Source organism: Arthrobacter sp. DMZ02-1R (assembly GCF_057747935.1).
Map to the genome: position 1 here is coordinate 2,833,778 of NZ_CM173230.1, position 115,343 is coordinate 2,949,120.

Below are 115,343 nucleotides of genomic sequence, written 5' to 3' on the forward strand. Positions count from 1 at the left end.
CAGCTCGGCCGTCTGCGGATCGAGCACGCCTTCCCGGATCTTCCGCCGGACGAACTCGGCGGCGTACTCGTTGGCTTCAGCGGATGTGTCTATGTCGTCGAAGGTCGAGCAGGAAAAGCACGAAGCGGGAGCTTCAGTGCACTTGCGTGCTCTGTGGTGCGGCCAGTCTCGTTGCCTTTGGGGCGATGGGTGTCGGCACGGTGCGAGCGGTGATGACCAAGGTGAAGGCCGTTGCAAGGCCGAGAATCGCCCAGGCGCATATTTGCCGGCCGGGGAGGTCGGTTGTTGCAAGCCAGCGGATGGCATAGTTCGTGGTCGCACCCACGGGAAAGGTGAATACCCAAAACATTTGCGTGAAGGGAAGTTTGCGGTACTCGGGGAGGAGCATGACCTGCATCAGCACCATGATCAACAGTACGCCTGTCAGTCCGAGCTGAATCGCTCCCAAGGGTCCTGGATGTGACACCATCCACGCGATATTGGCCGTTGCCGGCGCAGCCAGATAGGCGGACAGTCCGACCTTGGCGGCTGGTAGCACCTCGCCGCCGGTCATCAGGCGGACGGTGACGACAGTTCCTATCACCAGCCAGAAGAACACGCCAACGCCAAACGCGGCCATGGCCGCACCATGGGCGTGGATGCTTGAGAACCCGATGCTGGCAACGAAGGATCCGGCTGCGACGGGTAGCAGGTAGCCGGGATGGATAGATTGCATGGATACCCCGCCGGTGACCCAGTGGGCGAGGAGCTGGGCAGCGACGACGGCAAGGCCGGCAATGAAAGCCACACACAGCCAGGCGCCCCATGGCGGCAGATACTGGCTGTAGTGCGACGAAAGCAGGATCCCTACTAAGGGGATGAAGGACGCAAAGGGCCCTGCCACTTCGTGTCTCAGGTCGGCCCGGAATGCTCCTTTTCGGCGAAGGCCCCGGAACACGTAGACGGCGGTCAGGATCAACCACAGGGAGCTTGCTGCCCCGTAAAAGATTTCCTCCGGCCACATAGGCGATCCGAGAGAGCTCCTCGCGGCGGACCAGCCGCCGCCAAGACCGGCAAGCCCCAAGGGAATGCCGAAGCGGCTCAACGCCGGTATTCCCGACAGGGCGGCCGGGGGCAAGGCGCGATCCGTAGGGGCCGGCGTCAGGGCGTCAGAGGTGCAGGTATCAGTCATGTTGTCAGAGCGCCTGGTTGGTGGGTGAAGATGAGCAGCGTGCTCGTCGCGGTGGCGAGGAGTTCTCCCCCAGCGGTGCTGAGGCGGCCTTCGGTGAAGATCACCCGCGAGCCGGTTTTCACGACTGACCCCTCTGCGCGAAGAGCACCCTTCTGGAGCGTGATGGGTCGCAGATACTTGACCGCCAGGTCAATGGAGGTGTAACCGATCCCTGCTTCCAAGGTACTGTGTGCTGCGCAGCCGAGCACCGTGTCAAGGAGCGTGCAGGCCAGGCCACCGTGCACCATTCCGAGGGGGTTGTAGTGCGCTTCTCCCGGCCAGCACTGGAACTCGACGTGACCGTATTTCGCATCGACGAGATCGAAATTCATCAGGGAAGCGATCGGCGGCGGCGCGATGCTGCCGTCGCGGAGGCCGGAAAAGTAGTCCAGACCCGACAGCAGTGGCAGCTGTTCGAGCGCGATTGCCGGATCCATCCAGGTGAAGGTTTCCGAGCGTTGCGCTGGGGCGTTCGTTGACACCAGGGTTTCCTCCTTAGGTTCTCTGCAGGTCTTCAGGCTTTGCCGCGGTCATGCCGGGGAATTGGATGCCAGGACCGGGTACAGACCCAAGATCGGACCCGACAGGCCGAGCTTCACCCCGGCGCTGATGTCGTCCACGATGACCTCGTAGTCACCTTGCTCGAGCCCATCGAAGGACTTCCGCGCGACTTCCTCGGGGGAGGTCTTCGGGGCATTCACGCCCTTGGCCATGGCTGTGTCCATGTAGCCGACGTGAACACCCGTGACTTGCGTGCCTTGGGGGGCCAGTTCCACGCGGAAGGAGTTGGTCGCTGACCACAACGCGGCCTTTGATGCGCTGTAGGCGCCGGTGAGTGCGATCCAGCTGAGCACCGAGTGGATGTTGAGGACCGCTGATGTATCGCTGGCGGCAAGCACCGGTGCGAATGCCCTGGTCATGGCGACGGGTCCGAAGAAGTTGGTCTCCATGACTTCGCGGATCTCCTCGTCGGAGAGTGCCAACAGAGTGTCCGATTCGACGCTCGTACCGGCGTTGTTGATCAGGACTGTGACGTCCTGGGCCTGGGCGACGGCGGCCCGGACCGAGTCAGCGTCGGTGACATCGAGAGTGAGAGGGACGACCCGGGGATCGTTCCACTCTTGCGGGCGGCGGGCTGTCGCGTACACCTTTGCAGCACCCCGGGCGAGGGCCTGTTCCACGAGCTCGCGGCCCAGTCCTCCGTTCGCGCCGGTGACAAGGACGACGGCGCCAGATAGCTGTGGCATGGATTCTCCTACTGTCGGATAGGGCGGCGACGCGGTTGTCGCGGTCTCAGAACATCAGATTAGCTGAGTCGGTTGGATTTTCCAACTGACCTGTATACTTGAGGAGAGTACTGAAAGCAGGTGAACGATGAATCGGCCGACCGAGAAGGCAGTAAATGCGCCGAGGGCGTGTTTCATCGCGGCAGGCCTCGACGTTTTAGGGGAACGGTGGGCGCTGCTCGCCCTTCGCGAGATGTCGCTGGGCGTTCACCGGTTCGATCAGATTGCGCGCAATACAGGCGCGTCCCGCGACATCCTGACGGACCGGCTGCGCACACTCGAAAACCGTGGCGTGATTGAGCGTGTCCAGTACTCCGAGCGCCCCGCGCGCTACGAGTACCACCTCACAACCTCCGGAGCGGAAGTCGCGCCCATTCTCATTTCGCTCGCGGCGTGGAGCAGTACATGGATGCGCGACGAGACGCCCCGCGCTTCTTATCGGCACAGTTGCGGGGCGGACCTGAAACCGGTGGTGTTGTGTGCGGAATGCGGTGAGGAGTTCACGTCAGGAAGTCTGTTACTGGGACCGCTTGTGTCAAGCGCGGGTACGGACCCGGCGTCCGGCCAGTAACCACAAAAACCGAACGGAGGACGAAGGCGGTACGTCCCGCCTTCGTTCTCTTGCCACCGTTTGCGTCCGGCTTTTGTCGGCTGATTCCGGGGACTCAGCCGGCAAGTTCCTTTTCGAAGCAGACTGACGCCGGTATCGCGGTGTCGTAGGGCGGATAGGCCGGTATTTGTCGGTAGCCGATCTTCCGGTACAGGGCTTCTGCTTCCGGTTGTTTGCCGCCGGTTTGAAGAATGACCCGTCTGGCGCCGGCCGCAGCTGCGATCTGCTCCAGCCCGGCCATCAGTCGAGTCGCCGCCCCGAGGCCACGCGCTGCGGGGTCAACGATGACACGCTTGACTTCCCACTCCCCGTTCAGCAGGCGAAGTGCCCCATGCGCTATCGCATGCCCGGAGGCGGTGACGACGAGGACGTTCGCGACGAAGTCTTCAGCGGGGACGTCTAAGGCCGACCTGGCGGCAGCCGGAAGGGCGGGTTCGTCCTCCGTGGCGTACCGGTCGAGGAGTTCCTTGTTCAGCAGATCCCGTAACCGAGCAGCACGCGGATCCTCAAAAGTAACTTCTTCGAGATTCAGAGCCAACTTCTCACCCGACACCAGACCTTCCTTCAGATTAGCGTGGAATCATGCTGCCGACCCCTGGAAGAAGGAGTCGACGGCGGCCGAAACGACAGCCCTACTGGAGTCCCCGGTCTGGGGACTCCAGTATGACGTCATGGTACTGCTCGGACCCTGCCGATCCGACCTCTGGATGACGCCCCGGATCTGAGGCAGAATGAACCAAGCGGGTGGAACGACCCCATTGTCGCACCTGAAAGTGCTGACCAGAACACGCCTCTTGACGGCCCTTGGTGGCGTTCCGCCCGCCCCACTACCGCGCTGTTCAGCAGCCTCCTAGGCACCCAGCTCCAAGTTCACGGACAGCGGCAGCTCGTTGACTGAGGTGCCGATGCGCAGGCGGTAGTCCCCTGGTTCGTAGCTCCAGCCGTTGTCCCAGTAGGCCAGCAGGCGGGTGGGCACGTTGAGTGTGGCGGTGGCTGTTTCCCCGGGCCCGGCCCACACGGGCGCGGAGGCGACGAGCCAGCGCACGGGACGGTCCACCGCGGATCCGGGCTTTTCGGCGTAGACCTGCACGACCTGCTTGCCAGGCCGGGCGCCGGTATTGGACAGGGTCACCGTCAGCGGAACGACGGTGCCGGGCACCGCGGTGGCGAGGGCCTCAGCAGAGTCGAGGGTCCAGTGGGTGTAGCCGAGTCCGTGCCCGAATTCGTAGGCCGGTTCCGTCCCTGCTTTCAGCCAGGCCCGGTAGCCGATGTGGATGCCTTCCTCGTATTCCAGCTTTCCGTCGACGTCAGGGGTGGTGTTGATGACCGGCACGTCCTCCTGGGTCGCGGGCCAGGTGGTCGGGAGCCGGCCGCCGGGTTCGGCGGCGCCAACCAGGATCTCGGCGAGGGCGGTGCCGAATTCCTGCCCGCCGAAGTACCCGATCAGGGTCGCCGCCACCTCGTCCCGCCAGGGCAGCAGCACCGGGGACCCGGAGTTCACCACCACCACGGTGCGCGGGTTGGCCGCGGCGACGGCGTGGACCAGGCGGTCCTGCAGGCCCGGCAGCTCCAGGGTGGTGCGGTCGTAGCCTTCGGATTCGACGCGGGAGTTCGTGCCGACCACGACGACGGCGACCTCCGCCACCCGGGCCGCTTCCACCGCTTCCGCGATGAGGGCCTCGGGGTCGGTGTCGTCCGCTTCGAGCCCGATGGTCACGGCCAGGGCATTGCCCAGGGCCCCGGCGCGCCCGGCGAGGTCCAGTTCCACCGTCACTTCCAGCGGAACACCTGCGGTGACCCGGACCGGGACGGAAGCGGAGGGCGGGGCCAGGAACGCAGCGCCCAGGTCCGTGCCCGTGGCCTCGATGGACGCCTCATGCGCCAGGACCCCGTCCACGAAGATCCGCCCGTGCCCCACGGTGGAGAAGCCCAGGCGAATGGTGCCGGTCTCCTCCGGGGTGTAGATCGTGTGGAACTGGACCATCGAGGACCCCGCGATCGGGGCGGCCCCGCCGAACCAGACCAGCGCGGTGGAGCGGCGGTCCTCCGCGAACAGTTCCTTGCCGGTGGAGGCAAAGAACCGCACCCGCAGCCCCGGCCCGCCCGTGACCGGGTTCCTCAGCTGTTCCAGGGGCAGTTCGGCGATGCCTTCCTGCACCACCGCGCCCACGTTGTAGGAGACGTTCTCCGGGCCGAACGCGGCACGGATCCCCTCCAGCGGGGTGACGATCTTTTCCGGGACCACGGTCGCGGACCCGCCGCCCTGGGTCCTGGCATGGCGGGCGTTGTGCCCGATCACCGCAACGCTGGTGACAGAAGCGGGAGCCAGCGGCAGCACGCCGTCGTTCTTCACCATCACCGTGCCCGCCACGGACGCCTCCCGGGCGAACGCGACCGGATCCTCCCGCTCCGCCGGCATTCCGTCAACCTGTTCAGCGGCCACGGGCTCGAAGCCCTCCAGGGCGCCCACCCGGGCGGCCAGCTGCAGGATCCGCAGCACCTTCCGGTCGATCGCGGCCTCCGGAACCGTCCCGCATTTGACCGCCAGCACGAGCGCCGGACCCCAGGGGCCGTCCGGGCCCGGCATCACCAGGTCCTGGGAATGCTTCGCGCTCTCCACGCTGCGCACCGCGGTCCAGTCGCTGATGACCACGCCGTCGAAACCCCACTCAGTGTTCAACGGGGATTCCAGCAGCTCGTTCTGGGTGGCCGTGACCCCGTTGACCGAGTTGTACGCGCTCATCACCAGCCACGCCTTCGATTCGACGATGGCCTTCTCGAACGCCAGCAGGTACAGCTCCCGCAAGGCCCGGTCCCCCACCTTCACATCCACCGTGAACCGGTCCGTCTCCGAATCATTGGCCACGTAATGCTTCGGGGTGGCCCCCACGCCGTTGCGCTGGGCCCCGGCCACATACGCGGCCGCGAGCTCAGCGGTCAGGACCGGGTCCTCGCTGAACGCCTCGAAATGCCGGCCACCCAGCGGGGAACGGTGCAGGTTGATCGTCGGGCCCAGCACGACGTCGACTCCCTTGCGGCGGGCTTCGACGGCGGAAGCCGCGCCGAGCCGGTCCGCGATCGCGGGGTCCCAGCTGGAGCTGATGGCAGCGGCCGAAGGGAAGTTCATCGACGGCTCCCGCTCATCCCACACCTCACCCCGCACCCCCGTGGGCCCGTCCGAGAACAACATCCGCCGCAGCCCGATCCGCTCCACCGGCCACGTCGTCCAGAAATCCCGGCCCGTCAACAACCGCACCTTCTCCTCCAGGCTTAGTTCAGCAAGGAGCGACTTCAGTCGCTGGTCAATAGCAATCTGATCTGCAGAGCGGCGGTCCGGGGTAAGCGTTTCCATATCGGGTTCCTATCGTGAGAGTCTTCTTGTTGTTTGCCACGTGGGCCTGATTTTGAACGTCGTTCGGGTTACGTGGCGTGTTCGGCCCGGGCGGGCACCGGCGCAAGAGTCTCCAGACTGGGCTGGAAGCCGATCCGCCACGCACGGAACCACAGTTGTTCGGCGTCTTCCGTCATGACTGGTCCTGAGTACAGATGCCAGCGCCGTCCGTCGTGTTCGGGGCTTCCTGCGGTTCTTTCCATGCGGGTACGCCCATTGATGGGGCCAGGAGGATCCGTGGTCCACGCGATGGACGCCCCATCGGTGAGGCATTCAGCTTCCAGCCCGTGTGGCGTCTGGACGATGATCGGCTCCGCCGTGGTGCGTGGCAGGCCTGCGGGCCGCCAGCGCTCGATGAGTTCTGCTTCGTCGACCAGCCCGAGGTCGCCGAAGCGGCCCTGCCAGCGCGCCAGCGCGTCCCGGAACCGGTCAAGATCGGCGCCATAGGCTGGATCGGCGACGAGGTTTTGGGTTTCGTGGGGATCCTCGAGGAGGTCGTAGAGCTCCTCGGCGGGCTTGGAAGCGGCCACCAGCGTGCGTTGAAGGTCGGTGAACAGGCTGCGGGGCTCACCGCAAGCGAGCTGCCTGGCCTCCGCTGCTGCGATGCGGCGAAACTCGGCCAACGTCGGCAACCGGTCCGGGTAGTCGGTATGGAGCATGGGCGGGCGGTCGGGGTGGAAGTTTCGAATGTATCGGAATCGCTGGTCCCGGACGGTGCGGGAGGTGTCTTCGGCTTCATCCATCCGGTCCCGTCCGCCATAAACGTACTCGTTCGGATCCTCTACGAAGGACCCGTCCGGCCCGAACAAGGGAACGCCGTGCATGTGTTCGGGGACAGGCAGTCCGCAGGCCTGCAGCATCGTCGGGGCCAGATCCATCGTGTGGACCAGGTCTCCCCTGACTGTCCCGCCCGGGATCGCATCCGGCCAGCGTATGATCAATGGCTCCCGGAGACCGGCTTCCGTGGCCCAGCGTTTGGCTCGCGGCATACCTTTGCCGTGATCGGACCAGAACACCACGATGGTGTTCTGGGCCAGGCCGTCTTCTTCCAGCTGGTCCAGGATGGTTCCCACCCAATGGTCCATTTCGGTAATGAGGTCCGCGTATCGTGCCCACGCCCGCCGGAACACGGCCGTGTCCGGGTAGTACGGCGGCAAGGGCGCCAACGCCGGATCATGCCTGTCAGCGGCCCCAACGTTCGCCGTACTCGCCTCGAATGCTTCGTCGTCCACATCGATTCGGGATTCGTGGGTGGCCATGCCGTGGAATGCCGCAAAGAATGGGGTGCCGGGGTTTGGGCGGTTCCGCCAATGGGCAACTGGTGAGCAATCATCAAAGACGGTGGGTGGAATGTCGACTTGGAAGTCCGTGAACCAGTTGTTCGTGCAGTAGTAACCGGCCTGCCGGAAATATTCCGGCAGGAGTCTCACCTCTGGCGGGGGCACGGCCTTGGTGCGCATGTGCATTGTCCCGATCACCGTGGGGAAGCATCCGGTCATGATCGCGGACCGTGCAGGCGCGCACACCGGAGCGGAAGCGAACGCGTGGTCAAACCTCGCCCCTTCGGCGGCGAGCCGGTCAAGAAGGGGCGTCACCGCGTACTCTGCCCCGGGCCAGACGCCCGTGTAACACCCCAGGTCGGGGTTGATGTCGTGAGTGGAGATCCACAGGATGTTCGGCTGGTTCATTTGTCCGAGCTGCCCAATAGTTCGCCGGGTACCTCGGCATCGAACGCTGCGACCAGGGGGTCGCCCGTCTCAGCCATCCATCTCGCCAGTGCGTCGCGTTTTGCGGCAAGCACGGTGGCGTCGGAAGGCTCGGCTGCGAGGTTGTGCAGGCAGTCGGGGTCGGATGCGAGATCATAAAGTTCCTCGCGCGCCCGGGAGACGTAGAAGTCTGCGTGCTGCCCGGTATCGGCGTCGTCTTCGGCTGCGGCGAGCATTGCCTTCCAGGACAGGCCGAACATGTTTTCAGCCCGGTACTGTGTGTGGCCGTCCACCCAGGCGTTCCAGATGTAGCCATGACTGGCGTCCTGCACGCAACGCATTTCGTAGCGCTGCTTCGCCGCGGTTTCGTGGAAAACCGTGAATACTTTTTCGCGTTGGCTGTCCTGCCGCTTTCGGAGCAGCGGGAGGAGTGAACTGCCGTCGAGCCCGGCGGGGGTCGCGACGCCGGCCGCGTCGCAGAACGTGGGGAACAGGTCGAGCATGTTTACGAAGTCGTCCGCATTGCTGGTGCCGGGGGTGGTCACCCCGGGCCAGCGCATGATGAGAGGGGTCAAGGTGCTGCGCAAATAGCAGTTGGCCTTGGCGAAAGGGAATGCCATGCCGTTGTCGGAGAGGAACACCACCAGAGTTTCTCCCGCAGCGCCGGAACGTTCCAGGGCTTCCAGGACTTCCCCGACGACGTCATCACAGCGACGGGCGGAGCTGAGGTATTGGGCGTACTCGGTACGGACGCCGGGCACGCCTGGAAGGAACCCGGGGAGCTGGGCCTCGTCCGCTTCGAATACCTTGGAAGGCTCCGGGTAGAGCTCGCGTTCTTCCGAAGTCCACTTGTCCCGCTCATTCTCGCTGCCATGGAAAGGCCTGTGTGGATCGTGCGCGTTGGCCATGAGGAACCATGGCCGTCCTTCCCGTGTTGCCTCCGCGATGAACTCTTCGGTCCGGCTTCCGTAGGCCGCAGGGTCGCGGCCCAGGCCAAGCTCGCGCATGTTCACAGCGGTGTCCCAGGCAAAGCGTTCCACCGGTTGGAGGTGGTCTACTTTGCCGAGGATGCCCACGCGATAGCCCGCCTGTTTGAGGAGGTCGTTGATGACCCCGATCCGATCGTTGATCGGCTCGAAGCCCTCGGCCCCGTTGCGGTGCGGCCATAGTCCGGTCATCAGGGCGGATCGGCTGGGCTGGCAAACCGCCGCGGGGACGTGCCCCCGGCGGAAAACCATCCCTTCCGCCGCGAGTCGGTCGAGGTTCGGAGTCGCTTCGGCCGGGCCTCCGAATGACCCGGGGGTGTTGCCGTCCATGTCGTCGGCAGTGATCAGGAGGATGTTGGTCACGGGTGCTCCTTAGGCATTCTGCTCGGCCAGAAGTCGGTGTCGTTCTTCGCGGCGTTGGGCCTGGGCTTCGGGGTCGGCAACCGGTGCGGCGAAGAAGAGCCGCTGGGTGTAGGGGTGCCGGGGTGCGCTGGTGACCTGGTCGCCATCGCCGAATTCGACGATGTCGCCCCGGTACATGACGGCCACCCGGTGGCTGATGTGCCGGACGACTTCGAGGTCGTGTGAAACGAACAGGTACGCGACATGTGTCTGTTCCTGGATGTCCTTGAAGAGTTCCAGGACGCGTGCCTGGGTGGACAGGTCCAGGGCGGAGACGGGTTCGTCGCAGACGATCAGTTGTGGTTTCAGGGCAAGGGCGCGGGCGATCGCGATGCGCTGCCTTTGGCCTCCGGAGAATTCTCGCGGCAGCCGGTTCCCGGAGTCCGCCGGGAGCCTGACCATCTCGAACAGCGCTTGGATGCGTTTGGAGGCTTCAGCACGCGGGACTTTTCGGACGGTCAGCGGTTCGGCAAGGATCTGCTCGACGGTCCGGGACGGGTTCAGTGAGGTGTAGGGGTCCTGGAAGACCACCTGGATGTCGCTGGCCAGTTCCCGGCGTTCGGCGCGTCCGGCGTGGGCGATGTCCTGTCCACGGAAGAGCACCTTGCCTTCGGTCACGGGTGCCAGGCCCAGGACCGCGCGGCCCAGGGTGGTCTTGCCCGAGCCGGACTCCCCTACCAAGCCGACGCATTCTCCGGCGCGCAAGTCGAGTGAGACGTTGTTGAGGGCCCTGAAGGGCTTGGCCCGGAAGCTCTTTGAGGGGTATTCGACCGTGACGTTCTTGATGTCCAACAATGGCTGGTTCACCGCAAGGCTCCCTTCCGGGACGGGCTGGCACTTGGTCCAGCGTCAAGTGTGGCGAGTGGTCCGCGGGGCCGGGTCTCGCCGAGGATGGCTCCGAGGAGTTCGCGCGTGTAGGAATGGCGCGGGTCGGCGAAAATGGACCGCGTAGGGCCGGTCTCCACGATCCTCCCCAGCCGCATCACCGAGACGCGGTCGCAAAGGTCCGCAACGACGCCGAAGTTGTGGGTGACCAGGATGACGGCCATCCGGAATTCCGATTGCAGGTCGCGCAGCAGGTCCAGCACCTCGGCCTGGACAGTGACGTCGAGCGCCGTGGTGGGCTCGTCCGCGATGAGCAGATCAGGATTGCAGGAGATCGCCCCCGCGATGAGGACGCGTTGGGCCATTCCACCGGAGACCTGGTGCGGGTACGCGGCAAATGTCCGCTCGGGATTGGGGATTCCCACCCGGGCCAAGAGCCCCAGTGCGCGTGCTGTTGCTTCCTTCTTGGAAATCCGAAGGCAGATCCGCATCGGCTCGACCAATTGGCTGCCGATAGTGAAGGAAGGGTCCAGGTTGGACATTGGTTCCTGGGGAATGTAGGCGATACGGGATCCCCGGATCTTTTCCATGTCCTTCTCGCTTAGGGCGGCCAGGTCTTCCCCTTGGAAGAAGATCGAGCCTCCCGTGATCCTCCCGCCTTCGGGCAGCAGCCGCAGGGCTGACCATGCTGTCTGGGTCTTGCCTGAACCGGATTCTCCCACGAGTCCGTGGACTTCGCCGCGGGCAACGGTGAGGGAGACGTCGTGGACGACGCGCTTCGTTCCGCCGTCTCCCGTCTCATACCCGACCGAGAGGTTCTGGATGCGGAGGACCGCTTCGCCGGCCGGGCCGCCGTCGTCGTGCCGCATGACTTCGTCGCTCACGACGGCGGGTGGTTCCGCGAACTGCTTGCGACGGCGCCGGCGCGGCGCGTTGGAGCGTTCGAGCTCGTCGCGCAGGCTGTTGGCCAGCAGGGTCAGCGAAATCAGGGTGAGGCCGATCGCGAGGGCCGGCCAAACGATCAGCGGCGGTGCCGTGTAAAGGTTGGTGAACCCGTCGCTGAGCATGGCGCCCCAGGTGGGGACGTTGATGTCGCCCAGGCCAAGGAACTCAAGTCCGGACTGAACAGCCAGTGCCACGCCCCCGACGATCGCGGATTGGACCACGATGGGTGCGCGGACCACAGCCAGGATGTGGATGCCGATGATCCGCGGATCGCTGAGGCCGGAGACCCGGGCGGCATCGACGTACGGCTCGTTCCGGACCGCCGAGACCGAAGCGTAGACGAGCCGGAAGAAGGCCGGGGACAGCATCACGCCGAAGATCAGCATTGAGGCCCATAGGGAGGGGCCGACGACGGCGCGCGCGGCCAGGAGGACGATGATCGCCGGGAGTGCCATCAGCAGGGAGATGACCCAAGTCGAGACTGTATCGATCCACTTGCCGTAGTATCCGGCCAACAGGCCGCCGGTCACACCGATCACCATGGAGGTGACCAGGGCGAGAAGCGCGCCGGCGAGGCTGAACTGCGCCCCGAAGAGGAGCCTTGAGAGCACGTCGCGGCCTGCACCGTCCGTCCCGAGAAGGTGGACCCCATCCGGGGAAGACAGGACCGCGGAGATGTCGGCGGTGTTGGGGTTGTGTGGCGCCAAGAGCGGGGCCGCAATAGCGCTGACGATGGCCACGGCAAGGAAGAATATTGAACTCAGCGCCAGCGGGTTGCGCAGAACGCGACGCAAGAGAGAGGCCTGGGCCGCGGCCTCCGGCGAAGCGATGGCGAGCTGGGGATCTGGGGCGTGGACGGGTGTACTCATGACAGACGCACTTTCGGGTTGAGCCAGCCCTGGGCCAGGTCTACAAGGAGGTTGAAAATGATGACGAGGATGCCGGTAGCGACGAGCAGCCCCATGACGAGGGGAATGTCCCCCTGCGTCGTGGCCTGTACGGCCACCTGGCCGAGGCCGGGGATGGCAAAGACCTGCTCGACGATCACCGCGCCGCCGAGAAGCCCCACAAAGTAGACCGCGAGGACAGCGAGGGCAGGCCCGGCGGCGTTGCGAAGGACGTGCTTGAGGACAACGCGGCGGGCGGGGATTCCGCGGCTGCGCAGGGTCCGTACGTAGTCGTTGCGCAGGGCATCGATCACGGAGCCGCGAACCTGCTGGGTGACGCTGGCGATGCCGCCAAGGGCGAGGGCGATCACCGGAAGTGTGACGGTCTTCGCCCACCCCGTGGGGTCGGTCAGGAACGGCACGTAGCCGGTGGGGTCGAACCAGCCCAGGGTGAGGGCGAAGACGAGCACGAGTCCCACCGCGAAGAGGAAGCCGGGGATCGCGTGGCCCACGATGGCCAGGAGCTGCGCGAAGCGGTCCACCCATCCGCGTTTGGTGGCGGCGAGCACGCCCAAGACCACCGAGATGACGGCGATGAGGATGATGGCGCCTGTTACCAGCGACAGCGTCACAGACAGGCGCGAGCTGATGGCGTCAAGGACTGGCTGACCGCTGAACCAGGAAGTGCCCAGATCACCCCGGACGGCGTGGGAGATCCAGTCGCCGTACTGGACCAGGACGGGACGGTCCAGCCCCAGTTGCTGGGCCTTGAAGGTGACGGTTTGCTGGTCGGCGTTCTCGCCGAGGATCTTCCTGGCGATGTCGCCGCCGCCAAGGTAGAGGAGTGTGAATCCAAACGTTGTGATGGCGGCCAGCAGCGCGACGCCCGTCAGCAGCCTTCGCCCGATAAAGGTAAGCATTTTCGTGATCTCTCGATTCGTGGTGACGGCTGGGCGGGGACCCGCGTCGACGGGTCCCCGCCCGTGCCTCAGGCCTTGGGCGTGATGTTCCAAAGGTTGGGCCAGACATTGCCCTGGTTGAGTTCGACCCTCGTGCCCGCGTTAGTGACGAAATAGTTTGCCGGCGAATACCACGGAGCGAACCATGCCTGGTCAACGACGTATTCGTTCAGCTTCTTCAGGGCCGCGGCATTGTCGGCGTCGCTCCCCGTGCGGATGGTTGCAAGGAGTGCGTCGACGTTGGGGTCCTGGTACTTGAAGGTGTTCCAGGTGGCGTTGGGCGCGATCATGGTGCTGATCAGCTGCCAGTCGTTCACGTCCCGTTGCAGGGTGAAATAGGAGAGGCCGTACTTCTGCGCCTGGAGGTCCGCGATGGTGTTGGTGCCCGTGTCGATGAACTTGACCTTGATGCCGACGTCGCCCAGTTGCTGCTGCAGCAGGGGCCAGAGGGACTTCGGGAAGCCCGGAGATGTCGGCAGCGTCACCTCAAGGCCGCTGGCGTAGCCGGCGTCGGCCAGGAGTTTGCGGGCCTTGTCCGGGTCAAACTTGTACGTCGAGTTCAGCGTGGCCTCATAGGCTGGAGATTCGGGGCGGAAGACCTGGCCTGTGGCCTCGCCGCGTCCGAGGCCGACAACCTTCAGCATGGCGGCCGCATCAACTGCATAGTTGATGGCCTGCCTGACCTTGACATTGGCCAGCGCCGGGTTGGACTTGCCTGCACGGTCGAAGAGGATGAGTCCGGCGAAGTTCAGGTTCTGCTCGTTGGATTTGAAGCCGGCTGCTTCAACCTGCGGGAGGATGCTGTTGTCCGCGACCGCGGCGGCGTCCAGTTGCTTGCCCCGCAGGGCATTGAGCTCGGACGTGGCGTCGGTGTAGACGTTGATGGTGAGGGTGTCGTACTTTACCGAGTTCGCGTCCCAGTACTTGGGGTTCTTCTCAAACTTGTAGGACGTGCCGACCACCGTCTGGCTGGTGTTCAGGGTGTAGGGGCCGGAGCCGACCGGATTTGTCTGCGCATCCGCCTTTCCGAAGGCGGCCGGGCTTTCCTGCAGGCCTGCCGCCTGGGCGAGATTGATGAGGAACGCCGGGTTCGCCCGCTTGAGCGTGATCTCCAGGGTGGTCTTGTCTTTGGCCCTGGCATCAGCCAGGTCTGCGACCTTTGACTTCTGCGGGGAGGTGCCGTCGCGGAAACGCAGGAGGTTCTGCGCGGCGACTTCTGCGGTGAATGGCGTCCCGTCCGAGAAGACGACGCCGTCCCGGAGAGTCATGGTCAACACCGTCTTGTCCGTGTTGTATTCCCACTTGGTGGCCAGGGACGCTTGGACATCCTTGCCGTTGGGCGCCGGCTTCAGCAGCCCGTCATAGACCGCTTGGGCGTACACGGACTGGTTACCCCAGTTCATGTTCCTGGCCTCAAACGTGGCCGGGGCAAGGACGTTGCCCAGGGTAATGCTCTTGGAAGCCTGGGAAGCGCTGCTGCCGCTCCCGCTGGCACAGCCGGTTAGCGCGAGGCCGGCAGTAAGTGTCACTACCAAACCTGCCTTGGTGAAACGCATCTTTACGTCCTTTCAGCTGGGGAGGCACCCGGAGCTTCGACGCTCGGTGCCTTCTGCTCCGCGATGAACAGTTAGCTACAGAATGGCAGATTGTGATCCAACACACAAGGCCTTTCTATAAAACTATGCACATAGCTTTCTTTTGATTTTTAGCTGTTGTCACTGTTGCCAGCTGTTCCATTAGTGCTATAACGGTTATGGAACCAACCGAGCATGGGCCCAGGCTGCCGGAGTTGACCCGCCAGATCCGGACCACGGCACAAGACCGCCAGCACAAGACAGGACTAGATCGATGAAGATCATTTACGTGGACGTAGACTCCCTCCGTCCCGACCACACCGGGCCTTACGGCTACGACCGCAAGATCACGCCGAACCTTGATGAAATGGCCCGGAACAGCGTCATGTTCGACCGGTATTACTGCTCCGATTCACCGTGCCTGCCCTCCCGCACAGCACTGACGAGCGGGCAGCACGGCATCTCAAACGGTGTGATCGGCCACTTCGGGGACGATTCCCGGTTCCGCCTGGACGCGGGGCATGCTCCCCACCCGGGCCGCCCTTTGCTGGGGCAGGCACTCAATGCAGCCGGATACACGTGCGCGGCAGTCTCATCGTTTGCCGAACGCCACCGGGCCTACTACTTCATGGGGAACTTCCGTGAAAACGTGCAGGTCACTCCGGACATGGGCGATGAACCGGCGGACATGATCACCGACGCCGCCGTCGATTGGATCCAGCGGCACCGCGACGTCGAGAACTGGTACCTGCACGTGACGTACTGGGACCCGCACACGGACTACCTGCAGGATGAATCCTGGACCGTGAAGGCGGCCGCTTCCGGTCCTGCCCCTGCGTGGCCGGACCAGGAGACCATTGATGCCCACGCCGAAGTGTACGGTGCGCGTAGCGCCCTTGATCTTCATTACTCAGGCGCTCCGCGGAAGTCCCGGGTCCCGCACAACATGCCGGATGCCATCCGCACACGGGCCGACTTCGAGCACCTCATCAACGGCTACGACGGAGCCATCCACTTTTGGGATTCCGAATTCGGTCGCCTGCGCCGCCAGATCGAGGCGATGGGCCTGGCCGATGACGTGGCCATCATCGTCTCCTCCGACCACGGCGAATCCTTTGGGGAACTCGGGCTGTATGCCGAACACGGCCTCGCCTCCGAGCCGGTCCACCGACTCCCCATGATCATTCACTGGCCGGGCATCACCGACCAGCCCGGAGTGGCCGCAAGCCGGAACGACGCGCTCCTCTACAACATCGACTACGCCCCGACCATCCTCGATCTGCTGGGTTTGGATCAGCCCGAAAAGTGGCAAGGCCACTCCTACGCCGCGGCCGTCCGGGGCGAAACACTCGAATCCCGCCCCTACCTTGTGTGGGGCCACGGAGCCCATACCTACCAGCGGGCCGTGCGCACCCGCGACCACTTGTACATCCGCACCTACCACCCCGGCTGCTTCCGTGCCGAGTGGGAATCGCTGTTCAATGTCACCGAGGACCCCTACCTGACCCGCAACCTCATCGACATCGAACCGGACCTCGCCATGCAAATGCGGTCCCACCTGTTCGAGTGGCTGGGTTTCTATGCAGGAACTCCGGGGGCCCTCCCGGACCCCATGCAAGGCGCACTTCAGGCAGGGCCCACCCTGTACAACCAGCCGGACGACTACATGGAGCACCTGAGGAACACCGGGCGCGCCCACCTCGCCGAGGACCTCATGGAACGGCTGCACCCCAAGAATGGCGCCACCCACGTGTCCTGGCACGCGCAAGTTCCCGTATCGGCCGGCGACCGGGCCGCCATGCGCAAGCGGTACGAAGCCTTGATGAGCACGGAATGACCGCCATACCGGATATCCTCCTCAAAGGCGCTTCTACCCAGCGCCCTGAGGAGGCGAAAGTGTCGTTGGGTCGGTTGGAAGTCATTCTGCTGGGCTTGCTCTCCACCGGGGACCGCACGGGCTACGACGCATGGAAGTGGCTTGAGGGCCACGGTCCTTTCGTGGGATACACCGCCAAGACCTCGCAGATCTACCGGCAGCTGGGCAAGCTCGTGGAATGGGGGTGGGCCACGCAGTTCCTGGATCCGCGCAGCTCCGGTCCCGATGCAAAGCTTTACAGGATCACCGATGCCGGACGCTCCACGCTGCAGGAATGGATCGACTCCCCCTACATACCGTCACCCCGGCCGCTTGACCCGGACTTCCAAGTGCGGCTCCGCTTCGCCGGGAGCTCCGGCCCCGAAAAGGCGCTCGAATTGGTGCGGATCGAACTGGCCTACCGCAGGGAACGCGAGGCCGGCATTGACAGGACCTTCGACGAAGTACTCGTCAGCTCCGATGCCACCGCAGAGGAGCGACAATGGTCCAAGGAGTGGTTCCTGATGCAGAACGAACGCGGACACTACATGGTGTCCAACCTCATCGCCTGGCTCGAGGCAACGGAACGCCGGCTCCAGACACTCATCGGAGAGCCGTCCGAAGGACAAACATGATCGAGGACAACGGAACATATGGCGCCACGGCCGGGAGCTGTTGTGCCGCGCCGCGGCAGGACAACGCAACGGGACGGGCCAATCGAACAGAACGGGCCGACGTCGGACGCTTCCTTCCGGTCGCCGCCGTCAACGGCGGCGCCTCCGCGGGAGCTTCGCCGGCCCTGCACGAGGACGTGCTGATTCCCGGTGGCGTGTTCGCAATGGGCGATGCTTTCGGCGAGGGATACCCGGCCGACGGCGAGACGCCGGTGCACGACGTGCGCCTGGAGGCGTTCCGGATCGACGCGGCGGCCGTCACCAACCGCATGTTCGCCGCGTTTGTCGAGGACAGCGGCTACCGCACCGAGGCCGAGCAGTACGGAACCTCGGCTGTGTTCCACCTGCTTGTGCAGGCACCCAAGAACGAGATCCTCGGGGCCGCGGCCGGGGCACCGTGGTGGTTGAACGTCCGCGGCGCCGACTGGGCCCACCCGGCCGGACCGGATTCACACTGGAGCACGACGCCGGAGCACCCTGTGGTGCACATCTCCCACCATGACGCCCTGGCCTACTGTGCCTGGGCGGGGCGCCGCCTGCCCACCGAAGCCGAATGGGAGTACGCCGCCCGCGGCGGACTCGCCGCCAAACGCTACGCCTGGGGCGATGAACTCACCCCCGAGGGCGAACACCGCTGCAATATCTGGCAGGGCACGTTTCCGAAAACGAACACGATTGAGGATGGCTATTTAGGGACGGCGTCGGTCAAGTCATTTCCGCCCAACGGCTACGGTCTGTACGAGGTGGCCGGAAACGTTTGGGAATGGTGCTCCGATTGGTTCCTGCCCAAGTACTACCGCACTTCAGCCACCGATAACCCCACGGGCCCAACGATCGGCGCTGGGCGGGTCATGCGTGGCGGGTCCTACCTTTGTCACGATTCGTACTGCAACAGGTATCGGGTAGCAGCCCGCACTTCTAATACCCCCGAATCCTCCAGTGGTAACTGCGGATTCCGCACGGTGGCGCTGTAGATGAAGCAAACACAGCCGACAACAAGAGAACCCCACATGGCAAATGCTGACCTCCGGAGCGGTGACGGACGAAGCAGTTTCTCCACCCGGATCCTTGGCGGCGGAACCGAGCCGGACCCGCGGTTCACCCTCGCCAACGAGCGCACTTTCCTGGCCTGGATCCGCACCTCGCTGGCTCTGCTCGCCGGCGGCGTCGCCGTCGAGGCCTTCATGGCCGATCTCTTCGGCCCGGAACTGCGCAGAACCGTCGCGGTGCTCCTGCTCGTGCTCGCCCTCGTCATCGGCGGCGGATCGTTCTTCCGCTGGCTAAAGGTCGAACGTGCCATGCGGCACAAGACCCCGCTGCCGCTGCCCTGGATCGCACCCATCCTCGCCGCCGGTGGCGCCCTCGTCGCGGCCGTCATGATCGTCTTCGTCCTCGTCCGAAACACCTGACCCGTGCCGGCACAGAACAATCCCCCGGCGCACGACGATGCCGGCCTCCAGCCAGAACGCACGGACCTCTCCTGGGGCCGCACCACGTTGTCCATGGTTGTCGCCGCCGCCATCTTCCTCCGCTGGCTGCCCCACCACGGCTGGTTCGTCGGCATTCTGGTAGCCGCCGCTGTCGTCGCCGCCCTGGCCATCAGCCTCACCCGCAAGCGCCGCTTCCGCCGCGCCATCCACGGCATCCAGCAGGAAAGAATGGCCCCGGACATCGCATCGACAGCAGCAGTAGCCACCAGCGTCGTCATCCTCGCAGCACTGGGGATATACACCGTCCTCTTCCTACCCCTCACATAACTGGCAGTGGTTGCTAAGCTAGCGCGGAGCCATTCTGCTACTCGTCGGCATAGGCGCAGTCTCCCACCCGTCCCACTCCTTGGATACCGGGACAGTCCCTATAGAACACTGCAGCGCATGTGGATGTTAAGCGACGATGGCGGTAAATCTCAGGATACGCGGGCGGCTAGGGTTGCCAAGATACGCCTCACTTTGAGATTTTTCCTTCCAACTCCGGCAACAGCTCGCTTGGTGGCGTTCTGTCGGGGCTTTCGTGAGGCCTCGTCGCGCCCGTCGAAGGATCGGCCAACGGTCACCGCGGGTGAACCGTTAGTGATTCACAGACTATGTGCGGGAGTCGCGGAGCATACTCCTGTCCCGCGAAGGTGTGCCGCACCCGGCGGGCCGCAAACCGACCTCCCGGGATCAACTGGGGTGTGAAACGCCACGTCGTACTTCGCCGAAGGAACGAAGCTACTTTGGCCCAGCCTCCTGGATCCTCCAGCCTTCGCCCGGCGTGTACGCCGCGAGGACAGAGCCCTCGCCAAAGGCGGGACTTGATCCGTGGGCATACCGCAAGACAGCTGAGGTGCACTGCAAACCCCGCAGAACATCCTTCGCCCTGGTTAGAGCGTCGCCAAAACTGGCGCACTGGATAAGGGAACGACCAGCAGCCTGGTCGGTCATGTATTCGACGAAGTACGCCATGGGCGGGAGTATGACACGCCCGTCAGAGCCCGGAACAGGGCCCTAAGTCACAGCCTGGTTAGCGGCGGACGTCGCTGATGCAGCCTCTGGAGATCACATGCAGCAAGGACGGCTCCGGACTCATTCCCTCACGCCCGCGACGGCGCGAAAAGAGGGCACCAACGTTACTAATGAGATGGGTCTTTGCTGCCACAAAGATGTCCACTGATAGGCCGGAACCCGCGTCATTCCGGGGATTTTGGTACCCACCTCCTATAACAACTTTGGTGCCACGGAGTTCTCGTGGCGCTCCTGACATTGTTTAGTTAGGAGGTGGGTACTTCGTGGGCAGAATATCCCTTGTTTGCCGGGCCCCAGACGTACGTGGCCCAAGGTATAAGCCCTGGCGATTTGGGGTGACCATTCGGTTGCAGTCACGCTGACGGGTTCGGTGAAGAGATCTTCGGAGAGAGCCAGTGGTCCATCAGCTACAAGCCGCTCGATCAGGTGCAGGGCTTCTACCGTGGCCAGCATCTCGCTGCAGACTGTCTTTGTTGCATTCAGCAGCATCTCTTCGGCGCTGATGCCAGCACCGTAGGAACGGCGCAGCTCATCCTCGTGCAACAGCTGACCGTAAAGCCAGGCACCGGCGACTTCCTTGTTGGTCATGCTCGGTCCGCTTCGCGGCTCGGTCGGGCCCGGGTGCCGTGGCCGGCGGCTCCGGAGGGCAATACTTCGTCGGCGACTTCGACGGGGTGCAGTTCACCGCCGACCCTGATTCACTCGTTCCAGCGGATGCCGACAGGAACGTAGATCTCAGACACTGTCTGTGGCTCGACTGGGGACGTGACTACTACGCCGCCGTCTCCTTCAGCAACGCCCCGGAGAGCCGCCGCATCATGATCGGCTGGATGAACAACTGGGACTACGCCAACTCCTTGCCCACGTCTCCGTGGCGCTCCAGTATGTCGATTGCCCGCGAGGTCGAACTCGCGACAGTGGACGGTTTGCCGCGCCTGGTGCAGCGCCCCATGCTGACATTGGACTCCGGGGAGCCGGCCCGCACCATCCAGGACATGGAACTTCACGACTCCCTGCTGCAACTGCCCGACGCGGCGCCCGGATCAGCCCAGCTGATCGAGGCCGAGATCCTGCCCGGCACGGCACGGACCGTTGCTTTCAGGCTTCTCGGCGCACCGGACGGGAACGCAGCAACGGTCCTCAGCTTCGATGCCGTGACGAGCCGGCTCACCCTGGACCGCCGCAACTCCGGAAACACCGCCTTCCACGACAAGTTCGCGTCGGCCGAGTCAGCACCCGTGAAGCTCGACGACGGCGCGCTAAGGCTCCGCATTATCGTCGACCAGTGCTCGGTGGAGGTCTTCGCCCAAGACGGCAGGGTCGTTCTGACCGATCTGGTGTTCCCCCCATCCGGGAACCTCGGCACCGACGTGTGCGTCGAAGACGGCACGGCCATGGTGCGGAAACTAGCCGTCACGGCCTTGTCCTAACGACCGAACCGCACTGCAGTGCCAGGTCCCCTTGACAGATTTTTGCACGACGGCCCGTTTTTCTCTAAGAAATTGGAGGGTGAGATCAATGCCTTCGAGCTCGCCTAACCAGACCGCGGCAGAGGTGTCGATTGACAGGCAAATTGATCCACGGGACCAATTTGCGAACGGCGTGATTCCGCAGGTTCTGCCTCCCCGAATCTGGCTCGTTCTGCCATCGAAGATGGTCCTTTTCCACGCCCTCCAGAGCCGCAGACACCGCTCGCTAAGGGCATAGCGGCTCTGGGGAGTCAGATCTCGGCGATATGGATTCCTACGCCAAGGTCCTGGATCGCGTGCCGCGTCGGCTCGGCGAGGTCGGAGTCTGTGACTACAGCGTGAAGCTTTGCCAGAGGCACGATGTTGAAGCGCTCAAGGGAACCGAAGTTCGCGCTGTCGGCGAGCAGGACGCCCGAGGACGCCGCGTCCAGCGCCGCCCGCTCGAGGAGAACCGTCTCTGCCGACATCGTGGTGATCCCGTGCTCGACGTCCCAAGCTTGAGTGCTGAGGAAGCACAGGTCGAGGTTCACCGAGGCAAGGGTCGCGGCAGCGAAGGGGCCGCTGCTCGAGCGGCTATCAACGTCGATCGTGCCGCCCGTGTGGATCGTCTCGATCTGTGGGTAGTCGAAGAGAGCAGCCGCGACGTAGTAGGAGTTCGTCACGACGGTGATGCCTTTGCTGGCGGCTAGGAACGGGACGAGCAATTCGCACATGATTCCCGCTTCGAGGAAGACGACCATGCCGTCTTCGACGAGGGCCGCTGCGAGTCCGCCCACGGCCCGCTTGCGCGGCAGGCTGAGCTGAGAGCGTGACGAGCGCCCGGCCGGCGGCTGGGTGCCAGAATCCTTCGCCAGGCGGACTCCACCTTGGACCGCTACGACGTGGCCGCTCGCCTCGAGGTTGGAGATGTCGCGGCGCACGGTCATATGCGAGACCCTCAGGAGTTCCGTGATGTCGCGGATGCTCAGGACCCCAGCCGTCCGGAGGAGGCGGAGCAGCTCCTTCTGCCGCTGCTCCGGAATCATTGGACTGCCCACGGTCCCTCCCCTCGTGCCCGCGCTTTTGCCTGAAATCACGGTTGCCGGCTCGGACCCTCCACCGACCTCACGCTCAGGTCCCCATACCGAGGTGCGCACCTCCCGCCACGTCGAGTGTCACGCCGGTGATGTAGCGGTTGTCCGGGTCGGCAAGGAAAAGGATGGCGCGGGCGACTTCGTCGGGCTCGGCGAACCTGCGCATTGGCAGTTGCGCGGCCCGCTTGGCCCGGTTGGCGGCTGCGTCAGGACCGGAATCCTTGGCAAATTGCGCCCACATGGGAGTGTTCACAGGGCCTGGTGCGATGGCGTTGACGGAGATGCCGTTGGGCCCGAGCAACTCAGCGAATGACCACATGATGTGAAGCACCGCAAGTTTGCTTGCGTTGTAGGGCAGGTAGTTGCGGCGTGCTTCTTTGGCTGCCACGGAGGACAGGATCACGATGGCGCCTGCGGTGCCGGACCCAAGCATCGACTGCGCCGTCTCCCGTACCATCGAGAACGTCCCGGTGGAGTTGATCCGCATGATGGATTCGAACTCTTCCGTAGTTGTCTCCATTATGTCGGGGGTGGTGCCTAGCACTCCCGCTGCATGGATGAGGACATCGATGCGGCCGTACTTCGCTGTGACGTCGTGGACGACGCCTGAGCATTGCTGTTCGGAGGTGACATCGAGCGGGAAGAAGTCCGCCAGTTCCTGGCCCTCCTTGGGGGCGCGGTCGGCGCCTATGATGAGGGCGCCACCGGCTGTGAGTGCGTCGATAACTGCGTCACCGATGCCGCCGCTCGATCCGGTCACCAGTACCACGTGGTCTTTGAGACTCATTTGATCCTGCCGTTCATGGCGTGGCTGACCCGCTGCTCCCCCGCGGTCAGTGTGTAGTCTGCTCGCTCCATCTTCATTGATCCTTACTTGAGGTGTGTTTTCTGACGTTTCCCATGGGTTCGGTCCTGACTGCTTTCCACGTCTGGCTTTTGCTGCTCAGCTGCCTTGGCCGCTCGTGGCGTGGCTTGCCCATTCCCGGCCATCTTGTTCTTCTGTGGGCAGCCCGGAGGCTGCGAGAATCCGGTCGAGCAGCCGCTGGGTGTGGACAGCTTCGCGACCGGAGGTAAGCGGCTGTGCCCTGTCGGCCACCCGGTCAAGGAAGTGGTGGACGGCCGCCGAGAACCCAAGTGTGTCGGTCGCTGTCGCCCAACCGTACGCCTCGGCGCTGAGCTCGCGTGATGTGGTGACTCCCCTGACTGTGGTCGACACTGTTTCGGGGGCGCGCACCTCCACGGTGTTACCGTCGCCATAGGCGTCCAGTTTTTCGTTCCAGGCACCAGCTGTTCTGGCAGCCATGAGCACTCCGGTGTTGCCGGTACTGAAGCGGATGATGGCTGCGACGCCGTCTTCTTCCCAGGGATCATCGCCGGCTGCGTGCGCGGCCACGTCCACGGGTTCGCCGCCGCAGTACCAGCGGAGGAGATCGACCATGTGGATGGCGTTCTCGAACGTTGCGCGGTATTCCGATCCCGGGCGGTTCTTTTGCGCGACGCAGAAGGTAGCGCCTTTCGCGCCGAACAACTCACGGCCGGCGGTGTAGACGGGGGCGTAGCGGCGGTTGAAGTCGACCATCAGGATGCGGCCGCGCTCGTCGGCGAGGTCCGCCAAACGTTCTGCCTCCTCGGTGGCCGGGGCCAAGGGTTTTTCGCAGAACACGTCGACGTCATTGTCCAGGCACAGCTGGACCGCGTGGGCGTGCTCGGACCGGGGCGTCAGGACGAAGACTGCGTCCAGATCCCGAGCATCCAGCATCTCCTCCACTGACCGGTAGGCGGCGCCGAAACCCCAGCGCCGAACCAGGTTGCCCGGGTCCTCGCGGCGGGACACCAGGGCTGCCAACTCGACATCATCGCGCTGGACGAGTGTGGGCAACTGGGCGATAGTGGCGATATTCCCTGCGCCGATGACGCCGACGCGGAGGCGCTGCCCGCTCATCGGGCGTTCTCCATTTCAGCGAGATCAGTGAGCATTCCGCGCAGTGCGGCCGCTGATTCCCGGAATCCGTCCTCGGGGGTGGGGAGGTCTTGCGGGTGCCAGCGATACTCGTACTCGATGCTCAGCAGATCGTCGTAGCCGTGGCGCAGCAGCGCCGCGAGGATCTGGGGCCAGGGAAGGACGCCGGTGCCGACGACCCGTGATCGGACGGCGCGCTCGGACGCGTCTACGCGGGCCGTTTCCGTGGCGCGGAAGGCCGCGGTCGGGTCGGTGAACACGAGGTCCTTCACGTGCACGTGACCGATCAGCTTGCCTTGAACGGCAAAGGCCTCCTCGAACGTCTCGTCGTGGGTGAAGGTCAGGTTGGCCTGGTCGTAGAGAACACGAACGGCTGGGTGCGCAACCTCGCGGACGAGCGCCGCGGTTTCGGCCGCAGTCTGCGTCATGGTTCCGAAGTGGTTCTCCACGCACAGCCGCACGCCCGCCTGTTCAGCCTCAGGTGCCAGGGTCTGCAGGGCCTCCCGCAGTCTCGCCCATCGCCCGGCATGATCGGCGTCCCCCGGGTGCCAGGATCCCGCGTATACACGCACCCGGTCGGCCCCGAGCAGATGCGCGGTCTCAATCGCGCCACGGAAGTCGTCTACTCCGCCGCGCCATTCACTCTCTTCCAGAGCGTTAATGGCCGTGGTGTAGGGCGTAAGGCCAATGATGGGCAGGCCCTCATCTTCCGCCGCCCTCAATGCCTCCATGGCGGCGCGCCGGTCCCCCTGAGGGAGACCCGAAGTGTAGCCATCCTGGTAGATGACTTCTGCAGCATCGAGCCCTGCGGCTCGAAAAAGCCTGATTGCCTGGGGGACCGTATGGTTCGGAGTGCCTAGTGTGTGGCCTGCCAGTCGCATTTTAAACGTCCTTCCTGAAAGTGTCTTGAGTTGCTGCCCAGTCCGCGGGACCGACCAGTCGTGGTGGGTCTGCGACGCGGGACCGGTCGACGATTTCCATCAGCAGCCCCCAAGGGGTAATGAAGTAAGTCCAGCGGTTTCCCGCCACGCGCGGACTGTCGCCGGCGACTTCCTTGCGCTCACCGAACACGCGCACTCCCGGGGTTTCCTGCAGCACGGCGACCGCTTCGTCGACGTCGTCCACAACGAAGCACAGGTGGTGCCCGCCCGCGTCGCAATGCCGCGGCGGGGTTTCCCGCCGCTCAGCGCTGCTCCATTCGAACAACTCGATGTTAAGGTTCGGAGGCAGTCGCAGCATGGCGAGGGTGAGCCGGGCATCAGCAGGGACATCGAAGTTCGTGGGCATAAACTCGGGGTCGGGTCCGCGGTCGGAGCGGTACAACTCCTCGGCGCCGAGCACCTCGACGAAGAACCTGATGGCGTCCTCGAGGTTCGGAACTGTCAGACCGACGTGGTCGGTGTGCCGCAGCCCGGGCAGCCGGCGCAGCGTCCTTGCGCTGACCCCGGTCATTCGCGCGGCCCTGACGTGGAGGCGCGCACCAGAAGTTCAGGTTCCAGAACGACGTGGTCTACCGATCCGTTCAGGTTCTGCTTTTCTGCCAGCTCGATCGCGATGTTTCCCATGTCAGCAATCGGCTGCCGCACTGTGGTCAGAGGCGGGTTGAACCGGGCGCCCAATGCCAAGCCGTCAAAGCCCATGACCGATACGTCCTCCGGCACGCGGATACCGCTTTGGCCAAGGGCCGAGATCACCGCGAAGGCGACCATGTCGTTGGCGGCGATAATCGCCGTCGGGGGATTTTCCATCTCAAGAAAGTGCTTTGCCGCGCGCGCACCTGCGTCCGGATCAGACCCGCTGTCGAGTACAAGGGGCGTGCTGCTGCCTTCCACTGACAGCTCCAGATACGCGTCCATCCGGTCCTGCGCAGTGTGGGTCCCGGAGATACCGGAAACGTAACCGATCGAGGTGTGACCCAGGGAACGCAGGTGCTCCAGGGCGAGGACTATTCCGCGGCGGCTGTCGACGGTGACCGTTGGAACCGAGGAGTCGCCTTCCACCCGGTCGATCACCACAACCTTGTGGCCAAAATCGAAGCGTTTCAGCGCGTCGGTATCGACTTTCGTGGAGGGCGCGACGATACCGAAGGGTGCGTACATGGCCTGCATGGCGGTGAAGTATCCCTCCGTCTTGGCAGGGTCTCCGTTCGTGACGCAGAGCAACAGCTGGTAGCCGCGCTCATCAGCGGCCTGCGTCATGGTCTTGGCAAGTTCGGCAAAGAACGGGTTGGTGATGTCAGGCACGATCAGGGGGACGAAGGTGCTGGTCTTTCGACGCAACGCCTGGGCGAGCGGGCTCATCGTGTAGCCGAGCCCCTCGGCAACCCGGAGGATGTGTTCACGTGTTTCGCTTTTCACCGCTTCCGGACGGGAGAATGCCCGGGAGACCGTAGAGCGGTGGACACCGGCCGCCTTCGCGACAACGTCAATACTAAGGTCTGCCATCTTCTCTTCCTCCGTGGTCGTCATATGCCTGCCAAATCGGGCGCATCGTATCTTCAAGCTGGGCCAGCGTCGGCAGCCCCCGGAATCCATCTTCCAGCGTTTTCGCGACGCGGCGCACGAACGCATCATAGAGAGGGTCACTGTCAACGCCGATCACGGCGGACTCTGTTGCCCCGTCCAGCGTGGTGAACGTGGCAGAACCGTCTGAGTCCACTGAGGCGAATCCGGCCTCGCCTGCCGACGTGTAGCTGCAGTAGCGCTTCAACGGCGAACCCGGGAACGCGTACCCCACCTCGATGATGGCTTCACGCCCGCTCGGGGTGGTTATGATGAGGCTGGCATGGTCCTCAACACCCGCACCGTGCAGAACGGAAGAGAGCCGGGAATCTACGCTCTCCGCTGACTCGTTACTGCTCTGCAGGAACAGATCGACAAAATGCGGTGCCAGATTCGCCAAGCAACCACCACCTGCAGCAGCAGGGTCCAGCATCCAAGGATTGCCGTTATCCAGGTAGCGCGAGGGCGGCCCGGCGATAAAGGAGATTCTCTGGTACGTCGGACGACCGGCCTTTGCCAGCCAACGGTCAATGGGGCCGCCCCGCTGAACGAACGGGACTGTCGCGGGCACACCGGCCGCTTCCGCGGCCTTCCGCACCTGGACAAGTTCCGCAAGGGAGGTGCCCAGAGGCTTCTCTACAACAAACGGAATGCCGCGCTCGATCAGCGCAAAACACTTCTCCGCCATCCCGATGTGCGGGCCGAAGACATAGGCAAGCCCGAGATCCGGCAGATCCACCAGGCTCCGCCAGTCAGCCTCCACGGGAGCGCTCCACGCTTCCGCAAGTCCCCGGACGAGCGATACGTTCTCGTCACTGATGCCGACGACCTGGTGCTCTTCGCCGATCGCCCGCGTACAGAGCGGGACGTGCCAGTGCGAAGCACCAAGGATGATCGTGCGTGGTCCACTCATCTGCCAGCCCCTTTTGCTTAGTATGAGATCGATTGCTGAGATCGGTTGCATTCAGCGTATGGATAGTGGGAAAGTTTGTCAACGACACTTCAACAAAGGCCCGGGGCGCTCCAGAACATGGAGACCGCCTGGGCCGCGAGAAAGGCCAGCAATGTACAAAAAACTTCACACCCTTCAGACGATCGACCGGTCCGGCGCCGTGCTCATCGTGCGCCTTGGAAATGAAGATCTGGCAGAACGCGTGGCGGAGGCCGCGATTGCCGGAGGTTTTCAGGCCCTTGAAATCACGCTCTCGATCCCGGGCGCAGTGGACGTGATCCGACGGCTCTCTGCCAAGCATCGGCCCAATGGAGTAGCAGTCGGAGCCGGAACAGTTCTGGACGAGCACTCAGCCTACGAGTGCATCCGCGCCGGCGCCGACTTCCTGGTCAGTCCCCAGCTGAACCCGGCAATGATCCGGATGGCCAACCGGTACCAGGTGCCGACAATCAGCGGCGCATACACGCCCACGGAGCTTGTTGAGACTGCCGAAGCCGGCGCTGACATCCTCAAGCTCTTCCCCACCGAAGCCGGCGGCATCCCCTACGCAAAATCGATCCTCGCCCCCCTGGCGCACCTGCCGGTCATGCCGGCAGGCGGCGTCACCCCCGGGAATGTCGCCGAATGGTTCGCCGCCGGCGTCGCGTGCGTTGGCGTCGGCAGTGCCGTGACAAAAGCATGGCAACCGGACGGCGACTTCTCCCGTGTCACCGAGGCCGCCAGGGAGTTCCTCTCAGCGGTGGCAGAGGCCCGCCAATGACGGCCCCCAAAGTCTTCATTGTCATCGGCCCTGCCGGATCCGGAAAGACGACCATTGCCCAGCAAACAGCAAAAGAGCATGGAGCCGCATACCTGGACAAGGACCTGATCTGTGGCCGCCTTGTCGAGTTTGCTTTGAAGGCAGCCGGACACCACCCCGGCGATCGGGAATCCAACGGGTTTTACCGGGAGAATGTTCTGCCCCTGGAGTACGAGACGCTCATGGATATAGCCGGAGCGAATCTGCGACTGGGACGATCGGTCGTACTCGATGCACCCTTCGGTGCGTACTTCGCCGTACCGGACTACCTGACGCGCGCCGCGGAAGAATTCCACTGGCCTGCCTCGGAGACCACGGTGGTGCGGGTGCAGGTCCCCCAGGATATTCTCCGGGGGCGACTCATTCAGCGGGGCCTGGAGAGGGACCGGTGGAAACTCGCGCATTGGGACGAGTACTGGTCATCGTACGGCAGCTTGGACTGCACCTGGTCCGGAGTCCGTTTCCTTGATCTCAACAATGAGAAGTCCCTGCCAATTCAGGGATGACTCTTTAGGTCCGGCTCGTGCGGATCGGTCCTCGTTTGTCCTCTCGTTACGTGCCGGCGAAAGGATTGGACCTCCGTTCCCTGAATCGAAAATAGCCGTTGACAGAGCCGACAAGCCTACGTATCGTTGCTTGCAACCGATCTCAGCAACCGATCTCATTCATGAAATGGTTGCAATCGATCTCACGGGGAAGAGGCTGGATCAGCTTCTTCCCACAGCAAGTCAGGGCAGCGCCTAGGCGTTGCGCCGACACTTGGCCTTGGCCTTCGATTGTCCCGTCGAGCCGGGTTACAGCCGGGCCAGACCCGCACACCGTTTCAGGTGTCCGGGAATATTCCAATACCCCTCCGCAGCAAACGTGAAAATATGGAGAGTTCAATGAAGACCTCAAAAGAAGCCGTCGGCAGTCCAGACCCTTCGGAGCTAGCCGACGTGTCTGAGCACCCTCGCCGCACCGTCAATATGGTGGCGGGCACGATCGGCCACTTCGTGGAGTGGTACGACTGGTACGTCTACGGGCTGCTGGCTGCGGTGTTCGCGGGACAGATATTCCCAAGCGAGTCCCCGTTCGCCTCCCTTATCGCAGCACTGCTCACCTACGCGCTCGGGTTTGTTGTACGCCCGCTTAGCGGAATCATCATCTCTCCACTGGCCGACCGTTTCGGCCGACGGCTCATCCTGACGCTGTCCATCTCCGGGATGGCGCTCGGCTCTCTGATCATCGGTCTCACCCCTTCATTTGCGACCATCGGCTATGCAGCGCCCGTTCTCTTTCTGGTTGCACGCATCCTCCAGGGCATCTCGGCCGGTAGTGAGGGACAGAGCGCCATCGCCTTCATGGTGGAACACGCTCCCGCGAACCGGAGAGGCCTGTTCGGTTCGTTCACCAACATGGCGAGCGGCCTCGCAACCCTCGTCGCGACCGGCGCCGCGGCAATGGTGACATCATCCTTTGCTCCAGCGGACCTCGCCGCCTGGGGTTGGCGCATCCCGTTCGTCGTGGGGGGCATCCTCGGCGTCGTCGGTCTCGTCATACGAGCCCGCTCAGATGAGACCCCTGAGTTTGAGGCAACTGCTCTCGTCGATCAAAAGTCCGCCGCGGCCCGCCTGATGGACCTGCTTCGCGAACACCCGAAGGCGCTGCTGCAGGCAGCAGCGCTCTCTGCCCCGGCCGTGGCCTACTACACCTGGGCCACCTTCCTTCCCACCTACGCCAAGCTGACCACCGGCCGGGACCTGGCCTCCACCCTGGCCGGAAACGTTATCGGGCTCGCCTTGCTCGTCATCATCGTGCCGATCTGTGGCGCGCTCTCTGATCGACTCGGCCGACGCAAAATCTTCCCAATCATCGGTGCCATCGGCATGATCGTCCTCTTCTACCCCATGCTGCTGCTGCTGAACCAGCCGGGCTTCTGGGTATACGTTCTGGTATCGGCGTCCGGGTGGGTGGTTCTCGGTATCTGGCAGGCCGTCTACCCGACCATCCAGGCAGAACTGTTCCCAGCTGCGGTACGGGTATCCGGCATCGGCTTCGCACACCAAATCGTCATCGCCGTCTTCGGTGGTACCGCGCCGCTGATCGCCGCAGCCTTCGTCGGCGCCGGACATCCCATGTACGTCGCGGTCTACATGATCGCCATTGTCGCCCTCTGCCTCATCGCCTACTTCACCCTCCCCGAGACCGGCAGCCGGGCCGGCCGTGCCACCGTAGCTCCCGCCGACCCCGAGGTACTCGAAGGCGAGCACCTGCTCTTGAGCACTTCGTCGGCCGCCGGCGAGGCGAAGCGTTCCCAGTAGGCACACCTGCCCCTAGGAAGCCGTGGCAGCTCGACTGGGCAAGAAGGGGCGTGTCTGCCCCGGGGTCTCTTCGAGCCGCCCGGCTCACCAAGGATGCGATCCCTTACGCAGGATCTAAATCCACATTGCGTTATGGATAAAACAAGTTTTCTCCATAGGTGCAGAACTGAGAGGATAATCTATATGATTATTAGTACATTTTCCTATCTATGGTCAGCTACGGCAATTGATGCGATTGCGGAACTGGTCGACAATGGGTATGAGACCTTTGAAGTTCCGATTAGCTCTCCACATTGTTGGCCGGACGAAATATCCAGCTCGGAACGCTCAGCAATTTATGCAAGACTCAATGAATACGGCGCCAAAATCAGGTCGCTCAATGCCGGCGGATATGACATCAATCTGGCTAGCCCTGGCGCTAATATGCGCCGCAAAAGCATCGAGCATATTAAGTCGGTGATTGACTTGGCTGCAGCTTGGAATGTCCCCGAGCTTGTGATATCCCCCGGCACAAGACGTCCCATGATTTCACCGTCACTCGAAAAAGCCTATGGGTGGATGTACGAGAGTCTGGAGAATCTCATTCCGTTGGCCAAACAGGCTGGCACACGACTACTTTTAGAAAACACTCCGTATTGCTTCACTCCTACCATCCAGGACCTGGCACGTATCGTAAGCACGGTCAACGACGATTCACTCAAGATCGTGTATGACGTCGCGAATGCTGCTTACATAGGAGAGGACCCCGTAGATAGTTTGCTCTCCAACCACGAATCAATTGGACTTGTGCATATTTCCGATACGAGCACCGAAACCTGGGGTCATGATCCAATCGGCACTGGAGTGATCGACTGGGATGGATTAGGCAAGGCCGTCAAAACAACCTGCGGGGTCGATAACGTTGTTCTTGAGATCATTCGCGAAGAGAACCCTGTACGCGAATTCAAGAATGCGATGCGGGATTTCAAGAATCAGGGCTGGGAACTAGGAAATTAACTCCCGCTGGATCTCGAGGCCCATCATCCGATGGTTGTCAAAAAATTGAATCGGCTTACTTTGCGGATTGAACTGTCCATGAATTTCTATCATATTTTGGTAATCTAAGAATGATTCCCAAGTGAATCCATGTCAAAAGGAGTGTATGCAATGAGAGCTTTGGTCACCGGCGGAAGTAGCGGCATAGGCGCGGCTACATGCCTGAGACTCGCAGAGGCGGCTCTTGCTCGGGGGGTGCACCCGATGATTGCGGTGTGTGGACACGAATCGAACAGTATCCAAGAGCAAGTTGTTCGTTCCATCCAGTCAATGGGAGGTACCGCCATCGCATTGGCAGGCGACCTTGGAGATCCCGAGGTGCCAAGTCAACTCGTGGGAGCTGCGGTAGCCGAATTCGGTGGCCTGGACGCGTTGGTAGCGAATGCCGGAATCGCTAGCCCTGGTGCCATCTGTGACTTGTCCATTGAGGACTGGGACAGCATGTTCTCCGTCAACCTCCGCGGCCCGTGGCTTCTTGCCAAAGCAAGCTACCCTCACTTGAGGCAGAGCCGCGGTTCCGCCTGTTTTACCTCTTCAATGTCTGGCCAGCTACCACATGCCGGATCAGGCGCTTACAGCCCCAGCAAGGCTGCGTTGACGATGCTGGCTCAGACACTCGCATTGGAATGGGCACCTGACGGAATTCGTGTAAATGTGGTCTCCCCGGGCATGACTCACACACGGATGACCGAAAGAATGTACGCCGATCCCCAAATCAAAAAGGCAAGGGAAGATATTATCCCGCTGGCAAGAATTGGCGATCCCATGGACATCGCCAACGTGATCGAATTTCTTGTGAGTCCGCTATCGGGTTATGTCACCGGCCAAGACATCTGCGTCGACGGTGGCTTCTCTAAATCTATTCTTAGCCATATTCCTGGACGACCCAGCTCCAAATCCTGAACCCTGAGCTGTAGCAATGCCTGGGTAAGTGACGGAGACGTCGCCCCGGAGTAACGGCAGTTGCCGGTCCTGGAATCCCTCGTCGTGGTAGCAAGTTCGCAATTGTAGCGTTGGCTCCGCCCATCGTGTCGGTGACGGACGCAGTGCTTGGCCTCGGGGACAACCCGCCGAAGTGTGGACGTAATAGAACCAGCGTCAGCGGTCATACATCATCCGTCTGTGCGCCGGAGGAGTTATGGGAGGGCGGTTCCTCTTGAGGCCGCACTCCCCTATCAGCGCATACGGGCTGAACGGCCTGTCGGTCTCCAGAAGCTGCCACGGACTAGTTGGAGCAATCCGCCCGTTATGGGCATGGGGACGCGTGGCCGCGGTCGGGGTCGGTCTAAGAGTTGTTCGGATGATGCGGTGCTGGAGCTTTCCGCTTCGGCCAGCGATGTTCATCGGCACGCCGGTCGCTTTCGACCGAGGACGGCGTTCATCCTCGGCCTGGAGACGGTGCTGTTGATGCGCCCCGGCAGGGCTGACGACGCTCAGCAACTGCCCACACAACGTTTCAAGCACTTGATGCGACGAGATCCCGGCAAGGACGAGCAAGCTGCCATCGCCAACCTCGAACCGGTGCTCGCCGCAGTGCTCATCGCCGTGCAAGAAACCCAGGAAAAGAGCTTGCGATGATGCCCGGCGAGTTGTTCGCCCCCAGTGCGATCAACGTCGACTGTGCAGCCAAAACGCAGAAAAAACTCCTTCGCAGCAGGGGTTGCCGGCTTCCTTGCGGTCGTATTCGTCCAGCAAATCCCTTTCGCTTTTCCACTCCCCCGCTTCGCATTCCCACACATCTGCCAATGCGGAAAATCGAGCCACCAACGTTACTAATGAGATGGGTCATTGGTGTGCCACAAAGATATCCACAAATTGGACTTAACCCGCGTAATTCCGGGGATTTTCGTACCCACCTCCTATAACAACTTTGGTGCCACGGAGTTCTCGTGGTCACGCCGCTCATTGTTAAGTTAGGAGGTGGGTGCGGGTGCGGTGTTCCCTAGGCAGAATCTTCCCTGCGTGGTGAACCGGGAAAACACATGCCTGAGGTGGGACTCGAACCGGATTTCTCGACTTGAAAACGCTGGGGACCCGCCAAAACATGCGGAGTACGGGCCCATACGAGGGCAGTACGAGCTAGTCCAAGGCCAGGAGCGTGGACATTGGTGCACACGCCCTTCAAGTTCTGAAGACTGCGGTCGGCCGCGAGGATGGGACGGGTCGAACCATCGACGATCGCCGGGCCCTTAAGCCGAGGCCTCCATGGCACGGGGATGGAGATCCCAGACGACATCAGCGTGGCCGGTTTGGACGCCCACTCGATGGCCCCAATGTTCATCCCTTCCCTTGCCACCGCACGCAAGGACTTCGCCGCGCTCTGCCGCCATGGCACAGCCCAACTCCTCGCCGCCCCTCAAAAGCGGATCCGCACTCGCGCTTGAAATCGTGGAACCGCTTCAGCCTCAGACACGTGTTGGTAGCCGGGGAGAGTGCGATTTTGCCCGGAATCTAGGGGTTCCTGCGCTCGGCACCTCGCGCTAGCGTTCAACTGCACGTCGAAGAATCGCGGGGCTTCAGGACTGACCGGGAGGCGCCTATGATGGACGCCACGTTGCTCGTCGCGAGAGCCCCTCTCATGCCTCACCTGATCGCTTCCGCGATCGTGTGTATGCATCGAGTGATACCGCACCAAGCACGATCACGCCGAGGGCAACCTCTTGCATCGCCTGTGGAAATGCAAGGATGTCGAAGACGTTGTTGATGGTTCCAAAGATCAGGATGCCTACGAGTGTCCGCCACATGGCGCCTTCTCCGCCGAGTAAGGAAGTCCCCCCGATGATGACGATCGCGATCGAGTTGAGCGTGACTCCGACGGCCACACCTGGCTGTCCGACGCCAATGACCGAGGCCAGGACGATTCCTGCGAGCACGGCGAGCATCGCAGTCAGCATGTAGGTACTTGCCCGGAGTGCGATCACGGGCAGTCCCGCCAGCCGGGCGGCTTCGTTATTGCCGCCGATTGCGTAGATTCCTCGGCCGTAGACGGTCTTGGAAAGCACGAACCATCCTCCCGCGACGAGGATCGCGAGCAGCCAGACGGAGAGGGGCGCTCCGAGGAAGTCTTGGTCCGAGAGGAAATCATAGCCGCCTGCGGCCATGGAAACCGGTTTGGAGTTCGTGAACAGCAAGGTCAGGCCGCTGAACAATGATGAGGTGGCGAGGGTGGCAATGAACGCGTTCACTTTGGCCTTCGTGATGAGGAAGGCATTGATCAGACCGAGAAGGCATCCGATTACCAAGGTGATGAGTATCGCGGGACCCGCAGGCATCATTTGGGAAAGGGTTGCGTAAGACACTCCGCCGATAGCCAGCACGGAGGCCACCGAAAGGTCGAAACCTCCGGCGATGATAATGAACGTCATCCCTACGGCGATGATGCCGACAGGGGCATTCTGGCTGAGTATGTTGACCAGGTTTCCTGGGTTAAGGAAGCGGGGGTTGAGGAGGATCGCCGTAATGACGAGGAGGATGAGGACCCATACCATCCCGAGGCTCGTGGCTCTCTCCCTCAGATTGAGTCTCCTAGTTGGCGCCGCTCTAGGAGTAGCGGTGTTTTCGGGGGTGTATCTGTCTGTGGTGGCGCTCATGCGTTTTCCTTCAATCCGAATGCGGCTTTCAGTACGTCTTCCATTGCGATCTGCTGATCGCCGTTTCGCTCTATCAGTCCCATGCTTTGGCCCTTAGCGACGACGAGTACCCGGTCGGATACAGCCAGCACTTCCTCGAGCTCGGATGAGACCATGATGACGCCGATGCCATCGGCGGCCATTGCCCGTAAGGTCTCAAGGAGCTCCCCCTTTGCGCCTATGTCTATGCCGCGTGTGGGCTCGTCGGCGAGGAGCACTCGCGGACGGTCGTACAACCACCGCGCCATCAGCAGCTTCTGCTGGTTGCCGCCGGAAAATCTGTCGCTGCGTTCACCGAGTCGAGCTACTGGAAAATTCAGCTTTGAGGCCGCCTCGGTGACCATGGCACGGAGTTTCCTTCGTCTAATCACGCCGCCGGATGAGGCGGAGCCAAGGTTGGACAGCGCGATGTTGTCCGCGGCGCTGCGGGGCATGACCAGCCCTTGTCCTTTCCGGTCCTCCGGGATTAGCCCGATTCCCAGCTTGCGCGCGGCGCGCACAGTTCGCGGCCAGGCGGAGTCGGTTCCGGACAGGCGGATGGTTCCTCGTGCCGTCGGTTCCGCGCCGGCAAGCGCCCTTAGCAGAGTGGATCGACCCGAACCTACAAGACCGGCGATGCCAAGTATCTCCCCTGGCTTCACTTCCAGGTCGATGTTCTCGATGACTCCCGGCACAGTAAGTCCCGCCACTTCAAGGACCGGCGCGAGGCTCGGCTCAACGGATCGCGCGAGCGTATCGACTGGCTGGTCCATGAGCACACGGCCAAGGGTCTGGTCACCTCGCTGCTCACCAAGCATGGCGCGCACGAGTTCGGCTCGGGATTTCTCTCCCCGACTACTCGTGGTGATGGCTCGGCCATTTCGGAAAACCGTTACGCGATCGGCGAGTCGTTCGATTTCGTCGAAGTTGTGGCTCACGATCACGACGGTGACGCCGCGCTTGCGTAGCCCCTCAATCGCCTTATAGAGCGCTTCCCGTTCCTCGACAGCAAGCGACGCGCTAGGTTCATCGAAGAGGATGACGCGAGGTTCGATCACGAGAGACCGCATGATCTCGAGCAACTGCTGCTCTGCCACCGAGAGGGTGCCCGCGGGCACCCCAGCAGGAACGACATGAACATCCAGCACGGCGCACAGCTGGACGTATCTCCGACGCATCTCGCGGCTGGAGAGAACTCCGAACCGGGAAAGCGCGGATCCAAGAAAAACATTCGCCGCTGCATCCAGATGAGGGACGATCGTGAGTTCCTGATAGATGGCCGAGACGCCGCTCCGGCGTGCCGCGCGAAGGTTTCCGGGTTCAAGCGGCTCACCGAAGACTTCGACCGCTCCCGCGTCGAAATCGACGCGGCCGGCGATTGCGCCCAAAGCCGTGGACTTGCCCGCCCCGTTCTCGCCGATCAGCGCGTGCACTGTTCCTTGATGGATCTCGACGTCCACATCGATCAAAGCGCGGGTGGCACCGTAGGTCTTCGACACCGCTTTAAGCGCGACGGCGACAGCCGGTTCCGATTGCGAAGGCTGCATTGCCTGGACTTCTTTCTTTACTGGGCTGGGGCGGCGTTCGCGTGACCGTCGCCCCAGCCCTGAGTGGGGTGAACTGCGGCGTTAGCGTAGCTCGGCGGGCAGTTGGGAGATGGTTTCCTTCGTGATTGCGAAGGGACTCTTCGCAGTGCCGACGACCGAGTCATCCACAAAGCGGGTGCCGGCGTCGCCGCGTTGCGCGGCGGCGATGGACTCGAGGTTTACCTTCATCTGGTTGTAAGGGAAGAGCAGCGTCGAGAGCTGGACGTTCCCTGCCTGAATCTGTTCGATCTGGAACTTGCCGAAGCCCTGGTCCACAATGTGAACCTTCCCGGCCAGGCCGGCCTTGTCCACGGCCTGGAGGACGCCCTGTGTCAGGTCTGGCGAGGACGCAGACATGATGAGGGTGGTGTCAGGGTGGCCCTGCAGGTAGGTCTGGGTCTTGTTATACGCGTCAGTCGTCGTCCAGTCGGTGTAGATCGAATCAAAGGTGTAGTCGGGGTGGTCCGCCGCGAACTGTTTCATTGCGGCTCCTGCGACTCGCGTCTGCGTATTGGTCGCCGGGCCACTAACAACAAGGACCTTCTGCTTACCAGGGTTTGCCTTTGCTGCGGCGGCGAACCAGCCGTCGGCGTAATCGCGGGTGTTGTTGCTGCCCACGAAGTTCAACGTCCCCGGCGCCCAGACCTCGTCAACCGACTTACCGGCCAGATTCGTGCCGTCATCGCACAGTGGCGTGCCTGAAATCGACGTTAGGATGTTGGCCTTGGGGAAATCATGGGTGAGAAGCTTGCAGTCCATCGCGCCGTCGAGGGCCATTACGACCGCGGCGCCGAAGCCCCCGGATGTCATTGCCGTCTGCATTTGGTTGAGCTGCTTGTTCGGGTCATAGCCTGCGTCGAACAGGGTCATGTCCATGCCGAGCTTCGAGGCAGTCTCTTTCGCCGCGCGCTCCTGCTCCAACCCAAATGCATTGGCCACCCCCGGGATAAAGACGGCGACCTTGAGGCCAGGGCTGGTCTTCAGGTTGACCGTCATGTTATTGCCGACATCGATCGCGACGGTGCCAGCGGGGGCTTGACTGCCCGGGTTACCGCTGGCACTTCCCGCGCAACCGGCCAAGGCCAACAGCACCGCCGTCGATCCAGCAGCCAACATGACCCGTGACTTCGTTGTACGCATAATTCTCCTGATTGCCTTTTGCCGGCGCCGTAGGCGGCCGGGTTGCATGTTTGCGTCGCGAAGCTTCTTTGCTTCGCGATCGTGGTGGGTGATTGGGCAACGCTATTTCCGTGCGTGGTTGCCCGTCAGTAGAAGAGCTGCATCTTGTGAATGCTTTAGATTGTGGTGACTCTTTCGGGATAACCAAAGGAGGCCGGGCAAGCTCGGAAGGGGGACGGTCGAGGTGTCGATATCCCCGCGTATAGCGTGGGTGAACTGCCGAGCTAGCGTAGATCGGCGGGCAGTTCGGAGATGGTTTCCTTCGTGATCGCAAAGGGGCTCTTCGCAGTGCCGATGACCGAATCATCGACAAAGCGAGTCCCGGCGTCGCCGCGTTGCGCGGCGGCGATGGACTCGAGATTTACCTTCATCTGGTTGTAAGGGAAGAACATCGTCGAGATCTGGACGGTCCCTGCCTGAATCTGTTCGATCTGGAACTTGCCGAAGCCCTGGTCCACAATGTGAACCTTCCCGGCCAGGCCGGCCTTGTCCACGGCCTGGATGACACCCTGCGAGATGTCGGGCGTGTATACAGTCAGGACGAGGGTGGTGTCCGGATGGCCCTGCAGGTAGGTCTGGGCCTTGTTATACGCGTCAGTCGTTGTGTAATCGGTATAGATCTTGTCCACCGTATAGTCGGGGTTGTCCTTGGCAAACTTCGCCATTGCAGCTTCCGCGACGCGCGTCTGGGAGGCTGTTGCCAGTCCAAAAACTGCAACGACCTTTTGCTTACCCGGGTTTGCCTTTGCTGCCGCGGCGAACCAACCGTCGATGTAAGCGCGGGTGTTGTTGCTGCCCACGAAGTTCAACGTCCCCGGCGCCCAGACCTCGTCAACCGACTTACCGGTCTGGTTTGTGCCGTACTCACACAGCGACGTGCCTGAAGCCGAGACAAGGATGTTTGCCTTGGGGAAGTCTTCCGTGAGGACCTTGCAGACCACCGTACCGTCGAGCGCCTGCACGACCGCGGCATCGTAGTTTCCCGACTTCAGTGCTGTCTGCATTTGGTTGAGCTGCTTGTTCGGGTCATAACCTCCGTCGAACAGGGTCATGTCCATGCCGAGCTTCGAGGCAGTCTCTTTCGCCGCGCGCTCCTGCTCCAGCCCGTATGCATTAGCCACCCCCGGGATAAAAACGGCGACCTTAAGACCCGGGCTGGTCTTCAGGTGGACCGTCATGTTATTGCCGACATCGATCGCGACGGTGCCAGCGGGGCCTTGACTGCCCGGGCTGCCACTGGCGTTTCCAGCGCAACCAGCCAGAGCCAACAGCACCACTGCTGATCCAGCAGCCAACATGACCCGTGACCTCGTTGTACGCATAATTCTCCTGATTGCCTTTTGCCGGCGCCGTAGGCGGCCGGGTTGCATGTTTGCGTCGCGAAGCTTCTTTGCTTCGCGATCGTGGTGGGTGGTACGCCGACGCTACTTCCATACGAGACTGTTCGTCAAGAGAAAAGTTGCACATTTTGGATGTTGCTATCGTAATGTGCATATTATTGCTCATTGTGAGGCAATTTCGAAGATGCATAAGCGCACTTCGACATGAGTGTCCGTGGCCTTCTTTCTTGCGTGAATGAGCTGCCGCAAACGGGGAGAGCTTGAATCTTTAGGATCGCCAGCGCGGCCCGACACAGTTTGCCGGACAGCCCAGGTTCATCATTCGTCAACCCGAGGGAGCATCATGACCGAGACCTTCACCACCTATCACGACAGTGGCGGCTTCCGCTTTGCCGTCCTCACGCTAGAGAATCCAGACCACCGCCCGGCGATCATGGGTCCGGCATCCTTGGCCAATTTCACGGCCGCGGTGCGCGCCCTGGACTTGTCCAGGGTGGATGCTGTGGCCGTGACCGGCGCGGGTTCTGTGTTCTGTGCCGGCGCGGACCTGAAAAAAATGACGGAGGCCGCCACGCCCGAACAGGCCGAGGAAGTGGCCCGCCAGGGGCTTGACGCCTTTGGCCTGCTGGAGGCGCTTCCAGTGCCCACTTTTGCCTTCGTCAACGGTGTTGCGCTCGGCGGCGGACTGGAGCTGGCCCTGCACGCGGGCTATCGGACGGCCGCGGCTTCGGTCCGGGCCCTGGGCTTTCCCGAGGTGCGACTGGGCCTGATCCCGGGCTGGGGCGGCATCCCGCGCACGCTGGCTCTAACTGGCCCGGAACTGACGGCCCGCCTGGTGGTCACGGATTCGCTCGCTGGCAGGAACCTCTCGGCGCAGGCTGCCGCCGACCTTGGCATGGTCGATGCCGTGCTCCCCGAGGATGGCTTCTTAGCCGCCTCGCTTGATTTTGCCGCTGGCATCCTCTCCGGCACGGCCCAGGCCCGAAACGCCGTTCGGCCCAGCGTCGGCGGCCCAGAATCCGGCGTCCCCTCCGCCGCGGAGCCCGCGCTTGAGGACATCCGAACCCAGCTCGATACACGTCTGAAAGGTGCCGCGCCTGCACCCTACCGCGCACTGGAGCTCATCGCCGCGGCTGCCGCCGACCCCATCGGACCGGCCGGCCCGGCCGCGGAGATCCGGGCTTTCGGTGAGCTGCTGCTCTCCGACGAGGCCCGCGCCAGTATTTATGCTTTCCACGTGACACAGTCTCTGGCGACGAACCCCGCCGGACGTCCCGCCGTCGAACCTTTGCCTGTGCGCGCCGTCGGCGTCGTCGGTGCCGGGCTGATGGCGAGCCAGCTCGCATTCGTTTTCGCGCAGCAGTTGCGCGTACCGGTGCGGATCACGGACCTGTCGCAGGAGCGCGTAGATACAGCCTTGAGCTGGGTTGCCGGTCAGCTTGATAAGCTCGTGGGCCGCGGCCGCTTGGATGCTGCCGGCGCAGCCGCCGTCAGGACCTTGGTGACGGGCGGCACGGACAAGACAGCCTTCGCCGACTGCGACGTGGTGATCGAAGCGGTCTTCGAGGAATTGGACGTTAAGCGGGCCGTGTTCGCCGAACTGGAACCGCTGCTCCGGCAGGATGCACTGCTGCTGACCAATACGTCCTCGCTGTCCATCGAGTCCATGGGTGATGCCCTCGTGAATCCCGGCCGGCTGATCGGTTTCCATTTCTTCAACCCGGTGGGCGTGCTGCCGTTGGTGGAAATCATCACCACCCCGCAGACGGACCAGGTCACGCTCGCGACGGCGTTCGAGCTGGCCAGACGGTTGCGCAAGACGGCCGTGCTGGTCACGGACACGGCAGGTTTCGTGGTCAACCGCGTCCTGACCCGGCTCTTCAACGAGGTCCTCGCCCTGCTGGATGACGGCGCCGACCCGCACACTGTGGACCATGCCCTGGACCCGTTGGGCTTGCCCATGACGCCGCTGCAGTTGCTGCAGTTCATCGGCCCGGCGGTCCAACTGCACATCTGCGAGAAGATGCACCAGACCTATCCGCAACGGTTTTCCGTCAGCACCAGCCTCAAGAGCCTTGTGGCCGAGGGACTGCCCGGGTATCTCGACGGCGGCGGCCGCATCTCACCTGACGCCGCCGGTCTGCTCCCGGCGCCCGCGGCAGCAGATGCGGCCGCCGTCCGCGGCCGGATCCTGGCCGCGCTGGCCGAGGAAGTCAGGGCGATGCTGGCTGAGGGCGTGGTAGCCGGGCCGGAGCAGATCGACCTGTGCATGGTCCTCGGCGCCAACTACCCCTTCCACGCCGGGGGTCTGACCCCGCTGCTGGACCGGGAAGCAGGCACCGCGTTCCACCCGCGGCTGCGGGTGCCCGCTCCCGCATCCACTTAGCCCGCAGAACGCGGGCCTTGACGCGCCACAGCAACAAAGACCAAGACTTTTAGCCAGTCCACGTCCAAGGAGAAAAATGAATCGAAGTACTGATGTCGTCGTCGTCGGCGCCGCCCGCACGCCGCAGGGCAGGCTGATGGGCCAGCTAGCCCCGCTGACCGCTGTTGAGCTCGGCGGCGCGGCGATCGCCGGAGCGCTGGATAAGGCGGGGGTCCGCCCCGACACGGTCGACGCGGTCATCATGGGCCATGTGCTCCAGGCGGGCGCCGGCCAGAATCCGGCCCGGCAGTCCGCCGCCGCCGGAGGCATCCCGCTCAACGCCCACGCGGCCACCGTCAACAAGGTATGCCTGTCAGGGCTCAGCGCCATCATCGAGGCAAGCCGGCTGCTGCGGCTGGGAGAGGCCACGGTGGTGGTTGCCGGTGGACAGGAATCCATGAGCAACGCCCCTCACCTGCTGGCAGGTTCCCGGGCAGGGCACCTTTACGGCGACGCAGCGCTGATTGACTCCGCCGCCCACGACGGCCTGACCGACGCCTTCGATCACGCGGCCATGGGACTCGCGACCGACCGCGCCAATGAGGCGCTGGGCATCCTCCGCGCCGACCAGGACAGGGCCGCCGCCGAGTCCCACCGGCGCGCAGCCGCGGCCCAGGCTGCCGGGCTTTTCAACGCCGAGATCGTCCCGGTCAAGGTGCCGCGGGGCCGCGGGGAAGCCGAGCTCACCGCAGCCGACGAGGGCGTCCGCGCCAGCAGCAGCGCGGGCTCTCTCAGCAAACTCAGGTCAGTTTTCTCCCCAACCGGCACTGTTACCGCCGGCAACGCCTCCCCGCTGAGCGACGGTGCTGCCGCAGTCGTGCTGACCACCCGCGGCTACGCGGAGAACCACAGCCTCAGAATCCTCGCCACCGTAGGGTGCCCGGGTCAGATCGCCGGCCCAGACACCTCGCTGCCGGACAAGCCCGCCCGGGCCATCATCAAAGCACTCAACACAGCCGGCTGGGCCGTAGAGGACCTGGACTTCGTCGAGATCAACGAAGCCTTCGCCTCCGTAGCCCTGTATTCGGCGGAACTGCTTGGTCTCAGCCTTGATAAAGTCAACGTCAACGGCGGAGCGATCGCCCTCGGCCATCCCATCGGTGCATCCGGCGCCCGGGTCGTCGTCTCAGCCGTGCACGAACTCACGCGCCGCGGCACAGGCAAAGCAGCCGTGGCCCTGTGCGGTGGCGGAGGTCAGGGAGAAGCACTGCTCCTGTCCCGCTGACTTTGCCTAGTACGCGTCAGTAACCTAGACCGGAACCCACTAAAAGTTCGATTTCTGCGGCGCGTTCGATCCAACCGACCATCCCTTTTGCGGGTCACCCATCGCGAAAAGGCGTCAGAACAAAAGACGGGCCTACGGCTAGCCTCCATGGGCCCGTCCCGGGCATTCGCCGATCCCTGATTCGGTCACTTCAATGACGGACCGCGTGGCACAAGTCGGCGGCCACGTTAGACACATTGCGTGCCACCCTATGACGGTGAAACATCCAGGCCCTTGCGCAATTACGGCCGGACCCTGGGACTACTTCAAAGAGGTGAGCGCGCCGCCGGACCGGTACTCACTGTTGACCCTGTTCCCCACATCAACTTCTTTCCCCTGCATCGAGAACCGGTATCCGAACGGCTTCTCCTTCGGGCAACTTCGTGCCCACAACCGCGTGTCATCGTGCCCCTCCGAGAAAGCCCAACGGGATCGGCGCGCCGCTGGGCCCGCCGATCCCGTCAGGGGCTCCGAAGTTCAACGAGCTTGGGCATGTCCGCTAGGATGTTCGTTCGCCCAGTCCATGGGTCTTCGGCCATTTGTCGCGGAAGTGGTCAAGTCCTCCTAGTTCAGCTGTCCATCCATCTGGCGCCAGGCATGCTGGTACGGTTCTCTACAGTTGGGCGGGAGGAAAGGCCGGCTCCGAGTTCCGGAACGTCGTGTATCCGCAGTACGGCCAGCTGACTTCGAGCCATTGACGGACCGGGCTTCCTACGCGGCTAACAGCACAGATCCATGCATCGGCTCGATGCCTGCGCTAGTGGCACCGTCGCTGCAGGATTCAGTCGAGACGGGCTTGCTGTCATCTCGTTCTTGGGTAAGCCCGCAGGGCACGTCGGTGCTCAGTTCCACCGTGTACCGGCCCGGAGCAAGCCTGGTAACGAGGATACCCCTGACCGGATTGTCCATGGCGAGGTCCTGGAGTTTTAACTCTGCGGCGTTCAGCTTCTCGTCAACTTCAGATTGGGTGACGGCGGTTATCATGATTCGCGGAGCGGTCATGAGCATGATCTAGGACCTTTCTAATTAGGTTCTTTTGCGGGGAGCCCCGAGGGGCAGGCTCGGTTACCTCCGCAGGCTGTGGTTTGAAGTATGTACGTGTTTGTCATTCGGGACGGTCACCTATGGGCGCCTGTGGACTCCCATTTGTAGGTCATCCAGACCTCATTCCCGTCCCCTTTGGTGATCAACTGACGCTGGTGTACCCCTTCGGCCGCGAGCCAAAGAATCGAGCCATCGTTCGTCACAGCGTCAACCACCCCAGTCCGGACAATCCGTCCGTTGTTTCTTATTTGCACAGTTTCCCCGACGACGGGAATCCAGTCATTTTGCATGTGGTATTTCATCCCCCCGGGGTCCCTTCATAGATCTGTGTTCTGCATACCTGGCGCCTCAAGTCCGCTTACAGCCACGGGCTAATTGCAGGTGAGTTGGATCGCTACCTGCGCCAAGTCAGGACAAGCAAGCTTGGGTCTCTTAGTCCATTCCTGGACTCAAGGCTGTGATCAGTGACTTGTGAATCCGCCGTCTATGACGAGCTCCTCACCGGTGACGAACTTCGCTTCGTCGGAAGCGAGGTAGAGCATTCCGTAGGCGATGTCCGAGGGGTCTCCTACGTAGGGCGGGAGAGGGACGTTGCCTTGGTTCATTTGCTCCCTGGTGTATCCCGCCGCCCGGGCCATGCCAGTGTAAATGGGGCCGGGGTGTACGGAATTGACTCGGATATTGTCCTTCGCGTACCACTGTGCGGCATGCTTCGACAGCGATCGGACGGCGCCCTTCGAAGCTGAGTAGGCTGCCCCGCCGGCATCTGCCGCGCCGCCGACGATCCCGCCGATCGACGATACGTTCACGATGGATCCGTGGCCAGCGGATTGCATGACAGGGATGACGTGTTTCATGCCCAGCCAAGCGGAATTTTTCAAGCTGAGCGGTACCAAAGGGAGTTAGGCGGCTGATGGTTCTGTGATTTCCTGGGGCTGGTTGATCCACGCGGGTCCTGGGAGCGCGAGGATTTTGGGGTCGGTGGTTGTGGTGAAGCGTTCGGGGTGTTTCGCTCGGGCTGCAGCGAGCGTTGCTGAGCGCTCTGCGGCCACGCTCGCGGCGTGACCGTAGTGGACGTTCGCGGGGGTGTGGAACCCGATTCCGGAGTGCTGGTGGTGATGGTTGTACCAGTCCACGAAGCCGCTGATAAACGCCCCGGCGTCGTGGACTGAGGCGAAGCGTTCGGGGAATTCCGGACCGTATTTCAGGGTCTTGAACAGCGCCTCGCTGTAGGGATTGTCATTGGACACCCGGGGCCTGGAGTGGGACCTGGTGACCTCCAGGTCCGAGAGCAGCGCGGCCACCGTTTTGGACGTCATGGACGTTCCCCGGTCCGCGTGCACAACCTGGGGGATGCCATGGATCCCAAAGATTCCCTTCATCATTTCCACCGCCAGGACTCCGGATTCGGTGGCGTGGACGTGCGCGCCGACGATGAACCTGGAATGGATATCGACCATCATGTAGCAGTCGAAATACTTGCCCTTGACCGGGCCGGCAAGTTTGGTGATATCCCAAGTGAACACCTGGCCCGGGGCCGCGGCGACCAGTTCAGGAACCGCCCGGGGCGGATGCTTGGCCAGCCGGCGGCGTTCCTTGACCTGCTTGTTCTCCTCCAGCACCCGGTAAAAAGTCGACAGCGACCCCAGATAGATCCCGTCATCCAACAGCTTCGTATAGACCTGCATGGGCGCCAGATCCACGAACTCCGGCGAGTTCAGCGCCGCGAGGATCCCGGCCCTTTCGGCGGTGCTGAGTTTGTTCTGCGGCACGACCGGCAGCTGGTCCCGCGGCGGGGCCGGTTTCCGGTTCGCGGTCGTCCTGGAAACGCCGGTCAATGATGCTGCACGGCGCGTGGGGATCTTCAGTTCAAGCATCGACCGGTACGTGGCCATCAGCGTTTCTTGGACCGGGGCCCGTCCGGCATATCCCCTGAGGCGCTCTCTAAGAACGCCTGTAGTTTTCCCATCAGTTCCAGGGCTGCCTCGGTCTTCTGCAACCGGCTCTCACTCACCTCTAGCTGGCGGCGCAAACGCGCGTTCTCGGCCTGGTCCGCCGAGAGTTTCCCGATCGTTTCCCCGGCCTTCTTCCCGGCCAGGACCCCGGCGTCACGCAGCCGGCGCCACTCGGTCATCTGCGAGGAATACAGACCCTCCCGTCGCAGGAAAGCACCGCCCTCACTGTTCTCACACGCCTTCTCGTACGCGGTCAAAAACTCGAGCTTCTGGACGGGGGTGAACGACCGACGAGGCCGTGGTCCACCAGCCCGCGGCCCGGAACTACCACTGCTACTACTCACAGCACTATCTTGGCGTACTGCACTCAAAGCTGGACTGGACATGATTACTAGATTCCTGGTTCTCGCCCCACGCGATCAAACGGACTTGCTACGAGCCCCTGGTACCGTTCCAGCCTGACAGGTAGGGAAGTCCCCGTAGCGTTCACTGCAATCACTCTGTTCCAGTCATCGAGCTCAGCGGCAAGTATGCCTTTGTCAGCGTGGATGCCGGCATTGTTGATGAGGATGTCAACCGTGCCCCATTCAGCAACCGTTTCGTTCACCACTCGCTTCCAGGATTCGGAAGCTGTGACATCCAGGACGCGTGCAACCGCGTCGCCTCCCTCAACCGTGACAGCCTCGACAGCGTGTTCCAGCGCCTCTTCGGAAACGTCCGCTGCGACGACTCGGGCACCTTCAGTCGTGAAAAGCTGAAGGGCCGCGAGACCCATCCCGCTAGCGGCTCCAGTTATGATTGCTACCTTGCCAGCCAAACGTGACATTTTATAATTCCGTTTCTTGTTCGAAGAGTTTCGGGCGGTGAGTCGGTTGCCAGGGAGGCCGTCGCCATGCTGCTGGCAAGGAGTGGCCCGCCGCCAGAGACCTGATCCGTGGAGTTCCAGCTCGAAGCACCCCACTGTTATGCGGGCTCATCAAGTCATCAGGTAGTGATCTTCATTGCATGCCAAATTTGGCAATCGTGCCGTACCGCCGACGTAGCGGCTCGACCAGGAATCCGCGATCAGGACATGTACCTGTCAGGATCATGGGTGGAGCACGTCAAGCGGAACCGCTCCGCCGGCCGGCACTGCGAAAAATCAGTTCTGGGGCTCTCTAGTGGGCCATAACGTCCACCAGTTTGGGGTCCGTCTCCGTGTCAATGGCATGCCTATCGGTGACTCGCTTCGGTGCAAGCGCCGCCCACACGATCACGAACACGGCGATGACGAGCGCGGATACGACGTAGATGCCAACAAACGTGGACTTTGGGATAAATCCGTCCGCACCGGGTACTAGTACGTTCAATACAACCGCAACAGGTACCGTCGACGACACATATTGAACTATGTTTTGCATGCCAATGGTCGTCGCCATGTTGTCCTGACGCCCGGCCGACGCAACGAGTGTGTATCCAACCGTCAGGCAGCTCAGAACCGTAAGGGCGTAGCCGAACACCCACACAGTGACCATCCAAGCCGTGTCGTTCAGAAACGCGAATCCGAGGAAGACCACAACCGCAGCAACTCCCGAAACGATCAGAACGATCCTCGGACCGAACTGGGCCAGTCCCCAGCGTGTCCAGATGTATCCCAGGCCGGCGCCCGGAATCATCGCGAGCAGTGGGAGTGAAGACTCAAGGGCAGACAGTCCGTGGCCGAACCCGGAGGAAGTCGGCGTTTGCAGCAGCGCCGGCAGTGCAATAAATATGCCTTGGCCCACGATACTTATCAAAAGGATCGCCGAAAATCCGATGAGCGTCTGCCGGAGGTCCATGTCGCGGAAGGTTACCAGAGGCTCCTGAGCGCGTCGCTGCTGCAAGATCCACACAATTAGTGTCACTGCGCTCAGTAAGAAGGCGCCAAGCACGATGGGTGATGTCCAGCCCCGGCCGGGCCCTTCGCTGATACCGACAAGCAGTGCTGTGACCCAAATGCCGAGCCCCAATGCACCGGACCAATCCAGGCGAACGACTGCACGGGCGGCTGCTGGCGTCTCAGGCGAGACGAAGGCGAGGACCAGCATCACTGCATACAGAAGGAAACTCACCCAGAAGACGGTCTGCCACGGCAATCCCAACTGAACAATAAAGCCACCGACAACGAGTGCAACGGGTGTAAAGATGGCCATCAAGAGCGATAGCCCTAGCGCGATAAGCCGAATCTGGCGTGCAGTAGCCCGCGGACGCAGCAGTCCCCAACTCAGAGGGATGGCAATAGCCACGCCCAGGAGGAATCGGCCCGCCACCAGAGGCCAGAAACCACTGGCGGTTGCAGCCAGGACAGAACCTGCGATCCCCATGCCCAGGAGTACGATAAGGACCTTGCGATGCCCGTAGATGTCACCCATCCTCGCGGTGAGGCTGACGGAGATGGCGCTTCCAACCATCATCGCGTTAAAAACCCATCCAACCTCCGATCCCGAAAGCCCTGATTCTTTTGCGATCACTCCGATTAGGGGAGACAACACACCCCACTGGATGTCGAGGGTTATGCCGCTCAGCAGAAGTAGCGAAACTATGGATGTGATTCGGCCAGTGCGAGCCTGGACCGGTAAAGATTGTGTCACCTTTGACCACCTTAATTTTTTTTGGACCAGCAGCCGCTGGGGTTGTGCTTGATCGCGAGTGGTGCTGGTCGACCGGGATCCCCGCCCAGACAATGCCATACGCCACTGCGCAGTTGTTGTTATTGATTGGCTCGCGTCTTAGTGAGGATCACCGACGCTTGCTACGCAATGTCCTCGTCCGTAATTACCTGTTGGGTCGACCGACGGCCATTGCGTTGTTCCGCGGCTATTTCACCGAGTGCACCCGCGGCGTGTTTCGGTGACGAAGCCTTGGACACTGGGGAAGTTCACGAGAGCTCCTTCCATGCGTCGGCTTCTCTGCCGACGCCGTCCTGCCTTAAAGCTACGAGCATCCAGACCGGGGCCGATATAGATATAGACGTCATGCCCATAAGAAAGCGCGCCAGCCGTGCCTTGACAGGGTCGTGGTCCGCTAGGAGTGTTTACCGATCCCGTTTAAAAAGCTTCCTGTGGCTGGACCTTGGGAAATCCGTCTGTTACATCCGCGGCGAAAAAGGTGGGCGTTTGAGCGCGCGCGGATCTGGGTGCTGCTGCCGAACATTCAGCGTCCAATCCAGCGGATGGTTGAAGGACATGGATCGGCATTGGCTGCCTGCGGCCGTCAGGCGGAGCATGATGCAAGATCCAACGCACTGCACTGCACCTGGATGTGTCCCCTCGTCCTTTGATCCAGGGCTACGCGTCTTGCTTGAGACAGACGACGGGCAAGGCAATCACAAGCGAAACAAACGCTGAGACTGGGCCGACAGCTGCTGTCCCTCCGCGCGGCCGGAGGCGAGGTGACCGGATCTAAGCCCCGGACCTGGCTTTGCTTTTGTACTGGGAAGCTTCCCTGTAAGCCGTTGGCGGTACGCCCTTCCACCGTTTAAAGGCGATGGTGAAGCTAGCCGGCTCTGCGTAGCCCAGCTTGCGTGATATCCGAGCTACAGAAAGATCTGTATTCGACAGCAGATCGCCGGCCAGGTCGCTCAATGCCCTGTCGCGTAGCTGAGCAAAGTCGTTACCCGTAAGTTCGAGTTTGCGTTGCAGCGTGCGTGGGGACACTCTGAGGGTTGCGGCCACATTTGCCAGCTTGCGGTTAAGTTCTGGTGCGGCCCTTATTGCCTTTGCAACAGTCTCAGGCCAGTCGCCAGTCGCCCTGAGGCTGTCGACAATTTGGCTATCTTCTTTGGTCCATGCCGCGTGCTGAAAAGCATTCCCGAAGGGCAGTTCCTGGACCGATACCGCGGGATCCCACCATAGCCGCAATGCGTCCGAGCCGCAGTCGATGTCGCAGATGACGTATGAGGATGCTTCGGCACTTACTTCTGGTAATGGAAATTCGACCCGGGTGAAGGGAAACGGAGCGCCGTACAGCCACGTGAAGGTCCGGGCCATAAAACAAAGCTCGCGGTAGACACTAAACGGGACCAACTCTTCCGGGGCATCGGGATACGTGAATTCCATACCCGTCAATGAGCCATCGGATGTCCGGAGCGGCGCAACCTCGAAAAGAGCAGGGCCATAGTCGGTTGTGTTGGCAACTTCTACCCACGCCTCAATCGTCGGCGCGGACGCGAGGGCCAAGCCGCGAACGCCGAACGCGCCCAGCGTGTAGGACCGCGTGGCCAGCACCCAAAGATCAACTCGATCTTTGGTGAGAGCCACGAACTGTCGCTGAAACGCCAGCTCCTTTCTGGCAGGAATTGTGCCTCCCGGACGGTCCACGGCGTCGGGATCAATTTCCGCGTTCTCCAGTGCAGTTTGCCAATCCAGATCCGCGTCCTTGAGCGTATCGCGCAGGATGTGAACACTGAAGTTCGGCACCCGCAGGGTCTGGTATGTCCCTAATTTCATGGTCACCCCTTATCGCCGTCCCAACGGTGCGGTCAAAGTATCATCCAGAGCCCGCCGAGGGAGCCGCATCCATCTGCTTCACCTGGGAAGCAGGCTGGCCAAGCGGGTCCAGGTTCGGGCGGGCTCCTTTACGTTCCTCGGCAAAATGCCTAAGCCTTCCAAAGGAAGCGCCGAAAGCGTCCTGTTCCTCTTCATTGAGGAGTTAGTCGCTACGAAACGCCGAGGACGGGGAGCACTAGCACCACGTGAAGTATGTCACAGGCTTTGCATCTTGCGCCAACGTCCTTGAGGTCCATCTACACTGGCGTCGTTTCGTAGTCAGATGACGTTGTTTTCCATGCCAGCCCGGCTTTGCCCGCTCGTACCGTTGAACCATGAACCACACCGGCAGAGAAGCCGACAACGCTGAAATCCAAGGAGATACAGTGAGCATTCCCAACGTCCAAACCCTAAATCCGACGATCACAGCTGATGAATTCAAGTCTGTCTTCCGCAACCATCCCGGTGGTGTAGCTGTCATCACGGCGGACGCAGGTGACGGCCCCGTCGGCCTGACTGCAACCTCGGTCATTTCGGCCAGCGCTGCGCCCCCGATTCTCGCATTCTCAGTATCCGAGTTCTCGTCCAGCACTCCAACCATTCGCACTGCAGATACCGTCGTTGTGCACCTACTTGGCGCCGAACAGGTCGGCATTGCCAAACTTTGTGCAACCAGCGGGATAGACAGGTTTGCAGACACCACCCTGTGGTCACGTCTTGAAACTGGAGAGCCTTATTTCCCGTCAGCTCAGGCTTGGATTCGGGGAAGGATTGTGAACTCGATGGATGCTGGCGGTTCCGCAATCATTGCCGTTGAGGCCCTGCAAGCGTCACCACCGTCCGAGGACACGGCGCCCGGAAAGCCTCTGGTTTACCACAACCGAACTTGGCACGCCCTCGGAGATGCATCGCAGATCTGAACTGTGCCGGTAAAAGGTAAGCATCAACCGCACACAGAACATCCTGCCTCTTTGCGCAACCGAGCGGACGCCGGTGCTCTTCGGAGGATGCACGAAGATCCGAAGAAATCACGGACTCCCCTAGGCTACGTCACAAAGCCAATCTACAACTCCTAGAAAAGGACAATCATGACCCTCACATCGCACGGATCCGTCGTTACCCCTACCGTTGAGCGTGACTTCGTGGCCGACCACACCGTCCAGCGCGACCAGTCGCCGATGATCGGCGGAGACAACGCGTTCAAGGTCGCAGTCTTCGGCGCGAACGTGACGACGGGCCAGGGCGGCCTGAACTTCGCCGAGAACACCATAAAGATGGGCAACTGGAGCGAGATCGAGCAACTTGCGCAGAAGGCCGATCGTTATGGCGTCGACGGATTCATCCCCATCGCACGGTGGATGGGCCTTGCCGGTCCCGACCGGCCTTGGGGTCGCCAGTTCGAAACCTTCACCTGGGCGGCTGGCCTGGCAGCGGCAACGAAGAACATCCAGATTTTCGCCACCTGTCTCATCCCGTTCATCCACCCGATCATGGCAGCGAAGATGATGGCCACGGTCGACCACATCAGTGGTGGCCGTATGGGCCTGAATGCAACCGCCGGCTACTTCAAGCCCGAGTATGCCATGTTCGGCGTGCCTGTGCCCGAGCACGACGTGCGCTACGAGCTCGCCGCCGAGTGGATGACAATCGTTGAGCGTCTCTGGTCGAACGACGAGATCGAGTTCGACTTCGACGGAGATTTCTTCAAGCTCCAGGGCGCGCAGTCGTTTCCGAAGCCGGTTCAAACGCCCGGCCCGATGGTGATGAGTGCAGGTTCCAGCCCCGCTGGCCAGCAATTTGCGTTCAAGCACGCCAATATCCTGTTCGCCGCGATCGGCAGTGTCGATCACAGCTTCCAGGTGACGCCGAAGCTCCGCGAGAACGCGAACGCAGCAGGCCGCGAGGACCTAGGCCTGTGGTCCGGCGTGCACATCATCTGCAAGGACACCGAGAAGGAGGCGCGCCAGTACCTCGAGTACGTGGAGGAAAAGGGCGACTACGAGAGCGCGCTCAAGTACAAGCACATCATCCAGAACGGCGACTCCCGCGGCTGGAGCTGGGATCACTACAAGAAGTCCGAAGACCCGAAGCAGGACGAGACCATCAAGACGTTCTTCCGCGCCGGCCTGGTTCCGCTCGTGGGCACACCCGAAATGATCGTCGACGGCCTGCAGAAGTTGCAGGAATCAGGCATCACAGGGGCCTGTGCCGGACTTGTCGACTACGAGGAGGGTCTTGACCGAATGAACGAGCAGATCTTCCCGCTGATGCGGGAGGCGGGCCTGCGCGCCTGACCGCGACCTGTCACGGATATCAATATCTTCACGAAGGAGTGAACACGGATGAGTTTTCCTGATCCCAAGAAATTTCGGCTCGTCGTCGCCGGGCCGACCGAATCCGGCGATGCCGACTTCCTCGAAGTAGGCCCCGCCGCTGAGTTTGACTTCCCTGGCGTGTCCGCGGGTGCGTTCTACTGGGCTGTAGAAGGCGGCCACAGCAAGACGAACTTCGGAACCCCGCCGAGCCGCGTCGCCCTGGCAGGACCCGACGGATCCACCTTCGGCGTGAGCAGCTTCCCCGCGCATTCGTCAGGCGAGGTAGACGCGGCGACCCTTGACGAGAGCATGACCGCCACCGAGGACGACGGCGACGCCGGAATGCACGCTAGTAACACCATCGACTACGAGGTGGTGATCTCGGGCAAGGTTGACCTCGTGCTCCCCGGTGGCAAGAAACGTACTCTCGAGCCTGGTGATTTGCTCGTCATGGCGGGCGTCCCGCACGCCTGGAAGAACCCTTACGACGAGGACTGCATCTACATCGTCGTAACGGTCGGATTCAATACGCCTGAGGTCGCATCATGAGTCTGACCTCACCTGGCAAGGCACTGCGCGCAGTTTTCGAGAGTCCCCAGACGGCGCTGGTGCCGTTCGGAGCATTGCCGATCCACGCACAGATGGCGCAGCACGCCGGCTTCGACGCATTCCAACTCTCCGGTGGCATGTCTGCCTGGTGGCAGGGCGTCTCCGACACCGGGTGGCTAACTCTGACCGAGGTTGTCGAACACGCAAAGCGCACTGCCCGCGCCGCCGACATTCCCATCTACTGCGACGCCGACACTGGCTTCGGTGCGCCGATCAACGTGCAGCGCACCGTGTCCGAGTTCATCGACGCAGGCGTCGCCGGAATCCACATTGAGGATCAGCGGGAGCCCAAGAAGTCGGGCGGTGTTGCCGGCATCGAATTAGTTTCGGACTCTGAAGCGATCGGACGACTGAACGCCGCCGTCGATGCTCGCGACAAGTTGGACGAAGATTTCGTTATCGTCGCCCGTACCGACGGCTACGGTGCCGCCGGTGGAGGCGTCGAGGAGGCAATCCGCCGCGCCCAGCTCTACAAAGCCGAGACCGGCGCTGACGTCATCTTCTACGAGGGATTCCATACCTGGGAGCAGGCCGAGCTCGCGCTGAAGGAGACACCCGGGCCGGCCTACGCCGTCGGGGTTCCGCTGATCGGGCGCAAGACTGTCGCCGAGATGACCGCGATCGGTCAGGCGATTCAGCCCGTGGCCTTCGTGCTTCCGGGCGTCAAAGAGGTTTGGCGCCTGCTCATGCAGGTAAAGGAATCGGGCGAGGCCACAGCCATCGGCGAGTACATCGACCAGTTGAATGAGGGCCCCGACAGCATCGGTTGGGGCGCGATGTTCGGCCGTCCCCTAACCGACTACGTGCGCGAGACCGAGGACAGGTTCCTCCCCCAGGATTCACGCCGTAACTATGACAATAACGTCCACGTCGGAGAGAGCTACTGATGAACAATCTTGATTTCAAGGGCCGCGTGGCGATCGTCACGGGTGCGGGGCAGGGAATGGGCCGCGAGCACGCGAAGATGCTCGCTTCCCGCGGCGCTCGTGTTGTCGTCAACGACGTCAATGTGGGAAACGCGGAAGAGGCCGTAGCCGAGATCACCGATGCCGGCGGAACCGCAGTGGTTGACAGCAATAACGTCGTCACCGGCGCGTCTGACATCGTCCAGACCGCGCTGGACTCCTTTGGGCAGCTCGACATCGTGGTGAACAACGCCGGAATCAACGCCTTCGGTCGTTTCTGGGAGATGGAGCCTGACACGTGGTGGCGCATTTTCGATGTGGCCGTCAAGGGCGTCGTCGGGGTCTCCCGTGCAGCGATGCCGCACCTCATCGCCTCGGGGAGCGGCCGCCTCATCAACATCTCGTCAAACGGGGTCATGGGGGTACAGACCGACTCAGCCTACAACGCTGCGAAGGCCGCGATCTGGGGACTCGGGATCACCCTCGCGGCCGAGGCGCGAGAGGTCGGGGTACAGGTCACCACGCTAATGCCGGTGGCTTGGACACCGATGACGGAGAATGCGTTCCCGAACCCCGTCATCCAGGACGCCATGCGCAAGACGGTCCCGTCCAGCGCCGTGTCGGCCTTCGTGACGTGGCTGGCTCACCAGGACACGACGGTGCACGGTGACACATTTGAGATTGCCGGAGTTGCGGCAGGTCGCGTGGCCATCGCCGGTATGCCGCGAATGAGGGTCGATGTGCCCACACCCGAGGCCTGGGCCAAGGGCGCGGATGAACTCACGAAGGACGGCGAACTACGACCGTTCCGCAACGCGAGTGAGTCGTTCCGCGACCAGATGGTTTATCTGGCGCCCGAGCTCGACTCGGTGCTCCCAGCCGACGCAGCAGACGTCTCCAGGTGATCCCGATGTCTGTCGAAGAGAAGGAAGGACGTTGCGTCGTCCAGGACACCTTCCGCGTTTGACGATTGCCTGCGCGCCAAGACCACGCAGCCCGGTTCGAGCAGGTTGGAATCGGGTCAGCGACAACGGCACATCCCTTTTCGAGGAATTTCACCGACACTCACCGGCAATCAAGCGAAGTCGAAGAACCAAAACCAATAATCCCGCGCCGCATCGCTGGCGCAACAAATGAAGGAGATCGCCATGGGGCGTCTGGACAACAAGGTATCAATCATCACAGGGGCAGCAGTCGGCATGGGCGCCGAGCACGCACGCCTGTTCGTCGAGGAAGGCGCGAAGGTCGTCATCACCGACCTTAACGAGAAGGACGGAAAGGCACTCGCCGACGAGCTCGGCGAGAACGCGTTCTTTGTGACCCACAACGTGTCGGACGCCGACTCGTGGGCAGCTGTCGTGGCTGCAACTGTCGACAAGTTCGGCCCGGTCACGGTGCTGGTTAACAATGCGGGGCTCTCGGGTCCCAATGCGTTCACTGCTGATCTCGACCCAGCGACGTTCAGCAAGGTTGTGGAAGTTGATCAGACCGGTGTGTTCCTGGGCATGCGCGCCGTGCTGCCTGGCATGATCGAGGCGGGTGGCGGCTCCATCGTCAACATCTCATCGGCAGCAGCCATGGCTCACCTGTCGGGGACGCCCAACGTGGCGTACACGGGCGCCAAGGCCGCCGTTCGAGGCATGACCAAGGCCACCGCGATTGAGTACGGTCCGCAAAATGTCCGCGTGAACTCAGTACATCCAGGGGCGATTCTCACCCCGATGGCGAAGAACCTGAACGATGCCGAGACGCTCGACGCGATCGCTCAGACGCTACCGATCCGCCGGTTCGCCGATCCGCGGGAGGTTTCGTACGCGGTGCTGTTCCTCGCATCCGATGAGGCTTCCTACATGACCGGCAGCGAGCTAGTTGTCGACGGCGGACGCCTGGCCGAGTAGACGCCTGGCCGAGTAAGTAGGGTCCCTCCGCCGCGTTCGCGAGTACGCCCCGCCGTTCTCACCTATGAAAGTGCGGGGCGCACTCGCGAAAGTGGTACCGCCCTGACCGCTCATTCATCGGTCGGGACCCACCTCTCCGAAGGGCCAGCCTTGCGCCCTCGACCGGCTGGACGCCCCCTCTCGTCTCTCGAAAGGCGGCGTTTCACCAGAAAGGAAAGTGCCCAGCCTTGAGAGTGCGTCGTAAGGACAACAAAACGAGCACGACCCATGCAGCCCCTGCTACAAGGTTTCCCTCCGACGTTGCAGGTAACATCCCTCCGGACCACGTCGTCATCGCTGCGGTCGTCCAATGGCGGGGAAGGATAGCCCTGTTTAGAAGGAGCCGTCGCATTGGCCACGACAGCGGCCTTTGGCACTGCATCACCGGATTTGTGGAAGCCGGGGCTACGCCCGAACAGCAGACTCTTGAAGAGTTATTTGAGGAAACCGGGCTGCAGGCCAAAGATCTCTTGGACCTTCGGCAAGGACCGGACCTGGTGGTCGCCGACGGCTCGGGAACCCCGTGGCTTGTTCACACGTTCACCGCGCTAGTATCCCGGCGGCGACTGAAAATCAACTGGGAACACGACTCCTACCGGTGGACCGTTCCGCATAAGGCGAAGCGCTTTACCAATCGGGTCACCTGGCTGGACAACGTGCTCGACGCAACCGGTCACTACCCCGCCAACGTCCCGGTGCCAGAACCATGGCCAGCTCGTGATGGCGCGGCTTGAAGGAAAAGTTGAACCGTTTCTCGGAGAGAACAAATTCTCCCCCCCATGAAGGATCGACGAAAGGGACTGACATGAAGATCGGCATTCTCGGAGCAGGATCAATCGGCGCGACACTGGCCCGCAAGGTAAGCGGAGCCGGCCATGACGTGCAGGTCGCGAATTCCCGAGGCCCCAAAACCATCGGTTCCGACATTCTGGCCGCAGGTGCCCGGGCAGTGAAGGCACCCGACGTCGTAACCGATGTCGATGTCCTCATCACCTCCATACCGCTCAGCCGGATGCCCGAGATCGGACGTCTCCTGGCCAATCTCCCAGCCAATGCAGTAATCGTTGATACGTCGAACTACTACCCCCTGCGTGATGGACGGATCCACGCGCTCGATGACGGGCAGGTCGAAAGCGTCTGGATCACCGAGCAGCTCGGGCGCCCGGTTGCCAAAGCCTGGAACGCCATTACTGCCGGATCCTTCGGGGCCAACGGCAAAGAAGCACGCGATCCCGATCGCATCGCAATCCCCGTGGCCGCGGACCGCGATCACGACAAGCAGGTAGCCATGGCCCTCGTCGAGGAGACCGGGTTTGACGCGGTTGACGCCGGATCCCTCGCGGACTCCTGGCGCCAGCAACCCGGAGCGCCCAGCTATTGCACCGACCTCACCCGCCATGAAATCCCCAACGCCCTTGCTGCCGCCGATAAGGGCCGGCTCCCGCAGCGCCGGGACATCGCGATTGCCGCCGTAACAGAACGCTTCGCCAACTACGCAACTGTCACCACCGATTACCTCGTCAGGTTGAACCGTGCCATCTACAGCTAATGCGAAGTAAGGGGTATTGGAGCCATGACCGAAGCTGAAACAATAGTTCTGACGCCACCTACCGGTGACCCCACGTCTACCTTTGTCCAACTCCTTGACCTGGCTGAGTTAGACGGCGCCCCGGCCGGTGAGGATACTTTCCTCGGACGGTCACAGCATCGACCCCGTCGGCGGGTGTTCGGTGGCCAGGTAGTGGCCCAGTCACTTGTCGCGGCCATGAGGACGGTGGGTGCTGAACGCCTTGTGCATTCAATGCATGGATATTTCCTGCGGCCTGGGGATGCCCTCAAGCCCGTCACGTTCGGCGTCCAGCGGCTGCGGGACGGCCGTTCCTTTTCGGCTCGGCGGGTCCACGCTTACCAGGAGGGCGTGCCCATCCTCTCGATGATCGCCTCGTTCCAGGTCCTGGACGAAGGGTCTCGACCACGAGTCCACGATGCCCGATGATATCCCTGATCCCGAGTCCCTACCCAGCACGGCCGAACTGCTCGGCAAGTTCGAGGACCCCCTTGCACGCCATTGGACAGACCGGCCTTTCGACATCCGTCATGTGGACCCGCCCCTGTACTTTTCTGCCACAGGGGAAAAGGAGGCGAGGAACGCCGTCTGGATGAGAACCTTCGGGCCCATGCCGGACGATTCGAACCTCCACCGGGCTGCCTTGGCCTATGCCAGCGACTACGCTGCTCGAATCCGTCCTGCGCCGCCACCGGCTCAGTTGGATCACGCCGGGAATGAGCGTGGCCAGCCTGGACCACGCGATGTGGTGGCACCGCCCGGCCCGGGTCGACGAGTGGCTGCTTTACGTCCAGGAATCCCCTAGCGCCCAGGGAGCCCGCGGCCTAGCCACCGGCAACATCTTCGACCAAGCCGGTCAGCATATAGCTTCTGTGGCACAGGAAGGAATGGTCCGTGTTCCCACTGAGCGCCATTACTTGCCCCTTTGATAGCGCCGGGCCTTGAACCACGTCCCGGTCTGGTCGCAGTACTTGCGAGCCGGCAAATGATTTCGAACATGGCACCGTTGCTCCTGCGGGACGCCTCTTCGTCTGCTGAGTCACGGCGAGCGCTGCGTTCTACGCCTTCACGACCGGTCGCCCTAGCTGCTCCGCGCTCGCGAGGCTCTCGACCTGACCGTTATCGATTGCCCTTACAGGGCCGCTAATGCCGCGGTAGTAGTTCGAGGTGTGGAAACAACCGAAGTCGGCGACCTTGGCCAGGAGGTCAGCAAGTTCGGGCTGGTTCGAGTACGGGATCGATAAATCACTTGCCTGTCATGTACTGCGGCTTTCAGGTCCACTGCGCGGGCACCTGCAGCGAGTACTTCAGTGGCGATGACTTCGGGGGCCGCGGGCGTCTGCGACGAGGGCATCATGTCCGGCCTCAACAACTTCACGTTCAAAGCTCGGCCGGACGGCCCGCGTCATCGGCTGTGGTGCCCGCGCGCACGCCTTGATCGATCTCCACGGTGCGGACCCAGCCACTGACAGTATCTGCCGGGATGTCCAGCTGAACACCGATCCGGGTGCAGGCGCCCCGGCGATCCTTGGGATTCCTCTGCACGTCCATAACGAAACGGACGGCCCGTCTGGCCAAGCTCATCCGGCTACTTCTTTGGTGCTGGCATGTTGCTCATCCCTTCAAGGAATCAACACCCTCCACTACACCCGGGGCCGTTCATGGATTCCTCGATAACGAGCATCCCGTTGGCACGCTCGCACCGACACCTATCCTCACAAGGCGAAACATTGAACGTCTTCCGGGTCACTTGTGAGGTGGTTTGGCCCCTACCTATCCAAAGAGACCCCGACCTACTTCATGCAAACGTACACCCGCACCCGCCATCTGACACGCGGAGGGTGAACAGTCCAAAACGCTCGTCTGCGAAAGGCCCGACCAAGACTACCTGCGGTATTCGGTGGGCAGACTCTCAATCCAGTCCTGATAGATGGGGTCTTCCGTACGCCAAGCTCCCCAGTGGGAGACACGGGGGACGTTGACGATATCCCAGTCCGAGTTGATCGGTCTGACGTCGATCCAGTCCCAGACGCAGGTACGGTGAAGGATCTTCCACACTCCGTCCCGCTTCTCACACAGGTCGCGGTAGCGACCGGCCTGGAACATGGTGACTTCGGGCTCTTTGAACGGGACAACGCAAATGAACATACTCTCGCGCTTGGCCCGGTGACCGTCAATCTCGGACAGGACGTTGGAGACGTGGTGGTTACAGCTGTAGATCTGATCTTCCCAGGCCATAGCAGCATCAGCCCAGCCTGGGCCGTCACCTACGTAGGCGCCGTGGTCATCGAAAGAATCCGGCCAGTAGGTCGACCGCATGAGTTCGCGGTCGTGCCGGTCAGCCCCCCTGACATACAACATCAGGTTGTCGTGGAGGGCTTGCTTGTCGTACAACTCAGTCAATTGTGCATCTGTAAGTGACATTTGCTTATGCTTTCTGCATTGGGTGGGAAAGGACGTAGATATGAGCGGACATTGTCCTGGCACTTTTGTGTCACCGCCTGGGCCGGATCTCGCCCCGAATGAGGCGGGAATGTTAGTGGACGCGACGGCTCATGCCAGCGCCGAACGTGACTCCGTTGTCAGGCGTGAAGTCCGGTCCGTAGCGTCGGCCGGAAGATGTGGTTCGGGAGCCATGCCTTTGGTGAAGACAAAGCCGCGGTAGTCGTCGGAAACAATTTCACTAACTTGTTTGACGTACCTGTCAAAACCACCGGCATAAGGAATGAAATAGCGTGAACCGTCGTATCTGTTTACGTGGACCATGTAGTTGTCGACGGCCCGGCGCAGGAGCGGCTCCGCGACCGCATTGCAGTGGTCGCCCCACTCCTTCTCTCCTTCGATGCTGGGCTCGATGCGGTCCGCACCTTTGCTTTCAGCGTGGGCGATGATGTCCGCGACGAAGTCGACGTGGTAGTTATTCAGGGTGAAGAAGTTCGCGAGCACGCTCGGGCTCTGAACACTGGTCAGCAGGAACAGGTTCGGGAACCCGTTCGTCATAATGCCCAGGTGGGTTTGCGGCTTGTATTTCCAGCGGTCGCTCGGCTGCTGGCCATGCTCGTTCAGGACGTTGGCCTGGTCGATCGCCCCCGTGAACGCCTCGAAACCGAGCGCAAACACGATAAGATCCACCTCATACTCATGATCGCGGGTCTTGATGCCGGTCTTTGTGATGCGTTCAATCGGATCACTCCTGAGATCGACGAGCGTCACATTGCTTTGATTGAAGATCGGGTAGTACCCGGTGTCGATGCACAGGCGGCGGACTCCGATGGGGTACGCCGTCGGCATCAGCTTTTCCGCGGTCCCGGGATCGTCGATCATGGTGCGGATCTTGCCCCGGACGAAGTCGGCGACTACGTTGTTGACCTCAATATTGGTCCCCTGGTCGGTAAAGGTGCTGAGGAGGCACTGTCCACCGAACGCCCATCGAGTCTCGAGGATCTGCCGCTGCTCTTCGGGCGAGAAGTCCGTTCCCTTGCCGGCAGGGGGTGGCAATACGTGGCCGCCTGCCGTGGAATACGCCTCGCCACGGAACTGCAGCACCTTTTGGGAGAGCCGGACCTTCTTGGCCTGATCGGCAGGACCATTGTGCGCGGGAATGGAGTAGTTCGGTGTGCGCTGCATGACAAAAAGGTGCCCGGCCGTCTTCGCGATCTCCGTCGCGGCCTGCACACCCGATGATCCCGTTCCGATGACGGCGACGCGCTTGCCGGCCATCTCGACCGGGGCCTGCGGCCAGTGCCCGGTCTGGTGCCACTCGCCCTGGAAGTCATCCAGGCCCGCGAAGTCCGGCTTCCGGGGCTTGGAGAGATTACCCGTTGCCATGACAAGGTGCCGGGCCCAAATCGTCCGGCCGGTGCTGGTCGTGATGAGGTACCTGTTCTCCTGCGGGTGCCACTCCGCGGACGTCACCCACGTGCTGAGAGAGAGGTTCCGGCGCACATCGAGGCGGTCAGCGACATAGTTGAGGTAACGCAGGATCTCCGGCTGTGCCGCGTAACGCTCGCTCCAGTCCCAACCGGCATACAGATCCTGGTCGAACAAGAACGAGTAGCTGTCGCTCTCGACGTCAACACGAGCGCCCGGATAGCCGTTGTGATACCAAACGCCACCGACGCCGGCGGCGCCCTCGAAGCCATGAACATCGTGCCCTAGGTCTGCGAAGCGGTGAAGGGCATAAATACCGCCCATTCCTGCGCCGATAACGACGATGGAGTATTCCTCCATCTGGTCAATGGGGGTGTCAGCTGGGTTTTGTTGCACGATCTTGCTCCTTGACCTAAGTCTCATTGATTACTACGGACACCGTTTGCCGACAAGAGCACGCACCTTTGCGCAGCCCGTCCTTGAAGAAACGGTGCACCCTAGAAACTTTCACTAATAGAATACGATACTCATAATGCGCGAATAGCAGTAATGCCGTTCGAATGAAATCCCGGTTCATCCCGGTCTCGTTGACCACTGAGGCGCTGTAGTGTCCGCGACGAACCCAGCGCCAGCAGCCGTACCCGCAGCATCCAGTCAGCGAAGGCTAACGACAAGCTCAGCTTCCGCGCACTGCGTGACAACAGTGCAAACCTGCCGCAAGCCAATCACCCTTGCAAAAGCCTCCGAAACCAGTCCGCCTGTGCCGCACGTGCTGATTTTGACACAGCGGCGTCGGGAGCCAACTGATCGAAACCGTGGAAGCCACCCGGCCACACATGGAGTTCCGCGATCCCACCCGCTCGCCAAATCGCGTTCGCGTAGGCCACGTCTTCGTCGCGAAAAGTCTCCGCAGAGCCCACGTCGATGAAGGTCGGCGGAAGACCGGAAAAATCAGCCGCGCGGGCTGGCGCGGCGTAGGGTGACACGTCGTCAGCGCCGCGTGCTTCCCCAAGCAGAGCTGTCCAGCCGGTTTCGTTGGAACTCCGGTCCCAGACCCCCACCCCGGCCATCTGGCGAGCAGACGGACTGTCGTTCCGATCATCAAGCATGGGACACCTCAGGAACTGCCCGAACAGCTTTGGTCCACCACGATCACGTGACATGAGCGCAGCACCGGCAGCCAGCCCTCCCCCCGCGCTGCCGCCAGCGATGATTATCCGCCCAGGGTCGACGTTAAGCTCCTCCGCGTGCTCCGAGGTCCACACCAGTCCGGCATAGCAATCTTCTACAGGGCCCGGGTGCGGTGTCTCGGGCGCTAGCCGGTACCCGACCGAAACAACTGCGAGCTGTAACTCTTGGGCATAGTCAAGCATCGCAAGGATACCCGTCCGGTTGTCGCCCAGCATCATGCCGCCGCCGTGCACCCAGTAAATCGCCCCAGTTGGAGCGACCACTCCAGACGGCCGGCATATCAGCAGTGGGATGTTAGGGGTGCCTTCCGGCGTCGGAACGTTTCGCCCCTCAACATGGAAGGCACCGCCACGGGAGAGAGCCTCATCAGTGAGTTGCTCCGCACCCGGCACCTCGCGCGCCCGGACTTCGGCAATGATCTCCGCTCGGTAGGCATCCGGGGGGAAAGCTTGGTTGATAACCGTGAGCGCGGCGGCCAGTTCGGGATCGAACGGCGGGGGTGAGCCCACTTCCACCGCGGATGGATGATAATCCTGAGACGTCATTGTTAGCTCCTTCAGATACGGATATCTGTTTGGTCCCTATGTTTGGTGATTCCCAGGAGTAGTCACGAGGACCGGGGAATCCGATCACGCTGCCGCGGCAGCATGATCTGCTCGCGTGCCTTGACGGCTAAGGCCTACGCATGCTCTTCGCCCCAGGACAACTCGCACACAGCACCGAATTGGATGCCGACACAGCTGGAAACGCCTACAATCAGCGAGGGCGTCGGCGCTTCCAGCTTGCGTGTCATCGGTCAGCTAACCCGGGTCTCCACAAGCGAAACGATCGCCACAGCACTCGTGGTCTCCACACCCAACTGATTAACGGCTTTTACCGTGACCTCAGCGCATGCTCCGTGCGTGTCATCGCGGAACACCCGAGTGACTTCTCCTCCGATCCACTGGACGTCGCCGAAGACACCTGGCTGCTTAATACGAACGGACAGCGAGACGAGGTCAGCATCGTCCCCCATCCAGTTGGTTACGCAGTGCGCCATCCACGACACTCGCTGGTTCCCGTTGTCATAAGCACCCGGCATGCCGATTGCGTGGGCCATTGCAGCGTCCTGGTGCCCCAGGCTTGGAAATGGCTCGGAGAGGAAGTGCTCGGCACCCAAGTTGCTCGGCGCGCTCGGGTCACCGTTGCGCACGCGCTCCTGCTGACGCACACGGGTCTCGACGCCGCGGTAGCCGGCAGTACCGATCGCTCCCGCGTAATACGCAGTCATGGTGATGAGGTCCAGCGGTCCCTTCACGACCTGCGGGAGGATGTCACCGACGGACACTGTCTCCGCAAAGCGCGTACGCTGGCCGCGGATCTCTTCCGCGAGGATCGCGGCACGGATCTGCTCCTTCTCCTCGTCCGTGTAAACGTGAGGCTCGCGCGGTTCGTGCATCCGCTGCCCCTCGGAGCTTCGAGCGACACAGACGATCGTGTTGCGTACAGTCCCCACAAGCTCTTCGCCGACGAAGTAATCGGTGCGGCCGACCTGCTCCACCAAACGCCCTGACCGGCGACCCTCGCGCTCACGGACGTCTTCGACGAAGGCACGGGCACGGACCCTCTCACCGAGCCGGATCGGGCGGTAGAACTCGAGGTCGGCACCGAGGTGCAGAGCTTGGATGCCCTCGGACATCCCCATCGCAATTTCGGCGTCGCACACGGAGTACAGGAATGTGGGGGGCGCAATCCTGCCACCGAAACGCGTCGTCTGCGCGTATGAATCGGATAGCCACAGCGGGTTCTCGTCGCCGATCCCCCACGCGTAGTGTCTAATCGTATCGGTGCTTGCTTCCTCGTTCCATTGCACGACAACGGCCGAGGCACCAACGAATCCCTTCATGTAGGCGACATCTTCGTCGGTGATCTGCTTCGACGGTACCGCGGTGGTGATGCTCATTTTGTTACTCCTTCTGGTTTGGCGTAGATCGATACGACAGCGTCGACAACGGTAACTGTGGCTGTTGCCGGATCCGCAAGGATCGGATTGAACTCAAATTCGTGGATGTCCCCGCGCTGCTCTGCCCAGGCGAGAATCCTCATCACCGCGTCAGTAATCGCGTCCAATACCTTCGGGCTGGTTTCCTTTCGAAGGCCTGCAAGAATGACACGCACTGCGGAGATGGCATCGCAGACTTCCTGACGGGACACCGGGAGCGGAAGGATACGGATGTCATCAATCGCTTCGGTCATCCCGCCCCCGGCACCGACGACGAGGACCGGGCCAAATTCAGGATCACGCCGGAGCCCCACGAGGACCTCGGTCTTCCCGGACGCCATCGCTTGGACGGAGATCGTCGCCGTCGCCTCTTGGATGGATATGAGCTGGGTTGCGGCGTCGCGTGCGGTTTCGGCGCTTTCGACACCTATGAAGACTCCACCGGCGTCTGCTTTGTGGAGGATCTCGGCGTCATCAATTTTGATCGCGACCGGAAAGCCAATTTCCTCGGCGGCGCAGACCACCGCGTCGATATCGCGAACTGCGCGGCTCACAGGCACCGGGACGCCAGCCTCTGCCAGCGACTCGGAAGCCTCGCGCCAACTTAGGTGGCGGGTGTTCCCCGCGCCCGCCGACTTCAATGCCGTCCCCACGAGGACGCCACGGGCTGCGCGAACGTGTTGGACTCTCGCCCACGAAGAGGTGGCCGCGATCGCATCCAGGGCTCGACCTGCAGTGGGCAGCGACAGTACTCCGGCCTCGCGCAGGATCCCGGCCTGGCGCGCAGTAACACGGTCGTCCTCAGAGAGCGGGACGACGATGACGCGGACTCCTTCCGGGATGGCGATTGCAGCGATGCCGGAGGCCAGTTCGTCGAAGTCGTGCGCGAGCCGGGTCGCCGTCACGATGACCCACCCGTCCGACGTCGTACGAATGACTCGGTCAACTATGCGAAGGTAGTCGGCGGTCGTTGACTGGACTCCGACGTCGATGGGGTTGCCGAGGTGGTCGCTGCCGACCGCGTCGCCGATTGAGCGGAGCGCTTCCGGTTCGAGCTCGCGGAAGCTCAGGCCGCGGTCATCAGCCAGGTCGTTCCAAAGTCCGACCTGAGCGCCGGAGGTGGTCACGACGGTCAGCTCCTGGTCAGGGCGGGAAAATCGTCCATGGAAGACATCGAAGGTTTCGGTGAGATCGAGGAGTTGCTCGGGCGAGGTGCATACCGTTCCAAATCGGTGACGGAGGACGCTCAGCGCCACTCTTCCGCTGCCTGCCAATTTGCCTGTATGAGACTGGGCGCTCATTGCCCCGCGAGCGGACCGTCCCAGTTTCAGGACGAGCACTGGGACGCCGCGTTTCCCGGCGGCGGCCGCTGCTGCCTCGAGGTCATCGTTCGGGCCGAAGCTCTCGACGATGCAGGTGAGGACGCGAGTGTCCGGATCAGCCCCCAGCCACCTGGCCCAGTCGGTAAAGCCCGTCGATATTTCGTTCCCGGAGCTGGCCCAAGCACTCAGCCCGCTCGTGCCGCGCTCCGCGAGGGACTGCATGAGCGCATTTCCAAGGCCACCGCTCTGACTGAACATCGCTACGTGGCCGGCAGGGATCAGGCTACGTTGCAGAACCGAGGAGAAAGTCGCGGTCAGCGACCGACCCACATGCATGAAGCCGATGCAGTTGGGGCCGATAAGTCGAGTGGCACCATTCGCCAATACTGCGCGGATCATCTCGTCACGGTCATGACGCCCGGTTTCACCGAACCCACTGGCAAACGCGACCGCGAAAGGGACCCCGAGCGCCACGCACTCGCGAAGGTCTTCGATGACCCTGTCCGCGGGCCCGACGAGGACGGCGATGTCGGGCACCTCGGGGAGGTCGGAGAGCGATGGAACCGTCGGGACACCAACCACCTCCTCATGCACGCCGCTGACCGCGTAATAGCGCCCGCCGAAGCCGAGGCGCGCGAGGTAATCAAGTGTCCGGCCCGAGGTCTTCCACGGATCCCGGGAGGGGCCGACCACGACCACGCTCTCTGCCTTCAGTGGGTTATCGATGCGCACTTGGCTACGATCGACCTTACTGTCCAACATCACATTCCTCTCGTCCGTCGGACGGTCCCGGGCCGGCGGGTGGCAGGAATCTCGATCGCCTCGATCACCACGCCCAGATCGCTGTCAGTGTCGAAGTAGGCGAAGCCGCCGTCGCCGCCCAAACCATAGCCCCGTGCCGTCTGCGTGACCTGGTACCCGGCCCCTGTCATCAGGGAGATCGCGGCATCCAGGTTGTCGACAAACACGCCGAGATGGTGGAGGCCCATGCGGCCCTGCGCGGTGAAGTCATGGTAAATACTCGGGCCGGCCAGCGGTTGGATGAGCTCGATCTGGGGGTTGGATCCACCCATGGCGATATCCATTTGGAAAGAACCTGCTTCCTGCCCAAAGCGAGACCAGGGCATGAACTCCTGGTCGTAGGAGTAGCACTGCCACTCCTCGATCCGGAGCAAGCGGCCATAAAGGTCGATCGCCTTTTCGAGGTCGGGCACAAGAATGCCAACCTGCCCCGCACTCCCTAAGGGCGTCGACCCCCCGGAAAGACCGGCCAGCAGCGATACCGAGGCATCGTTGCCAGGATCCCCCTTGGAGTCGGAACGGTCTCCATAAAACTCTCTTGATGAGATAGTAACATTCATAATGTAATAATTACGGCAGATACTGCCCCTGTCAACCAATGGCGGAAAATTCGCAATGCGACAGAAGATCACTGAAGCGATGGACGGAGAAGTATCAGTAGGCAGGCTTGGCGTCACCGTGACCAATTAGGCGTGAGTGTTGCGGTTCACGCATCGGCGGCCGAGCAGAGGGTCCACCGTCGCCGAGGACGCGCCCTGCGTTCGGGCAAGCAACCATTCCGGCCCGGAAACGGGGAATTTACGCTAGGTGGCTACTCGTGGACCGCGATTCTCGCCGCAGGTGGCAAAATGTTTCACGATGTGCGTATGATTTGCGCATGGCAAGTATAGACGAGAAAGTGGAAGCACCCCCAGACGAGGACGAAGCTCCCAAGGATTTAGTTCAATCGGTTGTTCGTGCACTTGCTATCGTCGACGTGGTCGCGTCCTCCAGGGAGCCGATGCGTGCACAATCTATAGCGCGACAAGTCAATCTGCACCTCGCAACGGCCTCACACCTGCTCAGCACACTGGTGCACCTCGGTTACCTGGAACGGGATGAGCGCACATACAAACTCGGGTCGGGAAAAATACTCGATCTAAGTTCGCGAGTGGAAGAAGACTGGCGCCCGTCACCACTAGCGTTGCGTCTTCTAAGAATGGCCGTCGAGGTCACCGGCGAGAGCGCCTACTTATCCACCTGGCAAAACGACCGCGTGACAGTCGTAGCCGTAGAGGAAGGTAGCCACGCTGTAAGAGTGGCCGACCTTCGAGTCGGCGTGTCCGGCGACACCCATGCGCGTTCCTCAGGGAAAGCCCTCCTCGCATTCGGTCCAGAATCGAGACTCCAGCAGGTCCGATCCATTAAGGGCAAACTCGCGCGACGAACCGAACACACAATCGCCGCACTACCTGAACTTGTAGAGGATCTCGAGTTGACGAGATCGCGCGGCTACGCCCTGGATCGCCAGGAGTACGCCTTGGGTGTTTGCGGTATAGCCGTTCCGCTCTTCGAAGGATCGAAGTGGCCTCGTACAGCACTCTCGATCACTGCCCCCCTTCATCGCTTCGAGAACCCCGAACACTTCCAGCAGTGCCTCGATGTTCTAATGGAAGCCCGCCGCGTGGACGCCGAAGGAGACCACTGAGCTGGGTCCCTTCTTCCATGGCGTCAACCATCGCGCCTCTGAGTGCCCGTCAAGCGAACGGTTCATTAGTCCAGGTGCTTCAGGCCGGCCGTGCTGGTAGAGGAAGTAGCCTGCCTGTAATTCCCGCACGTAGCGGCAGGCAAGCTCTCGATCACTTTCGTCTCCGGTCCAGCGCCGTCTCCTCGCACGGTGAAACCGGCCGGAACAGCGGTGATAAGGAAATCGACGTGGCAGGCCGTTCCGTCTCATGGGTTATAAGCCTGTAGCAGTAGATGGCCACTTACGCAATCTCTCTGGCTGCGCTGCGGCGCGAATTCGGAAGCGTCTGGCAGGGGAATCGCATCAGGGTCAGCTGCGCCGGCAGGCATTCGACCACCGACCGATTCCCCGCCCGCACAGACCATTCGGAACCGACAGCACACTCGTGGGCCAGACCCGCAGCGCCCGTCGATGGCTCGCCACGCCCGCCCAGGGTCTTCGCCAGCTGACGCCCAATGCTGAGTACTTCGCGCAATTTCCGTCGATATGAGGTCGTGCCAGAGGGGGTAGATCTTCATCCAGCGGTCTGGACCATCTCATCGCGCGGGTAATGATCGAGCAGTTCTGCGCCGTCTGCGGTGATGACGACGAGGTTCTCAAGGCGGACACCTCCGACGCGGTGTTCCCCTTCGATACCCTCAATGGCAATCACCATGCCCTCCCGAATCTCCTCAGGATGCTGAAGCGACCACGAGCGGGTGATAACGGGTGGATTGTAGTGGATGGCTCGCGAACCTGCGTTCACCAAGCCAATCCCGTGCCCCAGTTCGATGCTGAAACATTCAAGCTCAGACCCAACGCCCAGGTCTTCCGCGGGTGCAAGTACTGCAGCCACGTCAGCAGTGCTGGCACCCGGTTTCATCAGAGACATCGCTAGATCTAGGCGGTCCACCAGTTTCGCGTATGACGATCGCTCAGTTGCAGTCGGAGCGCGGCCGACGACATACTGACGGTAAAGGCAGGCCGTGTACCCCATGTAGGAAGTACCACAGGTGAGCAGGTAGGCGAGGTCACCGTGCTCAACGATACGATCTCCCCCGCTGATCCCCCGCGGGAACGACAGGGGCCCGGAGAGCAGCCGCGAAGATCCGACCTCGGCGCCGGCATCCTCGATGGCGCGACGAGCCATAGTTGCAATCTGGGCCTGCTTGACCCCTGGCCGCAATGCCGCACGGGTGGCCTCGAATCCCACGGTGCTTAAGCTCGCCGCCATCGAGATGCACGCTATTTCATCAGCCGTCTTGATCGTTGAACATTCGAGTAACAATGGGAGCCCGGGAATTGTTTCGATTCCCGCCTCCGCCAGCGCAGTCAGGCCGGGCTGGTCGATCTCGCTGACGGCCAATGGCTCGCCGGTGAGCGAATGCGCCGCGAGTTCATCGCGAATCTGGGCCGCGAACGCGGCCGAAAGTTCGGCGATAGCCGAACTGGGCGCCACGCCGCCAAGCCAGGAGATGGCTGGGCGCCACTGCGAGATCCATGGAGCCTGGTCTGGCATCTGCTGGAGGGACCCTGCTGGGGAGAATACGACAGGTTCGTCCTCTGCGAAGAACAATGCGTAGCCGACCTGGATCGAGAACTCACCCCACCAAAATCCCGTCAGATAGCGGACGTTGTCCGCCCCGGTGAGCAGGAGCGCCGGGATACCTTTCGCACGCATGAGTGCACGCATTCGGTCGGCACGCTCACGCCGCATTCGGTCGACGTCGATGCCGACGTGGAGTTCTGAACGCGCAGGTCCAAAGTGCAATTTCTGGTGATGTGGGGGATGCATCGTTTGCCTTTCACTTTATCTGTGTGCAGATGGGGGTCGTCGTCCGCTGCGATGCGTTCGAGCCTGCCGAGTGCTACCGCCATGAGTCGGACACTGGGGAGAGCTCACCCCGATGTCCTTGTTATGTCGTTGCTACGGCGTCTTTGCCGACCTTTGTTCACGAACAACGTTAAGAGGGGATGGCACCGGACGGAGATGGCAATGGGCGCCAATTGGCCAAGAAAGCGCGTCAACAAAGTAGGAGTGGCCAGGCTTCGCAAGCCAAACATTGCTGCGCCTGGTTCCCCGACTTCAAGAACCGCGCGTTGTCGGCCAGGACCTCTCAGCAGGCTCTAAGATTTGTCTTGCCTGACTTCTCTATTTCAGCTGTCCAGCCTCAACCGCTGTGTTGCCTGCAGCAGCCGCCCAGGCGGGGTCGCGCCGCTCCACGAAGGAGAGGGCACCCTCACGCGCTTCCGGCCCGCTCCGCAACGGGGCGACGATCTTCTCCTGTTCAGCAAAGCGAGATTCTGTTGCTGCATACCGAGATTCGGAGATGATGCGTTTAGCGGTCCGCGTTGCGACTGGTCCACTTAGCTGAATTTTTCGCGCGAGTTCGAGCGCGACCTCGAGGGCATCGCCCGGGTCCGTCAGCCTATTGACTAGACCCAAATCAGCAAGCCGTGCCGCCGTGATTGGTTCCCCAAGCAACGCCAATTCCATTGCGATGTGATAGGGAATGCGGTCCGGCAAGCGGAGCAACCCCCCGCCCGCGGCGACGAGTCCCCGCCTTGCCTCGGGCAATGCGAACGATGCAGTCGCGCTTGCCACGATCAAGTCGCAGGCGAGGGCAAGTTCGAACCCGCCCGCATAGGCATAACCTTCGACGGCGGCGATAACCGGTTTCGCCGGGGCTTGGCGGGTGATGCCGGCAAAGCCGCGTCCTTCCAGTACGGGGATATCTCCCCTGGCGACCGATACGAGATCGGCTCCTGCCGAGAAGTACCCACCAGCCCCGGTGAGTACCGCAACATTCGAAGACTCATCCGCATCGAACGCATCAAAGGCGGCCGCCAGCGCGAGGGCGGTTGGTCGGTCGATAGCATTGCGTTTTTGTGGACGTGCAATCGTGATGACACGAACACCTCTGGAACTAGTTACCTGAACGCGTGGCTCGTCCCCGTTGCTGCTTGCTTCCATTCCGGATCCGGGTTGTTGCATAGGTTCATCCTTCTTGCATCGTTCTAATGAGGAAGCGAGCGATTGGGCTAGTGTCCCGGCGCCAGCCAAAATTTTCATATTAGGAGTGTAGCTACCATGATACGATACTCATTATGGCTGCGCGTCTTTACCCGGTCAACCCCGGTCGTAGCCGTACCTCCCATGCAATTGAAGGGAAACGCCCATGAGACCCGCGCAACGACTTCGAAAACTGCTTGCAGAGCCCGGCATGATCATCGCTCCGGGAGCATATGACGCACTCTCGGCGAAGTTGGTTGAGCAGGCCGGTTTCGACGTCGTCCTGATAGCCGGCGGAACATACTCGAACTTCCACTATGGCGTTCCGGATAACGGCTTCATCTCCCAAGGAGAGCTGATCGAGGCCGGTCGACGGATCACCGCGGCGACGGATCTTCCGCTCATCCTCGACTTCGACGATGCCGGAGGATCACCGCTCCAGGCGTACCGGGGTGTCCAACTGGCCGAGCAGGCCGGTGTCGCCTCCCTTCTCGTCGAGGACATGGTGCCGGCGACGAAGCACTTCTGGACTCGGAAAGATGATGCGGAACGCTGGAAGCCGCAATTGAAGCTCCGCAGCCTCGAGGAGATGTGCGACATCATCCGGGCCTGCACGGAAGCTAAAACATCCCCGGACACCGTGATCGTCGCTCGTTCGGAAGCCGCTCGCTTTGGCTTCGAAGAACTCGCCGAACGCATGGCTGCGTACTCCGAGGCCGGCGCAGACATGCTCTATCCGTGCGGCTACCCGCTTCTCGACCTACCCAGGCTCGCGGCTAGCGTCCCGGGCCAGTATGTGATGGTGACAGTGAAGAATCCGACCCTCGATGAGCGTCAGGAACTCGAAGCTGCCGGGGTAAAAATGCTGCTGGTCATCAACACCGTGAACGGTGCGGTTGCAGGTTTTCGCGATAATCTATCCCGTCTTGAGCGCGGAGAACTGCTGGAGGGCGAATCAACCGGGGGCGCTTACAGTCCGATCATGGAGGCGGTTGATGCGCCAGAGTGGGCCCGGCGCGCTCGGCGCTTCGGCTATTCCTGAACGGCCTTCACACGTACCGTCTTCGGCACAGCCACGGGCTGGTCCCTCCATCGGCTTCGGCGGAGGGACCAGATCGGGACGTCGGCGAGGTTTCAGCGGGAGGGACTGTCGACGCCTCTCACGCCGCCTGGAGCGGGATGGTCTGACCAGACTGAACTCGCGCGAGAAGAACGACGACGAGCAACAGCCGCGCATGGAAGGTCAACTACCTCAGGCATCGGGCTACGCGGCTCTGCCCGCACGGAAATGGGCTGCGCGCCCTTCGCGAACCAAATGGACGGCATGGCGGCACGTAGTACAGCGCCCGCGAATCAACAGCGAATCTCAGGAGCCGCTGAGAGAGTGATTATCCCGGTCGAACGGAAGAATCCGGGCGAGGCCTCCGGTTCTCATTTTCTCGACCCACCTGGGATCGGCGATCAGGGCGCGGCCGAGGGCGACGACGTCGTACTCATTCGACTCGAACTGCTCGGCAAGGTACCAAAGGCGTTCCTCGAGTGACTCACGAATCATCATGGTCGCCTCCGCTGCGGAACCTGCGCCTCGGAATTCCGTGTTGACACCTACGGATCCAACGGTGATAACTGCTCTACCGGTGAGGCGCTTAGCCCAGCCCGCGAGGCTAAGCGTCGGGTCTTCGCGCCGAAACCCCGGTAACCAGTGCCGGCGGGTGGAGGAGTGGAAGACATCGACGCCGGCGTCAGCGAGGGGCACGAGGATCCTCTCAAGCTCTGCGGGGGTCGAAGCGATCTGCTCGTTGTAGCGGTTTGCCTTCCACTGTGAGAAGCGGAATACGATGGCGAAGTCCTCTCCCACAGCGGAGCGCACCGCCTTCACGACTTCGATAGGCATCGCCATGCGGTCGCCATATCCCCCGACGCGCCTGTTAGTCCGTTCCCAGATGAATTCGTCGAGGAGGTAGCCGTGGGCGCCATGGAGCTCGACTCCGTCGAACCCGATCCGCTGGGCGAGGGCAGCAGCCTCGGCGAAGCTCGCGATGACCTCATCAATCTCAACCGTCGTCATCGGGTTGCCGAGCGGCTTACCGTCGAGGTCGATTCCGGACGGCGACTGCGGCGGAATCCCGGGGTTCAGGGGCGATGCCACGCCACGAAGGGCGCCGACGTGCCACAGCTGCGGGATGATGGCAGCGCCTTCTGAGTGCGCGGTTGAAACGACCTGGCGCCAGCCATCCGCGGCGCGCTCACTGAAGTGGGGCACGGTTGTCTTGTGGCCCGAGGCCTCGCCGCCGATGTATGTGCCTTCGGTAATCAACAAGGCAACCCCGCCTGCTGCACGCATACGGTAGTGCTCTTTATTCTCGCTCGTCGGCACGCCATCGGGCGACATTTCGCGCGTCATGGGCGCGAGGGCGAATCTGTTGCGAAGACGGAGGGATTTGACCTCAAACGGCGAATACAGCGCCACAAGCGGGCCGCTTGCTGACCCTGTCACGCGAGCTTCCAAGCCTTGATCGGGATGGGTTTCACCTGTACTCGTTGATTCTCCATCGTCTATTCTTCTCCCGCCTGGATTTTAGCCCATCGAATCGTCGACGGGTGCTCTACGAGCGGACTAACCGTAATGTCCAGGAAGTGGAATAATGGGAGGCCGCTGAGGAGCTCATGGAGCTCCTCGTTGTCCTTGGCATCCCACACTGCCACCGCGGCGTATGCCCCCGCTTTGCGCCAGATGTGAAGCTGCTTGCCGTTCCGCCGCGCCTCGATGCCGTAGTCACTCTCTGCTTGAGCTAGTGCCTCCCACTGTTCGGGGTCCAGCATCTCCGACTTATTGACTTGAATATCGACCAAGTACAACATTGATTGCGCCTTTGCACTCGTATCGTGAAATTTTTCCGCCCGGTTTGAAGGACGCGGGCACGGTGAAGCTGAAACGATCTCCCCCATTGAGAGGTGAGGTCCTCAGCGCCCCTTTCATATCCCTAAGCGTGCGCCAAGGTCTCGAGTGAAAGCCGTCAACCAGAAGGGCATGCAGAGCACAGACGGTGTGGTGACTAGCGCCTCTTGTCCAGACCGGACTAGCCGGCGATGGCCAACGAGCGGAAGCGCCGACAAGCTTTCGAACCGTGTCGACGCTTCCGTTCATCTCAGACTGTCGTTCGGACGCCTGCAGTGAGCTCCGGTCCGGTGAGCGGAGTCGAATTCCAGCCTTCGCCTATGGCGACCAGACCTTCGGTCATCATTCCGTGGCTGACCGCGTCATTCATGGTCTTCTTGAGCTCGTTTACCATCAACATCCGCGTCGAGCGGAGTGTCAGCGTAGGCTTCGCGGCAAGCATCCGCGCGAGTTCATATGCCCGGTCCAGTACCTCGTCCTTGGGCACGACTTCATTCACGGCACCCCATTCGTAGGCCTGCTGTGCAGTAATCTCCTGGCCGGTGAGGTGGAAGTACCGGCCGCGATTCAATCCGATGACGAGCGGCCAAATAACCTGCATCCCGTCACCGGGAATGTTCCCCTGGGAGAAGTGTGCGTGGTCGGCGAATACGGCGTCCTCGGAAGCGATGACGATGTCACAAAGCAGCGCCTGTTCATTGTGATACCTCGCGGGCCCATTAACGGCGGCAATCATCGGAATCTCGATGTCGAGGTGGCCGAGCACGAGACGTTTGGCATCGTGATGGAGACCAAGCCAAATCTCTGGAGTGACCCAGTTCTTATTCTCAATGGGGGCCTCTTTATCGATGAAGGTGTCGCCCGCCCCTGTCACAATGACCACGCGATTCTCCCGGTCGCGCGAGATGTCGTCCCACACCGAGGAGACGTTATCGTGCACGCCTACTCCCCAGACGACGTCGCTGCCGTCGGTGTGCAATGTAACGAGCAGGATACCGTCCGCGTCACGTTCCAGCTTGATGTGTTCGTACTTGTCTTTGTAGTCCTCGAACTTAATCCACGCCATCGTGAATCTCCTTTTTCGTGTGATCGACCTATGAGCTGGGAACAAAATTGGCCCGTCAAGCTCTCGTAATATGAACCCTATACGCACATGTTGCAAGTTTTCAAGAGGTGATTTCGTTCACGAGCACCTTCCAGCGCGCAGCCGTGGCACTGGAGCCTCACATCGACGATGACAACGACGTCGCAAGACGCGGACGTCAGTTAGCCACGGAAAAGGACCGCCAATTACAAATAATCCGTATCCCTTGGCCTTTCGGCCAGGGCGCGCCTGCGGACTGAAGTCAGAGAGGCATGGCCATGCCGGCGTTGTTCACCAGGGCGTCGTCCACTACACGCCTCCATCAACGGAGGAGACATCGTGCGGGCGGGAGACCGCGTCGCCGCCGTTAGTGGTGACTTCGTCGACCGCCTGTCGCAGTGCCTCCTCGGAGTCTGAGGAGCGACTGCCGGCCAAAGTACGTCGTGGACCACATCGGCCGGCTGCGTGGCAACCGCAGGTAGACCGAGAGCGCCTTCAACCTGCGACTACCAACCGGCTGCATAAACCGGATCATACGGATAAAGATTCCCGAAGTTGGAGGTGAGCGGAATACCGAACAACTCTGCATAGTCTGCCTCTGGAGCGAGTCGTTGTGCCCAATCCCAGACACACGTTCTTGAGAGCACCTTCCACTCACCCTCACGCCGTTCGCACAGATCCCGATAGCGTCCGCAGAGCACGTCAGTGGGGCCGCCGTCAGTCGGGACCCTCATATAGATAAACGCCGTTTCGCGCTTAGCCTGATTCCCGTCCAAATCGATGAGCATGTTCGTTACATAATGGCTGGCTTTATGAGAAAGCTCTTTCTGGACTTTCATCGTCCACTCGCAGAAGTCATGGGACAGACCCACGTACATGCCGTGATCCTCAGTTGCCTCCGGCCAGTACGTGGACTGCATCAGATCGAGCTCTTTGCGGTCCATGCCCCGGCAGTACCGGACCATGTTCTCGTGCAACTCCTGCTTCGCGACCAGGATGCGCAGTTGCTCCCTCTCCGCAGCCCAATCCACCGCCTCATCCCCTGTCGCTGATGAAACGTTCACACCCGTGCCTCCTTGTCTCGAGAGGACACATTCGTGTCCACAGCCCCCGCTTCTCTCGGATCGTCTTCAATCCCTGCAATTTCGCCTAGCAGACGCCGTGCTGTCGCGAAATTCCACGCCCTGCTGTTAGTTCCTGTGTCGAATAATCGTCCAGCTGGCTTGGCCGTCGTCACTCACGGGAGGGACCACGCGCATTCACTGCCCGAGGGCCTTCCCGGGTCACCGCGTTACCTGAGAGCCATCGCGCCTGACAGGACTTCCATGAATCACACGGCCATGGCGCGGCCTGCGTATGCGAGCAGGGCCTCATCCACGACGTCGGGTTCGCTGCTGGTTAGGCGGGCGAGCACGTGGCCGTCGGGCCGGACGAGGATCGCTTCGTCCCCCCTCACCCGGTATGCGTCCGCCCACGCCGATTCCGCCATGACGAAGTCTCCGGTCGGCCCGAACGAGATCGAGCGGTATGGGATGCCATGAACGCCCGCGCGCAGGCCTGTCGCATTCGCAGGCGCCGAGCCTGAGCGCGCTAGTATGACGAGCTCGTGCCCGAAGAGATCCAGCGTCGACGTCGTGCCCTCGGCGTCGAGCCAGACGTGCGGGGCGCGCTCGCCCACCGCAGCGGTTGGGACAAATGCTCCGACCGGCCAGCTCTCATTCGTTGATGTCGCTCCGGCGACCGCTCCCCGGTCGTAGCGGAACCCGATGTCCAGGCCAGGATGCACGAAGTTCTCCGGCCGGAAGGAACGTGGGCCATCATCGGCATTCCCCACGATTGACCGGAAGTTGCGAACCGCTTCCTCCGTGTTGAAGACGGCGACTGGCCGCCGCTCGACTTCATAGGTAGCCAGGAGGGCGGGGTCCGCCCAGCCCTTGAGGACGGCCGCCAGCTTCCATGCTAGGTTGTGGACGTCTTGAATGCCGGTGTTCTGGTTGAACCCACCATAGGGAGGCATCACGTGGACCGCGTCCCCGGCGAGTAGGACGCGGCCAGAGGCGTACCGGTCGGCGACCCAGGCCCCCACAGTCCAGGTCCGGGCGTCGATCAATTCAATCGCCTCGTCGGGATCACCGATCGCATTGCGTATCTGCGTCGTCCAGTCGATGTCCTCGAAGGGCATCTCGTCCATGACCAGCGGGCGCCCCAGCATCGCCACCCTGTCGGAAGTGTCCACCGGTGCGATGACAACCGCCCCGATCGTGTCCGGATTATCAAGGTAGATGAAGCTCGACGGGTCGCCCGTCCGCCGTTCAATGACCGGGGACCGGAACAGTACGCTCACTGCTGTCTGCAGGTCCTGTTCGCCGGTCGTCCCGATTCCCAGCGCGTCGCGTACCTGGCTGGCGGCCCCGTCGGCGGCGATGACGTACTTCGCGGACACATCCTCCTGGCCATCGTCGGTGGCAATGCAGACGATCGCTTCAGTCCCGGTGTCGTTAACTCCCAAAACGGTCTTGCCGAGCTCGATGGTGACGGTGCGTTCGGCCTTCGCGGCGTCGAAGAGGATTGGTTCGAGCACGTCCTGGGAGCACAGGACGACCTCCAGAGTCTCCGGCGCGAGGCTCGTGTCGCCGAGGGCATCCGCACTCTCGCCGCTCATGACTTCCGAACGCCACGGCGAAACTGCGTCCCGTCCGAGCAAGCGCCGTGGCCCGCCCGGAAGCGCGGCAGCCCGCACCTCCTCGGTGAGACCGAGGCTGCGGAACACCTCCATCGTGCGACAAGTGACCGCACGGGACCTGGGATGGCGCGACCGGCCGGTTCGACGCTCGACAACGAGCGTCTCGACTCCGAACCTTCCTAGGAGGAGTGCGGCCGCAAGCCCCACTGGACCAGCTCCAACGATCACGACATCTACGCTGCGTTTGGTAGGGGCGCCTTGCCCGTTCACCGGCTGGCTCCCGCGAACTCGGTCAATTCAGGCTCGGTAATGCGGGAGTTCGTGAACGCCAGTTGGCCGTAGGGCTGCATCCTCGCGCGCAGCACATCGTCGAATGCCGCGCTGACATCGAGGGTCGTCCAGGACTCCCGTGTGAGGGCGGAGTCGACGACGGCAGGATGGGACAGCAGCATAAGCTCATGGCCGTTCGCGAGGCGGACGACCTGGCCGTTCACGCCATCGCTCAGGTCTGACAGCAGGTAGACGACGACCGGAGCATTGGTCGACGGTGGCGGTGCCACCGCATTGCCGCCGAAGAACTTCGTGTACGCCGCGGTGCCCGCCGCCATCATCGGCGTGTCAGCGTGCGGCGCCATGGCATTAACGCGGATGTCTCCGCTTTCGGCACCGAACTCAGTCGCCCATGCGTAGGTCAGGGAGGCGATCGCGCCCTTTGCCGCCGAGTATGCGCTCATCATCCGCAGACCAGCGATCGCACCGGACGTTACATTGACGATGGATCCGCGGCCCTCCATCGCGGCGAGCCCGTGAACCGACATGAAGTAGGTGCCGATGACGTTGATATCGATGTGGCGGCGAATGTGGGCTTCCGTCTCCTCGCCGGCGGTCACAGTCTCCAAGTAGCCGGCGTTATTCACCAGGCCGTCCAGCCTCCCGAAGCGGTTTACCGCGGCAGAGACCAGCCGCTGGCAACTGTCCCAATCGGTGACGTCCGCCACGACTGCGAGAGCTTCACCGCCATCCCGGTTGATTGACTGCGCCACCGCCTCTACGGCTTCGGCGTTGACGTCGGAGATCACCACCCGCGCGCCCTCCGCGACGGCGGCTCGCGCGTACGCCTCCCCCAGCCCACGGCCTGCCCCGGTGATGAGGATGTGCTTTCCTTCAAGGATTCTAGTGATACTCATCGAATCTGCTCCTTTGCATTTACGAGTTTTCGCGGAACATCTAATCGCGTAATGCGATAGTAGCACTCGCCTGATGATAGCTTTATGATCCAATTGGTCCTTAATGTAAAGCAAGCCGTCCGCTACAACCCACGCGCCAAGGGAGCCCAGATGTCCACCAGTACGCCTTTGACATACTCGACAGAATGCACAGAGCTGCGCACCACTCGCGAGGACTGGGACGCGGCCGCACCCGAACTGCTCGAGTCCATGCTGGTGCAGATGCATACTGTCCGGATTTTTGAGGAAGTAGTCCTGCAGTTGGCCGCAGAAGGGCTGGTTCACGGACCCGCCCACTCCAGCATCGGCCAGGAGGGGGCCGCGGTGGGGTCGATACTGGCACTCCGCAGTAGGGATGGAGTTAACGGCACGCACCGTGGTCATCACCAGTTCTTGGCCAAGGGTCTGGCCTATCTGTGCCCCGACGGCATGTCGATTGTCGACGGAATAAAGACTGATCAGGTATCGGAGTTCATTCGACGCACGATGTCCGAGATTTTGGGTCTCAATGCCGGGTTCAGCGGTGGTCGCGGTGGCTCAATGCATCTTCAGTGGCTGGAGGCGGGAGCCCTGGGCACAAATGCCATCGTAGGCGGCGGAGTGCCCCTCGCGGCAGGCAATGCATGGGCCCAGCGCCACGATGCCGAGGTCAAGGCCGCCGGTGGGCAGGTCGACACTATGGGCGTGACGGTCACCTATTTCGGAGACGGCGCGTCCAATATTGGGTCGACACTTGAAACCCTGAACTTGGCCGCAGCTTGGAAGTTGCCACTTTGCTTCTACATCGAGAACAATCTTTACGCAGTCTCGACGCACGTCGCGGATGTGACCGGTGAACCTCGGCTGGCGGCCCGTGGTCCCGGTTTCGGAATTAGGTCATGGCGCATCGATGGCATGGACCCTCTTGCGGTTTACCTGGCTCAGAAGGCAGCTGTGGACTACATGCGCGCCGGCAAGGGTGCAACTCTTATCGAGGCGGAGACCTACCGCTATTTCCACCAGAACGGCCCCTTCCCCGGCAGCGCCTTCGGGTATCGGAGCAAGGAGGAGGAGAAGCAGTGGCGCGAACGCGACCCGTTGGCAAGGGTTGCCGAAGCGATGACCCGGCGCGGACTCCTCACCGACGAGCAACTGACCGACCTGACGTCACAGATCACGGAGGTGATTACCCGGATTGTTGACACAATCACCGAAAAGGACCCGGAGAGCAGCAAGGGCGCCCGCCGGATCCGCGCCGCCCTCTGGCCCGATCCGGCCACCGTAGATACGGACATCAGGAGCGAACCGACACTGACTGGTACGGAACTCCCCGACCCATTAGAAGCCGGCACCGTCGAGCGTCGCTTTGTGGATGCCATAGCGGATGTAATCGGCCGCCAAATGGACATAGACCCCGGCGTGCTGGTGTTGGGCGAGGACGTGCACCGGCTCAAAGGCGGTACCAACGGGGCTACTCGCGGGCTAAAAGACGCCTATCCGGACCGGATTCTCGGCACACCGATCAGCGAGAACGCCTTCGCGGGCCTCGCTGGCGGCCTGTCCATGACAGGGCGCTACAAGCCCATCGTGGAATTTATGTACTCGGACTTCCTATGGGTCGCCGCGGACCAGATCTTCAACCAGATCGGCAAGGCCCGACACATGTTCGGCGGCCAGTCCTCGATGCCCGTGGTTCTACGCGCCAAGGTCGCAATGGGCGCCGGTTACGGCTCCCAGCATTCCATGGACCCGGCGGGCATATTTGCCAATAACCCCGGTTGGCGCATCGTGGCCCCCTCCACCCCGCACGACTATATCGGTCTCATGAATACTGCCTTGGAGCTCCAGGACCCGGTGCTCGTGCTTGAGCACGTCGACCTGTACGGAGTCAAGGGAGAAATCCCGGAAGGGACCCTCGACTACCAGTTGCCTGTTGGCAAGGCTGCCGTGCGCCGGACAGGTGAGGGCGTTACCGTACTGAGCTACCTGAACATGGTGGATGTGTCGCTTCAAGCCGCAGAGCAACGGCCCGACCTCGATCCCGAGGTCATCGATCTGCGCTGGCTTGATCGAGCTTCCTTGGACTGGGAGACCATTGGAGCCTCGATCCAGAAAACCAACAACGTTCTGATCGTCGAGCAGGGTGCCCGTGGCACGTCCTATGGCGGCTGGCTGTCCGACGAAATCCAACGCAGGTTCTTCGATTACCTCGACCAGCCCATCCAGCGGGTCACGGGCAAAGAAGCCGCACCAAGCATCTCGAAAGTCCTCGAGGCCGCTGCCAACGCCGATCTCGACGACGTCGTGGCCGGCTTCGACGAAGTCGCCCGCAACCTCGGCAATCGCTGAACCGGAACCATCGAAGGACATTCATCATGGCAACTATCATCACCATGCCGGCCGTCGTCGCAGACGCCACCGAAGCAGCTCTCCAGGACTGGCTCGTGAAAATAGGCGACACCATCGCCACAGGACAGCCCATCGCCGAAATTGAAACCGAAAAGGCCACAGTAGAGCTACAGGCCGAAGCCGCGGGCGTAGTCGGAAGACTCCTCATCGGGCCTGGTACGTCTGTGGGGGTCGGTGACCCCATTGCTGTGCTCGTTGAACCGGGCGAGGATGAAGCCTCCATAGACAGGAAAATCTCATCGGCCGGAGGGGCCTCACAAAGCTTTGCCGAGCGTCCCGTTCCCGAGGACACTGAAGCACTCACCACACGCCGCGACACGCGTCCCACAGCTCCCGACGCAACTCACGACGCCTCCACCCCGGGTCAAGGAGGGGATTCTCGCGTTTTCGGATCGCCTCTGGCCCGCAAACTCGCCAAAAATCTCGGCATTGACCTTTCAGCTCTGGCAGGATCAGGACCCAATGGCAGGATCCTTCGCGGCGACGTCGAAGCTGCATCCCGCCATCAAACAGCTGGTCCGGTCTCAGTTTCCGGAGTGGGGGGAACTGCCGCGTCGTCCCCATCGAATCCGTCCGATATGAGCGTGGGCGGAGACAACTTCCAGGACGAACCGCTCTCGGGCATGCGCAAAGCCATTGCCCGGAGGCTTACGGAGTCGAAGACTACTGTTCCCCATTTCTACGTCTCCATCGACGTCGAAATGGATGCCCTCCTCACGCTCCGCAAGCAAGTTAACGAGGGCTTGGCTCCAATGGGACAAAAAGCCACTGTCAACGACCTTGTCCTAAAAGCCCTGGGAGGTGCCCTGGCCGACGTGCCAGCAGCCAACGCGTCATGGCAAGGAAATGCCATCCGCCGCTACTCCACCGTCGATGTCGCGGTGGCCATCGCAACCCCGGACGGCCTGCTAACACCAGTCATCCGCGGACTCGACAACCTCTCGCTCAGCTCCCTGGGCAGGGTCATGGGCGACTACAAAGAACGTGCCGCGGCCGGGCGGATCCGACAGCAAGAACTCGATGGTGGATCCTTCAGCTTGACGAACTTGGGAATGTACGGGACCCGGGAGTTCTCAGCAATTCTCAATCCGCCCCAAGCGGGAATCCTGGCCGTGGGAGCCGCGGAGCTGCGCCCTGTCGTGTCAGACGGCCACTTAGCAGTTCGCACGGTTATGAGTTGCACACTTTCAGCTGATCACCGCGTCATCGACGGAGCGATGGCAGCCCAACTGTTGGCGGCCTTTAAGAGGCGCATTGAGAGCCCTCTAAGCATTCTTCTGTAATCCACCTGGGCCGGCCAGCCGTCGCCTTCCTTTGACAACGGCCCCGTTCTAGCACCAACTGAAGTCCCTGATGCGTCAAAGGCGCGGCACCCAGCGAGAAGGTTATTTACCATGACTCAACCAACGCTCAAGCAAGACGAACTAACAGCGGATTCGCCGTCAGCGCCCCACAAGTCGGCTGGCCGCGTCATCGTCGATACGTTGGTCGCCCACGGAATCAAGCGGACACACGTAGTGCCCGGTGAGAGCTTTCTTGACGTTCTTGACGGGCACCATGACTCGCCGATTGAGACCATCATTTGCCGCCATGAAGACGGGGCGTCTTACATGGCCGAGGCTGACGGCAAGATGAATCAGCTGCCTGGAATTGCGATGGTTACCCGGGGTCCGGGTGCTGCCAATGCTCACGTTGGGCTGCACACGGCGTGGCAGGATTCCACTCCGATGGTGTTGTTTGTGGGGCTGATCCCCTTTGCCCACAGGGACCGCGAGGCTTTCCAGGAGTTTGACATCAAAGCCTGGTTCGACACCGGTGCGAAGCGTGTGATGGTCTTGGACCACGCTGAACGTGCCTCAGAAATCGTCGCCGAGGCCCTGTTCGCGGCAATGAGCGGACGGCCCGGCCCTGTCGTGATCGGCCTGCCGGAGGATGTCATCCGGCAGCAGATCCCAGCCGAGCTCCATCCCCCTATTCCGGTAGCCACCGGCGGAATGACCACAATGGAGGTGGCTGCATTGGCTGATGCCCTGGCTGCGTCCAGTAAGCCGCTGTTCGTCACCGGTGGAAACGACTGGACGCAGGAGGGCGCCGGCGAGCTCCCCGCGACGCCATCCCTCGGAAACTGATCATGAGCTGAGTTCTTCCCACACAAAACACCACCGGAATTGTCAGGGACCGGACGTATCAGAAGGTCGCGGTGACGCGCTTCCGCGCTAGACCGCTCAGGGCCGTGTGCCGCGGAGCGGGACCCGGGTGCATGGCCTTGGGCACCCGAGTCCCGGCATTGCCAAGTCCGCCTCCTGCTTCCTAGAACCGGACAAAGTGCGGGGACATCCTTCAACCCACGGACCTGACCCGATGACCACCCGGGGTTCGATTCTTCTCCGTGCCGGCCACGCGCTCCGGGGATTGCACGGGCAGGCAGTACGGGAGGACGATCGGGATGGCATGGGTCCGATGCAGCCGTTGTGCCGGGTTGACGCAGCGCCGGAAGGGAGGGGGGATGGCCACGGTCACCCTCAGTGCATTTCTCATCGTCGTGGATCTCGCCGGTGTGCTGGCCAACGCCGTCCTCGGAGGGCTTGCCGCGCGTTTCGCCCGTCTTGATCTGGTCGGTTTCGTCATTCTGGCGATCATGTCCGGTCTCGGCGGGGGGATGATCCGCGACACCTTGTTACAGCACGGGACCCCGGTGGCCCTTTTGGACCCCCTTTACCTGTTCGTGGCGATTGCGGGAGCCATCGTCGCATTCGTGTTGCCGTTCAGGCGCAGGTTCTGGCATAGGATCCTGGTTTTGCTGGACGCGCTGGCCCTGGGCTGTTGGGCGGCCGTCGGTGCGCAGAAGGGCCTTGACGCCGGGCTCGGATGGTTGCCTGCAATCGTCCTCGGCATGATCACAGCCATCGGCGGCGGGATGGTCAGGGATGTGCTACTGATGAAGGTCCCGACGATTTTCGGCGGCAACACCCTGTACGCAACGAGCGCCTTTGTCGCGAGCGTGGAGATGGTCGTCCTCAGCGTTCTGGGATTCCCGGCCATCGGATCGCTCGTCGCCATCCTGAGCGGTGCGGCCATTTCCCTGCTGGCGCGACGGTTCGGCTGGAGTCTTCCAACAGAAGTCCGCCTCCCCCGGCCCGGCCCCCTGGGCCGGCGGAGCCGGACCGGAACCGTCGACAACACCACAGAAGGAACGGATCCTGACCAACAGTGACGACCCGCGGGCCCCGGACCGGCACCCACACGAGATCTGCCCCGCCCGAACGTTCGTGATGCCCCTGGCGCTGATCGGCACGGAACCGGCCCGTCCCAGCTGGCCGCCGCCCCTTGATTGAGGACAGTACGATCGCGGCCCGGGTCGGCGCCCTCATCGCGGGTACTACATTCACCTGCGTACTATTTCGCCGTCGGGACTAACAACAACTGACCTTCGGGGACGAATGCGCAAACAGAAAAGCATGTAACCGGGTACCTAACGGCCGACGGCGGTGGCTCCTTTGTCCCGACGGTTCAGTGCGCTGGGCGCGCGGAGGAAAGCGCCCGAGCCAGACGCGGTACCGCGGGGCTTCTCCCGCGCGCAATACAGGCTGCCACCAACCGGCGTCGGTGGTGGTGGTCCAAAGCTGTCTACAGGAAGAATGCCTGATGCCCAAAGAAGCCATCCGGTAAGCGACACTCTTTGTGTTTTTGCAGATATCGCGGAGGAGTCGTTATTGCTTCAGTGCCGTCCGGACAGCAGGCAGCACTTCTGTCGCCAGCAGTTCGATGGAGCGCAGGGTCGCGGCCTGTGACAAGCCGCCCAGCCCGACCTGGGCGAGGAAGCGGGTATGGCCTAGAATCTCGTGCTCCCAAAGGATTTTGTCGACGATTTCGGCAGGGCTGCCAGCGAAGAGCGCGCCGCGCGGGGCCGCCCAGGCCTCGAAACCTGCGCGATCGAGCCTCCCGGTGCGCGGCATGTTCTGGTGGATGTACGAGGAATAATGCGGGAAGAACGTGTCCTTCGCCCCCTGGGAAGTCTCCTCGACGTAGAAATGCGAGGTCACGCCGATCCGCCCCGGCATCTGGCCTGCCTGTGCCGCCGAGCGCCGATACAGTTCGGCCAGGGGTCCGAACCCCTCCGGGTGCCCAAGGATCGCAAGGTACAACGGCAACCCAAGCCTTCCGGCCCGCACCGCCGAGGAACGCGTCCCGCCGACCGCAGCCCAGATCGGCAGTGCGGTCTGGGCCGGGCGCGGCCAGATTCCCGCATCGGTCAGCGGGGGCCGGGTCGTTCCGTTCCAAGTGACGGGGTTTTCGGCGCGGATGCGCAGCAGTAGCTCGAGCCGGTCCTCGAAGTACTCGTCGTAGCGCTCCAGCGGCTGACCGAAGAGCGGGAAGGACTCCAGGTAGGCGCCACGTCCGGCGGTGATTTCGGCGCGCCCTCCACTGATGAGATCCAGCGTTGCGAAGTCCTCGAAAACGCGGACCGGATCGGCGCTCGAGAGGACCGTGACGGTGCTGGTCAGGCGAATTCTCTTGGTCTGCGCGGCCGCTGCGGCCAGCAGTACCGCGGGCGAGGACACAGCGAAGTCCTCCCGGTGGTGCTCTCCAACGCCGAAGACATCCAGCCCCGCCTCGTCGGCGACCCGCGCCCATTCAAGGATGTCGCGGGTGCGCGCACCTGCATCCATCGGCTTCCCCGCAGCGTTCCGGGTGAGCTCGCCGAAAGTGAATATGCCGATCTCGAACGGGGTTGTCGCGCTCATGCGCGGGCCACCGCCGGGGAACCGACCTCGGTGGCGAGGAAATCGCGTACGTCGTCAAGCATGGGTGCGTTGATGCCGTGTGCCAGTCCTGGATATACCCGCTCTATCAGCGAAGTGTGTTGCGGCAGGTATTCACTGCTGCGGGTAATCGCTATGGGCGCGATGACACGGTCGTCCGAGCCCCGTCCCCAGAAAAGGGTCGGCCGACCGGCGCGCAGTGTCTGGTCGCCCGGCTGCGGTGCGCCGAGCACGAATCCGCCCAGCACCACGGGGGCCAGCACCCGTTCGGGGCGGGTCCGCAGCAGCTGGCTGGCCATGAGCCCTCCCTGCGAGAACCCGATGGGAACGATGAGGGTGCCGGGTTCCACGTTTGCATCGACCCAGGCCCAGATGGACTCGGTTGCTTTCTCCACAGCCCCGGCCTCGGGGTTTCCGGGTGTGATGATCGAGAACCAGGCCGCTCCGCCGTTGCCGAGCTCAACCGGTGCCCGCAGCGATGCCCAGGGCAGGTTCAACCCAAGCGCGGGCACCAGCGAGCCTAGGTCGTGCTCATTTGAACCGAAGCCATGCAGGAAAAGTGCGACTGCATAGGGAACCGCGTCGGTACTCCAGTTTTGGGAACGCACGTCGCGCAATGGGGTGTTCATTCGAAGGGTCACTCCTTGGGTCGGGGAAATCCGGGGTACGGCGTGGGGTCGAGCAGACCGCAGATCGGAGGAGATATGGAACCAACGGCCGTCACCAGCCACAAGCACGGCACCGGCAGTTCAACTGCTTCAAACAATACACCGATTACTTGCAGCTTCAACTATATGATCCTCGACTCGTGTTGGGGACGCCCGCGAATTATTGGCTCACGGAGAGGCATCTGGTCTCATCGGAACCCCATAGGGATGTTCCCTTGCTTGGACCTCCGTGGGCGGGTAGGACGTTCACGTCCGCCGCCCCGGAGAAGCCCTGGCCGGATTGCCCCCTCGCCATCGGCGTGGCTGCTGGGGCTGATCCTGGGCCTGCAGACCGACTCGCTGGACCCGCAAAAGGTGGAGCCCTTCACGGCGTCGGGTTGGGCAGTGGCGGCCCATATGGTCAGCCTCGGGGCTTCCGGATGAGGGACGTTCTGGCCGTGGCCGACGTGGAGCGCGATCAGCAGGGCGGGTCCGCAACTCCAACCACCCAGAGACCAGGCCCGACGTCGAGCCCCGGCTCGACGTTGGGCAAATCAAAAAGGGAGATCCGACGCTGGCTCTCTAATGGGTGCTTGCTGGTCTGGCGCCTGTTGCCAGGATGGCTTACAGCCCCAAGCCAGACCAGTCGGGGCTCACGCCGCCCCGACTTCGAGTCAAGAAGGGTATGTGAACGCCACCCCATTGGTTGACTTTTCAAGTATTAGTGCCAAACTGAATGCATACGCATATATAACCGCGTACCGCGGAAACACCGGCACGACAGTGACCGGAAAATCGCTTACAGATTGGACTGACTCATGCAGCTCGAGAACAAGGTCGCATTCATCACCGGCGGCGGATCGGGGCTCGGTCTCGCCACCGCGAAGACCTTCATCGCCGAAGGTGCGAAGGTCATGATCTTTGACTTCAACCCCAAGTCGCAGGAAGTCGCCGACGAGATCGGCGCAAAGTTCGTACAGGGCGACGTCTCGAAGGCCGAGAGCGTTGAGGCCGCCGTCGCGAAGACCGTCGAGGAATTCGGCAGCCTTAACATTGCCGTCGCCTCCGCAGGTGTCGGCGGCGAGGGCGACGTCGTCACCTCGACCGTCGAAAACTGGGAACGCACCAACGGCATCGACTACTCAGGCGTCTTTTACACCAACAAGTACGTCATCGAGCAGCTCCTCAAACAGGGCGAGGGTGGCGTCGTTGTTAACATCGCTTCGATGTTCGGCCTCGTGGCCGTCTCGAACAACATTGCTTACTCCGCCTCGAAAGGCGGCGTCGTGAACATGACCCGCGCCGCCGGGACGATATACGCGAAGGAGGGCATCCGCGTGAACGCTGTAGCCCCGGGCGTCATCCGCACTCCGCTCATCGACGAGCCGACTCTCGAGCAGTATGCAAAACTGCACCCGGCCGGTCGCGTCGGCGAGGCGCAGGAAGTCGCCGACCTCATCACCTTCCTCGCGAGCGAGAAGGCGAAGTTCATTACCGGCGCGACCATACCGATCGACGGCGGCTATACGGCCGTCTGACCCGAAACCGGCAGCACCCGCACGCTCGAGCATGTGCCAGATGGCATAGGCCAAAGGTCTTCGGACCGACGACGGCGCCCCGCATGCCGCAACGGTCCGGTGCGCGGCGCACTCGGAGGAAACTGCCCGGGACTGAACAGCACTCCCCCGCTTGGGTTTCCGGGTCTATGCTGGGTTTCCCGGTTGCGCCGGCTCGCCCAGGCGCTCCGAACTGCTACTGAGAGCGAAGGTCCATGAGCGGTTCCGAAGCAGTCTTGGCAGGCCTTGAAGCGGAGCTCGGCTGGATCCGGGATACGTACATCGATCTGCATAGGCATCCCGAGCTAAGCCTTGAGGAGCATAGGACTTCGAAGCTCGTCGAGGGGAAACTCACCGCGTTCGGCTATGCCGTAACACGCCTCGGGGGCACCGGCGTCGTCGGGATCCTCGCAAACGGGGACGGCCCAACGGTGCTTGCCCGCGCGGACACGGACGCGCTGCCGGTGACCGAGGCTACCGGGCTGCCTTATGCGTCGGCCGTGGACGGGGTCATGCACGCGTGCGGACACGACCTCCACGTCGCTGCGCTGCTCGGCGCGGCCAAGCTCATGTCCGACGGGCGCACAGCATGGTCCGGGACGTACATCGCGCTGTTCCAACCGGCCGAAGAGATCGGGGCCGGATCCCGGGCAATGGTCGACGACGGACTCGTGGCCAAAGTGCCGCGGCCCGACGTCGCCTTCGCCCAGCACGTGATGCCGATTCCGGCGGGGATCGTGGCCACTACAGCCGGGCCGGTCCTCTCAGCCGCGGACTCGCTAAGGATCACCGTGTACGGGAAGGGCGCGCACGGCTCGATGCCGCACATGTCCGTCGACCCGGTGGTACTGGCCTCCTCGATCGTGCTCAGACTGCAGTCCATCGTCTCGCGGGAGACCAAGCCGGGCGACTTCGCGGTTGTCACTGTAGGGGCGCTCAACGCCGGAGCGACGTCGAACATCATCCCGGACCGAGCTACCCTCCTGCTCAACGTCCGCACTTACGACACCCAGGTCCGTGCGTCCGTGCTCGCGGCCATTGAGCGGATAGTCAAGGGCGAGTGTTCCGCCGCCGGATCACCGCAAGACCCTGATTTCGAGTATTACGACCAGTTCCCGCTCACCAGCAACGACGCGGCCGTGACGGAGAAGGTCCGGGCCGCATTCTCCGCCCACTTCGGAGCGGACGCCCTGCGCACAGCCTTACGGCAGACCGCGTCCGAGGACTTCAGCCGCATTCCGGACGCATTCGGTGTGCCGTACACGTTCTGGCTCGTAGGCGGCGTGGATCCCGAAACCTACCGGGCCGCCGTCGAACGCGGGACAGTAGCCCGGGACATACCGGCCAACCACTCCCCGCTGTTCGCGCCCGTGATCGACCCGACCCTGTCCATAGGGGTCCAGACCCATGTGGCCGCCGCACTCTCGTACCTCTCCAATTAGGAGCAAGACCATGAGCACCGCCCAGTCCGCGGCCACGACCGGGACTCAGTGGAAACCGAACGACGCATGGTTGATCGGCATCGTCCTGGCTGTCATCAACTTCTGGCTGTTCGCGCAGACTCTGCTTAACGTCATCCCGGGTATCCAGGGATCACTGGGGATCGAACGGACCCTGGGGAATCTCGCGGTGTCGATCACTTCGCTGTTCTCCGGCATTTTCATTGTGGTTGCCGGCGGGCTGGCGGACCGGCTGGGGCGGGTCAGGTTCATGAACGTCGGCATCTACCTGAGTATTCTCGGGTCCCTCCTGATTGCGCTGACTCCCGAGAACGCCGGTGGGCTCACTGCGGCGGCGTTGCTCGGTGGCCGCGTCGTTCAGGGATTGTCCGCGGCGTGCATCATGCCTTCCACCATGGCCCTGGTGAAGAACTATTACAAGGGAAAGGAGCGCCAGCGTGCGCTGTCCTTCTGGTCAATCGGCTCGTGGGGAGGCTCGGGCTTCTGCGCCCTCTTCGGCGGCCTGATGGCGACATCATTCCTGGGCTGGCGGTCGATCTTCTGGATCTCGATCGCGCTCTCGGTCATCGCACTATTCCTGCTGCGTCGCACCCCGGAATCCAAGTCTGCCGGGAAAGCCGGCGGAAGGTTCGACTGGGGCGGCATGGTGAGCCTCATCATCGCGCTCGTGGCACTGAACGTGTACATCTCGCAGGGCCCGCGGATCGGCTGGCTCAGCTGGACCGGAATCGGGCTCATCGTTGTCGCGGTCGTGGCTGCACTCGTGTTCTTCGGAATCGAGACAAGCAGGAGCGACCCAGTCCTGAACCTGAAGCTTTTCGGCAACTCGACGTTCGCCGGAGCAACCCTCTCGAATTTCCTGCTCAATGGTGCGGCCGGGACGCTGATCGTCTCCCTCGGCCTGGTCCAGGTGGCCGCAGGCTTGTCCTCGTTGCAATCAGGCCTGCTGACCCTCGGCTACCTCGTGGCGATCCTGGCAACCATCCGCGTCGGGGAGAAACTGCTCCAGCGCTTCGGCCCCAAGCGGCCCATGATCTGGGGCAGCGCGATCGCCGGCGTCGGAATCCTGTTGACGTCAATGACGTTCACCCTCATCGGGCAATACATCGTGTTGGCAGTCATCGGCTTCACCTTGTTCGGTATCGGTCTTGGCTTCTACGCGACGCCGTCCACGGATGCGGCTCTGTCGAACGTGCCCGACGACGAGGCCGGTGCCGCCGCCGGCATCTACAAGATGGCCTCCTCGCTGGGCAACGCGATCGGCGTCGCCGTCTCCGCGGCCCTGTACGTCGCGGCCCAGTCCATGGACCCGGCCACCATCAGGTCCTGGGGCCTGTTCATCGGCAACCAGGAGAACGTCGGCCTGAGGTTCGGCGGTGCCGTGGGCATCCTGTTCAACCTCCTCATGGTAGTGATCGCCATCATCGCCATCATGGTCACCGTTCCGAACGAGCGGACAGCCAAACGGCCCGAGGTCCCCGCGACGCCATCGATCGGAAGCTGACTATGAGCTGAGTCGGCACGGATGTATCGGAAGATCCCCGGGGAGACCGTGTGGACGGGTCCGATGAGACGGCGTGCGCCCCGGTGTGAGGTTGACCGTCATGGTTTTGTCCCTACTGCGTCGAACACGACCATCAATTCCCGGTCGAGCTGGCCACGTGTTCGCACGTTCCCATTCAACTGCTCGTGGCTGCCCGTTCAGGAGATGAGCATCGGGGTCGGGCGCGTGCGCGGGCTGCCAGGCCATCAGCCCGAGGGAAACCAACGTCCAACTCTCCTCACCAATATGGCAATCCCGGGCAACCTTCAGGGCGCTTTCAGATCGCAGGTCTTCGACTCCGGCAACAGCCGCCAGAAACAGTTCCTTCCTGGACGGAAAATAGTAGCTTCCGGACCCTGCGGCCAGCCCGGCAGCGACGATGCCTGACGGCAACGGGGCCTTCGTCAATCCGTAATCGTGCCGCCCCGCCAATCAGCTTCTACTTCGCCTGACTGCGATGTTGTTAGGGAAGAGCCGGCGCATCCCGGGGTCGCGCAACAGGGCCATGTCATCGAAGCTGTCCGCCCCGGCAACCATCCCGGGCACGAGCGAGGCGACCTTCAGCGCGGCATTCGCGCCCTTGTCCGTCAGCAGCGATAGCAATTCATCGGCCGGTTCCTGCAACCCGGCGTCGAGGGCCGACGTCGTGCCCCAATTGCCCCTTTCAGTCCATGCCTACGCGTGGTAAGACATCTATATGTCCCAATATGATGCGTTCACCGGGCTCCCGATTGAACTCAACGACGGGCAAACTCGCCGGTGGGGAGCGATATTGGTCAGGGCTGTCTTTGCGATCCTGGTGGTCGGCGTTGTCCTGTCCGCGATCCTCTGGGCAGCCATCAGTAGCGACACGGGTGCACTGATCCTGTCCGCCACATTCGGGGCGTGCGCGGGCCTGCTGGTCATTCGGCAGGCACTCCTAGCAGAACGGGGGTAGTGCATGCTTGAGCAGGGCATCACCTACAACACGACCATGGCGATGGTCGCCGGTGCCATCATGCTGTTGGCACTCGTCTTCCTGCGCGTGGTCCAGCAACCTGGTCGCAAAACGATCGACGGATGGGCCTGGATGTTTGCAGCCCTCGGGTTGTTTTTGGCCGTCACCGGCACTCACATGACCCTCACGTGGCCACTGAAACAGATTCCCGTTCCCGGCGTCCCCTGCTGCGCGGTCGACAACCTCACCTTCGGTGAACCCGCCATGTTCTTTGGCTTTCTGGTGTTCTTCGGGGCCATAGCGTTGATGCGAGCCGAGAGAACCGCCGTCGACCGCGGGGTGCAACTCGAGCTCGTGGCCACCGTCCGGCCGTTCCTGTACGCGGGTGCCTTTGGCGGCATCGGGCTCATCATGATCGCCGTCGCCGGACTCGAGTTCGGGATGTGGCATCCACCTAAGGAGGAACCGATTGCCGGGATGTTGGCGGGCTCCATCCTGGAAGCTCTCTACATGGCTTTGGCCTACGCCATCACTGGCGTGGCCGCGATCACGGCCCCCTTCGCTCCTGAGAATCGCCTGGTGGCCAAGGTCTTCGCTGTGTCGTTGTTCATCGCAGGAATGATGTGGCTGTTCCTGAGCATCACCGTATTCTACGGACACGTCGGTTTCTTCCCGCACTAGGCCTTGATCCACCGATCTGCCTGGTGACCTGTAACCTGTTGGGCGGATTTGCGGGCTGAAGGCACGGTGGGGCGGTTTTCCCGGTTGTGCCGTGTGGCTGGGTTGACACGGTTCAGGCTGGTTGCGGCGGCGGATAGAGGCTCTCGAACAGCGTCTGCACGGTGTTTGCCAGGGCCAGGATCCGGGCTGGTGAAGACGGATGCGCCGGGCGCTGGTGGCGATCCTGGCCGGGACGTGGATGAGTCTGCGGCGGATCGTTCCGGTCCCGGCCTTGCCGAAAGACCCCGCGACGAGGATCAGGAGCAGGACGGGCAGGGCAATGATGACCAGGCTGGGAACAACGCCCAGCAGCAGGAGGCCGCCGATCACGGTCCCGGTCAAGGAGCCCACCGTCATCGTGACGAGGAAGCGTTTGTTCCGTCCCGGTCCGACGAAGCTCTTGTCCCTACCTGAAGCGGGCGAACGCGACGGGCATGGTGGGAAGCGACACCGCCAGGGACAGGCTGACGGCGATCTGGATGTAGGTGCCGTAGAGCAGAACGATCGTGGGAATGAGCAGCTCACCGCCTGTGCCCGGAACGGGCTCCACTCGCTCGCCGAGGCGGCTGTTTACGGTCTTGCCAGTCAGATGACGGGCAGGAGGGGTGTTCCAGCATCCACCGGCGTGATTGACTTTCAATCAGTCGAGAGTAGGTTCCATCCCGTCTTTAGTTGACTTGTCGTCAAAAGCCGCCTGATCTATTTCCTTTAGGGAGAACACCATGACTGACATCACCATCATCGGTTCGGGCAACATGGGCCGCGGCATCGGTACCCGCGCCGTCGCGGCCGGACGTTCCGTCCAGGTACTCGACAAGAACGCGGAGGAGGCGCAGAAGCTGGCCGGCGAACTGGGGTCCGGGGCCACCGGTGCGGCCTCCACCGAGGCCCCCGCCGGCCGCATCGTCGTGCTCGCACTGCCATTCGATGCCGCCAAAGAGGTTGTCAGCGGCTACGGCAATGCCCTCGACGGCCGCATCATCATCGACATCACCAACCCGATCAACTACGAGACCTTCGACTCGCTCGTCGTAGGCCCGGGCACCTCCGCCGCGGAGGAAATTGCCAAACTGGCCCCCTCGGGGGCCACTGTGGTGAAGGCATTCAACACCACCTTCGCCGGGACCCTGGTCGCCGGCGAGGTCGCCGGAGAGCCGTTGGACGTCTTCATCGCCTCCGATTCCGAGGATGCCCGCAATGAGGTCGCCGAGTTCGTCACCGCCGCAGGGCTCCGTCCGCTCCAGGTCGGCGGCCTGCATCATGCCCGTGAATTGGAAGGCTTCCAATTGCTGGTGATGGCTCTGCAGGCCAACCCGGCGTACGAGAACTTCAATTGGGGCACGGCACTGAAGGTCCTGGGATAGGACGCCGGTCCGGTCCGTAGCCTTGTCCGCAGCAGAACGGTTGTGGGCCCGGTCGACAATGTGGACGAGACGGTGGTGACAGTCAGAAGCAGAGTCCGGCCACCCGACGGCCTCCTGAGCGGGAGCAGGCTGTTCCTGCCGGGACGGCTGCAACGCCGACGCCGGACCGGGCCGTTTACCGTTCCGACACTGTTCGAAAACCTGACCGTTTACACCAACATCACAGATCTGGCCTCCCGGGGCTTCTGGAAACTCAAGGGGCGGATCACCCGGTCAATGATCAGGGACCCGCCTGCCGGCCCTGCCGGCGGATCAGCGAAGTCACTGCCCTTGTGCGACGGGCAGCTTGGCCTTGTCCACGCATTGAGAAACGCACTTTCCGACAAACCCAGGAGGAATACCCCAATGACTACAGATCGCTATCAGCGCGGCCTCGACCGCATGATGGAACTCGTCTCGCCGGAACACGCCAACACGTTCGGGCACTCCGGCCCCTCAAGCCCGGCGGCGCCTCCGCTATCAGAACGACGCCGAAATATGCCGACACACCCGGGTTTCGCCGGGGCCCGACGCAGCTATCAAATCCCCAGCCCGCGTTGCGGTATGCCAGCCGCGTCCGGGCAACGAACCCAATGCGACCAATTAAGCCGGAAGTCATGTAGAACGGCACCCACCCCACCATGAAGAAGCAAGACCGCAAACCACTCCCCCGACCAGGAAGGGTGGCAGAGGACCACAAAACGCCCCCGAGGGGGCCCATAAAAAGCTGATTTATGCACAGTCAGAGGGCCAAAGGCCCCCTGACCTGCGAAAACACTGTGCCCGAGGTGGGACTCGAACCCACACACCTTTCGATACCGCATTTTGAGTGCGGCGCGTCTGCCAATTCCGCCACTCGGGCGCGGAAACACTGGAACAAGACTAGCCGACGTCGAAGTCTTTGCAGATCTCAACGCTCCCTGTTGCAGTGCGCGAAACTACTCTACATGCAGATAGGCTATTTTCCAGAACCGGCTCGGCCGAGCAATAAATCATACGCAAGGACCGGGTGCAACTAAGATGGTCATGAACCCGCCGTACGTCTTGAAGGAGATCCCGTGTCAGAACAGACGGAGTCCAAGCCCGCATCCCAGCCGGCACGCCGTGTAGTTGTCGCAGAGGATGAGACCCTCATCCGCCTGGACATCATCGAGATCCTGAAGGGCGAAGGCTACGACGTCGTCGGCGAGGCCGACAATGGTGAGAAGGCAGTTCAGCTGGCCGAGGAGTTGAAGCCAGACTTGGTCCTCATGGACGTCAAGATGCCCGTCATGGACGGCATCTCGGCCGCTGAAAAGATCGTCAAGGCCAGGATCGCTCCTGTGGTCCTCCTCACGGCTTTCAGCCAGAAGGAACTCGTGGAGCGCGCCCGCGACGCCGGGGCCATGGCCTATGTCGTCAAGCCCTTCACGCCAGCCGACCTGATCCCCGCTATCGAGATCGCGTTGTCCCGCCACGAGGAGATCAAGGCCCTTGAAAACGAGGTGTCCGACCTCCAGGAGCAGTTCGCCACGCGCAAGCTCGTAGAGCGTGCCAAGAGCCTCCTGACCACCAAGATGGGCCTTACGGAGCCGGAAGCCTTCCGTTGGATCCAGAAGACGTCCATGGACCGCCGCCTCAGCATGCGTGAGGTCGCCGAGACCATCATCAACCAGGTCAACTAGCCTCCGCCACGAAGGGCGCCTGCTTTCCCATGGGATAGCAGGCGCCCTTCGTCGTCCCCGCAAGCCGCACGGCGCCAACAGGAGCCGCTCAACGCCAAAAAAGGAGGCCCCGCCAACGGCGGAGCCTCCCCTAGTTGAACCGAGAGAGATCAGGCCTTGCCCGACCTTTTCTTCTTTTCGGGCCAGGGACCGACCTTTTCCTTGCGCGCGGACTCTTCCACGCGAGACGTATCAGCAAGGTCGCCCACTCTGTGGACCTTCAGGGAGTTCGTCGAGCCGGCCTGTCCGGGAGGCGAACCGGCAGCAATGACCACGAGGTCACCGTTCTCTACGATCTTCATTTCCAGAAGGCTGCGATCAACCTGGGCAGTCATGGCGTCGGTGTGGCCCACCATGGGAACCAGGACCGGCCGGATGCCCCACGTCAGCGCCAGCTGGTTCCAGACCTGCTCCACCGGAGTGAAGGCAAAGACCGGCTTGACTGGGCGAAGACGGGACAGCCGGCGGGCTGAGTCACCGGACTGCGTGAACGTACAGATGTACTTTGCGTCCAGCTGATCGGCGATTTCGACGGCGGCACGCGTGATAGCGCCACCGCGGGTCTTGGGCTTGGTACCCAGCGGAGGAACGCGCTCAAGGCCGTGTTCTTCAGTGGACTCGATGATCCTGGCCATCGTCTTGACGGTTTCGATCGGGAACTTGCCCACGCTGGTCTCGCCGGAGAGCATGACCGCATCGGCGCCATCGAGCACTGCGTTGGCGCAGTCCGATGCCTCCGCGCGCGTCGGACGGGGGTTGTCGATCATCGACTCAAGTACCTGAGTAGCAACGATGACCGGCTTCGCCCAACGGCGTGCCAGCTCGATCGCGCGCTTCTGCACGATCGGCACTTCCTCAAGCGGAAGCTCCACGCCCAAGTCGCCACGGGCAACCATGATGGCGTCGAAGGCGTCGATGATTTCATGGAGCTGGGCCACTGCCTGCGGCTTCTCGATCTTGGCGATCACCGGCACCCGGCGGCCTGCTTCGTCCATGATTTCGTGCACGCGCTTGATGTCTGATGCATCACGAACGAAGGACAGCGCAACCATGTCGACGCCGCGCTTCAAGGCCCAGCGGAGATCGTCCTCGTCCTTTTCACTCAGCGCGGGGACGTTGACGGCAACGCCAGGCAGGTTGATGCCCTTGTTGTTGGAAACCCAGCCACCGACCGTCACCTTGGCAACTACCTTGACATCGTCAACCTCGATGGCACGAAGTGCAACCTTGCCGTCGTCGATCAGCAGTGCGTCGCCGACGTTGACGTCTTCTGTAAGGCTCTTGAGCGTGGTGGAGCAGATGTCCTTGGTTCCCGGAACGTCCGCGGTGGTGATGGTGAACGTGTCACCGACAGCGAGCTCGTGGGGGCCGTCGACAAAGCGGCCGAGCCGGATCTTCGGGCCCTGCAAGTCGGCCATGATGGCAACGGGCTTGTGGAGCTGGGCGGCGGCTTTGCGGACGTTCTCGTACGTGATGTCGTGTACCGAGTAGTCGCCGTGGCTCATGTTCATACGGGCGACGTCGACGCCGGCTTCCAGCACCGCGAGGGTGTTGTCAAAGCTGGAAATTGCCGGTCCAAACGTTGCCACGATTTTCGCGCGTCTCATATACCTACCCTAGTAGTGTGCTGCAGTTGGAGTTGGGAAAGCGTCGTGCGCCGGCCCTTAGAGGACCGATATAGCCCGGTCGGTGGGAGCCACCGGCGCGGGGAGAATAGTGCTGCCCATCAGGAACTTGTCGACGGCGGCAGCGCAAGCGCGGCCTTCGGCGATAGCCCAGACAATCAAGGACTGCCCGCGGCCGGCATCGCCTGCCACGAACACGCCCTCGGTGTTGGTCATGTAGTACCCATCTCGGGCCACGTTGCCGCGGCCGTCGAATTCTGCGCTGACCTGTTCGGTGATACCGGCAGGTTCCGCGCCCGTGAAGCCAAGCGACAGCAACACCAGATCAGCCGGGATGACGCGTTCCGTGCCGGCCTTCGGCAGTCGCTTGCCGTCCACGAATTCGGTCTCGGCGACCTTGACCCCTGTGAGGTTGCCGTTTTCTCCGACAAATTCAACGGTGGAAGCAAGGTATGTGCGTTCGCCGCCCTCTTCGTGTGCGCTGGCAACCTCGAAGAGCGTGGGGAACGTAGGCCATGGCTGGTGCGAAGCACGTTCAAGCGGGGGCTGCTTGCCGATCGCGAGCGTGGTGACAGACGCGGCGCCGTGTCGGTGTGCCGTGCCCAGGCAGTCGGCGCCAGTGTCGCCGCCACCGAGAATTACCACATGCTTGCCCTTGGCATCGATCTGGCCTTCCACGGTTTCACCCGCAACCACGCGGTTGGCGGGCACCAGGTAATCCATCGCGAAGTGGATGCCTTCAAGCTGGCGTCCGGGAATGGGAAGATCGCGCGGCACGGTAGCACCGGTGGCAATCACCACGGAATCGTAGCGGCGGCGCAGTTGCTCCCACGTCACGTCGCTTCCGACCGCCACACCGGTACGAAACCGGGTGCCCTCTGCCTTCATCTGCTCGACGCGGCGGTCAACCTGTTCCTTCTCCATCTTGAAGTCGGGGATGCCATAGCGCAGCAGTCCCCCGATCTTGTCGTCGCGCTCGTAGACTGCCACGGTGTGTCCGACGCGTGTCAGCTGCTGTGCAACTGCAAGCCCGGCGGGGCCGGAGCCGACGACGGCGACCGTCTTACCGGAGAGGCGCGTCGGCGGAAGCGGCTGTACCCAGCCGTTCTCAAAGGCGTCGTCAATGATGGAAACTTCAACCTGCTTGATGGTCACAGCGGGCTGGTTGATGCCCAAAACACAGGATGCTTCACAGGGCGCGGGACACAACCGGCCCGTGAACTCCGGGAAGTTGTTGGTGGCGTGCAAGCGTTCAATCGCTTCCTCGCCCTTTCCGCGCCACGTGAGGTCGTTCCACTCAGGGATGAGGTTCCCCAGGGGGCAGCCTTGGTGGCAGAACGGAACGCCACAGTCCATGCAGCGGCCGGCCTGGCTCTTGAGCACGCCCTTGTCCTGGGCCTCATAGACTTCCTTCCAGTCCATGATGCGGACTGGAACGGGACGGCGTGGCTGCGTCTCGCGCTGCCGGACTTTCAGAAATCCGCGTGGATCAGCCACCGGTTACCTCCAGGATTCGAGACCATACTTCTTCGCCGTCAGGGTCAAGGCCCTCTTCGATGGCGTCGAGACGGGTTTGCAGGACTGCGGCGTAGTCGCGCGGCAGAACTTTGGTGATGCGGGCAGCGGTATCGTCGAAGTTTTCGAGCAAGCGGCCTGCGAGGACGGATTCGGTTTCTTCCAGGTGCTTGATCAGGAGGCCGTGGACGATGGTGCGGTCCTCGTCATCAAGCTCAAGCAACTGCAGCTCGCCGGTGTCCAAGGCTTGCTTGTTGACCCGGGCAGGCTGGAGGTCCAACACGTAGGCGGTACCACCGGACATGCCCGCACCGAAGTTACGGCCCGTGCGGCCGATAATCAGCGTCTGGCCACCGGTCATGTACTCGCAGCCATGGTCACCGATGCCTTCGACGACGGCGGTGGCACCCGAGTTGCGCACCAGGAATCGTTCGCCTACCTGGCCACGCAGGAACATTTCTCCGCTCGTGGCACCGTAGCCGATCACGTTGCCGGCGATCACGTTCCGTTCCGCCTGGAAAACGTTGGTGCGGTCCGGACGGACGATGATGCGCCCACCGGAGAGGCCCTTGCCGACGTAATCATTGGAGTCACCGAACATGCGGAGGGTGATGCCTGCGGGAAGGAATGCACCCAGCGACTGCCCGGCGGTCCCCTTCAACGTGATGTCGATAGTGTCGGTGGCGAGCACGTCGATGCCGAACGTCTTGGTCACGACGTGCCCCAGCATTGTTCCCACGGAACGGTCCGTATTGATGACGTCGACGGCGATCTTCACCGGCGTGCGGTCGCTCAATGCCTCCGCGGCCATGCCGATCAGGCGCTGGTCGAAGTGCTTGTCGAGTTCGTGGTTCTGGCCGGTGAGGTTCCGCAGGGGAACATCGTCGTCGAACTCGAGGCCGTGCAGGATCGGGTCCAGGTCGAGGCCTTCGGCCTTCCAGTGGTCGATCGCTTCGCGGGTGTCCAGGAATTCTGCGTGGCCGATCGCCTCTTCGAGGCTGCGGAAGCCAAGCTCGGACAGCAATTCACGGACTTCCTCGGCAAGGAACTCGAAGAAGTTGACCACGAATTCCGGCTTACCGCTGAAGCGCGAACGAAGCTCAGGGTTCTGGGTCGCCACACCGACCGGGCACGTGTCGAGGTGGCAGACGCGCATCATGATGCAGCCGGAAACCACCAGGGGCGCGGTCGCGAAGCCGTACTCCTCGGCACCCAGCAGCGCAGCGATGACGACGTCGCGGCCGGTCTTGAGCTGGCCGTCCACCTGGACCACGACGCGGTCGCGGAGCCCGTTGAGCATGAGCGTCTGTTGGGTCTCGGCGAGGCCGAGCTCCCACGGAACACCCGCATGCTTGAGCGAGTTCAGCGGCGAGGCGCCGGTTCCGCCGTCGTGCCCTGAGACGAGCACGACGTCGGCCTTCGCCTTGGTGACGCCGGCGGCCACCGTGCCGATCCCGACTTCGGAAACCAGCTTCACGTGCACGCGTGCCGACGGGTTGGCCCGCTTGGCATCGTAAATGAGCTGCGCGAGGTCTTCGATCGAGTAGATGTCGTGGTGCGGGGGCGGGGAAATGAGCCCGACGCCGGGGGTCGAGTGACGTGTCCGGGCTACCCAGGGGTATACCTTCTGCGCCATCAGCTGGCCACCTTCACCGGGCTTGGCGCCCTGGGCCATCTTGATCTGGATGTCCTCGGCGTTGGTCAGGTACAGGCTGGTCACGCCAAAGCGGCCCGAAGCAATCTGCTTGATGGCGGAGCGGCGCTCAGGATCCAGCAGCCGGTCCACGTCTTCGCCGCCTTCACCGGTGTTGGACTTGGCGCCCAGCCGGTTCATGGCGATTGCGAGCGTTTCGTGGGCTTCCTTGGAGATAGAGCCGTAGCTCATGGCTCCAGTGGAGAAACGCTTCACGATGCTGGAAACGGGCTCTACTTCCTCAAGCGGCACTGCGGGGCGCAGGCTGTCCTTGAACTTCAAGAGCCCACGGAGGGTCATGAGGTTCTCGGACTGATCGTCAATTCCCTTGGTGTAGGACTTGAAGATGTCGTACCGGCGTTCGCGGGTTGCGTGCTGCAACCGGAAGACGGTCTCAGGGTTGAACAGGTGCGGTTCGCCGTCGCGGCGCCACTGGTATTCGCCGCCGCCGAGCAGCGGGCGGTGCGGCAGCTCGATGCCGCCTTCCGGGTAGGCCATCTGGTGCCGCGCGGAAACTTCGGCAGCGATGACGTCCAGGCCCACGCCACCCAACTGCGAGTGGGTGCCGGAGAAGAATTCGTCCACGAGGTCCTGGGAGAGGCCCAGGGCTTCGAAAGTCTGGGCGCCGGTGTACGAGGCCACCGTTGAAATGCCCATCTTGGACATGATCTTCAAGACGCCCTTACCGAGGCCCTTGATGAGGTTGTAGACGCCGTCTTCCGGGGTCACACCCACTACCTCGCCGGTGCTGATCAGCTGCTCCACGGATTCCATGGCCAGGTACGGGTTCACGGCGGATGCGCCGAAGCCGACGAGCACGGCCACATGGTGCGTTTCGCGGACGTCGCCGGCCTCGACTACCAGGGCGGTCTTGGTGCGGTTGGCGCTGCGGAGCAAGTGGTGGTGCACTGCACTGACGAGCAGAAGAGACGGGATCGGTGCCCACTGCGCGTTGGAGTCCCGGTCGGACAGCACGATGTACTGCACGCCGCGGTTGATCGAGCCGGAAACCTGCTCGCAGATTTCGGTGAGGCGGCTGCGCAGGGCTGCTTCGCCGCCTTCCGGACGGTAGAGGCCCCGGACCTTCATGGCGACCTTGTCGCCGTCGGCGTTTTCGATATTGGCAATCTTGGCGAGCTGGTCGTTGTTGATCACCGGGAACGGCAGGGAGATCTGCGGCTGGCGCACCTGCCCGACGTCGAGAAGGTTGCCGTTGGGACCGATGGCGCACGTCAGCGAGGTAACGAGCTCTTCGCGGATGGCGTCCAGCGGCGGGTTGGTGACTTGGGCGAAGGACTGCACAAAGTAGTCGAACAGCAGGCGCGGGCGCTTGGACAGCACGGCAACCGGCGTGTCGGAGCCCATGGCGCCGAGCGGTTCGGCACCGGTGCGGGCCATCGGACCGAGGAGGATCTTCAGTTCTTCGGTGGTGTAACCGAAAGTCCGCTGGCGGATGTTCACGGACGCAGCCGTGTGCAGCACGTGCTCGCGTTCAGGGAGATCGTTGAGGTCGATCAGGTTGTCCTTGACCCACTCCGCCCAAGGATTCGCCGCGGCGACCTCGGCCTTGACCTCTGCGTCGTCGATGATGCGGCCGGCCTCGGTGTCCACCAGGAACATCTTGCCCGGCGAAACGCGGCCTTTCTTGACTACCTTGGCGGCTTCGACGTCGATCACGCCGACTTCCGACGCGAAGATGATCAGGCCATCTTCGGTGATCCAGTAGCGGCCAGGGCGCAGGCCATTGCGGTCAAGGGTCGCACCAACAAGATTGCCGTCGGTGAAGGACACGGCTGCGGGACCGTCCCACGGCTCCATGAGCAGCGAGTGGTACTCGTAGAAGGCGCGGCGTGCGGGATCCATGGTGGCATGGTTTTCCCAGGCCTCCGGGATCATCATCATGATGGAGTGCGTGATGGGGCGGCCGGAAAGCCAGAGCAGCTCGGCAACCTCATCGAAGGACGCCGAGTCCGAAGCACCCGGAGTGCAGATGGGGTACAACTCTTCAGGGGAATCGCCCAGCAGGGGGTTCGCGAGCTGGGACTGGCGGGCCCGCATCCAGTTCCGATTGCCCTTGACGGTGTTGATTTCGCCGTTGTGGGCAATCGTGCGGAACGGCTGGGCGAGAGGCCACGAGGGGAAGGTGTTCGTGGAGAATCGCGAGTGCACGATCGCCAGCTTGGTCTTGAAGCGCTTGTCCGAAAGGTCCGGGTAGAACGGCTCCAGCTGGGCGGTGGTCAGCATGCCCTTGTACACGATGGTGCGCGAGGACAGCGACGGGAAGTAGACGCCGAACTTGTTCTGTGCGCGCTTGCGGATGCGCCAGGCGCGGGAGTCCAGTTCGTTGCGGTCCAGCACCTCGCCGGTAGCGGAGGCAAAGAAGGGCTGGGAGAAGTAAGGCATGCAGGCACGGGCCATGGCACCGACCAGATCCCCCACCACCGGTACCTCGCGCCAGCCAAGGACCGCCAGGCCCTCGTCCACTGCAAGCGCCTCGATGCCGGCCTTCGCGGTCTCGGCTTCGCGGGTTTCGGCCGGCAGGAAGGCGGTGCCAACGACGTACTGGCCCGGTGCCGGCAGCTCAAATTCGGCGACGGCCCGGAAGAACTCGTCCGGAACCTGCATCAGGAGCCCGGCGCCGTCGCCGGTGCCTTCGTCGGCGCCGACGGCGCCGCGGTGTTCAAGGTTGCGCAGGGCAGTCAGGGCCGCTTCCACGATGTCGTAGCCGGGTTCACCACGCAGGGTGGCGATAATGGCCAGGCCGCAAGCGTCCTTCTCCTGCTCAGGGTTGTAGAGTCCCTGGGCCTCCGGAAGCGCAGCGAAACGCTTGAAGGGCGAGATGGCCCCCTGCGGTTCGACTGTTTCGGACCAACTTGGGTTATGAAGATGGGTCATTGAAGACGTCCTTCCTCGAGATCGTGCGAATGGAAGGGACAACGTTGGCCCCACCTTGCCTGCCGTGTGACGGGCATAACAAAGCGCTAGTTACTTGAAATTGTAGGTCAGCGGGCAAGACGCAACGAACAGTTACGCTGTCCCTGACCCAAGCTTGACCGCGGAGCCTCTGTGTGCTGCCGGGCGACTGCAAGGGTGCCACGACGCTGTGGCCGGGGGCCTCTGGGCGGTAGCCCGGTTCCCCAGTGCCGTAGCGCTGGCTACTTGGTGCTGCCAGCTTCCGGCCCGGATCCGGGGGCGCTGCTGGCGGTGGTTTCGGAGGACGCGGAGCCGGAATCCGACGTGACGCCGGCGTGTGACTCCTCGGCCGTATCCGTTGGCTCAGCAGTATGGCCCAGATCGCTTTGGTTATTCCGGAGATTACCATGCGCACCGGTATCTGAGACAGATCCGTCCGCGTCATGGTCCGTTGTACCGGTCACAATTGTGCTGTTGGCCTCATCGTCCACATCACTGGAATCGCCCGTGCCTGAGTCATCTGCTCCCGCGGCCACGGCGGCAGGTTCGCGGCCGGGAAGGTACGCGGTATCCGGCTCTTGCCTGCCGCGCAGGCTCAGCACGACGAAGACGATAACCGCCGCGACGAACACGAAGATGCTCGTCCAAACGTTGAGCCGTGTGGTGATGCCGAAGAGGCTGATCTGTTCTGCGTCGTCAATCCGCAGGGCTTCGATCCACACCCGGCCAAGCGTGTAGTAAATGGCGTACAACCAGAAGAGCCTGCCGCGGCGGAAGTGGAAGCGGCGGTCCAGGACAAGCAGGATCGCGACGCCGATGAGGTTCCAGAGGGATTCATAAAGGAACGTCGGGTGGAACAGAGTGCTGCCGGGCATCCCGGCCGGGAAGTTCGGGCTACTGGGATCGATCTGCAGCCCCCAGGGCAGGGTGGTGGGGCCGCCGAAGAGTTCCTGGTTGAACCAGTTCCCCCAGCGCCCGATTGCTTGCGCCAGCAACAGACCCGGGGCCGCGGCGTCGAGGAATGCAGTGAGCTTGACGCCGGAGCGGCGGCAGCCTAGCCAGGCACCGAAAACGCCGAGAACCACGGCACCCCAGATGCCCAGGCCGCCCCGCCAAATCTGCGGTATCAGGGAGAGGTCGCCGGTGCCGTTGAAACCGGGGCCGAAATACGCATCGGGCGAGGAGAACACGTGGTACAGACGTCCGCCAACAATGCCGAACGGGATCGCCCAGATGGCAATGTCCCACAAGCTGCCTTCTGGCGTGCCGCGACGCTTCCAGCGCACGGCTGTGAGCCAGAGTCCCAGGATGATTCCCAGGAGAATGCACAGGGCATACGCGTGGATGCGAAGAGACCCCCACGGAAGCGGAATATCGAATCCGGACCATGAGGGGCTCGGAATGCTCATGGGAGCCATTGCCGCGGCGTGGAGGAGACTCTGCATTGTCTACGCTTTTCCTTTTCTAGGCCTGCGCTGTTGCCCGGCCGAGGCCGGCGCTGAGGTTCTTGGTGAGTTGCGCGACGGCGTCAACGCCGCCGTCGCGGATGGCCGCAACCAGCGCGGTCCCGACGATGACGCCGTCCGCATATGCCGCAATCTCGCGGACGTGGTCCGCGTTGGAGACTCCGAGCCCGACGCAGACCCGTTCGGCGCCGGCTGCATGCGTGTCCGCGACGACCTTCTCGGCGCTGCTGCTGACCGACTGCCGGGTTCCGGTCACACCCATGATGGACACTGCGTAGACGAAGCCACGGCTCGCCTCCACCGTCATGGCTAGGCGTTCCGGCGTGGACGATGGTGCCACGAGGAACACCCGGTCCAGTCCGTACTTGTCGGATGCCGCAAACCATTCGGCCGCTTCGTCCGGAATGAGGTCCGGCGTGATGAGTCCGGCTCCTCCGGCTTCGGCCAGCCTGCGTGAAAACTCGTCAACACCCATGCGCATCACGGGGTTCCAGTAGGTCATGACCAGCACTGCGGCGTCCGTGGCTGCGGTGATGCCAGCCACGACGTCGAAGACACTGGCCACGCGGAATCCATTGGCGATTGCCTCCGTGGTCGCAGCCTGGATGACAGCGCCGTCCATGACAGGGTCCGAATACGGGATGCCGATTTCAATGAGGTCTGCGCCGTTGCGGGCCATGGCAATACCGGCATCGATGCTTGACTGAACGTCCGGGTAGCCTGCGGGCAGGTAGCCGATCAACGCGGCCCGGCCTTGTGCCTTGGCGCGGTCGATCGCGGCCGCGGACTTGCTGGTCATCTGCTCAGTCATCAGTTCTGGTCCTTGCTTGCTTCTTCAATGCTGATCTCAAGGTTGCTGCGTTCCGCCGGACCCTTGGGCTTGCGGGTGGAGAGCGTGGTGCCCTTGACGTTGCCGTTTTCATCCAGCATGTCGAACCATGCCGCCGCCGTTTCCACGTCCTTGTCACCGCGTCCAGACAGGTTCACGATGATGATCGTGTCCGCCGGGTTCTCCTTGCCCTCAGTGAGCTTCTTGCCCACCTTGATGGCCCCGGCGAGGGCGTGGGAGGACTCGATGGCCGGGATGATGCCCTCTGTCCGGCAGAGCAGGCGGAACGCGTCCATGGCTTCAGTGTCGGTGATGGGCTCGTACGTCACGCGGCCGATGTCTGCGAGGTAGGAGTGCTCAGGACCGACGCTCGGGTAGTCCAGGCCTGCGGAAATCGAGTGGGACTCGATTGTCTGGCCGTCCTCGTCCTGCATGAGGTAGGACCGGGCGCCGTGCAGCACGCCGGGGCGTCCGAGAGTGATGGCGGCTGCGTGACGTCCGGTTTCCACCCCGTCCCCGCCGGCCTCAAAGCCGTAGATCTTCACGGAAGCGTCGTCCAAGAAGCTGTGGAAGATGCCGATGGCATTGGAACCGCCGCCGATGCAGGCGCAGACGGCGTCCGGCAGCCTGCCCGCCTGCTCGAGGATCTGGGCGCGGGCTTCCTCGCCGATGACTTCGTGGAAGAAGCGGACCATCGCCGGGAACGGGTGGGCTCCAGCCGCGGTGCCCAGCAGGTAGTGCGTGTTGTCCACATTGGAGACCCAGTCGCGGAGGGCGTCGTTGATGGCGTCCTTGAGAGTCTGTGAACCATTGGTCACAGGAACCACAGTGGCGCCCAGGAGTTGCATGCGGGCAACGTTGAGGGCCTGCCGCCGGCAGTCCTCAGCGCCCATGTAAACCACGCACTCCAACCCCAGGAGCGCAGCGGCCGTGGCACTGGCAACGCCGTGCTGGCCGGCACCGGTCTCAGCGATGACGCGAGTCTTGCCCATGCGCTTGGCCAGCAAAGCCTGGCCGAGGACGTTGTTGATCTTGTGGGATCCGGTGTGGTTCAGGTCTTCGCGCTTGAGGAAGATGCGCGCCCCACCGGCATGCTCGGAGAACCGCTTCGCTTCCGTGAGCAAAGACGGACGTCCGGAGTAGTTCTTGTTGAGATCCTTCAGCTGGGCAAGGAACTCAGGATCGGCCTTGGCTTTCTCGAACGTGTCCTGGACTTCGTCCAGCGCGGCGATGAGGGACTCAGGCATCCAGCGTCCGCCGTATGAGCCAAAGTACGGCCCTGCGGCGTTGCGCAGTGAAGCTCCGCCTTGTAGGAATGCGTCGGCCGCATTCTCTTCCGAGTTGGCTGTTGGTGCGTCCACCATCAGTCTCACCGTCCTGTTCAGTTGGTAGTTGAGTTTTTCCAGGAGCCGCAGGACAGCCGCCAGCCGCTTTGTCCGCTGCTGTCCGTTCCAGGCCGCGAATCAGGACAGTCTCAGGTCCTGACCGCCATGGCGGCAGCTCCGGCCGCCTTGAATTCACTGATCCGCTCGCGCGGGGTGGAGTCGCTCACAAGTGCCTCTCCCACAAGAATCGCGTGGGCACCATTCCTTGCGTAATGCGCGACGTCGTCGGCGTTACGCACACCGGATTCCGCCACGACAACCGCTCCCGACGGAATGCTTCCGGCGAGCGAGGCAAACAGCGAGCGGTCGACGTCGAGCGTCTTGAGGTTGCGGACGTTAACCCCGATGATGCGCGCTTGGGCCGCGGCCGCACGCCCGATTTCCTCGGGTGTGTGCGTTTCCACGAGGACGTTCATGCCGAGCTCATGGCTCAGCTCGCTGAATTCCCGCAACTGTGCGTCGGAAAGCGCCGCGACGATCAGCAGGATGAGGTCCGCACCGTGGGCACGGGCTTCCCAGATCTGGTACTCGTCAACCGTGAAGTCCTTGCGCAGCAGCGGAATGTCGACGGCGGCCCTGACAGCGTCCAAGTCCGCCAAGGAGCCGTTGAAGCGCCTCTGTTCGGTGAGGACACTGATCACGGAGGCGCCGCCGTCGGCGTATTGCACTGCGAGCGCCGCAGGGTCCGCGATGCTCGCGAGATCGCCCTTGGAGGGGCTGCGGCGCTTGATTTCAGCGATAACCTTCATATCGTCCCGGCTGGCTGACGGGCCACCCAAGGCAGCCCACGCGTCCAGCGCGGGTGCCGTGGAGGCGGCACGCTCTTTGAGCTCGTCGAGGCCCACAAGGCGGCGGCGAGCCTCCATGTCCTCCCTGACACCGCCAATGATGTCATCAAGAACCGTCACAGTCAGTGGCCGGCGTTCTTCAGCTTGCTGCCGTCGACGCCGTAGCCCGCCTTGCGCATGGCCCAGCCAGCAATCAAGCCGGCCACCATCACGACGATGCCGGCAATGAAAATGGGGGTGCTGGCAATAACAAAGGCGATGGAGGACACCAGGGCGCCTACCAGCATGACAATCACGCAGGTCCACGCGGCCGGGCTGTTGCCGTGGCCGATGGCGTCGCTGTGGCTAGCGGCGGTCACAGGGGCCTTGCTCGCGGACACTGTGGTTTTGCTCATGTGAAAATCTCCTCAGGATGAATACTGCTTACATTCTGCCATTTATTGACGGCGCCCGGGACATCGTCCGACGTCCGGACAGTCGAGTCTTACGTAGGGTCTTCTCCACGCGAAAGGCTGTCCCAGCTGTCGATCTCGTCGACCGGACCGGAACCCTCGCGCGCTGCCCGGTTGGCGACGTCGTACTTGGTGCGCGCCTTCCAGCGCCGGCCGGCGAGCGGCAGCAGGCCACCACACAAAGCCAGCAAACAAGCAGCTACGACGGCGAGAATCGGGAACACTGTGGACGACGCAGCTGCTCTACCACCCGAGATCCCGGTTGTTGCCGCAATGGTTCCTTGCGCCGCGCCGAGGGGGTCGGCCAAGACCGTGGCTGCGGCGACGATGATGCCTGCCGACGCAAGCACAATGATCGTGGCGATGATCCAGCGCGAAACCTTGCCTGCAATGGATGATGCCAAGCCTCCGGCGAGGGCCACAAGCGCCAAGGCCGTCACCGCAGTTGCCGCCTTGCTCCCCTGAACGTGGAGGTCGGCATTGGCCGCGGCTGCGGGGTCGAGCCGGACGTCGATCCAGCTCTGCGTCGTGGTCCCGAAAACCGCGAGGGCCAGAATTACCATGGCAAGCACGACGTTGGCCTTGCGGGCCCACACGGAAGGCTTTGCGGTGGGCGGCTGAGGGGCAGCAGCGCTCACGGGGTGGGGTTCCCGTCCGCAGTTTCGGCCGACACCCCGGCGGCGGACACCGCGTCCGGTGAAATGTTGTGGAGCGATCCGGCGGTGTGCACAGCACGCAAGGGCGCGGCCGCCTTGTTGACGCTTTCCAGTGCCTCGGTTGGCTTGTGGGAATCGGCCACAATGCCGCCCCCAGCCTGGACATAGGCCCGCCCCTCGCGCAACAGAGCGGAACGGATGGCGATCGCCATGTCCATGTCGCCTGCGAAGTCCAGGTAACCCACCACTCCGCCGTAGATGCCGCGGCGGTGCGGTTCGAGTTCGTCCAGGAGGCGTAGTGCGCGCGGCTTGGGTGCACCGGAAAGCGTGCCGGCGGGGAAAGTCGCCTTCAGCACGTCGTATGCCTTGGCGCCGGGAGCCAATTCGCCGACCACCGTGGACACCAGGTGCATGATGTGGCTGAAACGTTCGACTTCCATGAACTGCGTGACGTCCACGGTTCCGGCAACGCAGACCTTGGACAGGTCGTTGCGTGAAAGATCCACGAGCATCAAGTGCTCCGCACGTTCCTTCTGGTCCGCGAGCAGCTCGGTGGCCAGCGCCTTGTCTGCCTCAACAGTCTTGCCGCGGGGTCGGGATCCGGCAATCGGGTGCGTGATGACTTCATTGCCGGTCACTGTCACAAGCGCCTCAGGAGAAGAGCCGACAATCGTGTATTCGCGGCCGTCGGCGTCTTCAAGGCTGAAGAGATACATGTACGGGCTCGGGTTGGTGTTGCGCAGCACGCGGTACACGTCCAGCGGGTCCGCGGCACACTCCATTTCGAAGCGGCGCGAGATGACCACTTGGAAGACTTCGCCGTCTACGATCGCTTCCTTGCCGCGATCGATCGCGTTCAGGTAATCCTGCTCGTCCCAGCGTTCCCGCACGCTCGAGGCGAAGTCGAGGGCCTCGGATTGCAAAACGGACACGGGCTGCCTCACGGGGGTGCTGATCTTGTCCAGCAGTCCCTTAACCCGGGCGACGGCGTCGTGCCAGGCTTCGTCCACGCGCTCCGAACTGTTGTCGAAGTTGATCGCGTTGGCGATCAACAGGACGGTGCCATCCATGTTGTCGTGGACGGCCATGTCGGTGACGAGGTTCAAAGCCATTTCCGGTAGGTGGAGGTCATCCTCCGGCGGGCTGGTCAACTTCTCCCAATGCCGGACTGTTTCCCAGCCGAGGAAACCTACCAGGCCCGAAGTGAACGGAGGAAGATCCGGAAAGCGGTCGGTCTGCAGGGCCGCTACGGTGTCTCGGACGGCATCGACGGGGCTGCCGTCTACGGGCACGCCGACGGGAGGCTCGCCGATCCAGTGGGCCTGGCCGTCCTTGCTGGTCAGCGTGGCACGGGAGCGGGCACCGATGAACGAATAGCGGGACCATGCTCCCCCGACGGCCGCCGATTCCAGCAGGAAGGTGCCCGGCTGGCCCTGGGCAAGCTTGCGGTAGAGCCCGATGGGAGTCTCGGCGTCGGCGAGTACCCTGAGCCGGACCGGGATGACCCGGCTGTGTGCGGCGAGTTCGCGGAACTCCTCCAGGCCCGGGCTGATGATTCCAAGGTCCTGCATGGTTTGTGTTCTCCGCCTCTTCTTGTGTTGCTTAAAGTGGATGGTGGGTTGTGGCCTAGTTCCGCTCGCCGGTCACGGCGGCGAGGCTCCGGTCATCGAAGCATGTGCGCGTACCGGTGTGGCAAGCAGCTCCTACCTGATCGACGCGGACCAGGAGGGCGTCGCCGTCGCAGTCCAAAGCCACCGACTTGACGAGCTGGACGTGCCCGGAGGTGTCTCCCTTGCGCCAGTATTCCTGGCGGGAGCGCGAGAAGAACGTCACACGGCCAGTGGTCAGGGTCCGATGCAACGCTTCGTCATCCATCCAGCCGAGCATCAGCACTTCATCGGTGTCGAACTGCTGGATGATCGCTGCCACAAGGCCGGCAGAATCGCGCTTGAGCGCAGCAGCCAGCTCATGTGGGAGCGGACTTCCGGGTTCGACGACGGGGACCGCGGCGGAAGCGGCAGCGGGCGTGGCTTGGGGTGTTGACGGCTCAGACATCAGATCAAGTCTAGTGCCTCCGGTAGACCCGAAATTCAGTGGCGGGTCCACTGCGCAACAGAGGGCGTCTCGTGCTAGTTTCACAAGTGATGCATTTCGTCGATCCCTCCCGCGAAGTACTGGCCGAAACACTCCTGGCGGCCGGACCTGACTCCCCCACGCTCTGCGAAGGGTGGCTGACGAGGGACCTTGCTGCGCACCTTTACCTGCGAGAACGCAAAGCGGCCGTCGGTATCGGTTTGCTCGTCAAGAGCCTTGCCAGGGCATCGGACAAGGCCACGGCCAAACTGGCCTCCAAGCTCAAGACCACGGAAGATTACGCCGAGCTGGTGAACACTTTCCGCTCGGGGCCTCCCGCCTTGTCCCCCTTGAAAATCAAAGCCCTCGACGAGTCCTCCAACCTCATTGAATATTTCGTGCACACGGAAGACATTCGCAGGGCTGGAGACCGTTGGGCTCCGCGGGCCCTCGATGAGGAATACTCGGACGCCCTGTGGGACGAATTGATCAAGCGTGCTGCCATTCTGTACCGGGGCGTGGACCTCGGAATCGTCTTGGTACGCCCCACCGGTCCCCGCCATGTTGCCAAGCGTGCCCCCGTGTCCGTCGCCATCGTGGGCGAGCCCGGCGAACTGCTGATGCACGCCCATGGCCGCACGCATCACGCCTTGGTCACCTTTGAGGGCCAGCCGGACGCCGTCGCGCTGCTCCAGTCGGCCGAAGTCGGCCTCTGACCCGCTAGCGGACCAGGAAACCCGCTTCGCGAATCGCGTCCTTGACCTGGGCGATCATGTCGTCCGGACCGAAGTGGAACACTGAAGCGGCGAGTACCGCGTCGGCACCCGCTTCTACTGCGGGCGGGAAATGCGCTGGTTCTCCCGCGCCGCCGGAGGCGATGATCGGGATGTGCACGGCTGCACGAACCAAGCGGATGAGTTCGAGGTCGAAACCGTCTTTGGTGCCATCGGCGTCAATGGAGTTCAGGAGGATCTCCCCCACACCGCGGTCCGCGGCTTCCTTGGCCCAGGCAATGGCGTCGATTCCGGTGCCCTGGCGTCCACCGTGTGTGGTCACCTCGAAGCCGGAAGCCGTGGGCTCGGAGCCGGGCCTCGTCCGCCGGGCGTCCACCGACAAGACAAGCACCTGCGATCCGAAGTGGCGGGTGATCTCGTCGATGACGTCCGGGCGTGCGACGGCGGCCGTGTTGATGGAGGCCTTGTCCGCGCCGAAACGCAGGAGCTTGTCCACTTCGGCTACGCCGCGGACGCCACCGCCGACGGTCAGCGGGATGAAGACTTCCTCGGCGGTGCGGCGGACGACGTCGAACGTGGTTTCCCGGTTGCCGGAAGAGGCCGTGACGTCAAGGAAGGTGAGTTCGTCCGCCCCGGCGTTGTCATAGCGGTGCGCCAGCTCGACGGGGTCTCCGGCGTCGCGAAGGCCCTCGAAATTGACGCCCTTGACTACCCGGCCGGCGTCGACATCTAGGCAAGGGATGACCCGTACTGCTACAGCCATGGTTACTCCTGGAATTGTCTCGTGTCAGATGCGGCAGGCGTGGATGCTGCTGACCAGGATGGCGCGGGCGCCGAGGTCGTAGAGCTCGTCCATGATCCGGTTGGTTTCCTTTTTCGGAACCATGGAACGGACGGCAACCCACTCGGAGTCGCGCAGCGGAGACACCGTGGGCGACTCGAGACCCGGGGTGAGGGTGGCTGCTTCTTCCACGAGGTCCTTGCGGATGTCGTAGTCCATGAGGACGTACTGCCGGGCGACGAGCACACCCTGCAGGCGCCGGATGAGGACCTCGATCTCCTTCGCGGTGCCGTTCGCTGCGCCACCCTCGCCGGTGCGGCGGATCAGGACGGCTTCGGACTTGAGGATCGGCTCGCCGAAGATCTCCATGCCGGCGGCTTTGAGCGTGTTGCCGGTTTCGACAACGTCGGCGATTGCGTCAGCGACGCCGAGACGCACGGAAGACTCCACGGCACCGTCGAGACGGACTACTTTGGCTTTGACGCCGCGCTCGGCGAGGTAGTCGCGCAGAAGGCCGTCATAGCTGGTGGCGAGGCGCTTTCCCTGGAGCTGCTCGACGGCGGAGAAGTCACCGACGGGACCGGCGAAACGGAAGGTGGACGCAGCGAAACCGAGGGGAAGCAGTTCTTCGGCTTCTACCTGTGCGTCCAGCAGGAGGTCGCGGCCGGTGATCCCGACGTCGAGGGTTCCCTGGCCGACGTACACGGCAATGTCGCGGGGGCGGAGGAAGAAGAACTCAATGTCGTTGTCAGGATCCACCATGACCAGTTCGCGGGTATCGCGACGCTGGCGGTATCCCGCCTCAGACAGCATCGCGGAGGCGGCTTCGGACAGGGATCCCTTGTTGGGGACGGCTACACGCAGCATGAGGGGACTTTCTTGGGGAGTGGAAGGGGACGTTTCAGGCATTGTGCCCACGGCTGTGTTCTCACACGGCGCCGCGGGCGCGGGGGCCACGCTGGGGCTCCGGCAAGGACCTTTTCAGGCCCGGACGGAGCGAACGTGGCTAGAGATGCTTGTAAACGTCTTCCAGGCCCAGACCCTTGGCGAGCATCAGGACCTGCAGGTGGTAGAGCAACTGGGAGATTTCCTCGGCCGCGGCTTCATCGGATTCATACTCTGCAGCCATCCAGACTTCGGCGGCTTCCTCCACGACTTTCTTGCCGATGCCGTGGATTCCGGAGTCCAATTCGGCGACAGTGCGGGAGCCTGCCGGACGGGTCGCTGCCTTTTCGCTCAGTTCTGCGAACAGCGTCTCGAAATTCTTCACGCCCTACAGCCTACTTGCTCGGGGCCGGAGACCGCCTGTCGGGGCACTGCATGACGAAAGGGATGTGAGCCAACGCACTATGCACGTCGGCACGCCCCACATCCCTTTCGTCGATTTGCTACG

At 62.6% G+C, this 115,343-nt stretch carries 101 protein-coding genes, 1 tRNA gene and 3 pseudogenes (2 of these 105 running past the window's edge); 40 read left to right on the top strand and 65 right to left on the bottom strand.

All coding sequences use genetic code 11. The features are described from left to right. The 4 genes from AC3ANQ_RS13675 to AC3ANQ_RS13690 all read right to left on the bottom strand — a co-directional run. Window positions 1-27 carry the start of a hypothetical protein gene (locus AC3ANQ_RS13675; RefSeq protein WP_488301552.1) on the bottom strand. It extends 174 nt beyond the left edge of the window, so only the first 27 of its 201 coding nucleotides appear in the window; it begins with the start codon at window positions 25-27; its stop codon lies off the left edge, out of view. A 106-nt stretch (window positions 28-133) separates the two neighbouring features. Next, complete coding sequence (locus AC3ANQ_RS13680) at window positions 134-1,171, bottom strand: SLAC1 family transporter (protein WP_488301553.1); 1,038 nt, start codon at window positions 1,169-1,171, stop codon at window positions 134-136. Next, a complete protein-coding gene (locus AC3ANQ_RS13685) occupies window positions 1,168-1,692 on the bottom strand; it encodes a PaaI family thioesterase (protein WP_488301554.1) in 525 nt (174 codons plus the stop codon). The genes AC3ANQ_RS13680 and AC3ANQ_RS13685 overlap by 4 nt, the downstream gene beginning before the upstream one ends. Window positions 1,693-1,740: 48 nt before the next feature. After that, entirely contained in the window at window positions 1,741-2,457 is a 717-nt protein-coding gene (locus tag AC3ANQ_RS13690) for an SDR family oxidoreductase (RefSeq protein ID WP_488301555.1), read from the bottom strand. 127 nt (window positions 2,458-2,584) lie between these two features. On the opposite strand from AC3ANQ_RS13690, the gene AC3ANQ_RS13695 reads away from it, so the two are divergent. Then, window positions 2,585-3,067 (top strand): winged helix-turn-helix transcriptional regulator, encoded by a 483-nt coding sequence (locus AC3ANQ_RS13695; RefSeq protein ID WP_488301556.1) that lies wholly within the window; start codon window positions 2,585-2,587, stop codon window positions 3,065-3,067. 94 nt (window positions 3,068-3,161) lie between these two features. Here AC3ANQ_RS13695 and AC3ANQ_RS13700 read toward each other — a convergent pair whose 3' ends face one another. The 8 genes from AC3ANQ_RS13700 to AC3ANQ_RS13735 form a co-directional block, all read right to left on the bottom strand. Further along, the gene (locus AC3ANQ_RS13700) at window positions 3,162-3,659 is read right to left on the bottom strand and encodes a GNAT family N-acetyltransferase (RefSeq protein ID WP_488301557.1); all 498 of its coding nucleotides are present in this window, start codon (window positions 3,657-3,659) and stop codon (window positions 3,162-3,164) included. 297 nt (window positions 3,660-3,956) lie between these two features. Beyond that, on the bottom strand, window positions 3,957-6,458 hold the full coding sequence (locus tag AC3ANQ_RS13705) for a beta-glucosidase family protein (RefSeq protein ID WP_488301558.1): 2,502 nt from the start codon (window positions 6,456-6,458) through the stop codon (window positions 3,957-3,959). Window positions 6,459-6,526: 68 nt separating this feature from the next. Then, window positions 6,527-8,185: a sulfatase family protein gene (locus tag AC3ANQ_RS13710; RefSeq protein WP_488301559.1), complete on the bottom strand. Its 1,659-nt coding sequence runs from the start codon at window positions 8,183-8,185 to the stop codon at window positions 6,527-6,529. Continuing rightward, window positions 8,182-9,552: a sulfatase family protein gene (locus tag AC3ANQ_RS13715; RefSeq protein ID WP_488301560.1), complete on the bottom strand. Its 1,371-nt coding sequence runs from the start codon at window positions 9,550-9,552 to the stop codon at window positions 8,182-8,184. Before AC3ANQ_RS13715 ends, AC3ANQ_RS13710 begins: the two co-directional genes overlap by 4 nt. A 9-nt stretch (window positions 9,553-9,561) precedes the next feature. After that, entirely contained in the window at window positions 9,562-10,398 is an 837-nt protein-coding gene (locus AC3ANQ_RS13720; protein ID WP_488301561.1) for an ATP-binding cassette domain-containing protein, read from the bottom strand. Next, the gene (locus AC3ANQ_RS13725; RefSeq protein WP_488301562.1) at window positions 10,395-12,230 is read right to left on the bottom strand and encodes a dipeptide/oligopeptide/nickel ABC transporter permease/ATP-binding protein; all 1,836 of its coding nucleotides are present in this window, start codon (window positions 12,228-12,230) and stop codon (window positions 10,395-10,397) included. The genes AC3ANQ_RS13720 and AC3ANQ_RS13725 overlap by 4 nt, the downstream gene beginning before the upstream one ends. Next, window positions 12,227-13,168 (bottom strand): ABC transporter permease, encoded by a 942-nt coding sequence (locus AC3ANQ_RS13730; RefSeq protein ID WP_488301563.1) that lies wholly within the window; start codon window positions 13,166-13,168, stop codon window positions 12,227-12,229. Before AC3ANQ_RS13730 ends, AC3ANQ_RS13725 begins: the two co-directional genes overlap by 4 nt. 68 nt (window positions 13,169-13,236) lie before the next feature. Continuing rightward, window positions 13,237-14,763 (bottom strand): ABC transporter substrate-binding protein, encoded by a 1,527-nt coding sequence (locus AC3ANQ_RS13735; protein WP_488301564.1) that lies wholly within the window; start codon window positions 14,761-14,763, stop codon window positions 13,237-13,239. 292 nt (window positions 14,764-15,055) lie between these two features. Between AC3ANQ_RS13735 and AC3ANQ_RS13740 the strand changes: the two genes are divergently transcribed. Genes AC3ANQ_RS13740 through AC3ANQ_RS13760 form a run of 5 tightly spaced genes read left to right on the top strand, consistent with a single transcriptional unit; the run spans window position 15,056 to window position 19,067 of the window. Further along, on the top strand, window positions 15,056-16,618 hold the full coding sequence (locus AC3ANQ_RS13740) for a sulfatase family protein (protein WP_488301565.1): 1,563 nt from the start codon (window positions 15,056-15,058) through the stop codon (window positions 16,616-16,618). Continuing rightward, window positions 16,615-17,271, top strand: a complete 657-nt coding sequence (locus tag AC3ANQ_RS13745; RefSeq protein ID WP_488301566.1) for a PadR family transcriptional regulator — start codon at window positions 16,615-16,617, stop codon at window positions 17,269-17,271. Before AC3ANQ_RS13740 ends, AC3ANQ_RS13745 begins: the two co-directional genes overlap by 4 nt. After that, complete coding sequence (locus AC3ANQ_RS13750) at window positions 17,268-18,284, top strand: formylglycine-generating enzyme family protein (RefSeq protein WP_488301567.1); 1,017 nt, start codon at window positions 17,268-17,270, stop codon at window positions 18,282-18,284. The genes AC3ANQ_RS13745 and AC3ANQ_RS13750 overlap by 4 nt, the downstream gene beginning before the upstream one ends. Window positions 18,285-18,320: 36 nt before the next feature. Next, complete coding sequence (locus AC3ANQ_RS13755) at window positions 18,321-18,719, top strand: YidH family protein (RefSeq protein WP_488301568.1); 399 nt, start codon at window positions 18,321-18,323, stop codon at window positions 18,717-18,719. A gap of 3 nt (window positions 18,720-18,722) precedes the next feature. Further along, window positions 18,723-19,067, top strand: coding sequence for a DUF202 domain-containing protein (locus AC3ANQ_RS13760; protein WP_488301569.1), 345 nt, complete (start codon window positions 18,723-18,725; stop codon window positions 19,065-19,067). 939 nt (window positions 19,068-20,006) lie between these two features. On the opposite strand, the gene AC3ANQ_RS13765 is transcribed toward AC3ANQ_RS13760, so the two are convergent. After that, window positions 20,007-20,402 carry a hypothetical protein gene (locus AC3ANQ_RS13765; protein ID WP_488301570.1) on the bottom strand — a complete coding sequence of 132 codons (396 nt, stop codon included), beginning with the start codon at window positions 20,400-20,402 and terminating at the stop codon, window positions 20,007-20,009. Between the two features lie 29 nt (window positions 20,403-20,431). Between AC3ANQ_RS13765 and AC3ANQ_RS13770 the strand changes: the two are divergent. After that, window positions 20,432-21,244, top strand: a pseudogene (locus AC3ANQ_RS13770) (glycoside hydrolase family 32 protein); the annotation flags it as partial. A 290-nt stretch (window positions 21,245-21,534) separates the two neighbouring features. Here AC3ANQ_RS13770 and AC3ANQ_RS13775 read toward each other — a convergent pair. The 7 genes from AC3ANQ_RS13775 to AC3ANQ_RS13805 form a co-directional block, all read right to left on the bottom strand. After that, entirely contained in the window at window positions 21,535-22,320 is a 786-nt protein-coding gene (locus AC3ANQ_RS13775) for a DeoR/GlpR family DNA-binding transcription regulator (protein ID WP_488301571.1), read from the bottom strand. Window positions 22,321-22,393: 73 nt separating this feature from the next. After that, window positions 22,394-23,143, bottom strand: coding sequence for an SDR family NAD(P)-dependent oxidoreductase (locus AC3ANQ_RS13780; protein WP_488301572.1), 750 nt, complete (start codon window positions 23,141-23,143; stop codon window positions 22,394-22,396). 156 nt (window positions 23,144-23,299) lie between these two features. After that, window positions 23,300-24,298 carry a Gfo/Idh/MocA family protein gene (locus AC3ANQ_RS13785; protein ID WP_488301573.1) on the bottom strand — a complete coding sequence of 333 codons (999 nt, stop codon included), beginning with the start codon at window positions 24,296-24,298 and terminating at the stop codon, window positions 23,300-23,302. After that, window positions 24,295-25,197, bottom strand: coding sequence for a sugar phosphate isomerase/epimerase family protein (locus AC3ANQ_RS13790; protein ID WP_488301574.1), 903 nt, complete (start codon window positions 25,195-25,197; stop codon window positions 24,295-24,297). The genes AC3ANQ_RS13785 and AC3ANQ_RS13790 overlap by 4 nt, the downstream gene beginning before the upstream one ends. A 1-nt stretch (window position 25,198) precedes the next feature. Continuing rightward, entirely contained in the window at window positions 25,199-25,768 is a 570-nt protein-coding gene (locus AC3ANQ_RS13795; RefSeq protein WP_488301575.1) for a VOC family protein, read from the bottom strand. Next, window positions 25,765-26,760 (bottom strand): LacI family DNA-binding transcriptional regulator, encoded by a 996-nt coding sequence (locus tag AC3ANQ_RS13800; protein WP_488301576.1) that lies wholly within the window; start codon window positions 26,758-26,760, stop codon window positions 25,765-25,767. The genes AC3ANQ_RS13795 and AC3ANQ_RS13800 overlap by 4 nt, the downstream gene beginning before the upstream one ends. Further along, entirely contained in the window at window positions 26,747-27,730 is a 984-nt protein-coding gene (locus AC3ANQ_RS13805; RefSeq protein WP_488301577.1) for a Gfo/Idh/MocA family protein, read from the bottom strand. The genes AC3ANQ_RS13800 and AC3ANQ_RS13805 overlap by 14 nt, the downstream gene beginning before the upstream one ends. 151 nt (window positions 27,731-27,881) lie before the next feature. Between AC3ANQ_RS13805 and AC3ANQ_RS13810 the strand changes: the two genes are divergently transcribed. The 7 genes from AC3ANQ_RS13810 to AC3ANQ_RS13840 all read left to right on the top strand — a co-directional run bounded on the left by AC3ANQ_RS13810 (window position 27,882) and on the right by AC3ANQ_RS13840 (window position 34,290). Next, window positions 27,882-28,529 carry a bifunctional 4-hydroxy-2-oxoglutarate aldolase/2-dehydro-3-deoxy-phosphogluconate aldolase gene (locus tag AC3ANQ_RS13810; RefSeq protein ID WP_488301578.1) on the top strand — a complete coding sequence of 216 codons (648 nt, stop codon included), beginning with the start codon at window positions 27,882-27,884 and terminating at the stop codon, window positions 28,527-28,529. After that, window positions 28,526-29,074, top strand: a complete 549-nt coding sequence (locus tag AC3ANQ_RS13815) for a P-loop nucleotide/nucleoside kinase family protein (protein WP_488301579.1) — start codon at window positions 28,526-28,528, stop codon at window positions 29,072-29,074. The genes AC3ANQ_RS13810 and AC3ANQ_RS13815 overlap by 4 nt, the downstream gene beginning before the upstream one ends. 378 nt (window positions 29,075-29,452) lie before the next feature. Beyond that, entirely contained in the window at window positions 29,453-30,871 is a 1,419-nt protein-coding gene (locus AC3ANQ_RS13820; protein WP_488301580.1) for an MFS transporter, read from the top strand. A 183-nt stretch (window positions 30,872-31,054) separates the two neighbouring features. Continuing rightward, the gene (locus tag AC3ANQ_RS13825; protein ID WP_488301581.1) at window positions 31,055-31,867 is read left to right on the top strand and encodes a sugar phosphate isomerase/epimerase family protein; all 813 of its coding nucleotides are present in this window, start codon (window positions 31,055-31,057) and stop codon (window positions 31,865-31,867) included. 150 nt (window positions 31,868-32,017) lie between these two features. After that, a complete protein-coding gene (locus AC3ANQ_RS13830) occupies window positions 32,018-32,809 on the top strand; it encodes an SDR family NAD(P)-dependent oxidoreductase (RefSeq protein ID WP_488301582.1) in 792 nt (263 codons plus the stop codon). Between the two features lie 405 nt (window positions 32,810-33,214). After that, window positions 33,215-33,484: a hypothetical protein gene (locus AC3ANQ_RS13835; RefSeq protein WP_488301583.1), complete on the top strand. Its 270-nt coding sequence runs from the start codon at window positions 33,215-33,217 to the stop codon at window positions 33,482-33,484. 575 nt (window positions 33,485-34,059) lie between these two features. Continuing rightward, the gene (locus AC3ANQ_RS13840; RefSeq protein WP_488301584.1) at window positions 34,060-34,290 is read left to right on the top strand and encodes a substrate-binding domain-containing protein; all 231 of its coding nucleotides are present in this window, start codon (window positions 34,060-34,062) and stop codon (window positions 34,288-34,290) included. Between the two features lie 192 nt (window positions 34,291-34,482). Here the strand turns inward: AC3ANQ_RS13840 and AC3ANQ_RS13845 are convergent, their stop codons facing one another. The 4 genes from AC3ANQ_RS13845 to AC3ANQ_RS13860 form a co-directional block, all read right to left on the bottom strand. Beyond that, window positions 34,483-35,496 carry an ABC transporter permease gene (locus AC3ANQ_RS13845; protein WP_488301585.1) on the bottom strand — a complete coding sequence of 338 codons (1,014 nt, stop codon included), beginning with the start codon at window positions 35,494-35,496 and terminating at the stop codon, window positions 34,483-34,485. Continuing rightward, complete coding sequence (locus AC3ANQ_RS13850; RefSeq protein WP_488301586.1) at window positions 35,493-37,061, bottom strand: sugar ABC transporter ATP-binding protein; 1,569 nt, start codon at window positions 37,059-37,061, stop codon at window positions 35,493-35,495. Before AC3ANQ_RS13850 ends, AC3ANQ_RS13845 begins: the two co-directional genes overlap by 4 nt. Before the next feature lie 81 nt (window positions 37,062-37,142). Beyond that, window positions 37,143-38,240, bottom strand: coding sequence for a sugar ABC transporter substrate-binding protein (locus AC3ANQ_RS13855; RefSeq protein ID WP_488301587.1), 1,098 nt, complete (start codon window positions 38,238-38,240; stop codon window positions 37,143-37,145). 263 nt (window positions 38,241-38,503) lie between these two features. Then, complete coding sequence (locus AC3ANQ_RS13860; RefSeq protein ID WP_488301588.1) at window positions 38,504-39,601, bottom strand: sugar ABC transporter substrate-binding protein; 1,098 nt, start codon at window positions 39,599-39,601, stop codon at window positions 38,504-38,506. 361 nt (window positions 39,602-39,962) lie between these two features. Between AC3ANQ_RS13860 and AC3ANQ_RS13865 the strand changes: the two genes are divergently transcribed. Together AC3ANQ_RS13865 and AC3ANQ_RS13870 are read left to right on the top strand one after the other, a co-directional pair. After that, window positions 39,963-42,005, top strand: a complete 2,043-nt coding sequence (locus AC3ANQ_RS13865; protein ID WP_488301589.1) for a 3-hydroxyacyl-CoA dehydrogenase NAD-binding domain-containing protein — start codon at window positions 39,963-39,965, stop codon at window positions 42,003-42,005. Window positions 42,006-42,081: 76 nt separating this feature from the next. Then, window positions 42,082-43,269 carry an acetyl-CoA C-acyltransferase gene (locus tag AC3ANQ_RS13870; protein WP_488301590.1) on the top strand — a complete coding sequence of 396 codons (1,188 nt, stop codon included), beginning with the start codon at window positions 42,082-42,084 and terminating at the stop codon, window positions 43,267-43,269. A gap of 750 nt (window positions 43,270-44,019) precedes the next feature. Here AC3ANQ_RS13870 and AC3ANQ_RS13875 read toward each other — a convergent pair. The 6 genes from AC3ANQ_RS13875 to AC3ANQ_RS13900 all read right to left on the bottom strand — a co-directional run bounded on the left by AC3ANQ_RS13875 (window position 44,020) and on the right by AC3ANQ_RS13900 (window position 50,773). Continuing rightward, window positions 44,020-44,310, bottom strand: coding sequence for a hypothetical protein (locus AC3ANQ_RS13875; RefSeq protein ID WP_488301591.1), 291 nt, complete (start codon window positions 44,308-44,310; stop codon window positions 44,020-44,022). A 503-nt stretch (window positions 44,311-44,813) separates the two neighbouring features. Beyond that, entirely contained in the window at window positions 44,814-45,248 is a 435-nt protein-coding gene (locus tag AC3ANQ_RS13880) for an SDR family NAD(P)-dependent oxidoreductase (protein WP_488301592.1), read from the bottom strand. Between the two features lie 6 nt (window positions 45,249-45,254). Further along, a protein-coding gene (locus tag AC3ANQ_RS13885) for an IS3 family transposase (protein ID WP_488301593.1) occupies window positions 45,255-46,693 on the bottom strand; the annotation gives its coding sequence in 2 pieces (ribosomal slippage) (window positions 45,255-46,312 and window positions 46,312-46,693; 1,440 coding nt in all). Window positions 46,694-46,698: 5 nt separating this feature from the next. Next, window positions 46,699-47,133 carry an SDR family NAD(P)-dependent oxidoreductase gene (locus tag AC3ANQ_RS13890; protein ID WP_488301594.1) on the bottom strand — a complete coding sequence of 145 codons (435 nt, stop codon included), beginning with the start codon at window positions 47,131-47,133 and terminating at the stop codon, window positions 46,699-46,701. Window positions 47,134-47,464: 331 nt separating this feature from the next. Beyond that, on the bottom strand, window positions 47,465-49,015 hold the full coding sequence (locus AC3ANQ_RS13895) for an MFS transporter (RefSeq protein ID WP_488301595.1): 1,551 nt from the start codon (window positions 49,013-49,015) through the stop codon (window positions 47,465-47,467). Window positions 49,016-49,726: 711 nt separating this feature from the next. Beyond that, a complete protein-coding gene (locus AC3ANQ_RS13900; RefSeq protein WP_488301596.1) occupies window positions 49,727-50,773 on the bottom strand; it encodes an AraC family transcriptional regulator in 1,047 nt (348 codons plus the stop codon). 374 nt (window positions 50,774-51,147) lie between these two features. Between AC3ANQ_RS13900 and AC3ANQ_RS13905 the strand changes: the two genes are divergently transcribed. From AC3ANQ_RS13905 to AC3ANQ_RS13945, 9 genes and pseudogenes are all read left to right on the top strand, one after another. Continuing rightward, the gene (locus AC3ANQ_RS13905) at window positions 51,148-51,732 is read left to right on the top strand and encodes a flavin reductase family protein (RefSeq protein WP_488301597.1); all 585 of its coding nucleotides are present in this window, start codon (window positions 51,148-51,150) and stop codon (window positions 51,730-51,732) included. 168 nt (window positions 51,733-51,900) lie between these two features. Next, window positions 51,901-53,106 carry an LLM class flavin-dependent oxidoreductase gene (locus AC3ANQ_RS13910; RefSeq protein WP_488301598.1) on the top strand — a complete coding sequence of 402 codons (1,206 nt, stop codon included), beginning with the start codon at window positions 51,901-51,903 and terminating at the stop codon, window positions 53,104-53,106. A gap of 48 nt (window positions 53,107-53,154) precedes the next feature. After that, entirely contained in the window at window positions 53,155-53,676 is a 522-nt protein-coding gene (locus tag AC3ANQ_RS13915; protein WP_488301599.1) for a cupin domain-containing protein, read from the top strand. After that, the gene (locus AC3ANQ_RS13920) at window positions 53,673-54,623 is read left to right on the top strand and encodes an isocitrate lyase/PEP mutase family protein (protein WP_488301600.1); all 951 of its coding nucleotides are present in this window, start codon (window positions 53,673-53,675) and stop codon (window positions 54,621-54,623) included. The genes AC3ANQ_RS13915 and AC3ANQ_RS13920 overlap by 4 nt, the downstream gene beginning before the upstream one ends. Next, window positions 54,623-55,546 (top strand): SDR family NAD(P)-dependent oxidoreductase, encoded by a 924-nt coding sequence (locus AC3ANQ_RS13925; RefSeq protein WP_488301601.1) that lies wholly within the window; start codon window positions 54,623-54,625, stop codon window positions 55,544-55,546. Before AC3ANQ_RS13920 ends, AC3ANQ_RS13925 begins: the two co-directional genes overlap by 1 nt. Before the next feature lie 243 nt (window positions 55,547-55,789). Beyond that, complete coding sequence (locus tag AC3ANQ_RS13930; protein WP_488301602.1) at window positions 55,790-56,539, top strand: glucose 1-dehydrogenase; 750 nt, start codon at window positions 55,790-55,792, stop codon at window positions 56,537-56,539. A gap of 233 nt (window positions 56,540-56,772) precedes the next feature. Beyond that, window positions 56,773-57,312 (top strand): NUDIX domain-containing protein, encoded by a 540-nt coding sequence (locus AC3ANQ_RS13935; RefSeq protein ID WP_488305329.1) that lies wholly within the window; start codon window positions 56,773-56,775, stop codon window positions 57,310-57,312. An 8-nt stretch (window positions 57,313-57,320) separates the two neighbouring features. Continuing rightward, entirely contained in the window at window positions 57,321-58,127 is an 807-nt protein-coding gene (locus AC3ANQ_RS13940) for an NADPH-dependent F420 reductase (protein WP_488305330.1), read from the top strand. Between the two features lie 24 nt (window positions 58,128-58,151). Further along, window positions 58,152-59,074, top strand: a pseudogene (locus tag AC3ANQ_RS13945) (acyl-CoA thioesterase). Between the two features lie 451 nt (window positions 59,075-59,525). On the opposite strand, the gene AC3ANQ_RS13950 reads toward AC3ANQ_RS13945, so the two are convergent. The 7 genes from AC3ANQ_RS13950 to AC3ANQ_RS13980 all read right to left on the bottom strand — a co-directional run bounded on the left by AC3ANQ_RS13950 (window position 59,526) and on the right by AC3ANQ_RS13980 (window position 67,870). Further along, a complete protein-coding gene (locus AC3ANQ_RS13950) occupies window positions 59,526-59,729 on the bottom strand; it encodes a hypothetical protein (RefSeq protein ID WP_488301603.1) in 204 nt (67 codons plus the stop codon). A gap of 300 nt (window positions 59,730-60,029) precedes the next feature. After that, window positions 60,030-60,569, bottom strand: coding sequence for a nuclear transport factor 2 family protein (locus AC3ANQ_RS13955; protein WP_488301604.1), 540 nt, complete (start codon window positions 60,567-60,569; stop codon window positions 60,030-60,032). Between the two features lie 129 nt (window positions 60,570-60,698). Then, a complete protein-coding gene (locus tag AC3ANQ_RS13960) occupies window positions 60,699-62,411 on the bottom strand; it encodes a flavin-containing monooxygenase (RefSeq protein ID WP_488301605.1) in 1,713 nt (570 codons plus the stop codon). Window positions 62,412-62,740: 329 nt separating this feature from the next. After that, window positions 62,741-63,751: an alpha/beta hydrolase gene (locus AC3ANQ_RS13965; RefSeq protein ID WP_488301606.1), complete on the bottom strand. Its 1,011-nt coding sequence runs from the start codon at window positions 63,749-63,751 to the stop codon at window positions 62,741-62,743. A gap of 251 nt (window positions 63,752-64,002) precedes the next feature. After that, the gene (locus AC3ANQ_RS13970) at window positions 64,003-65,148 is read right to left on the bottom strand and encodes an FAS1-like dehydratase domain-containing protein (RefSeq protein WP_488301607.1); all 1,146 of its coding nucleotides are present in this window, start codon (window positions 65,146-65,148) and stop codon (window positions 64,003-64,005) included. Continuing rightward, on the bottom strand, window positions 65,145-67,271 hold the full coding sequence (locus AC3ANQ_RS13975) for an acetate--CoA ligase family protein (RefSeq protein WP_488301608.1): 2,127 nt from the start codon (window positions 67,269-67,271) through the stop codon (window positions 65,145-65,147). Before AC3ANQ_RS13975 ends, AC3ANQ_RS13970 begins: the two co-directional genes overlap by 4 nt. Continuing rightward, entirely contained in the window at window positions 67,271-67,870 is a 600-nt protein-coding gene (locus AC3ANQ_RS13980; protein WP_488301609.1) for a VOC family protein, read from the bottom strand. Before AC3ANQ_RS13980 ends, AC3ANQ_RS13975 begins: the two co-directional genes overlap by 1 nt. Window positions 67,871-68,187: 317 nt before the next feature. Here AC3ANQ_RS13980 and AC3ANQ_RS13985 point away from each other — a divergent pair, with 317 nt between their 5' ends. After that, window positions 68,188-68,997 (top strand): IclR family transcriptional regulator, encoded by an 810-nt coding sequence (locus AC3ANQ_RS13985; protein WP_488301610.1) that lies wholly within the window; start codon window positions 68,188-68,190, stop codon window positions 68,995-68,997. Window positions 68,998-69,550: 553 nt separating this feature from the next. Here AC3ANQ_RS13985 and AC3ANQ_RS13990 read toward each other — a convergent pair. Then, a complete protein-coding gene (locus AC3ANQ_RS13990; protein ID WP_488301611.1) occupies window positions 69,551-70,810 on the bottom strand; it encodes a M24 family metallopeptidase in 1,260 nt (419 codons plus the stop codon). A gap of 357 nt (window positions 70,811-71,167) precedes the next feature. Continuing rightward, entirely contained in the window at window positions 71,168-72,088 is a 921-nt protein-coding gene (locus AC3ANQ_RS13995; RefSeq protein ID WP_488301612.1) for a crotonase/enoyl-CoA hydratase family protein, read from the bottom strand. A 106-nt stretch (window positions 72,089-72,194) separates the two neighbouring features. On the opposite strand from AC3ANQ_RS13995, the gene AC3ANQ_RS14000 reads away from it, so the two are divergent. Next, window positions 72,195-73,070 (top strand): isocitrate lyase/PEP mutase family protein, encoded by an 876-nt coding sequence (locus AC3ANQ_RS14000; RefSeq protein ID WP_488301613.1) that lies wholly within the window; start codon window positions 72,195-72,197, stop codon window positions 73,068-73,070. A 324-nt stretch (window positions 73,071-73,394) separates the two neighbouring features. Here the strand turns inward: AC3ANQ_RS14000 and AC3ANQ_RS14005 are convergent, their stop codons facing one another. The 6 genes from AC3ANQ_RS14005 to AC3ANQ_RS14030 all read right to left on the bottom strand — a co-directional run bounded on the left by AC3ANQ_RS14005 (window position 73,395) and on the right by AC3ANQ_RS14030 (window position 79,881). After that, window positions 73,395-74,525, bottom strand: coding sequence for an oxidoreductase (locus tag AC3ANQ_RS14005; protein WP_488301614.1), 1,131 nt, complete (start codon window positions 74,523-74,525; stop codon window positions 73,395-73,397). Between the two features lie 59 nt (window positions 74,526-74,584). After that, complete coding sequence (locus AC3ANQ_RS14010; RefSeq protein ID WP_488301615.1) at window positions 74,585-74,890, bottom strand: muconolactone Delta-isomerase; 306 nt, start codon at window positions 74,888-74,890, stop codon at window positions 74,585-74,587. Window positions 74,891-75,177: 287 nt separating this feature from the next. Beyond that, the gene (locus AC3ANQ_RS14015; RefSeq protein ID WP_488301616.1) at window positions 75,178-75,993 is read right to left on the bottom strand and encodes an enoyl-CoA hydratase/isomerase family protein; all 816 of its coding nucleotides are present in this window, start codon (window positions 75,991-75,993) and stop codon (window positions 75,178-75,180) included. Between the two features lie 524 nt (window positions 75,994-76,517). After that, window positions 76,518-77,075: a nuclear transport factor 2 family protein gene (locus AC3ANQ_RS14020; RefSeq protein ID WP_488301617.1), complete on the bottom strand. Its 558-nt coding sequence runs from the start codon at window positions 77,073-77,075 to the stop codon at window positions 76,518-76,520. 266 nt (window positions 77,076-77,341) lie between these two features. Further along, complete coding sequence (locus tag AC3ANQ_RS14025; protein WP_488301618.1) at window positions 77,342-78,964, bottom strand: FAD-dependent monooxygenase; 1,623 nt, start codon at window positions 78,962-78,964, stop codon at window positions 77,342-77,344. Further along, on the bottom strand, window positions 78,961-79,881 hold the full coding sequence (locus tag AC3ANQ_RS14030) for an SDR family NAD(P)-dependent oxidoreductase (RefSeq protein WP_488301619.1): 921 nt from the start codon (window positions 79,879-79,881) through the stop codon (window positions 78,961-78,963). Before AC3ANQ_RS14030 ends, AC3ANQ_RS14025 begins: the two co-directional genes overlap by 4 nt. Window positions 79,882-79,965: 84 nt before the next feature. On the opposite strand from AC3ANQ_RS14030, the gene AC3ANQ_RS14035 reads away from it, so the two are divergent. From AC3ANQ_RS14035 to AC3ANQ_RS14050, 4 genes and pseudogenes are all read left to right on the top strand, one after another. Further along, window positions 79,966-82,248, top strand: a complete 2,283-nt coding sequence (locus tag AC3ANQ_RS14035) for an alpha-ketoacid dehydrogenase subunit alpha/beta (protein WP_488301620.1) — start codon at window positions 79,966-79,968, stop codon at window positions 82,246-82,248. A gap of 26 nt (window positions 82,249-82,274) precedes the next feature. Further along, window positions 82,275-83,591 carry a dihydrolipoamide acetyltransferase family protein gene (locus tag AC3ANQ_RS14040; RefSeq protein ID WP_488301621.1) on the top strand — a complete coding sequence of 439 codons (1,317 nt, stop codon included), beginning with the start codon at window positions 82,275-82,277 and terminating at the stop codon, window positions 83,589-83,591. Window positions 83,592-83,702: 111 nt separating this feature from the next. After that, a pseudogene (locus AC3ANQ_RS14045) lies at window positions 83,703-84,410 on the top strand (thiamine pyrophosphate-binding protein); the annotation flags it as partial. A 404-nt stretch (window positions 84,411-84,814) separates the two neighbouring features. Beyond that, complete coding sequence (locus tag AC3ANQ_RS14050; protein WP_488301622.1) at window positions 84,815-85,522, top strand: trimeric intracellular cation channel family protein; 708 nt, start codon at window positions 84,815-84,817, stop codon at window positions 85,520-85,522. 496 nt (window positions 85,523-86,018) lie between these two features. Here AC3ANQ_RS14050 and AC3ANQ_RS14055 read toward each other — a convergent pair whose 3' ends face one another. Both AC3ANQ_RS14055 and AC3ANQ_RS14060 read right to left on the bottom strand, forming a co-directional pair. Further along, window positions 86,019-87,053: an LLM class flavin-dependent oxidoreductase gene (locus AC3ANQ_RS14055; protein WP_488301623.1), complete on the bottom strand. Its 1,035-nt coding sequence runs from the start codon at window positions 87,051-87,053 to the stop codon at window positions 86,019-86,021. Then, the gene (locus tag AC3ANQ_RS14060; protein WP_488301624.1) at window positions 87,050-87,700 is read right to left on the bottom strand and encodes an alpha/beta hydrolase; all 651 of its coding nucleotides are present in this window, start codon (window positions 87,698-87,700) and stop codon (window positions 87,050-87,052) included. Before AC3ANQ_RS14060 ends, AC3ANQ_RS14055 begins: the two co-directional genes overlap by 4 nt. 836 nt (window positions 87,701-88,536) lie before the next feature. Here AC3ANQ_RS14060 and AC3ANQ_RS14065 point away from each other — a divergent pair. The 3 genes from AC3ANQ_RS14065 to AC3ANQ_RS14075 all read left to right on the top strand — a co-directional run bounded on the left by AC3ANQ_RS14065 (window position 88,537) and on the right by AC3ANQ_RS14075 (window position 92,238). Further along, a complete protein-coding gene (locus tag AC3ANQ_RS14065; RefSeq protein WP_488301625.1) occupies window positions 88,537-89,256 on the top strand; it encodes an SDR family NAD(P)-dependent oxidoreductase in 720 nt (239 codons plus the stop codon). Between the two features lie 233 nt (window positions 89,257-89,489). Next, the gene (locus tag AC3ANQ_RS14070) at window positions 89,490-90,716 is read left to right on the top strand and encodes an amidohydrolase (RefSeq protein ID WP_488301626.1); all 1,227 of its coding nucleotides are present in this window, start codon (window positions 89,490-89,492) and stop codon (window positions 90,714-90,716) included. A gap of 10 nt (window positions 90,717-90,726) precedes the next feature. Continuing rightward, window positions 90,727-92,238 carry an MFS transporter gene (locus AC3ANQ_RS14075; protein WP_488301627.1) on the top strand — a complete coding sequence of 504 codons (1,512 nt, stop codon included), beginning with the start codon at window positions 90,727-90,729 and terminating at the stop codon, window positions 92,236-92,238. Window positions 92,239-92,709: 471 nt separating this feature from the next. On the opposite strand, the gene AC3ANQ_RS14080 is transcribed toward AC3ANQ_RS14075, so the two are convergent. After that, window positions 92,710-92,880 carry a hypothetical protein gene (locus AC3ANQ_RS14080; protein WP_488305407.1) on the bottom strand — a complete coding sequence of 57 codons (171 nt, stop codon included), beginning with the start codon at window positions 92,878-92,880 and terminating at the stop codon, window positions 92,710-92,712. Between the two features lie 94 nt (window positions 92,881-92,974). Here AC3ANQ_RS14080 and AC3ANQ_RS14085 point away from each other — a divergent pair, with 94 nt between their 5' ends. From AC3ANQ_RS14085 to AC3ANQ_RS14095, 3 genes are all read left to right on the top strand, one after another. After that, window positions 92,975-93,214 (top strand): hypothetical protein, encoded by a 240-nt coding sequence (locus AC3ANQ_RS14085; RefSeq protein WP_488301628.1) that lies wholly within the window; start codon window positions 92,975-92,977, stop codon window positions 93,212-93,214. A 3-nt stretch (window positions 93,215-93,217) separates the two neighbouring features. Next, window positions 93,218-93,895 carry a DUF981 family protein gene (locus AC3ANQ_RS14090; RefSeq protein ID WP_488301629.1) on the top strand — a complete coding sequence of 226 codons (678 nt, stop codon included), beginning with the start codon at window positions 93,218-93,220 and terminating at the stop codon, window positions 93,893-93,895. Window positions 93,896-94,084: 189 nt separating this feature from the next. After that, window positions 94,085-94,348: a hypothetical protein gene (locus AC3ANQ_RS14095; protein ID WP_488301630.1), complete on the top strand. Its 264-nt coding sequence runs from the start codon at window positions 94,085-94,087 to the stop codon at window positions 94,346-94,348. Here the strand turns inward: AC3ANQ_RS14095 and AC3ANQ_RS14100 are convergent. Continuing rightward, window positions 94,341-94,574: a hypothetical protein gene (locus tag AC3ANQ_RS14100; RefSeq protein ID WP_488301631.1), complete on the bottom strand. Its 234-nt coding sequence runs from the start codon at window positions 94,572-94,574 to the stop codon at window positions 94,341-94,343. The two genes, AC3ANQ_RS14095 and AC3ANQ_RS14100, sit on opposite strands and share 8 nt — an antisense overlap. 82 nt (window positions 94,575-94,656) lie before the next feature. On the opposite strand from AC3ANQ_RS14100, the gene AC3ANQ_RS14105 reads away from it, so the two are divergent. Continuing rightward, entirely contained in the window at window positions 94,657-95,298 is a 642-nt protein-coding gene (locus AC3ANQ_RS14105) for an NADPH-dependent F420 reductase (RefSeq protein WP_488301632.1), read from the top strand. Window positions 95,299-96,117: 819 nt separating this feature from the next. On the opposite strand, the gene AC3ANQ_RS14110 is transcribed toward AC3ANQ_RS14105, so the two are convergent. Beyond that, a tRNA-Leu gene (locus AC3ANQ_RS14110) sits at window positions 96,118-96,199 on the bottom strand. 196 nt (window positions 96,200-96,395) lie between these two features. Between AC3ANQ_RS14110 and AC3ANQ_RS14115 the strand changes: the two genes are divergently transcribed. Next, window positions 96,396-97,001: an ANTAR domain-containing response regulator gene (locus tag AC3ANQ_RS14115; RefSeq protein WP_028266834.1), complete on the top strand. Its 606-nt coding sequence runs from the start codon at window positions 96,396-96,398 to the stop codon at window positions 96,999-97,001. A gap of 149 nt (window positions 97,002-97,150) precedes the next feature. Here the strand turns inward: AC3ANQ_RS14115 and pyk are convergent, their stop codons facing one another. The 11 genes from pyk to hisI form a co-directional block, all read right to left on the bottom strand. Next, window positions 97,151-98,647 carry a pyruvate kinase gene (gene pyk / locus AC3ANQ_RS14120; protein ID WP_488301633.1) on the bottom strand — a complete coding sequence of 499 codons (1,497 nt, stop codon included), beginning with the start codon at window positions 98,645-98,647 and terminating at the stop codon, window positions 97,151-97,153. A gap of 57 nt (window positions 98,648-98,704) precedes the next feature. Further along, a complete protein-coding gene (locus tag AC3ANQ_RS14125; protein ID WP_488301634.1) occupies window positions 98,705-100,162 on the bottom strand; it encodes a glutamate synthase subunit beta in 1,458 nt (485 codons plus the stop codon). Next, window positions 100,155-104,768, bottom strand: coding sequence for a glutamate synthase large subunit (gltB, locus tag AC3ANQ_RS14130; protein WP_488301635.1), 4,614 nt, complete (start codon window positions 104,766-104,768; stop codon window positions 100,155-100,157). Before gltB ends, AC3ANQ_RS14125 begins: the two co-directional genes overlap by 8 nt. 260 nt (window positions 104,769-105,028) lie before the next feature. Next, a complete protein-coding gene (gene lgt / locus AC3ANQ_RS14135) occupies window positions 105,029-106,231 on the bottom strand; it encodes a prolipoprotein diacylglyceryl transferase (protein WP_488301636.1) in 1,203 nt (400 codons plus the stop codon). A gap of 19 nt (window positions 106,232-106,250) precedes the next feature. Further along, window positions 106,251-107,063 carry a tryptophan synthase subunit alpha gene (gene trpA / locus AC3ANQ_RS14140; RefSeq protein WP_265980732.1) on the bottom strand — a complete coding sequence of 271 codons (813 nt, stop codon included), beginning with the start codon at window positions 107,061-107,063 and terminating at the stop codon, window positions 106,251-106,253. Then, window positions 107,063-108,445, bottom strand: coding sequence for a tryptophan synthase subunit beta (gene trpB / locus AC3ANQ_RS14145; RefSeq protein ID WP_268022692.1), 1,383 nt, complete (start codon window positions 108,443-108,445; stop codon window positions 107,063-107,065). The genes trpA and trpB overlap by 1 nt, the downstream gene beginning before the upstream one ends. 110 nt (window positions 108,446-108,555) lie before the next feature. Beyond that, window positions 108,556-109,374: an indole-3-glycerol phosphate synthase TrpC gene (gene trpC / locus AC3ANQ_RS14150; RefSeq protein ID WP_488301637.1), complete on the bottom strand. Its 819-nt coding sequence runs from the start codon at window positions 109,372-109,374 to the stop codon at window positions 108,556-108,558. Between the two features lie 2 nt (window positions 109,375-109,376). Further along, a complete protein-coding gene (locus AC3ANQ_RS14155) occupies window positions 109,377-109,649 on the bottom strand; it encodes an HGxxPAAW family protein (protein ID WP_236817197.1) in 273 nt (90 codons plus the stop codon). Window positions 109,650-109,738: 89 nt separating this feature from the next. Next, window positions 109,739-110,344, bottom strand: a complete 606-nt coding sequence (locus tag AC3ANQ_RS14160; protein ID WP_488301638.1) for a Trp biosynthesis-associated membrane protein — start codon at window positions 110,342-110,344, stop codon at window positions 109,739-109,741. After that, complete coding sequence (locus AC3ANQ_RS14165) at window positions 110,341-111,933, bottom strand: anthranilate synthase component I (RefSeq protein ID WP_488301639.1); 1,593 nt, start codon at window positions 111,931-111,933, stop codon at window positions 110,341-110,343. The genes AC3ANQ_RS14160 and AC3ANQ_RS14165 overlap by 4 nt, the downstream gene beginning before the upstream one ends. Window positions 111,934-111,988: 55 nt before the next feature. Next, window positions 111,989-112,417 (bottom strand): phosphoribosyl-AMP cyclohydrolase, encoded by a 429-nt coding sequence (gene hisI, locus AC3ANQ_RS14170; RefSeq protein WP_488301640.1) that lies wholly within the window; start codon window positions 112,415-112,417, stop codon window positions 111,989-111,991. Between the two features lie 89 nt (window positions 112,418-112,506). Here hisI and AC3ANQ_RS14175 point away from each other — a divergent pair, with 89 nt between their 5' ends. Continuing rightward, window positions 112,507-113,151 carry a TIGR03085 family metal-binding protein gene (locus tag AC3ANQ_RS14175; RefSeq protein ID WP_269993474.1) on the top strand — a complete coding sequence of 215 codons (645 nt, stop codon included), beginning with the start codon at window positions 112,507-112,509 and terminating at the stop codon, window positions 113,149-113,151. 4 nt (window positions 113,152-113,155) lie between these two features. On the opposite strand, the gene hisF is transcribed toward AC3ANQ_RS14175, so the two are convergent. The 4 genes from hisF to ribH form a co-directional block, all read right to left on the bottom strand. Then, window positions 113,156-113,932 carry an imidazole glycerol phosphate synthase subunit HisF gene (gene hisF / locus AC3ANQ_RS14180; RefSeq protein WP_488301641.1) on the bottom strand — a complete coding sequence of 259 codons (777 nt, stop codon included), beginning with the start codon at window positions 113,930-113,932 and terminating at the stop codon, window positions 113,156-113,158. Between the two features lie 24 nt (window positions 113,933-113,956). Next, window positions 113,957-114,817, bottom strand: coding sequence for an ATP phosphoribosyltransferase (gene hisG, locus AC3ANQ_RS14185; RefSeq protein WP_488301642.1), 861 nt, complete (start codon window positions 114,815-114,817; stop codon window positions 113,957-113,959). 139 nt (window positions 114,818-114,956) lie between these two features. Then, entirely contained in the window at window positions 114,957-115,220 is a 264-nt protein-coding gene (locus tag AC3ANQ_RS14190; RefSeq protein WP_078105460.1) for a phosphoribosyl-ATP diphosphatase, read from the bottom strand. 118 nt (window positions 115,221-115,338) lie between these two features. Then, window positions 115,339-115,343 carry the 3' end of a 6,7-dimethyl-8-ribityllumazine synthase gene (gene ribH, locus AC3ANQ_RS14195; RefSeq protein ID WP_488305331.1) on the bottom strand. It continues 481 nt past the right edge of the window, so only the last 5 of its 486 coding nucleotides appear in the window; its start codon lies beyond the right edge, outside the window; it ends in the stop codon at window positions 115,339-115,341.

Coding starts and splice junctions, on each gene's coding strand:
- AC3ANQ_RS13680 (WP_488301553.1), bottom strand. CDS start 1,171: ATGACTGATACCTGCACCTCTGACGCCCTGACGCCGGCCCCTACGGAT.
- AC3ANQ_RS13690 (WP_488301555.1), bottom strand. CDS start 2,457: ATGCCACAGCTATCTGGCGCCGTCGTCCTTGTCACCGGCGCGAACGGA.
- AC3ANQ_RS13695 (WP_488301556.1), top strand. CDS start 2,585: ATGAATCGGCCGACCGAGAAGGCAGTAAATGCGCCGAGGGCGTGTTTC.
- AC3ANQ_RS13705 (WP_488301558.1), bottom strand. CDS start 6,458: ATGGAAACGCTTACCCCGGACCGCCGCTCTGCAGATCAGATTGCTATT.
- AC3ANQ_RS13710 (WP_488301559.1), bottom strand. CDS start 8,185: ATGAACCAGCCGAACATCCTGTGGATCTCCACTCACGACATCAACCCC.
- AC3ANQ_RS13725 (WP_488301562.1), bottom strand. CDS start 12,230: ATGAGTACACCCGTCCACGCCCCAGATCCCCAGCTCGCCATCGCTTCG.
- AC3ANQ_RS13730 (WP_488301563.1), bottom strand. CDS start 13,168: ATGCTTACCTTTATCGGGCGAAGGCTGCTGACGGGCGTCGCGCTGCTG.
- AC3ANQ_RS13735 (WP_488301564.1), bottom strand. CDS start 14,763: ATGCGTTTCACCAAGGCAGGTTTGGTAGTGACACTTACTGCCGGCCTC.
- AC3ANQ_RS13740 (WP_488301565.1), top strand. CDS start 15,056: ATGAAGATCATTTACGTGGACGTAGACTCCCTCCGTCCCGACCACACC.
- AC3ANQ_RS13745 (WP_488301566.1), top strand. CDS start 16,615: ATGACCGCCATACCGGATATCCTCCTCAAAGGCGCTTCTACCCAGCGC.
- AC3ANQ_RS13750 (WP_488301567.1), top strand. CDS start 17,268: ATGATCGAGGACAACGGAACATATGGCGCCACGGCCGGGAGCTGTTGT.
- AC3ANQ_RS13755 (WP_488301568.1), top strand. CDS start 18,321: ATGGCAAATGCTGACCTCCGGAGCGGTGACGGACGAAGCAGTTTCTCC.
- AC3ANQ_RS13765 (WP_488301570.1), bottom strand. CDS start 20,402: ATGACCAACAAGGAAGTCGCCGGTGCCTGGCTTTACGGTCAGCTGTTG.
- AC3ANQ_RS13780 (WP_488301572.1), bottom strand. CDS start 23,143: ATGAGTCTCAAAGACCACGTGGTACTGGTGACCGGATCGAGCGGCGGC.
- AC3ANQ_RS13785 (WP_488301573.1), bottom strand. CDS start 24,298: ATGAGCGGGCAGCGCCTCCGCGTCGGCGTCATCGGCGCAGGGAATATC.
- AC3ANQ_RS13790 (WP_488301574.1), bottom strand. CDS start 25,197: ATGCGACTGGCAGGCCACACACTAGGCACTCCGAACCATACGGTCCCC.
- AC3ANQ_RS13795 (WP_488301575.1), bottom strand. CDS start 25,768: ATGACCGGGGTCAGCGCAAGGACGCTGCGCCGGCTGCCCGGGCTGCGG.
- AC3ANQ_RS13800 (WP_488301576.1), bottom strand. CDS start 26,760: ATGGCAGACCTTAGTATTGACGTTGTCGCGAAGGCGGCCGGTGTCCAC.
- AC3ANQ_RS13805 (WP_488301577.1), bottom strand. CDS start 27,730: ATGAGTGGACCACGCACGATCATCCTTGGTGCTTCGCACTGGCACGTC.
- AC3ANQ_RS13810 (WP_488301578.1), top strand. CDS start 27,882: ATGTACAAAAAACTTCACACCCTTCAGACGATCGACCGGTCCGGCGCC.
- AC3ANQ_RS13815 (WP_488301579.1), top strand. CDS start 28,526: ATGACGGCCCCCAAAGTCTTCATTGTCATCGGCCCTGCCGGATCCGGA.
- AC3ANQ_RS13820 (WP_488301580.1), top strand. CDS start 29,453: ATGAAGACCTCAAAAGAAGCCGTCGGCAGTCCAGACCCTTCGGAGCTA.
- AC3ANQ_RS13825 (WP_488301581.1), top strand. CDS start 31,055: ATGATTATTAGTACATTTTCCTATCTATGGTCAGCTACGGCAATTGAT.
- AC3ANQ_RS13830 (WP_488301582.1), top strand. CDS start 32,018: ATGAGAGCTTTGGTCACCGGCGGAAGTAGCGGCATAGGCGCGGCTACA.
- AC3ANQ_RS13840 (WP_488301584.1), top strand. CDS start 34,060: ATGGGACGGGTCGAACCATCGACGATCGCCGGGCCCTTAAGCCGAGGC.
- AC3ANQ_RS13845 (WP_488301585.1), bottom strand. CDS start 35,496: ATGAGCGCCACCACAGACAGATACACCCCCGAAAACACCGCTACTCCT.
- AC3ANQ_RS13850 (WP_488301586.1), bottom strand. CDS start 37,061: ATGCAGCCTTCGCAATCGGAACCGGCTGTCGCCGTCGCGCTTAAAGCG.
- AC3ANQ_RS13855 (WP_488301587.1), bottom strand. CDS start 38,240: ATGCGTACAACGAAGTCACGGGTCATGTTGGCTGCTGGATCGACGGCG.
- AC3ANQ_RS13860 (WP_488301588.1), bottom strand. CDS start 39,601: ATGCGTACAACGAGGTCACGGGTCATGTTGGCTGCTGGATCAGCAGTG.
- AC3ANQ_RS13865 (WP_488301589.1), top strand. CDS start 39,963: ATGACCGAGACCTTCACCACCTATCACGACAGTGGCGGCTTCCGCTTT.
- AC3ANQ_RS13870 (WP_488301590.1), top strand. CDS start 42,082: ATGAATCGAAGTACTGATGTCGTCGTCGTCGGCGCCGCCCGCACGCCG.
- AC3ANQ_RS13875 (WP_488301591.1), bottom strand. CDS start 44,310: ATGACCGCTCCGCGAATCATGATAACCGCCGTCACCCAATCTGAAGTT.
- AC3ANQ_RS13890 (WP_488301594.1), bottom strand. CDS start 47,133: ATGTCACGTTTGGCTGGCAAGGTAGCAATCATAACTGGAGCCGCTAGC.
- AC3ANQ_RS13895 (WP_488301595.1), bottom strand. CDS start 49,015: ATGGCATTGTCTGGGCGGGGATCCCGGTCGACCAGCACCACTCGCGAT.
- AC3ANQ_RS13900 (WP_488301596.1), bottom strand. CDS start 50,773: ATGAAATTAGGGACATACCAGACCCTGCGGGTGCCGAACTTCAGTGTT.
- AC3ANQ_RS13905 (WP_488301597.1), top strand. CDS start 51,148: ATGAACCACACCGGCAGAGAAGCCGACAACGCTGAAATCCAAGGAGAT.
- AC3ANQ_RS13910 (WP_488301598.1), top strand. CDS start 51,901: ATGACCCTCACATCGCACGGATCCGTCGTTACCCCTACCGTTGAGCGT.
- AC3ANQ_RS13915 (WP_488301599.1), top strand. CDS start 53,155: ATGAGTTTTCCTGATCCCAAGAAATTTCGGCTCGTCGTCGCCGGGCCG.
- AC3ANQ_RS13920 (WP_488301600.1), top strand. CDS start 53,673: ATGAGTCTGACCTCACCTGGCAAGGCACTGCGCGCAGTTTTCGAGAGT.
- AC3ANQ_RS13925 (WP_488301601.1), top strand. CDS start 54,623: ATGAACAATCTTGATTTCAAGGGCCGCGTGGCGATCGTCACGGGTGCG.
- AC3ANQ_RS13930 (WP_488301602.1), top strand. CDS start 55,790: ATGGGGCGTCTGGACAACAAGGTATCAATCATCACAGGGGCAGCAGTC.
- AC3ANQ_RS13950 (WP_488301603.1), bottom strand. CDS start 59,729: ATGAGCTTGGCCAGACGGGCCGTCCGTTTCGTTATGGACGTGCAGAGG.
- AC3ANQ_RS13955 (WP_488301604.1), bottom strand. CDS start 60,569: ATGTCACTTACAGATGCACAATTGACTGAGTTGTACGACAAGCAAGCC.
- AC3ANQ_RS13965 (WP_488301606.1), bottom strand. CDS start 63,751: ATGACGTCTCAGGATTATCATCCATCCGCGGTGGAAGTGGGCTCACCC.
- AC3ANQ_RS13970 (WP_488301607.1), bottom strand. CDS start 65,148: ATGAGCATCACCACCGCGGTACCGTCGAAGCAGATCACCGACGAAGAT.
- AC3ANQ_RS13975 (WP_488301608.1), bottom strand. CDS start 67,271: ATGTTGGACAGTAAGGTCGATCGTAGCCAAGTGCGCATCGATAACCCA.
- AC3ANQ_RS13980 (WP_488301609.1), bottom strand. CDS start 67,870: ATGAATGTTACTATCTCATCAAGAGAGTTTTATGGAGACCGTTCCGAC.
- AC3ANQ_RS13985 (WP_488301610.1), top strand. CDS start 68,188: ATGGCAAGTATAGACGAGAAAGTGGAAGCACCCCCAGACGAGGACGAA.
- AC3ANQ_RS13990 (WP_488301611.1), bottom strand. CDS start 70,810: ATGCATCCCCCACATCACCAGAAATTGCACTTTGGACCTGCGCGTTCA.
- AC3ANQ_RS13995 (WP_488301612.1), bottom strand. CDS start 72,088: ATGAAAATTTTGGCTGGCGCCGGGACACTAGCCCAATCGCTCGCTTCC.
- AC3ANQ_RS14000 (WP_488301613.1), top strand. CDS start 72,195: ATGAGACCCGCGCAACGACTTCGAAAACTGCTTGCAGAGCCCGGCATG.
- AC3ANQ_RS14010 (WP_488301615.1), bottom strand. CDS start 74,890: ATGTTGTACTTGGTCGATATTCAAGTCAATAAGTCGGAGATGCTGGAC.
- AC3ANQ_RS14015 (WP_488301616.1), bottom strand. CDS start 75,993: ATGGCGTGGATTAAGTTCGAGGACTACAAAGACAAGTACGAACACATC.
- AC3ANQ_RS14030 (WP_488301619.1), bottom strand. CDS start 79,881: ATGAGTATCACTAGAATCCTTGAAGGAAAGCACATCCTCATCACCGGG.
- AC3ANQ_RS14035 (WP_488301620.1), top strand. CDS start 79,966: ATGATCCAATTGGTCCTTAATGTAAAGCAAGCCGTCCGCTACAACCCA.
- AC3ANQ_RS14040 (WP_488301621.1), top strand. CDS start 82,275: ATGGCAACTATCATCACCATGCCGGCCGTCGTCGCAGACGCCACCGAA.
- AC3ANQ_RS14050 (WP_488301622.1), top strand. CDS start 84,815: ATGGCCACGGTCACCCTCAGTGCATTTCTCATCGTCGTGGATCTCGCC.
- AC3ANQ_RS14055 (WP_488301623.1), bottom strand. CDS start 87,053: ATGAGCGCGACAACCCCGTTCGAGATCGGCATATTCACTTTCGGCGAG.
- AC3ANQ_RS14060 (WP_488301624.1), bottom strand. CDS start 87,700: ATGAACACCCCATTGCGCGACGTGCGTTCCCAAAACTGGAGTACCGAC.
- AC3ANQ_RS14065 (WP_488301625.1), top strand. CDS start 88,537: ATGCAGCTCGAGAACAAGGTCGCATTCATCACCGGCGGCGGATCGGGG.
- AC3ANQ_RS14070 (WP_488301626.1), top strand. CDS start 89,490: ATGAGCGGTTCCGAAGCAGTCTTGGCAGGCCTTGAAGCGGAGCTCGGC.
- AC3ANQ_RS14075 (WP_488301627.1), top strand. CDS start 90,727: ATGAGCACCGCCCAGTCCGCGGCCACGACCGGGACTCAGTGGAAACCG.
- AC3ANQ_RS14085 (WP_488301628.1), top strand. CDS start 92,975: ATGTCCCAATATGATGCGTTCACCGGGCTCCCGATTGAACTCAACGAC.
- AC3ANQ_RS14090 (WP_488301629.1), top strand. CDS start 93,218: ATGCTTGAGCAGGGCATCACCTACAACACGACCATGGCGATGGTCGCC.
- AC3ANQ_RS14105 (WP_488301632.1), top strand. CDS start 94,657: ATGACTGACATCACCATCATCGGTTCGGGCAACATGGGCCGCGGCATC.
- pyk (WP_488301633.1), bottom strand. CDS start 98,647: ATGAGACGCGCGAAAATCGTGGCAACGTTTGGACCGGCAATTTCCAGC.
- gltB (WP_488301635.1), bottom strand. CDS start 104,768: ATGACCCATCTTCATAACCCAAGTTGGTCCGAAACAGTCGAACCGCAG.
- lgt (WP_488301636.1), bottom strand. CDS start 106,231: ATGCAGAGTCTCCTCCACGCCGCGGCAATGGCTCCCATGAGCATTCCG.
- trpA (WP_265980732.1), bottom strand. CDS start 107,063: ATGACTGAGCAGATGACCAGCAAGTCCGCGGCCGCGATCGACCGCGCC.
- trpB (WP_268022692.1), bottom strand. CDS start 108,445: ATGGTGGACGCACCAACAGCCAACTCGGAAGAGAATGCGGCCGACGCA.
- AC3ANQ_RS14155 (WP_236817197.1), bottom strand. CDS start 109,649: ATGAGCAAAACCACAGTGTCCGCGAGCAAGGCCCCTGTGACCGCCGCT.
- AC3ANQ_RS14165 (WP_488301639.1), bottom strand. CDS start 111,933: ATGCAGGACCTTGGAATCATCAGCCCGGGCCTGGAGGAGTTCCGCGAA.
- hisI (WP_488301640.1), bottom strand. CDS start 112,417: ATGTCTGAGCCGTCAACACCCCAAGCCACGCCCGCTGCCGCTTCCGCC.
- AC3ANQ_RS14175 (WP_269993474.1), top strand. CDS start 112,507: ATGCATTTCGTCGATCCCTCCCGCGAAGTACTGGCCGAAACACTCCTG.
- hisF (WP_488301641.1), bottom strand. CDS start 113,932: ATGGCTGTAGCAGTACGGGTCATCCCTTGCCTAGATGTCGACGCCGGC.
- hisG (WP_488301642.1), bottom strand. CDS start 114,817: ATGCTGCGTGTAGCCGTCCCCAACAAGGGATCCCTGTCCGAAGCCGCC.